We start from the raw sequence: 113096 nt of genomic DNA on the forward strand, positions 1-113096 counted from the left end.
CGGGCGCGTCGAGTAGCGTTGCCGACCATGCGTCTCGTCATTGCCCGCTGCTCCGTGGACTACGCCGGGCGGCTCACCGCCCACCTCCCCTCGGCGCCCCGCCTGATCCTGGTCAAGGCCGACGGCAGCGTCTCGATCCACGCCGACGACCGGGCCTACAAGCCCCTGAACTGGATGTCGCCGCCCTGCACGCTCAAGGAGGGCACCGGCGACGAGGCCGGCGTGTGGACGGTCGTCAACAAGGCGGGCGAGAAGCTCATCATCACGATGGAGGAGATCCTCCACGACTCCTCGCACGAACTGGGCGTGGACCCCGGCCTGATCAAGGACGGCGTGGAAGCGCACCTCCAGGAGCTGCTCGCCGACCGGATCGAGACCCTCGGCGAGGGCTACACCCTCATCCGCCGCGAGTACCCGACGGCCATCGGGCCGGTCGACATCCTGTGCCGCGACGCCGAGGGGCGGACCGTCGCCGTCGAGATCAAGCGGCGCGGCGAGATCGACGGCGTGGAACAGCTCACCCGCTATCTGGAGCTGCTCAACCGCGACCCCCGTCTCGCCCCCGTGCGCGGTGTCTTCGCCGCCCAGGAGATCAAACCGCAGGCCCGGGTCCTCGCCACCGACCGCGGCATCGGCTGCCAGGTGCTGGACTACGACGCGCTGCGCGGCATCGAGGACGACAAGCTGCGGCTGTTCTGAGGGCGGTGGAGCGGACGCCACGACGCGCAGGAGGGCCGGGTCCCGTGACGGGGCCCGGCCCTCCTGCCGTGCTCCGGGCGCCTCAGATGATCAGGTCCGGGGAGGAAGCCGGGTCGCCGGGCGCGCTGGAACTGCTGGTGGTCGTGGAGCTCGTCGGCGCGCTCGCCGAACTGCTGCTCTCCGCCGGGGCGCTGGTGGTGGCGCCGGCCGAGTCCGTGGTGGACGGGCTGGTCTCGGTTTCGGAGGTCGTCGGGTCCGGGCTCCCGGACGGCGGCGGGGTCTGCGACCCGGTGTCGGACGGCTCGGGGCTCGGCCCCGGGTCGGAGTCGCTCGGCTTGGGCGATCCTCCGCCGGACGTCGTCGGACGGGGGGACGTCGGCGGCTTCTGCGACGTCGACGGATCGTCCGGATCGCTCGGTCCCCGCGTCCCGCTCGGATCGTCCGACGGTGTCCCGGAGCGCGTCGGTGTGGGGTCGTCGGAGGTGCCGACGGTGCCGTCCGGCCCGGGGTCGGTCGGCCGGGCGCCCGCCTCGCCGCCGGAGCCCTCGCCGTCGTCCGGCGCGGGGTCGGCGTTCAGGCCGCCGTCGTCGACGCCCTGACTGGCGGACGGGCCGACGCCGACCCGGTCGGAGGGGTCCCCGGCGTCGTTGTCGGACGTGGCGCCGAGGGTCACCACCGTGCCGAGGACGGCGACGAGCATCGCGCCCGCGCCCGCCGCGACGAGGTTGCGCCGGGCGAAGCCCTTGATGCCGCCCCGCGCCTTGCGGACGGCCCCACCGACCGTGTCCCGCCGGGTGACGAGGGTGGGGGCCTGCGGGGACGGCTGGAGCGGCGGGAACGGCTCGAGCCCGCCCGCGGGCGGCGGCGCCGACTCCTCGTGCCGGGCGTGGGGCACCTCCTCCCCCGCGGTCGGGCCGAGGCTCGCGGCGGCAGTGAGCCCCACGGCCCCGAGGCCGGGCGTGTCACCGGAGCGGTCGGCGACCAGTGCGAGGGCGCGGCGGCCGGCGACGGTGCCGCGCTTGTCGGCGGCGGCGCCGCGCAGGCCGATGGAGGTCTCCAGTTCGGCCCGGGCCCGGTCCAGCTCCCCCTGGCACAGCGCCAGGATGCCCAGCTCGTGGTGGAAGTAGGCCTGTTCGGTGACGTCCCCGGCGAGCCGGGCGGCCTCCGCGCCGGAGCGCAGCGACCGTTCCCAGGCGCTCCAGTGCAGCCCGGCGGCGAAGGCCGGCGCCGCCGTGCGGGCCAGCTGCACGGCCGGGCTCTCCTCGCCCTGCGCGGGCGCCGTGGTGGCCGGCGCCAGCACGGCGAGGGCGGTCAGCACCGCGTCGGCCTCGGCGCACACCCGCTCCGGGGTGACCGAGGGGTGCCCGGCCCACCAGGCGTAGTGGCGGGCGGCGTCCAGGGCCCGGCCGGACACGTCGTCGCCGTAGCCGGCGGCCTCCAGCTGGGTGAGCACGCCGGCGGCCAGCCGGTAGCGGGAGCCGACCGGGGAGACCAGGCCGCAGGCGGCCAGCTCGCCGAGGGCGGCGTCCGCGTGGGTGTCGCCGACCAGCGCCGGCAGGTGCGCCTGGTGCGGGACCTCGCCGCCGAGCGCGACGGCGAACTCCAGCGTGGCGCGGGCGGAGGCGCTGAGCCGGGAGGCGAGCAGCGGCGCGGGAGCGGCGGCCTCGCCGAGGGCGGGCAGGGGTACGTCGCCGCCGGTGCCGGTGTCGTAGGGCGTGGCGTCCTCGGGGGCGGCGTCGGCGAAGACGCCGTACTCGTCGACGGCGTCTTCACCGGCCCGCAGCCGGTCGTGCTGGCGCAGCAGGGCACCGGCCTGGACGAAGCGCAGCGGCAGGCCCTCGGACTCGAACCAGAGGTCGCCCGCCCAGTTGGCCTCCTCCTCGGTGAGGCTGCGGCCGGCGGCGCGCTCGAGCAGGTCCACTCCGTCGGAGCGGTCGAGGCCGGCGAGGAAGACCTCCTCGACGGCGGAGCCCGCGGACGGCGCGGGCACGTCGGGGGTGGCGCCGAGCAGGAACGCGCACTCGGGGGTGGCGTCGAGCAGCTCGTCGAGCGCCGCGCCGCCGAGTTCGACATCGTCGATCACCACGACCGCGCCGATCTCACGGATCCGGGCGAGCAGTTCGTCGCGGGCGGGGCGGTGCAGGGGCGCGCGGTGGACGGCGTAGAAGAGGTCGTGCAGGAGGTCGTCGGCGGTGCGGTGGAAGCCGTTGAGGCGTACGACGCCGTCGGGCGCGAGGTCGGCGCAGTCCTCGGCGACGGTGTCCAGCAGCCGGGTGCGGCCGGAGCCGCCGGGGCCGGTGAGGCGCACGGAGCGCCCGCGTGCGAGCAGGCGCACCAGGCGTTCGCGTTCGTCCTGGCGGGCCAGCAGCGGCAGTGCCGGCCGGTCGGCCGGGCCCGGCGGGACGGGCGGTCTGGTGGCGCGCTCGATCTCGGCGCGTTCTGCCGCGGTGAGCTTGCCGGGCGCGGTGGGCCGCTCCCCCGGCGGGCAGACCTCGATCTCGCTGCCGTCGACGGGGTTGACGGTCAGCAGGAAGTCGCCGGAGACGAGTTGCACCGTGCGGGCGAGCGCGGGCGCGTGCTGTCCGAGGTCGGGCGTGAGGGGGTCCCTGGGCGGGCGCGGGCGCGGCGCCGGGCCGTCGTGGCCGTACTCCTCGGGCCCCTGGTTGTTCGGGTCCATAGGTTCAAGCCCCCCAAAAGCGGCGAGTGCTGTCCAACCCCCCGGTTTGCCGCACACCGCGCTGTCGCTCCTGGTCCGGTCCCGCTCGAGGGTTGCAAGGCAGCGGGCAGCCAGACCCTAAACCTTCGCTCAGTATCTCCGACAGTCCGGGGTACCGGGCCGACCGAGAGGTCACGGTCTCGTGAGGATTGCGTGCGTCGGGCGATTCGCCGAGGGGTGCCGCATTTCCGGTACCCCCTGTGTCCCCGCCCATCCCACCCCGGCCCCCGTCGCGCCGGGCGCGGTGGCCCGGGTCGTCACACGCGGGGCAGGGTCTCCACCCCGATGCCGCCCTCGATGGCCAGGATCCGGTGCAGCCGGGTGGCCACCAGCAGGCGCTGCATCTGCGGGGGTACACCGCGCAGCACCAGGCGCCGGCCGCAGCGGCCGGCCCGCCGGTGGGCTCCCATGATCACGCCGAGTCCGGTGGCGTCCCAGGAGTCCAGTTCGGACAGGTCGAGCACGAGGTCGCCGACTCCGTCGTCGACGGCCGCGTGCAGGACGGTACGGGCGTCCGCCGCGGTCCGGACGTCGAGGCGGCCCCCGACGACCAGCTCGGCGTGGTCGCCCCTGATGTGCATATGCGCTCCCGTGCGTGCGTCTCGTGCTCCGCGGTGTGTGTCGTGCCGGTGCTCGGCGTGCGGTGAGGTGATGCAACCTCTGACTGTGTGAAACGGCTCGAGGTTGCCGCCCGTAAGCGAACCGATACCGAATTCACCCCGGCGTGTGATCTGGACGCCGAGGCGGTGGGCGGAGCTCAGTGCTTGTAGAAGCCCTGCCCGCTCTTGCGTCCGATGTCACCGGCGTCCACCATCCGGCGCATCAGCTCCGGCGGCGCGAACTTCTCGTCCTGGGACTCGGTGTAGATGTTCTCGGTGGCGTGCAGCAGGATGTCCACGCCCGTCAGGTCGGCGGTCGCCAGCGGCCCCATGGCGTGGCCGAAGCCCAGCTTGCAGGCCACGTCGATGTCCTCGGCGGTGGCGACGCCCGACTCGTACAGCTTGGCGGCCTCGACCACGAGGGCGGAGATGAGCCGGGTGGTGACGAAGCCGGCGACGTCGCGGTTGACGACGATGCAGGTCTTGCCGACGGACTCGGCGAACTCCCGCGCGGCGGCGAGCGTTTCGTCGCTGGTCTTGTAGCCGCGCACCAGCTCGCACAACTGCATCATCGGCACCGGCGAGAAGAAGTGGGTGCCGACGACGCGCTCCGGGCGCTCCGTGACCGCCGCGATCTTGGTGATCGGGATGGCGGAGGTGTTGGAGGCGAGCACGGCCTCCTCCTTCACCAGCTTGTCGAGGGCGCGGAAGATCTCGTGCTTGACCTCGAGCTTCTCGAAGACGGCCTCGACGACGACGTCCGCGTCGGCGGCGGCGTCCAGGTCGGTGGTCGAGGTGATGCGCCCGAGCGCGGCCTCGGCCTCCTCGGCCGCCAGCCTGCCCTTGGCGACGAACTTGTCGTACGAGGCCTTGATGCCGTCCGTGCCACGCGCCAGCGCCTCGTCGGTGACGTCGCGCAGGACGACGTCCCAGCCCGCCTGCGCGGAGACCTGGGCGATGCCGGACCCCATGAGACCGGCTCCGATGACGGCGAGCTTCCGTGCCACTGTGCGACTCCCCTGATACGCGCTGTCCTTCTTCTCTCGGCCGGACACTAGCGCTCGTGAGGGGCTGTGTGACCGGTTAGTAACGCGCGTCACGTCTCAGATGACGGACATCACACCGGGGAGGGTCATTCCGCGCCACGTACGGCGTAGTTGAGCACCTTCTCGCTCAGCGGCTCCTCCCTCTCGTCCAGCATCGCCGGCATCCGGCGGGCGGTCCCGCTGGTGCCGGCCGCGCTGGTGAGGGGCCTGCGCGCGCCGCTGCCCGGCGTGCTGATCGGGTTGGCGTTCGAGGCCTGGCTGGACGTCGGCCGTGACGGTGGGCACACGTGTGTTCCGTACGCAGGGGGCGTCACTACGCTGGGTGCATGGTCAACCTGACGCGCATCTACACCCGCACCGGCGACAAGGGCACCACCGCTCTCGGCGACATGAGCCGGGTGCCCAAGACCGATCTGCGCATCTCGGCGTACGCCGACGCCAACGAGGCGAACGCGGTGATCGGCACCGCGATCGCGCTGGGCGGGCTGGGCGAGGACGTCGTCAAGGTCCTCGTCCGCGTCCAGAACGACCTGTTCGACGTGGGCGCGGACCTGTCGACGCCGGTCGCGGAGAACCCGGAGTTCCCGCCGCTGCGGGTGGAGCAGTTCTACATCGACCGGCTGGAGGAGGACTGCGACCGCTTCAACGCGGAGCTGGAGAAGCTGCGCTCCTTCATCCTCCCCGGCGGGACGCCCGGCGCGGCCCTGCTGCACCAGGCGTGCACGGTGGTCCGCCGGGCCGAGCGCTCGACGTGGGCGGCGCTGGAGGTCCACGGCGAGACGATGAACCCGCTGACGGCGACCTACCTCAACCGTCTGTCGGACCTGCTGTTCATCCTGGCCCGCACGGCCAACAAGGAGGTCGGCGACGTGCTGTGGGTGCCGGGCGGCGAACGCTAGACGCTCCGCGGGGGCAGCGTCAGGGCGTCGGTCGGCTATCCCTTCGTGGTGGTTGAGCGCGCCGTTCCCCGCGCCCCTTCGGGGCGCGTTTCCTCCGCGGCGTTCGCAGAGGCCCCCGTCGGCCCCTTCCTCGGCCAGATCAGGTACGACAGGGCGACCAGGCCGTGGATGCCGGCGGCCCGCCAGGCGGCGTACTGCCAGCTCTCCAGCGACGAGACGCGGCTCGGGTCGTCGACGTACCAGATCGCGAGCTGGAGGAGCCCGGCCGCGACGGCGGCGCCGAGGAGCGTGCCCAGCCAGACCCTGCCCTCGTGGCGGGCCCGGGCCATGCCGTAGCGCGGCGGGCGCACCAGCGGGCGGCCGTCGAAGCGGTGCGCGGCGTGGCCGTCGAGCCACTTCACCGTGCGGTGGCCGTGACCGACCGTGTAGCCGATGTAGAGGGCGGCCAGACCGTGCTTCCAGCTCGGTTCCGCGCCGTTCTTCAGGTCGATCGCGGTGACCACCAGCAGCACGACCTCCAGCAGCGGCTCGCACAGCAGCAGCGCCAGGCCGGTGCGCGGCATCCTCAGCACGTAGCGGACGGCCAGTCCCGCCGCCAGCAGCACCCAGAAGCCGATCTCGCAGGCGATGATCAGGGTGACGATCACGGTTCGCTCCTCTCGGTCACCCTCTCAGGCTCCCGTGCCGGGCCGCGGGGATCGTCGTCGCCGGTGACGAACCTCGGGTACATCGAAAGATGCAGTCCGGGACCCTCCCCCGGCACCAGGCGTCGGACCCGCCCGCGGTGTTGGATGGGGCCATGGCCGTACGACCGCCCCGCCCGCACCGCTTCGACGTGTACGTCGGGGCGGCCGGGCTGCTCGGCGGGCTGCTGCTGTGGGGCATCGGTCTGGGCATGCGGCCGGCCGGCCAGCCGATGGTGCTGTTCGAGGGCCGCTGGCCGCTGCTCGCGCCCCTCGCCGTGCTGGCCGGCTGCGAGGTGCTGCGCCGGGCCGCCCCGCGTTCGGCGCTGCTCGCCGGCACCGCCGCGCTGGCCGTGGACACGATGACGCAGGGGAACCTGGTCACGGTCCTGATGTACACGGACGTCATGTACGCGGCCGTCCTGTACGGCCCGCCCGCCGCGGCCCGCCGCATCCCGTGGATCACCGGCCTGCTCACCGTCGCCGCGACGGTGGTGCCGTACGCGGTGTGGCGGGTGCCCGAGGCACTGCTGATCGGTGTCGGCGTGGGCGTCGTGTCGTTCGCTCCGGCCTCCACCGGCCTGATCGTCCGCAGTCACCGCGAGGCCGCGGAGGCCGCGCGGCTGCGGGCGGAGCAGACGGCGCTGCTGGCCGAGATGGACCGGGTCCAGGCGGTCACCGCGGAACGTTCGCGGATGGCCCGGGAGCTGCACGACCTGGTCGCCAACCACCTGTCCGCCATCGCCATCCACTCCACGGCCGCGCTCTCCCTGGAGGACCCCGGCACGACCCGGCAGGCGCTGACCGTCATCCGGGAGAACAGCGTGGAGGGGCTGGCCGAGATGCGGCGGCTGATCGGCATCCTGCGGGACGCCGGCGGCGACACCGAACCGGCCCCCGCCCCCACCCTCGACGGCATCGGCACGCTGGTCGACACGGCCCGCGCCAACGGGCTGGACGTCACCCTTCAGGCGGCGCACGGGCCGGGGCTGCCGGCGCCGGTGGAGCTGGCCGCCTACCGGATCGTGCAGGAGTCGCTCACCAACGCCCTCAAGCACGCAGCGCCGGGCCCGGTCACCGTGTCGCTGTCCCGCGCGGACGGCGTCCTGCGCGTGGCGGTGACCAGCCCGTACGGCGGCCGGGACGCCCCGCGCGCGCCCGGTTCGGGTGCCGGGCTGGTCGGCATGCGGGAGCGCGCCGCCCTGCTGCACGGCACGTTCGAGGCCTCTCCCGAGGCGGCGCCCGGACCGGGCGGCGGCAAGGTCTGGGCGGTGCGCGCCGCACTGCCCCTCACCGAAGGAGACTGACGGCATGATCCGCGTCCTGGTCGCCGAGGACCAGTCGGCCGTCCGCGCCGGACTGGTCCTGATCCTGGGCAGCGCCCCCGACATCGAGGTGGTCGGGGAGGCCGCCGACGGTGAGCGGGCGGTGGCGCTGGCCCGGGAGCTGCGCCCGGACCTGGTGCTGATGGACGTTCAGATGCCGCGGCTCGACGGGGTGTCGGCGACGCGGCGGGTGGTCGGCGAGGGGCTGGCCGACGTGCTCGTGCTGACCACCTTCGACCTCGACGAGTACGTGTTCGGCGCGCTGCGGGCCGGGGCCGCCGGGTTCCTGCTGAAGAACACCGAGGCGAAGGACCTGATCGCCGCCGTGCGCACGGTGGCGGGCGGTGAGGGCATCGTCGCCCCGGCCGTCACCCGACGGCTGATCGCCGAGTTCGCCGCGCAGCCGGCCGCGCGGGAGCCGGCCGCCGATCCGGCCGTGCTGAAGGATCTGACCCGGCGCGAACGCGAGGTGCTGTCCTGTCTCGGTGAGGGACTGTCCAACGCGGCGGTCGCCGAGCGGCTGGACATGGCCGAGGCGACGGTGAAGACGCACGTCAGCCGCCTGCTGGGCAAGCTGGGGCTGCGCAGCCGGGTGCAAGCGGCGGTGCTGGCGCAGGAGTTGGGGATCTAGCCGAAACCCGGGAGCAGTGGTCCAGACCTATTGACCCGTGGTCCAGACCTTTCTATTCTCGCGGCACTCGGGCATGGAGGCTCAGTCATGCCCATAACAACCTCCCCATAGGTTTCCCCATAAAGGAGGCGCAGCGTGCGCTTCAGACACAAAGCCGCGGCGGCGGTCGCGACCCTGGCGCTCCCCTTCGCCGGCCTCGTCGGACTCGCCAGTCCCGCCCAGGCCGCCACCAGTGCGACGGCCACCTACACCAAGACCCAGGACTGGGGCTCCGGCTTCGAGGGCAAGTGGACGGTGAAGAACACCGGCACCACCACCATCAACTCCTGGACCGTGGAGTGGGACTTCCCCTCCGGCACCAAGGTCACCTCGGCCTGGGACGCCACGGTCACCAACTCCGGCGACCACTGGACCGCCAAGAACGTCGGCTGGAACGGCACCCTCGCCCCCGGCGCCTCGGTCTCGTTCGGCTTCAACGGCTCCGGCTCCGGCTCCCCCTCCGGCTGCAAGCTCAACGGCGGCTCCTGCGACGGCGGCTCCGTCCCCGGCGACCAGGCACCCTCCGCCCCCGGCACACCGACCGCCTCGGACATCACCGACACCTCGGTGAAGCTGTCCTGGTCGGCGGCGACCGACGACAAGGGCGTCAAGAACTACGACGTCCTGCGCGACGGCGCCAAGGTCGCCACCGTGACCGGCACCTCGTACACCGACACGGGCCTGACCAAGGGCACCGACTACTCCTACACCGTCCAGGCCCGCGACACCGCCGACCAGACCGGCCCGGTCAGCGGCGCCGTCAAGGTCACCACCACCGGCGGCGACGGCGGCGGCAACCCGGGCCCGAGCGACGAGGTCAAGCTGGGCTACTTCACCAACTGGGGCGTCTACGGGCGCAACTACCACGTGAAGAACCTGGTCACCTCCGGCTCCGCCGAGAAGATCACGCACATCAACTACGCCTTCGGCAACGTCCAGGGCGGCAAGTGCACCATCGGCGACGCCTACGCCGACTACGACAAGGCCTACACCGCCGACCAGTCCGTCGACGGCAAGGCCGACACCTGGGACCAGCCGCTGCGCGGCAACTTCAACCAGCTGCGCAAGCTGAAGCAGATGTACCCGCACATCAAGGTGCTGTGGTCGTTCGGCGGCTGGACCTGGTCCGGCGGCTTCCCCGACGCCGTGAAGAACCCGGCCGCCTTCGCCAAGTCCTGCCACGACCTGGTGGAGGACCCGCGCTGGGCCGACGTCTTCGACGGCATCGACCTGGACTGGGAGTACCCGAACGCCTGCGGTCTCAGCTGTGACACGACCAGCGCCCCGAACGCCTTCAGCACCATGATGAAGGCCATGCGCGCCCAGTTCGGCAACGACCTGGTCACCGCGGCCGTCACCGCCGACGCCACCGACGGCGGCAAGATCGACGCCGCCGACTACGGCGCCGCCGCGCAGTACATCGACTGGTACAACGTGATGACGTACGACTTCTTCGGCGCCTGGGCGAAGAACGGCCCGACCGCTCCGCACTCGCCACTGACCTCGTACCCCGGCATCCCGCAGCAGGGCTTCACCTCCGCCGACGCGATCGCGAAGTTCAAGGCCAAGGGCGTCCCGGCCGACAAGCTGCTGCTGGGCATCGGCTTCTACGGCCGCGGCTGGACCGGCGTGACCCAGTCCGCGCCCGGCGGCACCGCGACCGGCCCGGCGGCGGGCACGTACGAGCAGGGCATCGAGGACTACAAGGTCCTCAAGAACAGCTGCCCGTCCACCGGCACCGTCGCCGGCACCGCGTACGCGCACTGCGGCACCAACTGGTGGTCCTACGACACCCCGGCGACCGTGAAGTCCAAGATGGACTGGGCCGAGCAGCAGGGCCTGGGCGGCGCCTTCTTCTGGGAGTTCAGCGGTGACACCGCGAACGGCGAGCTGGTGAGCGCCATCGACAGCGGCCTGAAGTAGTCACCGGACAGTACCGAACCCGAACGACGGCGAAGCTCCCCCGGACCTGGTCCGGGGGAGCTTTCCCGCCCGTCGGGGGCGGGGCGCGGCTACGCCACGTTCACCCGCTGCCCCGGTGGGGCCGCCTCCAGCCACGCGAGGAAACCGGTCAGCGCGTCCTCGCTCATCGCCAGCTCCAGACGCGTGCCCCGGTGCAGACAGGCCAGGACCACGGAGTCGGAGAGCAGCGCCAGCTCCTCCTCGCCCTCGGGGACCCGGCGGCCGGCCACCTCGATCGCGGAGCGCTCCAGGACGCGGCGCGGACGGGGCGAGTACGAAAAGACCCGGTACCACTCGACTCGGTCGCCGTTGTACCGGGCCACGCCGTAAGCCCATCCTTTGCCGTTGCCGTCGCCCTCTTTCGGAGCGTCCCAGCGCAGGGAGCAGTCGAAGGTGCCGCCCGAGCGCTGGATCAGCCGGCGGCGCAGGCCGAAGACGAACAGTCCCACCACCACGAGGGCGACGACGATTCCGCACACAGTCAGAGCGAGGACCATCGGCACCGACCTCCTCGTCTCCTAGGTAACGGAACGGAAAAAAGTCCCACATCCGGCTCAGCCGCGGCCGGGTCCGGATCACTCCGGTCCCAGCCGCGGCTGAGTCACGTCACAGTACGGCTCCCCCAGAGCCTAACGGCCCCGGGAGCTGGCCCCATGGGTCAGCGCGCCGCCGCCGCGCGCAGTCGGACGTCCGCGCGACGCTCCGCGGAGGCGTCGGCCTCCGACTTCGCGCGCTCGAGCGCCCGCTCCGCACGCTGGACGTCGATCTCGTCCGACAGCTCGGCGATCTCGGCCAGCAGCGACAGCTTGTTGTCCGCGAACGAGATGAAACCGCCGTGCACCGCGGCGACGACCGTCCCACCCTCGCTCGTACGGATGGTCACCGGGCCCGACTCCAGCACACCGAGCAGCGGCTGGTGACCGGGCATGACGCCGATGTCGCCGGACGTGGTGCGCGCGACGACCAGGGTGGCCTCGCCGGACCAGACCTCTCGGTCGGCCGCGACCAGCGCGACGTGCAGCTCAGCAGCCAAGGTGGCTCCTCGGGTCACCACCCGGCGGTTCTGCCGGGTGTTGGTTACAAGTCTAATGGGCGTGGCAGAGGGGGCGGGACGTGCCCGCCCCCTCGGACGTGAGCGCGAGGCCCACCACGAGCGCGAGGCTCAGGAGACGCCCAGCTCCTTCGCGTTCTTCTTCAGGTCCTCGAGACCACCGCACATGAAGAACGCCTGCTCGGGGAAGTGGTCGAACTCACCGTCGCAGATCGCGTTGAACGCGGCGATCGACTCGTCCAGCGGCACGTCCGAGCCGTCCACACCGGTGAACTGCTTGGCGACGTGGGTGTTCTGGGACAGGAAGCGCTCCACGCGGCGGGCACGCTGGACGACCAGCTTGTCCTCCTCGCCGAGCTCGTCGATACCGAGGATCGCGATGATGTCCTGGAGGTCCTTGTACTTCTGCAGGATGTTCTTCACGCGCATGGCAGCGTCGTAGTGGTCCTGCGAGATGTACCGCGGGTCCAGGATCCGGGACGTGGAGTCCAGCGGGTCCACGGCCGGGTAGATGCCCTTCTCGGAGATCGGACGGGAGAGCACCGTCGTCGCGTCGAGGTGGGCGAAGGTGGTGGCCGGGGCCGGGTCGGTCAGGTCGTCCGCGGGGACGTAGATCGCCTGCATCGAGGTGATCGAGTGACCGCGGGTCGAGGTGATGCGCTCCTGGAGGAGGCCCATCTCGTCGGCCAGGTTCGGCTGGTAGCCCACCGCGGAGGGCATGCGGCCGAGCAGGGTCGAGACCTCGGAACCGGCCTGGGTGAAGCGGAAGATGTTGTCGATGAAGAACAGCACGTCCTGCTTCTGGACGTCACGGAAGTACTCGGCCATGGTGAGGCCGGCCAGCGCGACGCGCAGACGGGTGCCCGGGGGCTCGTCCATCTGACCGAAGACCAGGGCGGTCTTGTCGATGACGCCCGACTCGGTCATCTCGTCGATGAGGTCGTTGCCCTCACGGGTGCGCTCACCGACACCGGCGAACACCGACACACCGTCGTGGTTGTTGGCGACGCGGTAGATCATCTCCTGGATGAGCACCGTCTTGCCGACGCCGGCGCCGCCGAACAGACCGATCTTGCCGCCCTTGACGTACGGGGTCAGCAGGTCGATGACCTTGACGCCGGTCTCGAACATCTCGGTCTTCGACTCGAGCTCGTCGAAGTTCGGGGCCTTGCGGTGGATGGACCAGCGCTCGCCCGTGTGCTGCTCGTCGACGTTCAGCACCTCACCGAGGGTGTTGAACACCTTGCCCTTGGTGAAGTCGCCGACCGGGACGGTGATGCCGTCGCCGGTGTCGACGACCGGGGCCTGGCGGACCAGGCCGTCGGTGGGCTGCATGGAGATGGTGCGGACCAGGCCGTCGCCCAGGTGCTGGGCGACCTCCAGGGTCAGCGTCTTCTTCTCGCCCGCGTTCGCCGGGTCGGCGACCTCGACGTGCAGGGCGTTGTAGATCTCCGGCATCGCGTCGACGGGGAACTCCACGTCGACGACCGGGCCGATGACCCGCGCGACGCGGCCGGTGGCCACGCCCGCCGCAGCGGTCGGCTCAACAGTGGTGGTCATTACTTGTCACTCCCCGCGGTCGCGTCGGCCAGGGCGCTCGCGCCACCGACGATCTCGCTGATTTCCTGGGTGATTTCGGCCTGGCGGGCCGCGTTGGCAAGACGGGAGAGCGTGTTGATCAGCTCGCCCGCGTTGTCGGTGGCCGACTTCATCGCGCGCCGCGTGGCGGCGTGCTTGGAGGCGGCCGACTGGAGCAGCGCGTTGTAGATCCGGCTCTCGACGTACCGCGGCAGCAGGGCGTCGAGGACGTCCTCCGCCGACGGCTCGAAGTCGTACAGCGGGAGGATCTCGTCCTTGGCGGTCGTCTCCCCCGCGACCTCGTCGAGGCTCAGCGGCAGCAGCCGGTCGCCGACCGCGGTCTGCGTCATCATCGAGACGAACTCCGTGTAGACGATGTGGAGCTCGTCCACGCCGCCGTCCGCGGTGTCCTTCTCGATGGCCTCGATCAGCGGGGCCGCGACCTTCTTGGCGTCCGCGTACGAGGGCTGGTCGGTGAAGCCGCTCCACGACTCCGCGATCTTGCGCTCACGGAAGTTGTAGTGCGCCACACCGCGCCGGCCGACGATGTAGACGACGACCTCCTTGCCCTCGCGCTCGAGCCGCTCGGTGAGCTGCTCCGCCTGCTTGATGGCGTTGGAGTTGAATGCGCCGGCCAGACCGCGGTCGCTCGTCAGCAGCAGCACCGCGGACCGGGTGACCGTCTCGGCCTGGGTGGTGAGCGGGTGCCGGGTGGTGGAACCCGTGCCGACCGCCGTGACCGCCCGGGTGAGCTCGGTCGCGTACGGCGTGGAGGCCGCCACCTTGCGCTGCGCCTTGACGACGCGCGAGGCGGCGATCATCTCCATCGCCTTCGTGATCTTCTTGGTCGCGGTGACGGATCGGATGCGACGCTTGTAGACCCGGAGCTGGGCTCCCATGAGTCAGGTCCTTCCTTACGTCACTTGGCGGCAGCGGCCGGAGCGTCCTCGCCGAGCAGCTTGCCGTCGCCGGTCTCGAACTGCTTCTTGAACTCCGCGATCGCGTCGCCGACGGCCTGGAGGGTGTCGTCGGACATCTTGCCGCCCTCCCGGATGGAGGTCATGAGGCCCTGCTCCTTGCGGTGCAGGTACTCCAGGAGCTCCTTCTCGAAGCGGCGGATGTCGGAGACCGGGACGTCGTCCATCTTGCCGGTGGTACCGGCCCACACGGAGACGACCTGGTCCTCGGTGGCCATCGGCTGGTACTGGTCCTGCTTGAGCAGCTCGACCATGCGCTGACCGCGCTCCAGCTGCGCCTTGGACGCGGCGTCCAGGTCGGAACCGAAGGCGGCGAACGCCTCCAGCTCACGGAACTGGGCGAGGTCCACGCGCAGACGGCCGGAGACCTGCTTCATCGCCTTGTGCTGCGCGGAACCACCGACTCGGGAGACGGAGATACCGACGTTCAGCGCGGGGCGCTGACCGGCGTTGAACAGGTCCGACTCCAGGAAGCACTGGCCGTCGGTGATGGAGATGACGTTGGTCGGGATGAACGCCGAGACGTCGTTGGCCTTGGTCTCGACGATCGGCAGACCGGTCATCGAACCGGCGCCCATCTCGTCGGAGAGCTTGGCGCAGCGCTCCAGCAGGCGGGAGTGCAGGTAGAAGACGTCGCCCGGGTAGGCCTCGCGGCCCGGCGGACGGCGCAGCAGCAGCGAGACGGCGCGGTAGGCGTCGGCCTGCTTCGACAGGTCGTCGAAGATGATCAGGACGTGCTTGCCCTCGTACATCCACTGCTGGCCGATGGCCGAGCCGGTGTACGGCGCCAGGTACTTGAAGCCGGCCGGGTCCGAGGCCGGGGCGGCGACGATGGTCGTGTACTCCAGCGCGCCGTTCTCCTCCAGCGCGCGGCGGACCGACGCGATGGTCGAGCCCTTCTGGCCGATGGCGACGTAGATGCAGCGGACCTGCTTCTTCGGGTCGCCGGTGCGCCAGTTGTCACGCTGGTTGATGATCGTGTCGACGGCCAGGGCGGTCTTGCCGGTCTGGCGGTCACCGATGATCAGCTGACGCTGACCGCGGCCGATCGGGGTCATCGCGTCGACGGCCTTGTAGCCGGTCTCCATCGGCTCGTGCACCGACTTGCGCTGCATGACCGTGGGGGCCTGCAGCTCGAGGGCGCGGCGACCGGAGGTCTCGATCTCGCCGAGGCCGTCGATCGGGTTGCCGAGGGGGTCGACCACGCGGCCGAGGTAGCCCTCGCCCACCGCTACGGAGAGGACCTCGCCGGTACGGCTGACCGGCTGCCCCTCCTCGATGCCGCTGAACTCACCGAGGACGATGGCACCGATCTCGCGCTCCTCGAGGTTGAGGGCGAGGCCGAGGGTGCCGTCCTCGAACTTCAGCAGTTCGTTGGCCATGGCCGAGGGCAGACCCTCGACCTTCGCGATGCCGTCGCCGGCAAGGGTGACCGTACCGACCTCCTCGCGCGAGGCCGCGTCCGGCTTGTACGACTGGACAAAGTTCTCCAGCGCGTCCCGGATCTCCTCCGGCCGGATCGTGAGCTCCGCCATCTGGGTTCCCTGCTCTCCTTGTTGGGCCCGAAGTTTCTTTGGGGGATCTGGGGGCTCCCCCCAGAAACTTTGCATCCTCTGCACGGCCCAACCAGGGCCGTAAGTACGTACTGCTTGTTCGGTTGGCGTGCCCGCCGCGCGGCGCTAGCCCGCCAGGCGGCGGCCGGCGTCCTCGAGGCGGTCGGCGATGGAGCCGTTGATGACCTCGTCACCGACCTGCACCCGGATCCCGCCGAGGACCTCGGGGTCCACGTCCAGGTTGAGGTGCATGGGACGGCCGTAGAGCTTGGCGAGGGCAGCGCCCAGGCGCTGCTTCTGCGCGTCGCTCAGCGGTACCGCCGACGTGACGACGGCGACCATGCGGTCCCGGCGCTCGGCGGCGAGCTTGGACAGGGACTCGAGTCCCGTCTCCAGGCTACGTCCCCGCGGCGCGGTCACAAGGCGCGTCACCAGACGCTCGGTGACCGGCCTGGCCCTGCCGCCGAGCAGGCTGCGCAGCAGCTCGCCCTTGGCGGCGTTGCCGGCCCGCCGGTTGGTCAGCGCGGCCCGCAGCTCGGTGTCGGAGGAGACGATCCGGCCGAACCGGAACAGCTCGTCCTCGACGTCGTCGAGCGTGCCGGACTGCTGGGCGGCGGTGAGGTCGGCGGTGTTCGCCAGCTCCTCCAGCGCGTCCACCAGGTCGCGGGACTGCGACCAGCGGGAGCGCACCATGCCGCCCACCAGGTCGACGGTCGCGCCGCCGACCTGGGTGCCGAGCAGGCGCTGCGCCAGCTCGGCCTTGGCCTCACCGGCCTGCGCCGGGTCGGTGAGGACCCGACGCAGCGACACCTCGCGGTCGAGCAGCGCGGTGACGGCGGCCAGCTCGTCGGCGAGCGAGGCCGCGTCCACGGACGTGGAGTCCGTCAGCGCGTCGAGACGCTCACGTGCGGCTGCCAGGGCCTCGCGGCTCGCTCCGTTCATCGCGCGGCCTCGGCCTTCGCGTCGAGCTCGTCCAGGAACCGGTCGATGACGCGGCTCTGGCGGGCGTGGTCCTCGAGGGACTCGCCGACCAGCTTGCCGGCCAGCTCGGTGGCGAGCTTGCCGACGTCCTGGCGCAGCGCCGACGCGGCGGCCTTGCGGTCGGCCTCGATCTGGGCGTGACCGGCGGCGATGATCTCCTCACGCTGCCGCTGGCCTTCCGCCCGCATCTCGGCGATGAGCGCGGCGCCCTGCTCCTGCGCCTCCTGACGCAGTCGCGCGGCCTCGTGCCGGGCCTCGGCGAGCTGGGCCTTGTACTGCTCGAGGACGCTCTGGGCCTCGGTCTGCGCGGCCTCGGCCTTCTCGATACCGCCCTCGATGGCCTCGCGACGCTCTTCCAGAACCTTGTTGATGTTCGGGAGAAGCTTCTTGGCGAGGAAGCCGAAGACGATGACGAAGGCGATCAGGCCGATGACAAGCTCGGGGATCGGCGGGATGAGGGGGTTCTGCTCCTCTGCCGCGATCGTGAGCAGCTGGCTCATGGGGGTGCCTTTCGTCTAGTCGGCTGGTCTGGGATCAGCGATCAGTAGCCGTAGACGAACGGCATGACCAGACCGATCAGCGCCAGCGCCTCACAGAAGGCGAAGCCGAGGATCTGGTTGGCACGGATCAGGCCGGCCGCCTCGGGCTGACGGGCCAGGGCCTGGGTGCCGTTACCGAAGATGATGCCGACGCCGACGCCGGGGCCGATCGCGGCGAGACCGTAACCGATGGAACCGAGGGAACCTTCGACGGCAGCAAGGGTCTGGGACATGCCAGTTCTTCCTTTTCCTTTACGGACCGGTGGGGGTTGGCCACCGGACGACTTGTTGGGGTCGGGACGGGCGCTGGGCTCAGTGGTGCTCGGCCAGCGCGCCCTGGATGTAGGTGCAGGTCAGCAGGACGAACACGTAGGCCTGCAGCGCCTGGATGAACAGCTCGAAGGCGGTCATCACCAGCACCATCACGAACGAGACGCCGGCGTAGGCGATGCCGATGCCGTTCAGCAGGTACCAGCTGGCGATGGTGAACAGCACCAGCAGGGTGTGACCGGCGAACATGTTCGCGAAGAGTCGCACCGCGTGCGTGAACGGGCGGATCAGCAGGTTCGAGAAGAGCTCGATCAGCATGGCCAGCGGCAGCACCGCACCGAGCGACTTGTCGTAGCCGGTGACGTTCTTCCAGAAGCCGACGAAACCCTGCCGCTTGAAGGTCAGCGCCACCCAGGTGACGTAGACGATCAGGGCCAGGACCAGCGGGTAGGCGATGATCGAGGTGACCGGGAACTGGGCGACCGGGATGATCGACCAGAGGTTCATCATCCAGACGAAGAAGAAGAGCGAGACGACCAGCGGGACGTACTTCTCGCCTTCCTTCTTGCCGATGGTCTCGTAGACGACCCCGCGCCGGATGAAGTCGTAACCGGCCTCGGCGACCATCTGGAGCTTGCCGGGCACGACCTGCGGCTTGCGGAAGGCCGCCCAGAAGAAGCCGACGATGATGATCGAGCCGAGCAGCGCCAGCAGCATCGGCTTGTTGAAGTACAGGTTGCTGTCTCCGTCGCCCCAGAGAGGCTGGAACAGGAACGAGTGCAGGCCCGGGGAAACCTCGGCGAAGCCGCAGCCGTCAAAAATGTGGCAGTCGGTCTCGAAGGCGAGCACCTGCGTCGGGTCAGCACTCACCGCGGGCTCCTTCATCGTGGCGCATGGGTACGGCAACCTCGTTGTGTCGGCGCGGCACGGGGCCGCGGTTCGGCACGGGACTGGTGTTACGGATGTGGGGGCGGCTGTGGGGCATCTCGCCTCGCGATTGAGCAGGCGTCAGCTCGGATGCCCGCGCCCGCGATGCCGCAGTTGGCACCGGACGATAGCAGGATCTCCAACCCGCCTTTATCCCGGCCCTACCCCTCACGACGAGTGCCCCGTCTTCTCGGGCTTGTCGCCCTTCGAGTCGGGCTCGACGTAGAGGATCTTGGCCTTCATGTGGGCGCGCGTCTGCGCGGCGATCCATACGAGCGTCCCGGCGACCAGCGTGATCGCGAAGGACCGGGGGTTGAACAGCGTGGTGTTCTTGAACGCGGCGAGGAAGACGAACAGCAGCAGAATCTGAGCGGCGTAGAGCATCAGGCCCATCGCCTGGAACAGGTGCGGAAGCGATTTGGCGGTGCGCTGCAGTACGTAGAGACCGAGACCCATGAAGAGGATGACCACCAGCGTCGCGACGACGGCTCCGATCGCCCCCTTGCCGCCGGCGACCACCGCGCTGACGACGGCGGCGATCGCGCCGGCGGCAGCCGTGGGTACGGCGGCCTGGGCCAGGGTCCGGACGTCGTTGGACGGCATGGCGGCAACTCCGCATTTCACACAGGGGGCAGGGGTGTCGTCATGGACGAGCGTAGTCCCGGGCTGAGTGGGGTCCTCACGCCGAGGGGACCGTCGCACTGCGGTCCATCGGCTCTATCCGGGGGTTCTCGTGAACCGTATCACAAACTATTTGATGAGGTCTTTACCTGCGGGTGTGCTTACTCTCACACATGAGAGTGACACTGCGCGTTTGAGCTGTTACAGCGCCGAATTGTCTGGTAATGCGGCGCTTCGCTCCCCAGGAGTGTCCCAGGAACTCCCCACGAGTTGGCAATGCTCTCGTCGGATTCTTACCTTGGCAGCCGCGAACGAGGGCCCACGGCCGTGGCGCCGTTGACACCGGAGACGCCCGAGACCCCGGCCGGCACCGGTTCGCGGTCCTCCCGTGCGGCCTCCTCGTCGCCCCCGGCCGGAACGTCCCGCGCCGGGGCCGGCTCCTCGGCGGCCCCCGTCCGGCGGCGCCGGTACCGGGGCGGCACCAGGCGCTCGGCCCAGCGCGGGGCGCGGGGCGTGAAGCGGGGCAGGAGGAGCAGGACCAGGCCCACCGCGCTGAGGAAGACCACGCCCAGCACGATCCACATCGACGCCGAGTTCACGGAGTAGGCCAGCGCGCCGAAGGCGATCAGCGCCGACCAGAAGTACATGATCAGCACCGCGCGGCTGTGCGAGTGCCCGACCTCCAGCAGCCGGTGGTGCAGATGCCCCCGGTCCGCGGCGAACGGCGACTGTCCGCGCCAGGTGCGCCGCACGATGGCCAGGATCAGGTCGGCGGCCGGGATGGCGATGATGGTCAGCGGCATCAGCAGCGGGATGTAGACCGGAACCATCTGGTGCACGGTGTTGCGCTCGGAGCCGGAGAACAGCTTCATCGCGTCCGGGTCGACCTGCCCGGTGACCGAGATCGCGCCCGCCGCCAGCACCAGGCCGATCAGCATCGAGCCGGAGTCGCCCATGAAGATCCGCGCCGGGTGCATGTTGTGCGGCAGGAAGCCCACGCACATGCCCATCAGGATCGCGGCGAACAGGGTGGCCGGGGCGGCGGCCTCGATGCCGTACGAGTACCAGATCCGGTAGGCGTACATGAAGAACGCCGCCGAGGCGATGCACACCATGCCGGCCGCGAGACCGTCAAGCCCGTCCACGAAGTTGACCGCGTTGATGGTGATGACCACCAGCGCCACCGTCAGCAGCGTGCCCTGCCACTGGGTCAGCGCCACGTTGCCGACGCCCGGGATGGGCAGCCACAGGATCGTCAGCCCCTGCACCACCATCACGCCCGCGGCGATCATCTGGGCGCCCAGCTTGATCAGGGCGTCGATCTCGAACTTGTCGTCCAGGACACCGATCAGCCAGATCAGCGCCGCCCCGGAGAGCAGCGCGCGCGGCTCGTTGGACCGCTCGAAGACCTCGCTGAGGTTGGTGAGGTGGTCGGCCACCAGCATGCCCGCGCACAGGCCGAAGAACATCGCGATCCCGCCGAGCCGCGGAGTCGGCTCCCGGTGCACGTCCCGGGCCCGGATCTCCGGCATCGCCCCCGCCACGATCGCGAACTTCCGCACCGGCCCGGTCAGCAGGTACGTCACCGCGGCCGTGATGCAGAGCGTCAGCAGGTATTCACGCACGGGCTTCCCCACAGGTCTCGCTGGCCATCACAGCCCCACACCCTAGCGATGCGCGCATACGTGTGGAGACTTCCGGGTAGCGACGATGGTTGCACGTGTGCCTGTGCACGCGAGTGCGCCTACCCGGGTTCAGCCCGGATACGGCGGGAAGGCCGCGACCAGGTCCCGCACCGCCTCCCTCGCCCCGGCGGCCTCGACGTCACCCCTGACCACCCCGGCGAGCAGCCCGGCGATGGTGCCCATCTCCCCCTCGCGCATGCCCTGCGTGGTGACCGCCGCGGTGCCCAGGCGCAGGCCGCGCGCGTCGGCGTGCGGCAGCGCACAGCAGTCCAGGACCATCCCGGCCGCCGCCAGCCGCCCCCGCGCGGTGCGCCCGTCGACGCCGAGCGGCGCCGGGTCGGCGGTCAGCAGATGGGTGTCCGTGCCGCCGGTGGTGACGACCATGCCCTCGGCGGCCAGGCCGGCGGCCAGTTCCCGGGCGTTGGCCACCACCCGATGGGTGTACGCGGCGTACGCCTCGGTCGCCGCCTCCCCGAAGGCGACGGCCTTGGCCGCGATGGTGTGCATCTGCGCGCCGCCCTGCGTGAAGGGGAACACCGCCCGGTCCACCCGCTCGGCCAGCTCGCTCCCGCACAGGATCATGCCGCCGCGCGGGCCCCGCAGCACCTTGTGCGTGGTGGCGCAGACGATGTCCGCGTACGGCACCGGGCTGGGTGCCGCTCCCCCGGCGACCAGCCCGATGGGGTGGGCGGCGTCCGCGATGAGATAGGCGCCGACCTCGTCGGCGACCTCGCGGAAGAAGGCGTGGTCGATGTGGCGCGGGTAGGCGATCGAGCCGCACACGATCGCCTTGGGCCGGTGGGTGCGGGCCAGGGTGCGGACCTGCTCGTGGTCGATGAACCCGGTCTCGGCGTCCACCCCGTAGCCGATGAAGTCGAACCAGCGGCCGGAGAAGTTGGCGGGCGAGCCGTGGGTGAGGTGGCCGCCGTAGGGCAGGCCCAGCGCCAGCACGGTGTCCCCGGGGCGCAGCAGCGCGGCGTACGCGGCCAGTACCGCCGACGATCCGGAGTGCGCCTGCACGTTGGCGTGCTCGGCGCCGAAGAGTGCCTTGGCGCGCTCCACGGCGAGACGCTCGGCGACGTCGACCAGCTCGCAGCCGCCGTGGTGCCGGGCGCCCGGGTAGCCCTCGGCGTACTTGTTGGCCAGCGGTGAGCCGAGCGCGGCCAGCACGGCCGGCGAGGTGAAGTTCTCGGCGGCGATCAGCTGGAGGGTGGTCGACTGCCGCTGGTGTTCGGCGAGCAGGATCTCGGCCAGCTCCGGGTCCTGTCGCCGCAGGACATCGGCATCGGCCTCGACGGCGTGGGTGACCGACATGGTGGGCTCCGGGCGTGCGGCTGCTTCTCGGCGTGGTGACGCACGTCCCAATGTAGGCCCGGAAGGGCAAAACCGCCCCAGTTGTCCCACCGCCGCGACGCCGGTCGCCGCCCCACGGCGTCCCGGCCCGGCCCCACCCGGCGCCTACGCCCGCGCCGCGACCCCCGTCAACGCCGTCACCACCGGGTCCAGCGCCTGATGTATCTCGTCCCCGATCGACCGGAAGAACGTCAGCGGCGCCCCGTACGGGTCGTACACCTCGTCCGCCTCCGCCGTGGGCGCCAGCAGCCAGCCGCGCAGCGCCGCCGCCGCCCGCACCAGCGCCCGCGCACGCGTGACCACGCCGTCCTCCAGCGGCGGCAGCGTCGCCGGGTCGATGGCGTTCACCAGCCGGGTGAACTCCTTCAGCGTGAACGTCCGCAGCCCGGCCGAGTGCCCCATCGAGACGACCTGCGCCCGGTGGTCCCGCGTAGCGGTCAGCACCAGGTCCGCCCGGATCACGTGCTCGTCCAGCAGCTCGCGCCCCACGAATCCGGAGGCGTCCGCACCGAACTCCGCGAGCACCGTCTCCGCGTTGGCCTCCATGGGCGCACCCTCGTGCCCCCAGGTGCCCGCGCTCTCCACGATCAGGGGACCGCCCAGCACCCCGAGCCGCTCGTGCACGAAATGCCGGGTCAGCCGCTCGGTGATGGGCGAGCGGCACACGTTGCCGGTGCTGACGTGGAGGATGCGGAAGCTGTCGCGCGGGAAGCCGAACGTGGTGGTCTCCTCCGCCGCACGTTCCCCGCTGCCTATGCCGCGCCCCGCCTCAGGGGCCGTCAATTCGCCACCTCGAGGTCGGGTACGACCTTCCGCAGCTCCTCCGCCGAGAGCGCACCCGCACGCAGCAGCAGGGGCACCTCCCGGGTGACGTCCACGATGGACGACGGGACGATGCCGGGGGTGGGGCCGCCGTCGAGGTAGACGGAGACGGAGTCGCCGAGCATGGCCTGGGCGGCGTCGCAGTCCTCCGGCGCCGGGTGCCCGGTGAGGTTGGCCGACGACACGGCCATGGGGCCGACGTCGGTGAGCAGCTCGATGGCGACCGGGTGCAGCGGCATCCGCACGGCGACGGTGCCCCGGGTCTCCCCGAGGTCCCACTGGAGCGACGGCTGGTGCTTGGCGACGAGCGTGAGCGCGCCCGGCCAGAAGGCGTCGACCAGTTCCCAGGCCTGCTCGGAGAAGTCGGTGACCAGGCCGTGCAGCGTGTTCGGGGAGCCGATCAGGACGGGGCTGGGCATGTTGCGGCCCCGGCCCTTGGCCTCGAGCAGGTCGCCGACGGCCTCCGCGGAGAACGCGTCGGCGCCGATGCCGTACACGGTGTCCGTGGGCAGCACCACGAGCTCGCCACGGCGCACTGCGGACGCGGCCTCGCGCAGACCGGTCACGCGGTCGGTCGCGTCGTTGGTGTCGTATCGCCGTGCCATATCTAGCGGGCCTCCTCGTACACGTGCTGCGGGGTCGTGGGTGGGTGCGGGTTCGTCACGGCAGCGCCTTGCGGGCGGTCGCGAACCGCGGGCGGTTGTTGAGGTCGGGGTGGTCGGCCGCGTCGGCCCAGCCCCGCTCCTCGGCGAAGATCCACGGCACCTGGCCGCCCTGGGTGTCGGCGTGCTCGACGACGACCAGCCCGCCGGGGCGCAGCAGCCGGTGCGCGGTGCGTTCCAGGCCGCGGATCAGCTCGAGGCCGTCCTCGCCGGAGAACAGGGCCATCTGCGGGTCGTGGTCCCGGGCCTCGGGGGCGACGTACTCCCACTCGGTGAGCGGGATGTACGGCGGGTTGGAGATGACCAGGTCGACCTGTCCGTCGAGGTCCGGGAAGGCGGTCAGGGCGTCGCCCTGGCGCAGTTCGACCCTGGACCCCTCCATGTTCTTGCGGGTCCACCTCAGGGCGTCCTCGGACAGCTCCACGGCGTACACCCGCGAGCGCGGCACCTCCTGGGCGAGGGCGAGCGCGATGGCGCCGGAGCCGGTGCACAGGTCGACGATGCAGGGCTCGACGACATCCATGGCGCGCACGGCGTCTATGGCCCAGCCGACCACCGACTCGGTCTCCGGGCGCGGCACGAAGACGCCGGGGCCGACCTGGAGCTCCAGGTAGCGGAAGTAGGCGCGTCCGGTGATGTGCTGGAGGGGTTCCCGGGCCTCGCGGCGGGCCACGACCTCCCAGTAGCGGGCGTCGAAGTCGGAGTCCTTCACGGAGTGCAGCTCGCCGCGCTTGACGCCGTGCACGAACGCGGCGAGCTCCTCCGCGTCGGTGCGCGGCGAGGGCACGCCGGCGTCGGCCAGCCGCTGGGTGGCCTGGGCCACCTCCGCGAGCAGCACGCTGCGGGGGCTTGGGGGTCGCCCCCCAAAATTCTGCTGCACGCTGGTCCTCCGGAAAGTGGTCGTACGAGAGTTACGCGGCGGCGAGCTTGGCGGCCGAGTCCGCGTCGACACAGGCCTGGATCACCGCGTCGAGGTCGCCGTCCAGGACCTGGTCCAGGTTGTAGGCCTTGAAGCCGATGCGGTGGTCCGAGATGCGGTTCTCCGGGAAGTTGTAGGTGCGGATCTTCTCGGAGCGGTCGACGGTGCGGACCTGGCTGCGGCGGGCGTCGGCGGCCTCCTTCTCCGCCTCCTCCTGTGCCATGGCGAGCAGCCTGGAGCGCAGGATACGCAGTGCCTGCTCCTTGTTCTGCAACTGGCTCTTCTCGTTCTGGCAGGAGGCCACGACACCGGTCGGGATGTGGGTGATGCGCACGGCGGAGTCGGTGGTGTTCACGGACTGGCCGCCCGGGCCGGAGGACCGGTAGACGTCGATGCGCAGGTCGCCCGGGTTGATCTCGACGTCGATCTCCTCGGCCTCGGGCGTGACCAGCACGCCGGCCGCGGAGGTGTGGATCCGGCCCTGGGACTCGGTGGCGGGGACGCGCTGCACGCGGTGCACACCGCCCTCGTACTTCAACCGCGCCCAGACGCCCTGGCCGGGTTCGGTGGCGCCCTGGCCGCCCTTGGTCTTCACGGCGACCTGGACGTCCTTGTAGCCGCCCAGCTCGGACTCGGTGGCGTCGATGATCTCGGTCTTCCAGCCGACCCGCTCGGCGTACCGCAGGTACATGCGCAGCAGGTCGCCGGCGAACAGCGCCGACTCGTCGCCGCCGGCGCCCGCCTTGATCTCGAGGATGACGTCCTTGTCGTCGCTGGGGTCGCGCGGGACGAGCAGCAGCCGCAGCTTCTCGGTCAGCTCCTCGCGGCGCTGCTCGAGGTCCTTGACCTCGGCGGCGAAGTCGGGGTCGTCGGCGGCCAGTTCGCGGGCGGTCCCGATGTCGTCGCCCGTCTGCTTCCAGGAGCGGTACGTGGCGACGATCGGGGTCAGCTCGGCGTAGCGCTTGTTCAGCCTGCGCGCGTTGGCCTGGTCGGCGTGGACCGACGGGTCGGCGAGCTGCTTCTCCAGGTCGGCGTGCTCGGCGACGAGTTCCTCGACGGCCTCGAACATCTTGGGCTCCTGTGTACTGCGGTGAAAGGGGAAGGCGAACGACCAAAAACGCCGGTCCCGGCGCGCCCCGCGGCGGGGGCGCGGCCGTGGACCGGCGATTCGGTGCTCGCTACTTCTTGGAGCCGGCGGCCTTGCCGAAGCGGGCCTCGAAGCGGGCCACACGGCCACCGGTGTCGAGGATCTTCTGCTTGCCCGTGTAGAACGGGTGGCACTCGGAGCAGACCTCGGCCCGGATGGTGCCGGACTCGATGGTGCTGCGGGTGGTGAACGACGCGCCGCAGGTGCAGCTGACCTGCGTCTCGACGTACGCGGGGTGGATGTCGCGCTTCAAGGTGTCTCCTAGGTTTCGGGAGGGCGCCGGGTCGCAGCCGCGGGGTGCGGGAGCGTGAACCGGAGCCGACATACCAGTCTGCCAGGACTGGCGTCCTCTCCCAAAACCGGGGGTTGCCGTCGGATATTCCGTGCGGGTCGCGGCGGGGTCGCCCGGGCCGTTCCCCGCGGCCCTCACGGGGCGGTCACCACGTCCTCGGCCTCGCCGCGCGCCGTCCCCTCGGTGGCGCTCGCGGGGATCGGCCTGTCGTTCTTCAGGGCCGTCCAGACCTGCTGGGCCTTGTCCTCGGCCAGCAGGACCCGGTTGGGGTCCGCCGGGTCGTAGACGACCGGCAGGGTGACCATGTGCATGCTGGCGGGGCTGATGCCCTTCAGGCCGCTCGCGAAGGACATCAGGGAGTTCACCGAGCCCAGGTCGGAGTCCGTGGTCACGGCCTTGGTGGCGGTGTCGGCGACGTCGTAGAGCTTCTTGGGGTTGCCGAGCAGGCCGATGTCCTCGACCTGCTCGGCCAGGGCCTTCACGAAGGCCTGCTGGAGCTGGATGCGGCCCAGGTCGGAGCCGTCGCCGACGCCGTGCCGGGTGCGGACCAGGCCGAGCGCCTGCTCGCCGGTGAGCCGGTGGGTGCCGGCCGCCAGGTCGAGGTGGCTGTCGGGGTCCTCGATGGGCTTCGTGGTGGTGACCTCGACGCCGCCCAGTTCGTCGATGAGCCGCTGGAAGCCCGTGAAGTCGACCTCCAGGTAGTGGTCCATGCGCAGTCCGCTGAGCGACTCGACGGTCTTGACCGCGCACGGGGCGCCACCGGTGGAGTACGCGGAGTTGAACATCACGTTCCGGGCGGCGGGATGCTCCTCGCCCCGGGTGTCGGTGCACTCGGGGCGGTCGATGAGGGTGTCGCGGGGGACGGAGACGACGCTGGCCTTCTTGTGGCCCTTGTGGACGTGCACGATCATCGCCGTGTCGGAGCGGGCGCTGCCGTCGTCGGTGCCGCCGCCCAGCTTCTCGTTGCCGCCGGAGCGGGTGTCGGAGCCGAGGACCAGGATGTTCTCCGAGCCGTCGTCGGACTTGGCCGGGCGGTCGGTGCCGAGCATCTGGTCGATGTCGACGCTCTTGAGGTTGCCGTTGAGCTTGACGTACACGAAGCCGGCTCCGGTGCCGCCGAGGACCACGATGCCCGCCGCCGTCCAGGCCGCCACCAGCAGCCCCTTGCTGCGTCCCGTGCGCGGCTTGCGGCGGCGTCCCTTGCCCCGGCGGCGCGGTCCGGGGGCGGGTGACGCCCCGGGTATACCGGGCTCCGGCGTGCTCTCGGCAGACATGTGCTCCTCGGTTCTCGTTCCGGTCGGTTACCCCCTGGGCTCGGGGTCGGGCTCGGTCGGTCCGGCCGGTTTCGGCCGGTACCTCACCATCGTCCCTCCCTGGCTCAGACGGCGGAAGTCGGGAAAGGGTTGCACAGCACCTTGTGCCCGGTCTGTGGAACTTTGTGTACGGACGGTCATCGGAAGTCCGGGAACGACCACGGTCACCTGCGGTTTCGCCGGGCGGGCGGCCGGCCGCCGCGGCACGGCCGCAGGCGCGCGGATGTGGCGAAGATCGCGAAACAGGGCCGCCCCGTCACCGGTGTGACGGGGCGGCCCTGTGCCGTACGCGAGGACGTCAGTCGCCGTTGCCCGGCGTCGGCGTCGTCTTCTGGATCTGCATGAGGAACTCGACGTTCGACTTGGTCTGCTTCATCTTGTCGAGGAGCAGCTCGATCGCCTGCTGCTGGTCGAGGGCGTGCAGCACCCGGCGCAGCTTCCAGACGATGCCCAGCTCCTCGTTGCCGAGCAGGATCTCCTCCTTGCGGGTGCCGGACGCGTCGACGTCCACCGCCGGGAAGATGCGCTTGTCGGCGAGCTTCCGGTCGAGCTTGAGCTCCATGTTGCCGGTGCCCTTGAACTCCTCGAAGATCACCTCGTCCATGCGGGACCCGGTGTCCACCAGGGCGGTGGCGAGGATGGTCAGCGAGCCGCCGTCCTCGATGTTGCGGGCCGCACCGAAGAAGCGCTTCGGCGGGTACAGGGCGGTGGAGTCGACCCCACCGGAGAGGATGCGGCCGGAGGCCGGGGCGGCGAGGTTGTACGCACGGCCCAGACGCGTGATCGAGTCGAGCAGCACGACGACGTCGTGACCCAGCTCCACGAGGCGCTTGGCGCGCTCGATGGCCAGCTCGGCGACCGTGGTGTGGTCCTCGGCCGGGCGGTCGAAGGTCGAGGAGATGACCTCGCCCTTGACCGACCGCTGCATGTCGGTGACCTCTTCCGGACGCTCGTCGACGAGGACGACCATCAGGTGGCACTCGGGGTTGTTGTGGGTGATCGCGTTGGCGACCGCCTGCATGATCATGGTCTTGCCGGTCTTCGGCGGGGCCACGATCAGACCGCGCTGTCCCTTACCGATCGGCGACACCAGGTCGATGATGCGGGTGGTGAGGACGCCGGGGTCCGTCTCCAGGCGGAGGCGGTCCTGCGGGTACAGCGGGGTCAGCTTGTTGAACTCCGGGCGGCCGCGGCCGTGTTCGGGCGCCATGCCGTTGACGGAGTCCAGGCGCACCAGCGCGTTGAACTTCTCGCGGCGCTCACCCTCCTTCGGCTGGCGGACCGCGCCGGTGATGTGGTCGCCCTTGCGCAGGCCGTTCTTGCGGACCTGGGCGAGGGAGACGTACACGTCGTTCGGGCCCGGCAGGTAGCCGGAGGTGCGGATGAACGCGTAGTTGTCGAGGATGTCGAGGATGCCCGCGACGGGGATCAGGACGTCGTCCTCGGCGATCTGCGGCTCCTGCACGTCGTCGCGGCCACGACGGCCACGGCGGTCGCGGTAGCGCCCGCGGCGGCCCCGGCGGCCGCCGCCGTCGTCGTCGTAACCGTCGTCCTGACGGCCGCCGCCGCCCTGCTGGCGCTGCTGGCCGCCCTGGTTCTGCTGCTGGTCGTCGCCCTTGTTGCGGCGGTCGCGGTCCCGGTCCCGGCCGCGGCGGTCGCGCCGGCGGCCCTCGCCGCCGTCACCGGAGTCGGAGCGGGCGTCGCCCTGGTTCTGCTGGCCCTGGTTCTGCTGGGCCTGGTTCTGCTGCTGGCCCTGCTGCTGCGCGGGCGTCTCGGCCTTCGGCTCGCTCTTGGCCTCGGCGGCGACCGTCTCGGGCGCGCCGGCCTCGGCGGTCGCACGGCGACGGCGGCGCTCCGCGGGGCCGTCGTTGCTGGCAGGCTGGCCGGGGATCTCGATCTGCTGCTGGGCACCCGCCTCCTCGGCGGGGGCCTCGGCGGTCTTGTCGGCCTTCTTCTCGGCCTTCGCGGCCTTGTCGCCCTTGGGGGCCTTCTCCGCCTTGTCGGCGGGGGCCTCGTCGCCCGTGCGGGCGCGGGAGGTGGCGCGGCGCTTCGGCTTGGTCTCGGCGGCGCCGTCCGCGGCCGGGGCGGGGGCGCCCCCGGCGGCCTGCGCCTCCTTGATGACCTCGATCAGCTGGCTCTTGCGCATCCGCGCGGTGCCCCTGATGCCGAGGCCGGATGCGACCTGCTGCAGCTCGGCCAGCACCATGCCCTCGAGGCCGGTACCGCGGCGCCGCCGGGAGCCGGCACCAGTGGCAGGCGCGGAGGCGTCCGTGGCGGGCGCTGCAGCGGTCTCCTCGACACGTGCGCCCATCAGATCGGTGGTGTCGCTCACGAAGGGTCCTTCCCTGGAGCGGACGTCGGCCTGTCTGGCTCGGCGACCGGTTGTGCTGTCCGGCTTCGGTCCTTGCTGTGTGAACCGTGCCGGGGCGGTGGTCCGCCTGATCGGCGGAAGAGATATCTGGTGATGGTGCTTCCCCTGGCCGTGGCACCCAGTGTCTGTGTCACGCGGGGTGGTCGCACCGGTTCCGGAGCTCCCCCAGAGGGGGTACCCCCACGGGCGAACCGCTCGGTGCCGGTGTAGGCCGTACCGCTTGCGTACGGCGTTCACCGCACAAGGCGGTTTTGGGGGGCTCCCGGAAGAATGTCTGTCCCGGACGGGGACACGAGGCACCTCGCCATGGTGGGGTCGGGTGCAGACTTGAGGTTAACACTACCGGATCCAACAAACATTCCCCCTCTCGAAATCCGGCAACCGTGTCAGGTCGCCAGCGGCAGCACGCTCGCGCCCTGCAGATCCAGGCTCAGCCGGTTCGCCGCCCAGTCCTCGCCGGCCAGCGCCTCGACCTTGTCGGCGGTGCCCGCGTCGGCGAGCGCCATGACCGTGGGCCCCGCGCCGGAGATCACCGCCGGGATGCCGTCGGCGCGCAGCCGCTCCACCAGCGCCGCGCTCTCCGGCATGGCGGGCGCGCGGTACTCCTGGTGGAGCCGGTCCTCGGTGGCCGGCAGCAGCAGCTCGGGGCGCCGGGTGAGGGCCTCGACGAGCAGGGCGGCACGGCCCGCGTTGACGGCGGCGTCGACGTGCGGCACGGTGCGCGGCAGCAGGCCGCGGGCCGTCTCCGTCAGTACCGGTTTTCCGGGGACGAAAACCACCGGAACGATGGAATCGGCGGGCTCCATCCTGATCGCGCGGGCGGCGCCGCCCTCCATCCAGGACAGGGTGAAGCCGCCCAGCAGGCAGGCCGCGACGTTGTCGGGGTGGCCCTCGATCTCGGTGGCGAGGTCGAGCAGCGCGGCGTCGTCGAGGCGGGCCTCGCCGCCTATGGTCACCGCGCGGGCGGCGACGATGCCGGCGCAGATGGCGGCGGAGGACGAGCCGAGGCCGCGGCCGTGCGGGATGCGGTTGGCGCAGACGATCTCCAGGCCGCGCGGCTGGCCGCCGAGGGCGTCGAAGGCGGTGCGCAGGGAGCGTACGAGCAGATGCTTCTCGTCACGGGGCAGCGTCTCGCTGCCCTCCCCCGCGATGTCGATGTGCAGCCCGGAGTCGGCCACCCGGACGACCACGTCGTCGTAGAGACCCAGCGCGAGGCCGAGGGCGTCGAAGCCCGGGCCGAGGTTGGCGCTGGTGGCGGGGACGCGCACCCGGACGGCGGCGGCGCGGAACGCTGGACCGGCCATCGCTCGTTGACTCTCCTTGAGCTGCGTGATGGTCGAATGAATTCGAGACGTACGAAAACGACGGGGCCGCCGCTGCCTGCCGAACGGGCGACCGCTCCCGTGCCGCTGTCCGGTCACGGGGACGGCGCGGCACCGCGGCATATGCGCGGGCGGGTTCGGTACAGCCTATCGAAGGAAGGTTCTGTGGCGACATAGGGCGCACAGCAGGCGCACGATGCGTGTCGCAAGCCCCCTGTGCACCCCCGTAAGGAACCTTCCCCAGGTAAGCGTCCCCTTACGCCTTCTTACGCGGGCGGGGACGCACGGGGCGGGCGCCCCGGCCGGGGTCCCGCGGCGCCGGGCGGGCCGACGGCGCCGGGCGAGGCCCGACCGCACCGGGTGAGGCCCGACCGCGCCGGGTGAGGCCCGACGGCGCCGGGTGGTGCTGCGCCGGGCCCGGGGCCAATCGCCCACCGGCCGGAAAGCACCGCCCGCCGGACCCGGAGAGCACCGTCCGCCGGGCCCGGCACGGGACCCGGACTAGGCCAGGCCGAGCCGCTCGGCGGCTGCCGCCGCGTCGACCGGGACGGTGACCGGCTGCGGGGCGCCGGCGACGGCCCAGTCGGGGTCCTTCAGACCGTTGCCGGTGACGGTGCACACGATCTTCTGACCGGGGTCGACCTTGCCCAGCTCCGCCGCCTTCAGCAGACCGGCGACGGAGGCGGCGGAGGCGGGCTCCACGAAGACGCCCTCCTGCGAGGCCAACAGCCGGTAGGCGCGCAGGATCTCACGGTCCGTCACCTCGTCGATGAGGCCGCCGGACTCGTCCCGCGCCGCCAGGGCATAGGACCAGGAGGCCGGGTTGCCGATGCGGATGGCGGTGGCGATGGTGGACGGGTCCTTGACGACCTCGCCGCGCACGATCGGAGCGCTGCCGGAGGCCTGGAACCCCCACATGCGGGGCCGCCTGGTCGCGACACCGTCGGCGGCGTACTCCTGGTACCCCTTCCAGTACGCGGTGATGTTGCCCGCGTTGCCCACCGGCAGGACGTGGATGTCGGGCGCGTCGCCGAGCATGTCCACGATCTCGAAGGCGGCGGTCTTCTGCCCCTCGATGCGCACCGGATTGACGGAATTGACCAGCGCCACCGGGTAGTTGTCGCTCAGCCCGCGCGCGAGCGTCAGGCAGTCGTCGAAGTTGCCGTCGACCTGGAGGATCTTCGCGCCGTGCACGAGGGCCTGGCCCATCTTGCCGAGCGCGATCTTGCCCTGCGGCACCAGCACGGCGGAGACCATCCCGGCGCGCACGGCGTACGCCGCGGCGGAGGCGGAGGTGTTGCCGGTGGAGGCGCAGATGACGGCCTGCGCGCCCTCCTCCTTGGCCCGCGTGATGGCCATCGTCATGCCGCGGTCCTTGAAGGACCCGGTCGGGTTCGCGCCCTCGACCTTCAGGTGGACCTCGCAGCCCGTGCGCTCGGAGAGCACCTGCGCGGGCACGAGCGGCGTGCCGCCCTCGCGGAGCGTCACGACCTGCGTGCTGTCGGAGACCGGGAGCCTGTCCCGGTACTCCTCGATGATTCCGCGCCACTGGTGGGTCATTGCTGGTTACTCTCCTTCAACCCGCATGATGCTGGCGACACCCCGCACGGTGTCGAGCTTGCGCAGCGCCTCGACGGTGCCGCCGAGGGCGGCGTCGGACGCTCGGTGGGTGACGACGACGAGGGAGGCCTCGCCGTCCTTGCCCGACTGCCGGACGGTGTCGATGGAGACGCCGTGCTCGGCGAAGACGGTCGCGACCTGGGCGAGCACGCCCGGTTTGTCGGCGACGTCGAGGCTGATGTGGTACCGCGTGACGACGTCGCCCATCGGCGAGACGGGCAGCGCGGCGTACGCGGACTCACCGGGACCGCGGGCACCGCTGAGCCGGTTGCGGCACACCGCGACGAGGTCGCCGAGGACCGCGGAGGCGGTCGGCGAACCGCCGGCGCCGGGGCCGTAGAACATCAGCTGCCCGGCCGCGTCCGCCTCCACGAACACGGCGTTGTAGGCGCCGCGGACGCTGGCCAGGGGGTGGCTGAGCGGGATCATCGCGGGGTGCACCCGCGCGGTGACCGACGCCCCGTCCGCCGCCCGCTCGCAGATGGCGAGCAGCTTGATGGTGCAGCCCATCTCCTTGGCGGAGGCGAAGTCGGCTGCGGTCACCTCGGTCATGCCCTCGCGGTGGACGTCGTCGAGGCGCACGCGCGTGTGGAAGGCGATCCCGGCGAGGATGGCGGCCTTGGCGGCGGCGTCGAAGCCCTCGACGTCGGCGGTGGGGTCGGCCTCGGCGTATCCCAGGGCGGTGGCCTCGTCGAGGGCCTCCTGGTAGCCGGCGCCGGTCGAGTCCATCTTGTCGAGGATGAAGTTGGTGGTGCCGTTGACGATGCCGAGCACCCGGTCGACCTTGTCGCCGGCGAGGGACTCGCGCAGCGGGCGGATCAGCGGGATGGCGCCGGCGACGGCGGCCTCGTAGTAGAGGTCCTTGTCGTGCTCCTCGGCGGCGGCGTACAGGACGGCGCCGTCCTGGGCGAGCAGTGCCTTGTTGGCGGAGACGACGGACGCGCCGTGCGCGAAGGCGGTGGTGATCAGCGTCCGGGCGGGCTCGATGCCGCCGATGACCTCGACGACGACGTCCAGGTCGCCGCGTTTGACCAGGGCGGTGGCGTCGGTGGTGACGAGGGCCGGGTCGATGCCCTCGCGCACCTTGTCGGGCCTGCGCACGGCGACCCCCGCCAGTTCCACGGGGGCGCCGATGCGGGCGGCGAGGTCGTCGGCGTGCGTCGTCATGATGCGCGCCACCTCTGAGCCGACCACTCCACAGCCCAGCAGCGCCACCTTCAGCGGACGCGTACGCATCATCCGACCTCGTTTCCTCTTACCGTCTACGGTTGGACCAGTCTCACTCACCGGACGGGATTTTCTGCGTTTGGTCCGGATTATGAGACGTTCATTTCATTTTGGCGCGGGTTCCGTACAGGAGATCTTCCGGCATCCGCCGTGCCGCCGTGCCCGCCGGCTCAGCCGACGTCGAGCCGCAGCAGATCCTCCTCGGTCTCCCGCCGGACCACGACCCGCGCCTCGCCGTCGCGCACGGCGACGACGGGCGGGCGCAGCACGTGGTTGTAGTTGCTGGCCATGGACCGGCAGTACGCCCCGGTGGCGGGTACGGCGATGAGGTCACCGGGCGCCAGGTCGGCGGGCAGGAACGCGTCCTTGACCACGATGTCCCCGCTCTCGCAGTGCTTGCCGACCACACGGGTGAGCATCGGCTCGGCGTCGGAGCTGCGGGAGACCAGGGCGACGCTGTACTCGGCGTCGTACAGCGCGGTGCGGATGTTGTCCGACATGCCGCCGTCGACGGAGACGTAGGTGCGCAGCCCGTCGAGGGGCTTGACGGTGCCCACCTCGTACAGCGTGAAGGCGGTCGGCCCGACGATGGCCCGTCCCGGCTCGACGGAGATGCGCGGCGTCCGCAGCCGGGCGGCCTCGCACTCCCGGGTGACGATCTCGGTCAGCGCCTTGGCGATCTCGTGCGGCTCGCGCGGGTCGTCGTCACTGGTGTACGCGATGCCGAGCCCGCCCCCGAGGTCGATCTCGGGCAGCTCGACGCCGTGCTCGTCCCGGATGTCCTTGAGCAGCCCGACCACGCGGTGCGCGGCGACCTCGAACCCGGACATGTCGAAGATCTGCGACCCGATGTGCGAGTGGATCCCGATCAGCTCCAGCCCGTCGAGCTGCAACGCCCGCCGCACGGCCTCCGCCGCATGCCCGCCGGCCAGCGGGATCCCGAACTTCTGGTCCTCGTGCGCGGTGGCGATGAACTCGTGCGTGTGAGCTTCGACACCCACGGTGACACGGATCTGCACCCGCTGCCGCCTGCCCAGCTCCCGGGCGATGTGGGCGACGCGCACGATCTCCTGGAAGGAGTCGAGCACGATCCGCCCGACGCCGGCGCGGACGGCGCGTTCGATCTCCTCGACGGACTTGTTGTTGCCGTGGAAGGCGATGCGGTCGGCGGGCATCCCGGCGGACAGGGCGGTGGCCAGCTCACCCCCCGAGCACACGTCGAGGTTCAGCCCCTCCTCGTGCAGCCACCGCACCACGGCCCTGGAGAGGAACGCCTTGCCGGCGTAGAAGACGTCGGCATCGCTGCCGAAGGCGGTGCGCCAGGCCCGCGCCCGGGCCCGGAAGTCGGTCTCGTCCAGGACGTAGGCCGGGGTGCCGTACTCCTCGGCGAGCGTGGTGACGGGGATACCGCCGACGGTGACGACACCGTCGGCGTCCCGGGTGACCGTCTGGGCCCACACCTTGGGGTCGAGGGCGTTGAGGTCGGCGGGCGGGGCGGAGTAGTGGCCCTCGGGGAGGACGTCGGCGTGGCGGGGCCCGGCGGGGTGTGCGGAACGGCTCATTTCTCCGGAGGCTCTCTTCAGAGGTGGTCGGGTGCGTCGATGCCGAGCAGGGACAGGCCGCCGGCCAGCACCGACCCGGCGGCGTCGGCGAGCGCGAGCCGGGCACGGTGGGCGGCCGAGGGTTTCTCCGCACCGCGGGGCAGCACGGTCGGCAGGAAGGGCAGCACGGCATCGGCGACGGTGACGAGGTGCCGGGCGAGCCGGTCGGGGGCGTGCAGGCCTGCGGCGGCTGCGAGGACGCGGGGGTGGTCGCCGAGGAGCGCGAGCAGCGCCTCGGCGCCCGCGGCACCGGCGACGGGGCCGGGCTCGGGCCCGAACCCGAGGTCGGCGGCGTTGCGCCGCAGGGCCCGGGTCCGGGCGTGGGCGTAGCGGACGCGGAAGAGGGGGTTGCCCTCCCGCTGGACGAGATGCTCCCCACCGACCCGCGGGCGGTCATGCCCCGCGGCCTGCAACAACGCCCACCGCCCGGCGTCCCGACCGAGGCGGAGGAGGTCGTCGGTGGCGGTGGTGGGGACGGGAGCGGGGCGGATCGCGACGGGGGCGGGAGGGGGCGGCGCAGCGGGGACGTCGAGGGCGTCTTCGGCGTCGAGGGCGGGGTCGGCATGGCCGGCGTCGACACGGATGCCGAGGACGGTGACCCACTGCTCCGGGGGTGGAGCGGCGCAGCTGGTGCGCACGGGGGTGCCCTGGGAACGCAGGAGACGGGCGACGGCGTCCATGACGACGAGGGCGCGGATCTCACGGGGGGCGTGCAGCCGCGCGGCGGCGGGGACGTCGCGTCCGACGCCGGCGCCGGTGTTGTCGCTGACGTCGGGATTGTCGCTGACATCGGCGAACCCGTACCGGCTGCCGCGCCGCAGCACCTCACCGACGAGGGCGGCGGGGGCGCTGTCGTCGAGGTGGATGTTGAGGAACCCCGGCCCGGTGACGACGACGTCGGCGATCCCGCCGGTGCCGACGAGGTGGGGGCGCAGGATGTCGGCAACGTCGCGGGGCGCCCGGCCGGCGGGGCGGGCGAGCTGAAGGGCGACGTTGGTGGCGTAGTCGCCGCAGCCACCGGGGCCGGGGACGCCGACCACGACGCGCTCCGGCACGCTCACGCTGAGCTGCCCCGCGTCGACGGCACGCCGCACGGCGTGCAGCACGGTGCGCGAGAGCTCGACGGGGGTCACGGGACAAGCGTATGGGAGGAGGGGGGTGGGTAGGCGAACGAGTTGACCGACGGTCCGCGATGTGGACGCCGAGGGCGCCGGCACGGAGCGAAGCGCGGGTGGCGTACGGGCGGCGCGTCACCCGGAACACCGCTCAGCCGGCCGGCCCAGCCGGCCCGCTCATCCGGCCCGCTCGGGCTGGGCCGTGGGCTCGGCCTCGCCGTCACCCCCACGCATGTCGAGCCGACCGTAGGCGTGCACGACCCCGCCCTCCTCCGGCCGCGCCGCCCGCTCGACGAGCCGCCGTACGACGGCGACGAGTTCGGCGGGCTCGAAGGGCTTGGGCAGAAAGGCGTCGACCCCGGCATCGACGCCCGCGTCGACCTCGTACGGCGTACAGGCGCTGACGATGGCGAGGGGCAGATGACGCGTCCGCGCGTCGGCACGCAGCCGGGCGGCGGTCCTGAGCCCGTCGAGCCGGGGCATGACCACGTCGAGGGTGACGACATCAGGCCGGACGCGGTGCACGACGTCCAGACACTCGGCACCATCGGCCGCGGTCACGACCTCGAAGCCCTCCAGCTCGAGGTTGACCCTGATCAACTGCCGGATGACCTTGTTGTCGTCCACAACAAGCACCCGGCCCGAGACGCCTGGCACAACTCGAGAGTAGGTCCGGACCGGCCACCGCGTCCGGGTTTTCCCCACTTCCGCCCCCTGCGGGGGACGCCCGCACCGCCCCCGTGACGCCGCCGCACCTGGCGACCCGCGGAAACCCGTTCATGACCACCCCGACGGAGCTGGTAGTGTTCTACCCGTCGCCGCGAGCGACACGCCCCCGTAGCTCAGGGGATAGAGCAACGGCCTCCGGAGCCGTGTGCGCAGGTTCGAATCCTGCCGGGGGCACACTGTGTAAGTGTGTCAAAGACCCCGCCGTCAGCGAGTTCGCTGACGGCGGGGTCTTGTCGTGTACCCGGGCGCCTCGCGTAGGACATGCGCGACCGCGAGCGAGCCCGTGATCGACGGGCCCCTGAACGCCGATGGCCCCCGGATCCAGCGATCGGGGGCCATCGGGTGGGCGCAGGATGTCAGAGCGCGGTCGTGTGGGCGCCCGCACCTGCCGTGAAGCCCTCGGGGGAGGCCACGGCCGTCAGGTCTGCGCACACGGTGGCGAGCGTCGACTCGAGGAAGAAGGCGCCGGAGCCGCCGGCCGTGAGGCCGCCGGAGACGTTGTCCAGGTCGGCGTCGGTGATCTCGGCCGTCTCGACCGGGGAGGTGTGGTTCATCATGCGCGGTTCCCTTCGGGGTGGGTCCTTCGGAGTGGCGACGCGCGGCGGCTCCCGGGGGTCCGGGAGGCGGCGTGGGGGGTCCGTGCCACGCGGAGGATCAAAGCAGTCCGGGAACGGCGCGGCCAGTCGTCCGGAGGGTGCGCGGGGCGCATCGTGAAGAGCGGCTTCACTCGTGTGACCGGGGAGTGACTCGGCACGTGCGCTTCTCCACGCGGTCTGCCTGTTCTCTGCACGGCAGGTGTCTGCCCTCGGCTTTGGCGGACGGGGTTCGTACTTCGCGGCGGCCCGGACGCGGCGCGGTCGTGACTACCGCTCAGTTCCGCCATGACCTGCCGGTGAACGCTGTGCAGGTTTGTGGGATCTTCGGGTTTCGGCGGGGCGTGTGCGCGAAACGGGCCATTTTGCACCGTGCAAACGAGTGTGTCGCCGCCGCTGTCCCGGCCCCGCGCGGTAGTCGTCGAGGCGTCCATCCGACCGCCGACCCACCCGTCGTGGAGGCAGTCCATGCAGCACCCGCACCAGCCGGAGAAGCCTCAGCAGCCGGAGAAGGCGGAGCAGACGGAGCAGCAGAGGGGATCGGCGCGGCAGGCCCGGGCCTCCGGTCCGGGGGCCGGGCGGTTCCGGCGGCGTAAGACCTGGTTCGGGGCGGCGGCGATTCTCGCGCTCGCCGCCGTGAACGCCCCGGCGGTGAGCGGGTTCGCCCAGGACGCCTACCACCGGTGGGAGATCAGCCGGCCGGAGTACAAGGCCCGGTACGGACACTGGTCGCTGGCCTCGCTTCCGGAGAGGTACCAGCTCAACGCCATCCACGCGGTGCTCCTGCACACCGGCAAGGTGCTGCTCGTCGCCGGGTCGGGGAACGACGTGGAGCTGTTCGAGGGGGGTGTCTTCCGGAGCACGCTGTGGGACCCGGCCAAGGACACCTTCAAGAAGATCGACACCCCGGCCGACCTGTTCTGCGGCGGGCACGCCCAGCTGCCCGACGGCAAAGTGCTGTTCGCGGGCGGGACCGCCCGGTACGAGGTGCTGAAGGGGGACGTGAAGCGGGCCGGCGGCGCGATGCTGGTCAAGAACGAGGACCCGGACCAGGCCCGGACCTTCCCCAAGGGGACCGTCTTCCGGTCGCCGTCGGGGGTCGAGTACCGGTCGCAGTTCGAGGTGCGGGTCCCGGCCGCGAGGAAGACCCCCACCGGGAACGGCGGTGAGGTCGAGGTGACCGCCAGTGAGGCCCGGGTCTTCGTGGAGGCCGTGGACGAGGGGCCGTTGGGCATCACCAACACCACCGAGCAGTACACGATCGAGGGGCTCGAGGGCGAGGACGCCGACAACTTCTACGGCATCGCCAACAAGCTCGGGCTCGACAAGAAGGACTTCCAGGGCATCAAGTACGCCTACGAGTTCGACCCGGTGACGGAGAAGTACACCAAGGTCGACTCGATGAAGGAGGCGCGCTGGTACCCGACGCTGACCACGCTCGCCGACGGGCGGGTGCTGGCCGTCTCCGGGCTGGACGACATCGGGCAGGTCGTGCCCGGGAAGAACGAGATCTACGATCCGAAGACGAAGAGGTGGTCCGCGGCGCCGACGCGGTACTTCCCCACGTATCCCTCCTTCTTCCTGATGGACGAGGGGAAGATCTTCTACTCCGGGTCCAACGCCGGTTACGGCCCCGCCGACGAGGGCCGCGAGCCCGGTCTGTGGGATCTGGAGAGCAACCGTTTCACCCCCGTCGGCGGGCTGAAGGACCCCGACATCCTGGAGACCTCGTCCTCCGTGCTGCTGCCGCCCGCGCAGGAGAACAAGGTGATGGTGCTCGGCGGCGGAGGCGTCGGCGAGTCCCGTGCGGCCACCTCGCGGACCGCCGTCGTCGACCTCGACGAGGACGAGCCCCGGTTCGAGCCGGGGCCGCGGCTGCCGGAGAACACCCGGTACCTGAACAGCGTGATCCTCCCCGACGACACGGTGTTCACCACCGGGGGCAGCCGCGACTACCGCGGCAAGGGCGCCAGCGACATCCTCAAGTCGCAGATCTACCACCCCGACTCGAACACCTTCAGCAGGGCCGCCGACCCCACCGTCGGGCGCAACTACCACACCGAGGCCCTGCTGCTGCCGGACGGCCGGGTCGCCGTCTTCGGCTCCGACCCGCTCTTCTCCGACCGGGCCAACTCCAAGCCGGGCCACTTCGAGCAGCGCGTCGAGGTCTTCTCCCCGCCCTACCTCCACCAGGGCGACCGTCCCTCCCTGACCCGCTCCGGGCGGCCCGGGGTGGCCTACGGGGGTGAGGTCACGCTCCGTTCGGACGACGCCGCCCGCATCGGTCACGTACGCCTGATGCGGCCCGGGTCGGCCACCCACGTCACCGACTTCGACCAGCGGTCCGTCGCCGTGGACGTCACCCGGCGCGACGGCGACTCGCTGACCGTGCGCGTCCCGGACGACCGGGCTCTCGTGCCGCCGGGCTGGTACATGGTCGTCGCCAGCGACCGCGAGGGCGTGCCGTCCGAGGCGGTGTGGGTGCACGTGCGGTAGTCGCCCGGGGGAGGCAGGCGGCCGGGAACGGGAGGCGATCGGCACCAATCCGGGTCGGCGGTGATTGATCCGCCGTCCGCGTCCGTACCTCCTTGGGTAGAACCGCTCGCGTCGCCCATGGAGGCACCATGCGCATGTCCCGCAACAGGATCGGGGTCCTCGTCCTGTTCGGCGTGATGAGCCTGACCCTCACCGCCCTGGCCTTCCCGGCCATGGTCGGGCTGGAGGACAAACCCGGTGACCAGACACGGGTCGTCGCCGCCACCCAGTGGGGGCCGCTGACGGAGGCGGACCGCGATTTCGTGGTCAAGGTCCGCGCGGCCGGACTGTGGGAGTACCCGCTGGGCGAACTGGTCATGGCGCGCGGTACGACGAAGGAGATGAAGGAGGCCGGAGAGCATCTGGTCGTCGGGCACGCCGGGCTCGACGCGGCCTGCCGCGACATCGCGCCGAAGCTCGGGATCACGCTGCCGAACAAGGCCAGCCCGCAGCAGCAGGAGTTCGTGGACACGGTGAAGTCCGAAAGCGGGCGGGACTTCGACGTCACCGCGGTCACCATCATGCGGGTGACGCACGGCCAGATCTTCCCGGCCATCGCCAACATCCGGGCCAGCACCAAGAACACCCTCGTGCGCCAGCTGGCCGACCTGGCCAACGACACCGTCCTGGACCACATCACGGTCCTGGAGAAGACCGGACTGGTCGACTACGACAAGATCTCCTTCATGCAGACGGCCCCGGCCAAGAACCGGCGGGACTTCGTCACCCCGCCGCCGCCCCAGCCGGGCGAGCCGATGGTCGTCCTCACTCCGCGTCCGGACCTGGACGTGAACACGGGTGGTCCCACGCCGCCGCTGCCGTCGGCCACGTCGTCCCCGCCGCCGTCGGCGTCGTCGTCCTCGGGCCCGTCGTCCGCGGGTTCGTCCGCCGGGGGATCGTCCACCGAGGGGGCGTCCGGGGGGTCGTCGGCTGCGGGGGCCTCGTCCGTGGATTCCTCGTCCTCGGGCCTGTCCGCGGGAGCGCCCACGGTGTCGCCCTCGGCGTCGGTCGGGTGAACCGGGCGGCCGGCGGGCGGGGCCTCACGCCTTTGGCGGTGCCGTGGCGGCCGGCCAGCCCAGCGGGTGCGCGCCGGGGTCGTCCGGTACCGGGGCGAGGGGCTCGCCGCCGGCCTCGCTGAAGGCGGTGAGCGCCTCGACCAGCGCGGCCCGCTGGGCCGGGGCGAGCCGGGAGACGACCGCCGCGATGTCGGCGCGGCGGCGGGCGGTGACGTTCTCGACGGTGCTGCGGCCCTCCTCGGTGAGGCGCAGCAGCGTCTCCCGGCGGTTGTCCGGGTTGGTCTGCCGGTCGGCGAGCCCGGCCGCGATCAGGCGGTCGACCATGCGCATCGCCGTCGACGGCGCCACCTGGAGCTGCTCGGCGAGCGTGACCAGCTTGGTGGCGCCCCGGGTGGAGAGCACCACGAGCATCCGGAACTGGGGCAGGGTGACCCGCTCCTCGACGGCGGCGAGCGAGCGGGCGGAGATCGCCACGAGCAGCCGCGAGGCGGTCAGCACCGCACGGGTGACCGCTTCCACATCGTCCGTCGCCCCGTCGGGGATCTCGCTCTCCGGCATGTGTCCTTTCTACCGCGCTTCCGCGTGCGCTCCGGTTGAGCGCCCTCCTGATCGCTTCCGGTTTCCGCGCACCACTCGCCCGTCCGAGGCCACAGCGGCACAAAGGGCCCATCCGCCCCTCCCGTGGATCTTTCGACTGTGCAAGGGTTGACTGCCAAGGCACCCGATCCTGGAAGGCGACCATGGCGCGCTCCGACACCGCTCCCCGCCGCCCCCGGCTCCCCCGCGGCCGGCGGCGGCTCGCCGCACGGCTGCCGATCCTCCTCTTCCGCGCGGGGCTCGGGCCGCTCTTCGGCAAACGGCTCCTTCTGCTGCACCACACCGGCCGTGTCTCCGGCCAGGACCGCCAGGCGGTCCTGGAGGTCGTGGCGTACGACCCGGTCACGCCGAGCTGGACCATCGCCTCGGGCTTCGGGCCCGGGGCGGACTGGTACCGGAACCTGCGCCGGAAGCCCAAGACCGTCATCCAGTTCGGCAACCGCCACCACGCCGTCACCGCCTGCTTCCTGTCACCCGACGAGGGCGCCGCGATCATGGCCGACTACGCTCGGCGGCACCCGGGGACCGCCCGCCGGCTGTGCGCGTTCATGGGGTTCGACATCGGGGGCGACGGTGGTCACGGCGGCGACGCGGCGTATCGCGAGGCGGGGCGCCACATCCCCTTCGTACGCCTCGACGCGGCCGCGACGGACCTCCGGCGGACGTGATCCCGGGGCGGCCCCGAGCCACTGGTGATCTCAATTTGCACTGTGCAATGATCGAGCGGGGGCCGGCCCGCGACCGAGTACCGTTCGGCGCCCAGGAGTGACACCGCTACGGTGATGCGGCAAAGGGCGGCACGCCGGCCGCAGGCGGGCTCCCCTCCCGCGAAAGGAAGAGGGATCGTGAGCGCTTCCGGACCCGGCGGCAGCACGCCGGAAGAGCCGGACGGCACGCCGTCCGTTCCCGACGAGGTCTGGCTGAGGTTCCTCACGGACAGCGAGGAGGCCATACGGGCCACCGCGCCCCGGGAACCCGCCGCGCGGGACCGGATGCCGGGCCACTGCGCCGATCCCGCCGCACCCCGGCCGGCGGAGCAGAAGGGGGAGCAGGAGCAGGGGCTGGAGCTGGAGCGTCCGGAGAGCCCGGACCATCCGGAGCGTCCGGAGCGTCCGGAGCGTCCGGAGCGTCCCGGGTCTCGCGAGCCCTTCCGGCGTCCGCACGGGCGGGCGGCGCACGACGCGCGCGGCGGCACCGTCCCCGTCGGTGAGGTGTGGCATCCCGAGGACCCCTGGACGGGCCCCTCCTGGCGTGAGCTGGACGGCCGTGCGCGCGTCCGGCGCGTCGGACGGATGATCGCCACGGCGGCGGCGGTCGCCCTCGCGCTGACCGCGTGGTCCCAGCTCAGCACCGGCTCCGGCACCCCGGCCGTCGTCCCCGAGGGCACCACCGTGGAGCGGGTGGAGGAGGCGCCCGTCGGCGTGCCCACCGCCGCCTCGCCCTCACCGGGGGCGTCGCGGGCGACCGTGAACCCCGCGAGCGGCAGTCCCGGTCCGGGTGCGTCGCCGCAGGCCTCGCCGTATCTCACGTCCGGCGCCACGCCCTGGGCGATCGGCTGAGCGCACGCTCGCCGTCCCGTCAGGCGCTGCGCCTGCGTGAGGCGGTCTTCTTGGCCGGGGTCTTGGCCGAGGTATCGGCCGGGGTCTTGGCCGGCGTATCGGCCGAGGTCTTGGCCGGCGTCTTCGTCGTCTTCTTCGCGGAACCCGCCGGCTTCTTGGCCGCCGCCTTCTTCGCGGACTCCCCCGACTTCGCCGTCGACTTCTTCGTCCCGGACGTGGTCTTCTTCGCCGCCGTCTTCTTCGCCGTGGACGTCGATTTCTTGCCGGACGGCTGCTTGGGGGTCGCTCGGGAGGCCTTGCGCTGCGGCAGGGACCGGACCTCGGCCTCGGCAGGTTCCTCGCCGCGCGATTCCCGCGCCGCGCGGACGCTGTTCTCCAGCGCCGCCATCAGGTCGAGCACCTTGCCGGAAGGGGCGGGCTCGGGCGTCTGAGGCGGGGCCTCGCCGGCCGCCTTGGCGGCGATGACCTCCTCCAGCGCCTCGCGGTACTCGTCGTGCAGGTCGTCGAGGTCGATCTCGCCGAGGGTGTCCATCAGGGCATCGGCGAGGTCCAGTTCCTGGTCGCGGACGGTGACGTCGGTGTCGGGGGCGACTCCCTCGGGGGCGCGGACCTCGTCCGGCCACAGCAGGCCGTGCATCGCGATCGCGTCGCCCACCACCCTCAGCATGCCCAGCCGCTCCCGTCCGCGCAGCGCGAACTTGGCGATGGCGACCCGGTTGCTGCGCTTGAGGGCCTCGCGCAGCAGCGTGTACGGCTTGGCGGCGGGCGCCCCGCTCGCGGCGAGGTAGTACGCGGAGCCCATCTGGAGCGGGTCGATGCGGTCGTCCGGGACGAACGCGACGATCTCGATCGTCCGGGCGGTCGGGATCGGCAGGTGGGCCAGGTCCTCGTCGGTGATCGGGACGATCGTGCCGTCGGCGTCCTCGTAGCCCTTGCCGATCTCCGCCTGGGTGACCTCGCGGTCCTCCAGCTCGCAGACCTTGCGGTAGCGAATCCGGCCGCCGTCCTCCGTGTGGATCTGGCGGAAGGAGATCGAGTGGCTCTCGGTGGCGTTCACCAGCTTGATCGGGATGCTGACCAGGCCGAACGAGATGGCGCCGTTCCAGATGGATCGCACGTGCAGCACCTTTCCGGTCGGTCGGGCGTTCCACCGCGCACACCCTGTTTGCCCGGTTGGGCGGGATACGCGGCTTTCGTGAGATTCTCATCGTATGGCGCCTATCACGGAGGTGGAGGGGCGGCGGGTGGCCCTCAGCAACCTGGACAAGGTGCTGTATCCCGCGACCGGATTCACCAAGGCCGAGCTCCTGCACTACTACGCGACGATCGCCGAGGTCCTGCTGCCGCACCTGCGGGACCGCCCGGTGTCCTTCCTGCGCTATCCGGACGGCCCGGACGGCCAGCTCTTCTTCACCAAGAACGTGCCGCCGGGTACACCCGACTGGGTCACCACGGCCGAGGTGCCGAGGTCGGAGGGGCCGGCCCGGATGGTGCTGGTGCAGGACCTGCCGAGCCTGATGTGGGCGGCGAACCTGGTGACCGAGTTCCACACCCACCAGTGGGTCGCCCAGGAACCCGGCGAGGCCGACCGGCTGGTGTTCGACCTCGACCCGGGGCCGCCCGCCACCGTCGTCCACTGCTGCGAGGTGGCCCTGTGGCTGCGGGAGCGGCTCGCGGCGGACGGGATCGAGGTGTACGCCAAGACCTCCGGCGCCAAGGGCCTGCATCTGCTGGCGGCGGTGCGCGGGGCGTCGTCCGAGCGGGTGTCCGAGTACGCCAAGGAGCTGGCGGTGGAGGCGGAGCGGGCGATGCCGCGGCTGGTGGTGCACCGGATGACGCGGAGCCTGAGGCCGGGGAAGGTGTTCGTCGACTGGAGCCAGAACGCGGCCCGCAAGACGACGGCCACGCCCTACACGCTGCGGGCCCGGGCGGAGCCCGCCGTGTCGGCGCCGGTGACCTGGGAGGAGGTGGCCGAGTGCGGGTCGCCCGGACGGCTGGTCTTCCGCGCCGGGGATCTCGGACCGCGGGTCCAGGACTACGGGGACCTGCTGGCGCCGCTGTTCGACACGGGGGCGGCGGGGCGGCTCCCGTGACGGGCCGGACGGCCGGGCTCCGCCGTCAGAGGCGGGTCCAGGTGTTCCTGTCGCGGGCCATCGCGTGCAGGGCCTCCACGTCGGCCGGTTTCAGGACGCCCCCGAGGCGCGCCAGGTCGCCCAGCTCCCCGTCGGTGAGGACACGCACCCGGCGGGGCGGCGCGGCGACGGTGACGTCCGCGGCGGCGACCAGGGCCAGCACGGGGTGGATCTCGGCGGTGAGGGCGTGGGAGGCCCGGTCGGCGTCGGCGCGGAGCCGGCGCAGCAACGGCTGCGGTTCGCGGCGCCCCAGGGCGACCACGGGGTCGGCGACGCGGACCCGGGCCCTGCGGGCGTGCAGCGCGTGGACGACGAAGAGGCCGCCGGGCCCGATCACCAGGTGGTGGATGCGGTCGCCGCCCGGGAGCGGGATCGAGTGCAGGGCGTGCCATCCCGCGCCGTCGAGCCGGTCGAGCAGGGCCCCGACGGTCTGCTCGGCGGTGAGCGCCCGGCGGCGGGCGTCGGGGCGGAGGCGGCGCGCGTCGGGGCGGAGGCGGCGCGCCGGGCCGGAGTCGCGGTCCAGGGCGATCAGATGGGCCTCGCCGGGCCGGTTGGGGGCGAGGTCGTCGTCCGGGTGGAGGGACAGCCGGGCCAGCTCGGCGGGGGTGGGGACCGGGGGCGGGCCGACGGTCACGGGGCCGGTGAGGAACGGGCCCAGGGCGTCCAGGACGTCGTCCCGGCGGTCGTCGCTGAGCAGGTTCACCCGGGCGGCCTCCCGGTCGTACCAGGCGATGTTCCGGCCGTCGGTGTGGCAGACGTAGAGCCGCTCCCGGCCGTGCCGCCAGGTCGGTATGACGCGCAGTCCGCTCATGCACCATCACCCCAGTCCATGGGAACAGGCGGGGTGCTCCCGGGGCAAGAACCCGGCTACCTTTGACAGGAGTTGGGACGGGCACGACGGGAGGACGCCGTTGCGTACCCGCGGGAGGCAGTCCGATGTGCCGGCTCCGGACAGTCCGTGGAGCGAGATCGCGCCCGGGCTGTGGATGGGCGGGCACGAGTTCCGCCGGCACTCGGGGCAGGTGGAGCGCGTGGTGGTCGAGCAGGAGTTCGATCTCGTGCAGACCTTGTTGCGGCTGCCCGGCCACGGCCCGGCACCGGGGGTGGAGCACCACGTCTGGCCGATCCCCGACGGGCCGCTGGACGGCACCCAGCTCGCGGGGGTGATCCGGCTCGCGGAGGCCGCGTCCCAGGCGCTGGACGAGGGCCGCCGGGTCCTGGTGCGCTGTTACCACGGGTACAACCGTTCCGGCCTAGTCGTCGCCCACACACTGGTCCGCCGGGGCGGCACGGCCGAGGAGGCGATCCGGCTGATCCGGGCGCGCCGCTCGCCGTGGGCGCTGCACAACGAGCTGTTCGTGGAGTACCTGCGGGCGGGGCTGCCGACCGTCCGGCTGCTGGAGGAACTGGCGGAGTAGGCGAGCCCTCCGGCGCCTTCGCCAGAGCCGTCACCACAGCCTTCACCAGAGCGGTCACCACAGCCGTCACCACAGCCGTCACCACCGCGCTCACCCGCGTCTTCACCGCAGTCGTCACCACCGCGCCCACCGACGCCTTCACACCCGTGTTCACAAAAAGGACTTCCGTACGAATAAGGTGTACGAGGCCGTCGACCACCCCCGAACCCCAGGAGAACCGTGCCACCCAGCCCTCGCAGGCGCGCCGTCCGGCGCTCGGCCGCCGTCGCCCTGCTGCTGGCGGCCGCGGCCGGCTGCGGCGACACCGGCGGGCTGCGCGGCGCGGGCGCCACCCCGACCGCGATCAGTCCGGCCCGGCTGTGGCCCGACCTGCCGGCGGCCTCCAGCCCGGCCTGGGACTTCGACGAGGCCGAGACCGAGCCGGTCAAGGGCGTGGCGGTGCCGGGTGACGACATCCGCGAGGTCGATCCGGTGGCGGTCCTGCGGGCCGAGATCGCGGCGCACCCGGAGGACTACTCCGAGGCCGAGGCACCCTACCGGGAGACGGCGGCACGGATGGACGAGTGCGGGCCGGGCGGCGACCGGGGCCGGTGTCCGCTCCTCGAGCCGTACCACCGGGACCTGACCGGGGACGGGCGCGCCGACCTGACGCTGGGTTTCCGGCTGCCGCCGACCAACCAGACGGCCGTCCGCGTCTACACCGTCATCGACCACCGGCTCGTGCAGGTGATGTCCCACAACGACGCCGTCAGCGGCGTCGAGCTGACCGGACGGTCGGTGATCATCCGTTCGCCGTCCGAGGTCGCGGGCTACGAGTACCGGCTCCAGTGGACCTGGGACGCCGACGAGCGGGCGATGCTGCTGACGCACGACGAGATGCTGCGCACCGACGACCGCGAGCGCGCCGGGCTGCCCTCGGCGTCGCCCTCGGTCTCCTCCCCGCCCTCCGGGTCGCCGTCGCCTTCGCCGTCCCGCCCGGCCTCGGGTCCGGCCTCGTCCTCGGCCTCCGCGAGCGGCCGATGAGGCTCGGCATGCCCCGGTGGTCCGGGACGCTGGCGGTGAAGGCCGCCGTCTTCATCACGGTGATGTGCTGCGCCCTCGCCGCGCTGCTCGGCGTCCTGGTGCACGTCTCGGTGACCCACCAGACGGTCGGCCAGGCCCGGGACCGCGCCCTGTCGCGGCTGACGGAGGCGGCGGAGAAGTACGAGGCCGGGGACACGCTCGCACCGTGGGCGGGGGTCGACCCGCCGGGGCTGCCGCCGGCCCTGCGGGAACGGGCGCTGGACGGGCAGCGCGCGACGATGGTCGCCGACCACGACGGCCGGCCCACGATGTGGGCGGCCGGCCCCGCCGACGGCGGCCGGGCGCTCGCCGTCGAGGTCGACTACGCGCAGAGCAAGCGCACCATCGACGGCCTGGACCGGGCGATCGTGTGGTCGTCGGCGCTGGCCATCGGCGTGACGCTGCTGGTGGGCGCGTTCGCCGTGACGCGGGTGACCTCGCGGCTGCACGCCACCGCGCGGGTGGCGCGGCGGATCAGCGCCGGTGACCTGGACGCGCGCGTGGACGACCCGCGGACGCGGGACGCGGTGCGTCCGCAGGACGAGGTGGCCGCGGTCGCCGCCGCGCTGGACTCCATGGCGGCCTCGCTCCAGGGCAAGCTGCTGGCCGAGCAGCGGTTCACCGCGGACGTCGCGCACGAGCTGCGCACTCCGCTGACCGGGCTGCACGCGGCGGCCGAGCTGCTGCCGCCGGGGCGGCCGACCGAGCTGGTCCGGGACCGGGTGGCCGCGCTGCGCACGCTCACCGAGGACCTGCTGGAGATCTCCCGGCTGGACGCCGGGCGGGAGCGGCTCGAGACGGACAGCGAGGAGCTGGGGGCGCTGGCCCGGCGGGTGGTGCGGGCCTCCGGCACCGACACGCGCGTGGACGTCGTGCGGGACGCGCGCGTGGAGACGGACCGGCGGCGGCTGGAGCGGGTGCTGGGGAATCTGGTCGTCAACGCGCACCGGCACGGGCGGGGGCCGGTGGTGCTGACCGTGGACGGGCCGGTGGTGACCGTGCGGGACCACGGGGACGGGTATCCGGAGTACCTCCTCGCCCACGGGCCGCAGCGGTTCCGGACGGAGAGCGGGTCCAAGGGGCACGGGCTGGGGCTGACGATCGCGTTGGGGCAGGCGGAGGTGTTGGGGGCGCGGCTGGAGTTCGACCAGGCGGTGGGGGGCGGTGCGGTCGCCACGCTGACGCTGCCGCTGAGGCCTTGAGGCCCCGCCCCCCCCCCGTCCGGACGTCCGCCTTTTCTCGCCCCCGCCGCCCCTACCCGTCCCATCCCGGGGGCTCCGCCCCCGGACCCCCGCTCCTCAAACGCCGGAGGGGCTGAATGTCAGCCCGTCCGGCGTTTGAGGACGAGGCCGTTCAGGCCGAAGCGAGGGTCTGGGGGCGGCAGCCCCCAGAAGGACGGGACGGGTAGGGGCGGCGGGGGCGGAGGAAGTCGTTGGGGGGCCGCACCGATGGCGCAGTGTGGCGGGCGCGGGCACGACGGCGCTCCTAATGTGGCGATCAGTCACTTCTGACCTCTTCGCCCCCACGGAGGTACCCCCATGTCCCTGCGCTCCCCCCTCACCCGCCGTCTCGCCATAACGGTCGCCGCCGGCGCACTCGCCGGCGCGGTCGCCGTCACGCCGGCCGCCGCGAGCGACGACTGGGGCGACGACCCGGGCGTCAGCAGCTTCGGCGGCGGCAACGGCTCCTTCGGGGGCGACGGACTCGGCGGCGACGGCCGCGGCGGCAACGGGTTCGGCGGTGACGGCCGGCACGACCACGGCCGGTACAAGGGCGTGGTGACCGCAGGCACCCTCGCCCTGCGCAGCGCGCCGAACCGCGGCTCCCAGGTCATCCGGTACGCCCACCGGGGCGACGTCGTGCACATCTACTGCAAGACCCCGGGGCAGAAGGTGAAGGGCAACCCGCTCTGGTACCTCCTCACGGACGGCACCTGGGCGTGGGGCGCCGCGCGCTACATCGACAACATCGGCCCCGCGCCGCGCTGGTGCTGATGCCGAAGGCTGACACAACGCCCCAATTGGGTAAGTTCCGGACATGACGAAGGCCGGAACCGGATTCACCGTGGCCGCAGCGGACGCGCCCGCTCCGGTCGCCCGCCTCCCCCGGCGCCGCGGCATCGAACTGGCCCTCATCGTCCTGGCCGTCCTGCTGTCGGTGTTCGGCTACTGCAACGTGGGCCTCGCCCAGCACGGCACGGTCCCGCCCGGCGCCGCCGGTTACGGCGCCGGGCTCGGGGTGCTGGCCCTGCTCGCCCATCTGGCGGTGCGGCTGCGCGCCCCGTACGCCGATCCCCTGCTGCTGCCGATCGGCGTGCTGCTCAACGGGCTGGGGCTGGTGCTGATCTACCGGCTGGACCTGGAGACGCCCGGCGACCGTGCCGCACCCACCCAGCTGATCTGGTCGACGCTGGGCATCGCGCTGTTCATCGTGATCGTCCTCGTCCTGCGCGACCACCGCTTCCTCCAGCGCTACACCTACGTCTGCGTGGTGATCGCGCTGGCCCTGCTGACGCTGCCGATCCTCTTCCCGGCCGTCAACGGCGCCCGCATCTGGATCCGGGTCGCCGGGTTCTCCATCCAGCCCGGCGAGTTCGCGAAGGTGCTGCTGGCGGTGTTCTTCGCCGCGTACCTGGCCGCCAACCGCAGCGCGCTGGCGTTCGCCGGCCGCCGGGTGTGGGGGCTGCAACTGCCCACCGGCCGCGTCCTCGGCCCGATCGTGGCCGTGTGGCTGGTCAGCGTCGGCGTACTGGTGCTGGAGCGGGACCTGGGCACCTCGCTGCTGTTCTTCGGCCTGTTCGTGGTCATGCTGTACGTCGCGACCGGCCGCACCGGCTGGATCGCCGTCGGCCTGGTGCTGGCCGCCCTCGGCGCGGTCGCCGTGGGCTGGCTGGAGCCGCACGTCCACTCCCGGGTGGAGGACTGGCTGCACCCGTTCGCGTCGATCGAGGCGGGCGACGGTCCGAACCAGCTGGCGCAGTCGCTGTTCGCGTTCGCGGCGGGCGGTCTGACCGGCACCGGGCTGGGCCTCGGCCACTCGGTCCTCATCGGCTTCGCCACCAAGTCGGACTTCATCCTGGCCACGGCCGGGGAGGAGCTGGGCTTCGCCGGGCTGACCGCCGTGTTCCTGCTGTACGCCCTGCTGGTGGAGCGCGGCTACCGGGCGGGCCTCGCCCTGCGCGACCCCTTCGGTCGGCTGCTCGCGGTCGGGCTGGCCTCGATCGTCGCGCTCCAGGTGTTCGTGATCGCCGGCGGGGTGAGCGGCCTGATCCCGCTGACCGGCATGGCCATGCCGTTCCTGGCCCAGGGCGGTTCCTCGGTCGTCACCAACTGGGCGATCGTCGCGCTGCTGATCCGGGTCAGCGACTCGGCGCGCAGACAGGCGGCCCTGTCGTGACCCGGAACATCCGGCACGCCGGGATCTTCTGCCTGCTGCTGCTCGTCGCGCTGATCGTGAACGCCGCCCGCGTCCAGCTGGTCCGCGCCCCCGAGTACGACGCCAATCCCGCCAACCGCCGCCCCGACATCGCCCGTTACCAGCAGCCACGCGGCGACATCCTGGTCGGCGGCGAGCCGGTCACCGGCTCCCGGGACACCGGCGAGCATCTGCGCTTCGAACGGACGTACCAGGACGGGCCGATGTACGCCCCGATCACCGGCTTCGCCTCCCAGGAGTACGGCACGACGCTGCTGGAGAGCGTCGAGGACGGGGTGCTCTCCGGCTCCGATCCGATGCTCGCGCCGCTGCCGCTGTGGAACGACGTCACCCGCGCCCGCAACCCGGGCGGCGACGTCGTGACCACCATCGACCCGGCGGCGCAGCGGGCGGCGTACGAGGGACTGGGCCGGCACAAGGGCGCGGTGGCCGCCGTCGAGCCGTCGACCGGGCGGATCCTGGCGCTGGTGTCCACCCCGTCGTACGACCCCGGTGAGCTGTCCGGGAACGGCACGGCCGCCAGCCGGATCTGGCAGCAGCTCAACGAGGACCCGGACAAGCCGATGCTCAACCGGGCGGTGCGGCGGACCTATCCGCCGGGCTCGACGTTCAAGGTGGTCACCGCGGCGGCGGCGCTGGACGCCGGCGTCGTCCGGGACGTGGACGCCCGGACCGACTCGCCCGACCCGTACGCCCTGCCCGGGACCCGTACCCGGCTGACCAACGCCTCCCGGGGGTGCGAGGACGCCTCGCTGCGGGAGGCCTTCGAGTGGTCCTGCAACACGGTGTTCGCCAAGCTCGGCGTGGACGTGGGGGTGGCGGACATGGCGGCCACGGCGCGGGCGTTCGGCTTCAACGACGACGGCCTGCGCATCCCCTTCGCGGTGTCCCGCTCCACCTTCGACACCTCCGTGGACCGGGCGCAGCTCGCGCTGTCCTCGATCGGGCAGTACAACACGCGGGCGACGCCGTTGCAGATGGCGATGGTGGCGGCGGCCGTGGCGAGCGGGGGCCAGCTGCGCACGCCGTACCTGGTGGAGCGGACGATGCGGGCGGGCGGCAGCACGGTGGCGACGGCCGGGTCGCGTCCGGTGCGCCAGGCGATGCTGCCGTCGACGGCGGCCCGGCTGAAGGAGCTGATGAGGGACGTGGTCTCCAACGGCACCGGGGCGAAGGCGGCGATCCCCGGCGCCGTCGTCGGCGGCAAGACCGGCACCGCCCAGCACGGGGTCGGCAACTCCGGGATGCCGTACGCCTGGTTCGTCTCCTGGGCGCAGGGCGAGGGTGAGACGGTGCCCGAGGTGGCGGTCGCGGTGGTGGTGGAGGACGCGGCGGCCGACCGGGCGGACATCACCGGCGGGGGGCTGGCGGCGCCGGTCGCGCGCGGGGTGATGGAGGCGGTGCTCGGCCGGTGAGGCGTTCAGCCCTGCGGGCCGCTCCCAGGGTGTGCGACGGGTGGTCGGCGGTTGAGTGCCGTGAGATCGATGTCGATCGGGAACGGGACGGTCAACTTCAGCCGGTCGTGATGAATGCCGGTGATGCTGTAGGTGTCCGTGGACGGGTCGAGCTCGTAGGTGTACACCACGGGCAGCCCCTCGACCTGCTCCACGCGCCAGTAGTGCGGAATTCCCGCCGCAGCGTACTTGCGAGGCTTGACATCCCGGTCACGCTCCTCGGAGTCCTCCGACACCACTTCGACGGCAAGAACAACGTTCTCTGAGTGGTGCCAGGTCTGCCCTGGCCCAGTGGCGGCGTCGGCCCTGAACACCAGAACGTCAGGCTCTGGTCGGTTGCGCCGGTCGAGCCTGACGCTGAACTCCCGGTCGACGTCGTACGCGTCGGGTACCTGGCTGAGCAGGGCATACTCCAGCAGCCGAACTGTGCGCAGGTGAAAGCGGGTCTGCGGACTCACGAAGACAAGACTCCCGTCGATCAGCTCCGTGTGCGGAGGCAGGTTCGGGAGCCGGTCCAGGTCGTCGGCGGTCCAGCCGCCCTCCGGCGGACGGGGCCACTCGTAGTCGTCGTCCAGCCCGTACTCGCGTGCGGCGCTCATGATCGCTCCCATGTGCCGGAGTCTGCCTGGCACGGTCAGCGTACCCGGGCGAATATGCCGGTTCGTCCGACGATCGAGTGATCAGTCCGCATCACGTTGACCCGCCTCGATCGCCTCGCGCACCTCCGCCACCCGCTCCCGCTCCTCCGCCGCGAAGCGCTCGGCGTCGAGCTTCTCCGCGATCTCCTCGTCCTGCGCCATCAGCAGGTCCAGGCTGGAGTCGCCGAGGTCGAAGACGCCCATGTCGACATAGGCCCGCTGGAGGCGCTCGCCCCACAGCCCGATGTCCTTGACGCAGGGGACGATGCGACTGAACAGCAGCTTGCGGAAGAGGGCGAGCGACTTGGACTCGTGGGTGATCCGCTCCGCCTCGGCCCGCGGGACGCCGAAGTTCTCCAGGACCTCGACGCCGCGCAGCCGGTCGCGCATCAGGTAGCAGCCCTCGATGACGAACTCCTCGCGTTCGCGCAGTTCGGCGTCGGTGAGCTGCTTGTAGTAGTCCCTCAGCGCCATCCGGCCGAAGGCGACGTGCCGGGCCTCGTCCTGCATGACGTAGGCCAGGATCTGCTTGGGCAGCGGCTTGTCCGTGGTGTCCCTGATCATGCCGAAGGCGGCCAGCGCCAGGCCCTCGATCAGCACCTGCATGCCGAGGTAGGGCATGTCCCAGCGGCTGTCCCTCAGGGTGTCGTCCAAGAGCGCCTGGAGGTTGTCGTTCACCGGGTACAGCAGGCCGATCTTCTCGTGCAGGAAGCGGCCGTAGATCTCGGCGTGCCGGGCCTCGTCCATGACCTGGGTCGCCGAGTAGAACTTGGCGTCCAGGTCGGGGGCGGACTCCACGATCCGGGCGGCGCACACCATCGCGCCCTGCTCGCCGTGCAGGAACTGGCTGAACTGCCAGGAGGCGAAGTGCCGGCGCAGCTCCCCCTTGTCCTTGCCGGTGAGCTTGTCCCAGTACCTGGTGCCGTACAGGGACATGGCCTGCTCCGGCGTGCCGAGCGGATCGTACGGGTCCACCTCGAGGTCCCAGTCGATCCGCGTCCGCCCGTCCCACTGCTTGTCCTTGCCCTTCTGGTAGAGGGCGAGGAGGCGGTCGCGGCCACCGTCGTACTCCCAGCTGAAGCGGGCCGCGCCGGCGGCGGGCACCTGCCAGTGGGCGTCTCCCGGATCGGAGGCGTAGAGGTCGAAGCTCGGCATGCACCGCAGGCTCACACGGGGTAGACGCCGGGTCAACAAGTCCCGCGCGGGGGATTGACGGGCTTGCTGACACGCAGTCTCATAAGACGGGACGAGTGACTCGCGGGTAACACGACGCGGTCGACGCCACGCATGCCCGGACGCAATCCCGTACGACGAGGTGGGACAGCCATGACGACCCTGACGGAAGCCGACGCGCTCGACGGCCTGCGCGACGCGCTCGGCCTGCTCAAGGACCGGGAGCAGGTGGCCGAGCGGCTGCTCGACTCTTCCGCCAAGCACTCCTTCGACCCGGACAAGGAACTGGACTGGGACGCGCCGTTCGAGGACGGCAAGTGGTTCTGGCCGCCGGAGCTGGTGTCGCTGTACGACACCCCGATGTGGAAGCGGATGAGCGAGGAGCAGCGCGTCCTGCTCTCCCGGCACGAGGCCGCGGCGCTGGCCTCGCTCGGCATCTGGTTCGAGCTGATCCTGATGCAGCTGCTGGTGCGGCACATCTACGACAAGGCGGCGACGAGCGCGCATGTGCGGTACGCGCTCACCGAGATCGAGGACGAGTGCCGGCACTCCAAGATGTTCGCCCGGGTGATCACCCGGGGCGGCACCCCCTGGTACCCGGTCAGCCCGGTCCACCAGCACCTGGGCCGGCTGTTCAAGACCATATCCACCACGCCCGGCTCCTTCACGGCCACGCTGCTGGGCGAGGAGGTGCTGGACTGGATGCAGCGGCTGACCTTCCCGGACGAGCGCGTCCAGCCGCTGATCCGGGGCGTCACGCGCATCCACGTGGTCGAGGAGGCGCGCCACGTGCGGTACGCGCGTGAGGAGCTGCGGCGCCAGATGGTGACGGCGCCGAAGTGGTCGCAGGAGTTCACCCGGATCACCTCCGGCGAGTTCGCCCGCGTCTTCTCGGTCGCCTTCATCAATCCCGAGGTCTACACGAACGTGGGACTGGACAGGCGGGAGGCCATGGCACAGGTCAAGGCCAGCGGCCACCGCCGGGAGGTCATGCAGACCGGCGCGAAGCGGCTCACGGACTTCCTGGACGACATCGGCGTGCTGCGCGGCGTCGGCCGCAAGCTGTGGCGGTCCTCGGGCCTGCTGGCATAGCCGCCCACCGCGCGGCTGCGGGCGGTCGTGCCTCCCCCGGCACTTTTCGGACACCGCCCGCCCAACCGCCCTGCCCGCCCCCGGCAGCGGAGCGGTTACGCTGCGTTTCATGACCCCGCAGGCCCCCACCCCCGCCTACCGACGGCTCAGCGTCGAGGAGCGCCGCAGTCAGCTCCTCGACGCGGCGCTCGCCCTCTTCGCACACCGGCCACCGGAGGAGGTCTCCCTGGACGACGTGGCGGAGCAGGCGGGGGTCTCGCGGCCCCTGGTGTACCGGTACTTCCCCGGCGGCAAGCAGCAGCTGTACGAGGCCGCGCTGCGCTCGGCCGCCGACGAGCTCCAGCTGTGCTTCGACGAGCCCCGCAAGGGCCCCCTGCTGGCCCGGCTGACCCGTGCCCTGGACCGCTACCTCGCCTTCGTCGACGAGCACGACACCGGCTTCAGCGCCCTGCTGCGCGGCGGCAGCGTCGCCGAGACCTCCCGGACCACGGCCATCGTGGACGGTGTGCGCCGGGCCGCCGCCGAGCACATCATGAGCCACCTGGAGGTCTCCGAGCCGGGCCCCCGCCTGCGGATGACCGTGCGGATGTGGATCACGGCGGTGGAGGCGGCCTCCCTGATCTGGCTGGACGAGGACAAGCAGCCGCCGGCCGAGGAGCTGCGGGACTGGCTGGTGGAGCAGTTCGTGGCCGTGCTGGCGGTCACCGCCCGCCGCGATCCGCAGACGGACGCGCTGGTGGAGGCCCTCGCCGCCGATCTCTGAGGTGGCCGACACTGGTGCCGTGAAGAGCGAAGACACCCCCTTCGAGGGCGGGCCGATGGACGGCCGGGTGCTGCCGGTGCTCGTCGGCATGACCGGCCACCCGCCCAAGACGTACCGCATCCCCGTCCCCGACCCGGACGGCGGGCCCCCCACCGTGCTCGTCTACCGGCGGGTCCCGCGCGACCCGCACCGCAGGGCCGGGTTCGCCCGGTGGAAGTACGAGTACGCCCCCGGCCAGGCCCCCCGCACCCGGCTGCGCTGGCCCTGGTCGAAACCGGAGGCCGGGCCAGACGCCACGCCGGGCGGCAAGCCGGACGACGCCGACGGGTGACCGGGTTGCGCCGAACCGCGCACACCCGGCGCGCGCGGCGACGGAGCACGTCTGATGCTCGCCGTGCGGAGCGGACCCGCCGCCCCGCACCGGAGGTGATGACGTGTCAGGAAGGCTTCTGCGTCTGGTCTGTACGGCGGCGGTGGCGACCGGGATCGTCCTCGCGCCCCAGCCCGCCGGGGCCGACCCCGCGACCGACCCCGCGACCGGTCCGGCGACCGGCGGCCCGGCCGGCGAGCGGTCCGTCGCCCAGCTGCTGACGGACCTTCAGCGGCTGTACCGGGAGGCCGAGAAGGCCACCGAGGCCTACAACGCCACCGAGGAGAAGCTGGAGAAGCAGCGGGCCGAGACCGAGCGGCTCGACGCGGAGCTGGCCCGCGTCCGCCTCTCCCTGCACGAAGGCCGCCGCGCGGCGGGCCGGCTGGCCCGGCAGCAGTACCAGAGCCGCAGCGACCTCTCCCCCTATCTGCGGCTGCTGCTGGCCCGCGACCCGCAGCACGCCCTGGACCAGGGCCATGTGATCGGCCGGCTGGCGCGCGAACGGGCCGAGACGGTCGGCCGGCTGGCCGGCAGCGAGAAGAAGGCCGAGGAACTGGCCCGCAAGGCGCGCAAGGCGCTGGACGGGCAACTCGCCCTGAGCGAGCGCCGCAAGAAGGAACGGGACGACGTCCGCGAGCGGCTGAACGACGTCGAGGAGCTGCTCGCCTCGCTCAGCACCGAGGAGCTGGCCGCCGTCGCCGCCCTGGAGAAGGAGGGCGTCGCCGAGGCCCAGGAGCGGTTCCTGGCCTCCGGCGCGCTCGGCGAGGACGACGCCAAGCCCTCCGCCGGGGGCGACCGCGCGGTGCGCTACGCCGTGGAGCAGATCGGCAAGCCCTACGAGTGGGGCGCCGAGGGCCCCGAGGCGTACGACTGCTCGGGGCTGACCTCCCAGGCCTGGGGGCACGCCGGGACGCCGATCCCGCGTACCAGCCAGGAGCAGTGGGCTCGGCTGGAGCGGGTGCCGCTGGACCGGCTGCGCCCCGGTGACCTGGTGGTCTACTTCCCCGAGGCCACGCACGTGGCGCTGTACCTCGGCGACGGCAGGGTCGTGCAGGCACCGCGCCCCGGCGCCGAGGTGAAGGTGTCGCCGATCGCGGCCAACCCGGTCCTCGGAGCCGTCCGGCCCGACCCCGGCGGGGAGCCCGTCGCGCACTACGCGCCGCCGAGGCTCCCCGAGGGGGCGACGGACGGGTCCGACGAGGGGTACGCCTCGGCCTACGCGCCGGACGCGCCCGAGACCTCCATCAGGTAGGCCTCGGTCCTGGCCGGGTCGTAGAAGAAGTTCTCGAAGTCGGCCGGGTCGTTGAAGCCGTTGGCGAAGCGGTCGGCGACCGGCTGGAGCTGGCCGGCGGCGCCGATCAGGTTCAGCACGTGCTCCGGCGGCGGGGCCAGCATGGTGTTCGTCCACTTGGTGACGTGCTGGGCCGTGTCCCAGTAGCGGTCGAAGGTGCGCCGCATCCACTCCTCGTCGAACGGCTTGTCGCCGTGCTCCAGGATGGAGGCGAGGTAGGAGGCGGCGCACTTGGAGGCGGAGTTGGAGCCCTGGCCGGTGATCGGGTCGTTGGCCACGACCACGTCGGCGACGCCGAGCACCAGGCCGCCGCCCGGGAGGCGGCCGACGGGGTTGCGGACGGTGGGGGCGTAGCGGCCGGCGAGGGTGCCGCCGGCGTCGGTCAGCTCGACCTTGGTGGCCCGCGCGTACTCCCAGGGGAGGAACTTCTCCATCAGTTCCAGGGTGAGGGAGAGGTGCTCCGCGGGGTCCTTGACGTCCTTGAAGACGTCCAGCGGGCCGCCGGGTATGCCCTCCCAGAAGAGGATGTCGGCGCGGCCGGAGGTGGTGAGGGTCGGCATGATGAACATCTCGCCGACGCCGGGGACCAGGTTGCAGCGGACCGCCTCGGTGTCCGGGTGCTCCGGACGCGGGCCGAGGCCGTGCACGTAGGCGACGGCGAGGGCGCGCTGCGGCTCGGTGTACGGGGAGCGCTCGGGGTCGCGGGCGAACATCTGCACCAGCTCGCCCTTGCCGGCCGAGACCAGGACCAGGTCGTAGGTGCGGGAGAAGTAGTCGAGGTCGCCGACCGCGGCGCCGTGGATGACCAGCTGGCCGCCGCGCTGGGCGAAGGTCTCCATCCAGCCGGCCATCTTCACCCGCTGGTCCACCGACTGCGCGAACCCGTCGAGCCGGCCCAGCCAGTCGATCGCCCGCTGCGTGGGGCCCGGGTCGTGCGAGCCGGGTGCGGCGACCGAGACGCCGAGCCCCTGGATCTTCGGGGCCTGGGACTCCCAGAAGTTCAGCTTCAGGTCGCGCTCGTGCTGGAGTGCGGTGTGGAACATGCACTGCGTCGACATGACCCGGCCCGTGCGGATCTCGTCCGCGGTCCGGTTCGACATCAGGGTGACCTCGTACCCGTGCGACTGGAGGCCGAGGGCGAGCTGGAGGCCGGACTGGCCGGCTCCGACGACGAGTATCTTCCGCATGCGGGTGCTGACTCCTAGGTCGGGTCTACTCGGGTGTTTCGTCGAGCGCGTGGCCGACGAGAGCCAGGAGGGTCTCGATCACGGAGATCCGGCGGCGCGCATCCATGATCATTACAGGTATGTGCTTCGGGATCGTCAACGCCTCCCGCACATCCTCCGGCTCGAACAGCCGGCTGCCGTCGAAGTGGTTCACCGCCACGACGTACGGCAGTCCGCAGCTCTCGAAGTAGTCCAGCGCCGGGAAGCAGTCCTTCAGCCGGCGGGTGTCGGCCATGACGACGGCGCCGATCGCGCCGCGCACCAGGTCGTCCCACATGAACCAGAACCGCTGCTGGCCCGGCGTGCCGAACAGGTAGAGCACCAGGTCGTCGTCGAGCGTGATGCGGCCGAAGTCCATGGCCACGGTGGTGGTGAGCTTGCCCGGGGTGGCGGTGAGGTCGTCGGTCTCCTCGCTCGCCTCGGTCATCAGCGCCTCGGTCTGCAGAGGCGTGATCTCCGAGACGGAGGTGACCAGCGTGGTCTTGCCGACACCGAAGCCGCCCGCCACCACGATCTTCGTCGCGATCGGGGCCCGGGTGCGGTCCGTCTGCCAGGGCTGTGACGGCTCGTCGGTGTCGACGAGCGGGGATCCGCCGCGGGAGGCGGCGTAGGAGGCGGCGTCAGAGACGACGGAGTCCACTCAGCACCCTTTCCAGCAGAGCGCGGTCCGGACGGCCCGTGCCATGGCCGGTTCCGGTTCCGTATACACGGATCTTTCCCTGGTCCGCGAGGTCGCTGAGGAGGACGCGGACCACGCCGAGCGGCATCTTCAGCAGCGCGGCGATCTCGGCCACCGTACGCATCCGGCGGCACAGTTCGACGATGGCCCGCATCTCCGGCATCACCCGGGTCAGCGGCGCACTCGTCAGTTCCTTGCGCTCGTCGGCGGCCTCGATCGCGGCGGTCGCCGCCACGAACGTCTCCACCAGGAGCACATGGCCGAACCGCGTCCGGCCGCCGGTGAGCGAGTACGGGCGCACCCGTGCGGGTTTGCGGTCCGCTCCGCGCACCGGAAGGGTCTTCCTGGGACTACTGCTCATCAGGCACTCCCCGACGACTGGGACTCCAGGGACTTGCGGAGCTCACTGCGGAGTTCCGGGGTCAGCACATGGCCGGCCCGGCCCACGAACAGCGCCATGTGGTACGCCACGACGCTCATGTCGCAGTCCGCGGAGCCGTGCACGCCGAGCAGCGAGCCGTCGCTGATCGACATGACGAACAGGCTGCCCTCGTCCATCGCGACCATCGTGTGCTTCACGGCGCCGGAGTCCATGAGCTTGGCGGCGCCGATCGTCAGGCTGCCGATGCCGGAGACGATGGTGGCGAGGTCGGCGGAGGAGCCGCGCGGGCCGGTGCGCCGCTCTCCCTGTGCCGCCTGGCGTGCGGCGTCGTTGCTCTCCTGGTCGGAGGAGAGCAGGAGCAGACCGTCGGAGGAGACCACCGCGACCGAGAGGATGCCGGGCACCTCCTCGACGAGGTTGTTCAGCAGCCAGTGGAGATTGCGGGCTTCACTGCTCAGTCCGAAGGTACTGGGCGCGGTCAACTGCTTGCCTCCTCGACAGTGCCCCCCGTGGCTTCTTCGGTTGTGCCTGCTGTGGTGCCGGTGTCCGGGCCGGCGGTGCCCGAGTCCCCCGCGGCGTCCGGCCTGCGGTGCCCGGCGGTGCGTTCGGCGATCTCCGCCTCGACGTCCCGGTAACCGGCCCGGGCCCCCCGGTGGAAGCCGCCCAGCCGACGGCGCAGCGCCTCGGCGTCGACGGAACCCGTGCGGGCGCGGGGCGCCTCCGCGGGCGCGCTGATCTTGGGCGTCCGCTTGGGCAGGCCCTTGTCGGTGACCGGTTCCTCGCCCTCGTCGGGGACGCGGGCGTGCGCGGGTTCGGCCTCGGCGGCGTCCGGTGCGGGCGCGGCGTGGGTGCCGGTGCCGGTCGTGGTCCCGTGTTCGGTGCCGGGCGTGGTCCCGCGTTCGGTGCCGGGCGTGGTCCCGTGTTCGGTGCCGGGGGCCGGCGCGGGGTCGGTCTCGCGCTCCGGCGCCGGGGCCTGGGCCGGGATGAGCAGTTCCATCGTCGTCTCGGCCGGGCTCTCCGGGGGGACGGCCGGCTCGTGCGGCACGTCCTCCCGCTCCGCCCCGGGCGCCGGCTCGCGGCCGGTCCCGGACGGCGCCCGGTCACCCGGCTCCTCGACGGCGGGCGCCGGCTGCGGGGCCTCGGACCTCGCCGGCGTCTCCGGCGTGTCCGGGGTCTGCGCCGCCTCCGACCGCTCCGACCGCCGTACCGCCCGCTCCGCCAGCGACACCAGCGGGTCGTCGCCCTCCGAGCGCCCGTGCAGGACGTTGGAGTTGGCCTCGGCGTCGGCGCCCGGCAGGGAGAAGGTGCCGGTGCCGTCGGACACCGGCGCCGACGGGGCGACGGCGGCGGGCGGCGCCGCGGCGAGCAGCGTCTTGGGCAGGACGACGACGGCGGCGACCCCGCCCTGCTTCTGCTCGCGCAGCTGCACGCGCGCGCCGTGCCGGTGGGCGAGGCGGGCCACGACGTACAGGCCGAGCCCGAGTCCGTCCTCGCCCTCCTGGTCGTAGGGCGCCTCCGGGTCGACGTCGGCGAGCCGGGCGTTGAGCCGCTCCAGCCGCTCGTCGGCCATCCCTATGCCCTCGTCCTGGACGGAGAGCATGACCTCGCCGTTCTCCAGCAGCCAGCCGGAGACCTCGACGGGCAGGTCGGGCGGGGAGAAGGAGGTGGCGTTCTCCATCAGCTCGGCCAGCAGGTGGGAGAGGTCGTCGGCGGCGAAGCCCGCGATGTGCGCGTGCGGCGGCAGGGCGGCGATGCGGACCCGCTCGTAGCGCTCGATCTCGCTGACCGCGGCCCGGACGACGTCGACCAGCGGCACCGGCCCGGCGCTGTGCTGCACATGCTCCGTGCCGGCCAGGACCAGGAGGTTCTCGCTGTGCCGGCGCATGACCGTGGCGAAGTGGTCGAGCTTGAACAGGGTGGACAGGCGCTCGGGGTCCTGTTCGCGCTCCTCCAGGCCCTCGATGACGGCGAGCTGACGCTCCACCAGGCCGAGGGTGCGCAGGGCGAGGTTGACGAAGGTGCCGTTGATGCTCTTGCGGAGCACCTTCAGCTGGGCCGCGGACTCGGCGAGTTCACCGCGCAGCTCCTCGCGGGCGTCGGCCATCTTCTGCCGCTGGGCGACCAGGTGCTTGCGGTCGGCCTCCAGCGTGGTGACCCGCTCGGCGAGGGCGACGGCCTGGGCGTGCAGGGCGTTGACGGAGCGCACGGCCTCGGCGAACTCGTCGTTGCGCCCGGTGAAGGAGACGGGTTCCTCCGCCGCCGGGTTCTCGGCCTGCGCCAGCCGGGCGGAGCCGCGGCGCAGCACCGACAGCGGGCGGGTGAGGGTGCGGGCCATGGCGGTGGCGATGCCGACGGCGAGCAGCATCAGCGCGCCGAGGACGGCGATGCGGATCTCCAGCGCGGTGACGTCGTCGTCGCGGAGCTGCTCCAGCGCCTCGGTGCGCCGCTCGTAGAGGGCGGACTCCGCGCCGCGCATGGCCTCGATACGGGCGGAGAGCGCGGCCTGGAGCCTCTTGGTGCTGGTCTCGAGGTCGTCGTCGGAGAGGGTGGGCTGGTCGGTGAGGGCGGCCAGGTACTTCTCGGCGGAGTCGACCTCGGGCCCGGTGACCGTCGCGGCGTAGGAGTCGCGGGCCCGCTCGGGGGCGCTGTCGCGGAAGTCGGCGAGGGCGGCGTCCGAGCGGACGCGGGCCTGCTGCGCGGCGGCGGCGAGGGCGTCGCGCTGCGCGGCGTCGGCGTCGGAGGAGGTGCTGGTCTCGGTCGGCAGGCCGGTGACCGGGTCGATGACGGTCTGGGTGCTGCGCGGCACCGCCAGCGCCGCGAGGAGCAGGCCCCGGGAGGCGGCGGCCTGCTGGACGGCGGTGTCCAGGTCGGCGAGGGCGTGCGCGCCGGAGCCCGCGCGGGGCGGCATCTCCTCGGCCAGCTTCTCGGCGAGCGCGTGCAGTTCCGCGATGGACTTGGAGTACGCCTGGTGGGCTTCGAGCGCGGTGCTCTTGCCGGTGAGCGCGGCGCGGCGCAGCGCGGCGATCGCGTCGAGGTCCTCGCGCAGCGCGGCGGGCGTGTCACCGTCCGCGCGCAACTCCTCCACCTGCCGGTCCACGCGGGCGCTGCGCTGCTCCGAGGGCGCCTTGGACTCGGGGCGCCCCGCGGCGATGTACGGGGTGACCTCGTCGCGCTCGTCGGCCAGGGAGTGCGCGAGGGTGAGCGCGCTCTGGGTCTGCTCGGCCAGCGTCACCAGTTCCTGGGAGTCGTGGAGTTGCCCCGAGGCGGCGACCACCGACGGGGTGCCGGCCCCGGCGATGGCGGCGGCCACGACCGCGACGGCGACGATGAGGCGGTTGCGCACATGGGTCGGGCGCCCCCTGCCGACGGGAGCGCCGGTGGCCTCGGAGGTGCCGGGGGTGCCCCCTGCGGGGACCTTCTGCTTGCCTGTGCGACGAGGCCGCGTCTTCTGCACCGGTGCTCGCATTCCTGAACTCGTGTACCCGTGGGCCTGGGTGGCGCTCCGTCAGCCGACCGGCCGGTGCGTACACCCTCCCCCAAGCTCTCGGCAGGAGCGGGGGCGGCCCCTCACCGGTCCCCGACCCTCCCAGTGCCGGTGGGCGGCGCACACACATCGCCTGACCCGCCACTCGAAGGAGTGAACATCGGACGGGAGTTGGGGGGCAAGTTCCGGTGGCCTGTGCGACGGGCCGCGGCGGCGCGCCGGTTGGACGTGGGCGGCGGGCGGTGGCAGTATTTGCCGCCGCCCGCGCCCGGAGTGCAGCATTCCAGCCCAAACCCGGCGCCTGACCTGCACGGCTGCGGGGCTCCCGGGATGTTCACCGGCCTTTTGCGGGCGGTGTGAAGGGGTCGTGCAGACTGGCCTGATGCGTACGGAACTCATCTCGCGGCCGGGCGACGCCGAATGGCCCAACGAGGACTTCGCGAGCGTCGGGCTTCCGGCCTCCGGACAGGGCGGCTCGCTCGTCGTGCTGGACGGGGTGACGCCGCCGAGGGGCGGGACGGGCTGTCTGCATTCCGTTCCCTGGTTCACGGCGCGCCTCGGCGGTGCGCTGACCGAACTGACCGTTTCACTCCCGGATGTTCCCCTCGCCGACGCCCTGTCCCGTGCCATCGCGCGTACCGCCGAGGCACACGCCGCAAGCTGTGAGCTTTCTCACCCTCGGACGCCTCAGGCGACGGTCGTCCTGGCGCGCTGGTCCCCGCGGTCGGTGGAGTACCTGGTGCTGTCCGACTCCGCACTGCTGCTGGAGTCCCCCGACGGCACGGTCACGGCCGTCCTCGACGACCGGCTGGCCCGGCTGCCCCGCTCGGCCCTGGCCTCGGACGAACTGATCGACGCCGGCCTGCGCAACAAGGAGGGCGGCTTCTTCACTGCCGCCGCCGACCCGGCGGTCGCGTCCCGGGCGGTGACCGGTGCGCTGCCGCGCGAGGAGGTGCGCTCGCTGCTCGCCCTGACGGACGGGGCGGCGCGCTGGGTGGAGCGGTTCCGTGAAGGGGACTGGGCGGACTGCCTCGGGCTGGTGCGCAAGGACGGGGCGCGGGCGCTGGTGGACCGGGTGCGGGAGCTGGAACGGGCGGACGCGGACGCGGGCCGGCCCCTGCTGGGGCGGAGCAAGACGCACGACGACGCGACGGCGGTCTACGCCGAGCTGTGAACCGGCCGGGCGGAGCCCGCGTCGCCCGGCCGCCTCTTCCCTGCCGCGGGTCCGCTTCCCCAGACTGCGGTTCACTGCATGCCGCGGGGCCGCTTCCCCAGGCCGCGGGTCCACTTCTCCGATGCCGCGGTTCACTCCACGCCGCGGTGCACTCCCCCATGCCGCGGTTCACTCCACGCCGCGGTGCACTCCCCCACGCCGCGGTTCACCTCTCCATGCCGCGGTTCAGCTCGTGCAGCAGCCGGGCCAGCTCCGCGACCGCCTTCGGGTCCCAGTCGGCGAGCCGGCGGGCGTAGCGGGCTCGGCGGGCCTCGCGCACCCGGCTGACCCGGTCGTGTCCCTCCTGGGTGAGGGTGATCAGCCAGGCGCGTCCGTCGGCGGGGTCGGGCTCGCGGGTGACGAGCCCGAGGTCCTCCAGGGCGCGCAGCTGGCGGGACATCGTCGCCTTCCCCACGCCGACGAAGGCGGCGAGTTCGGTGGCCCGCTGGCCGCCGCACTCCCCCAGCCGGACCAGCAGGCCGTACGCCGACGACTCCAGGTCCGGGTGGACCTCCCGGGCCATCTCGCCCTGGTTGGCCCGGGCCCGGCGCAGCAGTACCGTCAGCTCGCGCTCCAGGGCCAGGAACTCGGGCTGGTCCACACCGCGTGCGGGCCGCTGGGGTTCGGCCTCCCGTCCGCCGCCGTTTCCGTCCTCGTGCACGTCAGCCCCTGCCTCGGTCGTCCGGTTCTGCTGAAGGTCACCGCGGCCCGCCGTCGTCGCCGCAGCCCGGCAAGTATTTCGCAGGTGGGGGCCGACGGCGGCTCCCGGCCCCGGCACGCCCTACGGGCCGCGGCCAGGACGCGGGCCGGCGCACGGGCGGGCCCCGGGCCTCCCTCACGGGACCCGGGGCCCGCCCTCGTCCGGCGGCCTCCGTCACGCGGCCACCGGAACCTCCGGCTCGGCCCCCTGCGTGGCCGGGGCCAGGGCCAGCTCCAGCACCTGGCGGACGTCGGTCACGGTGTGGACGTCGAGCTTGTCCAGCACCTCGGCCGGGACGTCGTCCAGGTCGGGCTCGTTGCGCTTGGGGATGACGACCGTGGTGATGCCCGCCCGGTGCGCCGCGAGCAGCTTCTGCTTCACCCCGCCGATCGGCAGCACCCGGCCGGTCAGCGAGACCTCGCCGGTCATCGCCACGTCCGTGCGGACCAGCCGGCCCGACAGCAGCGAGGCGAGGGCCGTGGTCATGGTGATGCCGGCGCTCGGGCCGTCCTTGGGCACCGCGCCCGCCGGGAAGTGGATGTGCACGCCCCGGTCCTTCAGGTCGCCCACCGGCAGTTCCAGTTCGGCGCCGTGGCTGCGCAGGAAGCTCAGCGCGATCTGCGCCGACTCCTTCATCACGTCGCCGAGCTGGCCGGTCAGCGTCAGGCCCGCCGCGCCCGTCTCCGGGTCGGCGAGGGACGCCTCGACGTACAGCACGTCGCCGCCCGCTCCGGTGACCGCCAGGCCGGTGGCCACGCCCGGCACCGACGTGCGGCGCTCGGCCGGGTCCTGGGCGGACTCGGGCACGTGGTGCGGCCGGCCGATCAGGCCGCGCAGGTGGTCCGCGGTGACGGTGAACGGCAGCTCCTGTTCGCCCAGTTCGTGCCGGGCCGCGACCTTGCGCAGCAGCCGGGCGACGGACCGCTCCAGGTTGCGCACGCCGGCCTCGCGCGTGTACTCGCCGGCCAGCTTGCGCAGCGCGCCCTCGTCGACGGTGACCTCGTCCTTGTCCAGCCCGGCCCGCTCCAGCTGGCGCGGCACCAGGTGGTCCCGGGCGATGACGATCTTCTCGTCCTCGGTGTAGCCGTCGAGCCGGACCAGCTCCATGCGGTCGAGCAGAGCCTGCGGGATGGACTCCAGGACGTTGGCGGTGGCCAGGAAGACGACGTCGGACAGGTCCAGCTCCACCTCCAGGTAGTGGTCCCGGAAGGTGTGGTTCTGGGCCGGGTCGAGGACCTCCAGGAGGGCGGCCGCCGGGTCGCCGCGGAAGTCCGAGCCGACCTTGTCGATCTCGTCCAGCAGGACGACCGGGTTCATCGACCCGGCCTCCTTGACCGCGCGCACGATCCGGCCGGGCAGCGCGCCGACGTACGTGCGCCGGTGGCCGCGGATCTCGGCCTCGTCCCGGACGCCGCCGAGGGCGACGCGGACGAACTTGCGGCCCATCGCGTGGGCGACGGACTCGCCCAGGGAGGTCTTGCCGACGCCGGGCGGGCCCACCAGGGCGAGCACCGCGCCGCCGCGCCGGCCGCCGACGACGCCGAGGCCCCGGTCGGCGCGCCGCTTGCGGACCGCGAGGTACTCGGTGATCCGCTCCTTGACGTCGTCCAGACCCGCGTGCTCGGCGTCCAGGACGGCCTTGGCGCCCTGGATGTCGTAGGCGTCCTCGGTGCGTTCGTTCCACGGCAGTTCGAGGACGGTGTCGAGCCAGGTGCGGATCCAGGAGCCCTCCGGCGACTGGTCGGAGGCGCGCTCCAGCTTGTCGACCTCCTTCAGGGCGGCTTCGCGGACCTTCTCGGGGAGATCGGCCGCCTCGACGCGTGCCCGGTAGTCGTCGGACTCCTCCCCCTCCTTCTCGCCGTTCAGCTCGCGCAGCTCCTTGCGGACGGCTTCGAGCTGACGGCGCAGCAGGAACTCGCGCTGCTGCTTGTCCACGCCCTCCTGGACGTCCTTGGCGATGGTCTCGGCGACGTCCTGCTCGGCGAGGTGGTCGCGCAGGTGCCTGGTGGCGAGCCGCAGGCGGGCGACCGGGTCGGCGGTCTCCAGCAGCTCGATCTTCTGGTCGGTGGTCAGGAACGGCGAGTAGCCGGAGTTGTCGGCGAGCGCGGAGACGTCGTCGATGGCCTGGACGCGGTCCACGACCTGCCAGGCGCCGCGCTTGCGCAGCCAGGCGGTGGCGAGCGCCTTGTACTCCTTCACCAGTTCGGCGATCTGGCCGGGCAGCGGGTCGGGCACGCTCTCGTCGATCCGGGTGCCCTCGACCCACAGCGCGGCGCCGGGCCCGGTGGTGCCGGCGCCGATCCGCACCCGGCCGCGGCCACGGATGAGGGCGCCCGGGTCGCCGCCGGCCAGCCGGCCGACCTGCTCGACCGTGCCCAGCACACCGGTCTTCGCGTACGTGCCGTCGATGCGGGGCACGAGCAGCACCCGCGGCTTGCCGGGCTCGGACCGGGCGGCGGCTTCGGCGGCCTCCACCGCGGCGCGGACCTCGGAGTCGCTCAGGTCCAAGGGGACCACCATCCCCGGCAGCACCACCTCGTCGTCGAGCGGCAGCACGGGCAGGGTGAGCGGTGTGAACTCCGTGGACTCAGCAGCCATGATCTCCCCTTCGGCAGTCAAGTTGAGTTATGCCGACTCAATGCTTGGCGGCCGGCGATTGTTCCCTCCGGGGTGTTCGCTCTCGGCGATCACCGCTGCCGCGGCGCCCGACCGGCCCCGTAGAGTGACGGCAGTAATAGGCGAGTGCGCTGGTCAGTCATTACGGGGGTGGGCGATGGACGGCATCGTGAGGGACTGGGTGGACGGCTGGGTCGTCTCCCGCATGGCGGCACCGCCCGTGATCGAGCCATGGGGCTGCACGATCGACGTCGGCCTCGAGCACCACGTCACCCGGCATGTGTTCGCGGCGACGGGCGACGCGGTGGACCTGGCGGACGTGCGCAAGGTCGCGGACACGGTGACCGGCGCGGGCGTCTGGCTGAAGGTCTTCCGGGACCCGGACGAGGTCGCCGCCGCCCTCGGCCCGGACTGGTGGATCGACCCCGAGCCCGGCTACCTCATGACCGCCCCGCTGACGGCGGCCCTCGACGGGCCCGCCCTCCCCGAGGGCTACCGGGCGCGCGTGTGGAGCCGGGGCGGCGTCGTACGGGTGGCCGTCGCCGCGCCCGACGGCTCCTGGGCCGCCCGCGGGCAGATCGCCCCGACCGGTGCGACCGCGGTCGCCGACCAGATCGAGACCGCCGCCGCGCACCGCCGCCGCGGCCTCGGCGCCTTCGTCATGCGCACGTTGCACCGGGCCGCGGTGGAACAGGGCGCCGAGACGGGGGTGCTGGCGGGGACGGCGGACGGGCGGGCGCTGTACGAGACGCTGGGCTGGCGGGTGCGCGCCCCGCTCACCAGCGCGAAGCGCACCCCGCACAGTGCGCCGTGAAGCCGCGCCGGGAAGCCGCTCCGTGAAGTCCCGCCGTGGAGTCCCGCCGTGAAGTCGCCCCGTGTAGTCCTCCCTGCCTCACCTGGAGTTCGCCGTTCGGGCACCGGACGGCCGCCGAAGTGCCAGGATGACGGGATGTCCCTCACGTACGACATTCCCGAAGTCCTGGACCGTCGTGAAGGCCCCTACGGCGAGGTCGTGCTGCGCCGGCACGGCCGGCTGCTCCAGATCATCGCCAACGGCTGCTTCCTGATGGACACCTCCGACGGCCGCTCGGAACGCCGGCTCGTCGACGCGGCGCTCACCGCCCTGGACGCCACCGGCCGCCGCCGGCCGGCGCCGCGCGTACTGATCGGCGGCCTGGGCGTCGGCTTCTCGCTGGCGCATGCGGCCGCGAATTCCCGCTGGGGCCGCATCACGGTCGTCGAGCGCGAACCGGCCGTCGTCGACTGGCATCGCACCGGCCCGCTGTCCGGCCTCACCCGCGAGGCCCTGGCCGACCCCCGCACGGACATCGTCGAGGCGGACCTGACGGAGTACGTCAATGAGACGTCCGCCACGTACGACGCCCTGTGCCTCGACATCGACAACGGCCCCGGCTGGACCGTCACCGAAGACAACGGCGCCCTGTACGCACCGGCCGGACTGGCCGCCTGCGCACGGGTGTTGAGCCCCGGCGGAGTGCTCGCCGTGTGGTCGGCACAGCCGTCTCCGGAATTCGAAGAAACCTTGCGTAATGCCGGGTTCCGGCAGGTGCGTACCGAAGAGATCCCCGTTGCCCGGGGCGTTCCGGACGTCGTGCATCTCGGCGTCGGACCTGGATAGCAATGGCCCCGCGGGTCCCCGTACGCTGCTGACCTGACGCGGTCATTCAAGCGTCAAGCGCGCAGTCATGCGCGGACGAGGGATCACCCCACGGATTCCGGCACAGCACACCTTCAGGGGCGGGCGATGGAGCAGACACAGACCTCCCACAGCGGCACGGCGGCGACCCCGGGCGCACAGCGCCGGGTGCTCGTGGTCGAGGACGACCAGACGATCGTCGACGCCATCGCGACCCGCCTGCGCGCCGAGGGATTCCTGGTGCAAACGGCGGGCGACGGCCCGGCCGCCGTCGACACGGCCGAGGCCTGGCAGCCCGACCTGCTGATCCTCGACATCATGCTGCCCGGCTTCGACGGGCTGGAGGTCTGCCGCCGCGTCCAGGCCGCCCGCCCGGTGCCGGTGCTGATGCTCACCGCCCGCGACGACGAGACGGACATGCTGGTCGGGCTGGGCGTCGGCGCCGACGACTACATGACCAAGCCGTTCTCCATGCGGGAGCTGGCCGCACGCGTGCACGTGCTGCTGCGCCGGGTGGAGCGCGCCGCCCTCGCCGCCAGCACCCCGCGCAGCGGCATCCTGCGCCTGGGCGAGCTGGAGATCGACCACGCCCAGCGCCGGGTGCGGGTGCGCAGCGAGGACGTCCACCTCACGCCCACCGAGTTCGACCTGCTGGTGTGCCTGGCGAACACCCCCCGCGCGGTGCTCTCCCGCGAGCAGCTGCTGGCCGAGGTGTGGGACTGGGCGGACGCCTCCGGGACCCGGACCGTCGACAGCCACATCAAGGCGCTGCGCCGGAAGATCGGCGCCGAGCGGATCCGTACGGTGCACGGCGTGGGGTACGCGCTGGAGACGCCGACGCCATGAGCCAGGGGCGGCAGGCCGCACGGAGGAGCCCCCGGGACCCGTGGGGCGGTGTACGCCCGTTCTCGATCAAGACCAAGCTGGGCGCCCTGGTCGTCACCTCGGTGCTGATCACCACCGGTCTGTCGGTGATCGCGGTGCACACCAAGACCGAGCTGCGCTTCATCACGGTCTTCTCCATGATCGCCACGCTGCTGATCACCCAGTTCGTGGCGCACTCGCTGACCGCGCCGCTGGACGAGATGAACGCGGTGGCCCGGTCCATCTCGCACGGCGACTACACGCGCCGGGTGCGCGAGAACCGCCGGGACGAACTGGGCGACCTGGCCGTCACCATCAACCGCATGGCCGACGACCTGGAGGCTCAGGACCGGCAGCGCAAGGAGCTGGTGGCCAACGTCTCGCACGAGCTGCGCACCCCCATCGCGGGCCTGCGCGCGGTGCTGGAGAACATCGTCGACGGCGTCACCGAGGCCGACCCCGAGACCATGCGCACGGCGCTGCGGCAGACCGAGCGGCTCGGCCGGCTGGTGGAGACGCTGCTGGACCTCTCCCGCCTCGACAACGGCGTCGTACCGCTGCGCCAGCGGCGCTTCGAGGTGTGGCCGTACCTGTCCGGGGTGCTGAAGGAGGCCAACATGGTCGCCTCCGCCCGCGCGGGCATCGCCTCCGGCTCCGGCAGCCACACCCGCACCGACGTCCATCTCCACCTCGACGTCACCCCGCCGGAGCTGACCGCGCACGCCGACCCCGAGCGCATCCACCAGGTCGTCGCCAACCTCATCGACAATGCGGTCAAGCACAGCCCGCCGCACGGCCGGGTGACGGTCAGGGCGCGGCGCGGGGCGCTGCCGGAGTCGCTGGAGCTGGAGGTCCTGGACGAGGGCCCCGGCATTCCGCGCTCCGAGTGGCACCGGGTCTTCGAGCGGTTCAACCGCGGGTCGGTCAGCCGGCCGCACGGTCCCGGCAGCGACGGCGGCACGGGGCTGGGCCTGGCGATCGCGCGGTGGGCGGTGGACCTGCACGGCGGCCGGATCGGCGTGGCCGAATCCGAGCGAGGTTGCCGGATTCTTGTCACCCTTCCGGGTCAGCAATCTGTGCCAAGTTGACGTAAAGTTCGAAGCGGAGCCTCAAGATCCATCGGCGTCCGCGCTGACGGACACGTGTGATCAGGCACAGGCCCGCGCGGGCCCCGCGCCGGGTGCGGGTACCCCCATCCCTCGTGGCCGGAACCTCGCTTGTTTCCCGCCATTTCCGAGCCCGAAACGCGCCCTGAGATGTGACTTACGCGACGATGAACGGGCCCGGCCTGACCTTCTCGGTCCGGGAGGCGTAGCCTTTATTCCCGCTGTCCATCACCTTGTGAAGCGGAAGAGGGCGGTTGCCGCCGTGTCGCCACAGTCCCCCAGTAACTCGAGCATCTCGACCGACACCGACCAAGCGGGCAAGAACCCCGCGGCCGCGTTCGGTCCCAATGAGTGGCTCGTCGACGAGATCTATCAGCAGTACCTCCAGGACCCCAATTCGGTGGACCGAGCCTGGTGGGACTTCTTCGCCGACTACAAGCCGGGGGCGGCCGCCGCCCAGGCTGCGTCGGGGAAGGCGGCCACGGGGGCCGCGGAGACCACCGGCGCCGCGCGGCCGGCCCAGGCGCAGGCCCCGGCCGCCCCGGCGCAGCAGGCCGCCCCGGCCCCCGCCGCTCAGCCGGCCGCCGAGCCGAAGCCCGCCGCGCAGGCCGCCAAGCCCGCCCAGGCGGCTCCCGCGGCCCCGGCCGCGCCGCAGGCGAAGCCCGCCGCCAAGGCCCAGGCCAAGGCCGCGCCCGCCAAGGACGCCGGCAAGGGCGCCGCGGAGTCCACCGAGGGCCCGGAGCTGGTCACGCTGCGCGGTCCCGCCGCGGCCGTCGCCAAGAACATGGACGCCTCGCTGGAGATGCCGACGGCCACGTCCGTCCGCGCCGTTCCGGTGAAGCTGCTGTTCGACAACCGCATCGTCATCAACAACCACCTCAAGCGCGCCCGCGGCGGGAAGATCTCCTTCACGCACATCATCGGGTACGCGATGGTGCAGGCGATCAAGGCGATGCCGTCGATGAACTGGTCGTACCAGATCAAGGACGGCAAGCCGACCCTGGTCAAGCCCGACCACGTCAACCTCGGCCTCGCCATCGACCTGGTCAAGCCGAACGGCGACCGCCAGCTGGTCGTCGCGGCGATCAAGAAGGCCGAGACGCTGAACTTCTTCGAGTTCTGGCAGGCCTACGAGGACATCGTCCGTCGCGCCCGCGACAACAAGCTGACGATGGACGACTTCACCGGCGTCACGGTCTCCCTGACCAACCCCGGCGGCCTCGGCACCGTCCACTCGGTTCCGCGCCTGATGCCGGGCCAGTCGGTGATCATGGGCGTCGGCTCCATGGACTACCCGGCCGAGTTCCAGGGCACCAGCCAGGACACGCTCAACAAGCTGGGCGTCTCCAAGGTCATGACGCTCACGTCGACGTATGACCACCGGGTGATCCAGGGCGCCGCGTCCGGCGAGTTCCTGCGCCAGGTCGCCAACCTCCTGCTCGGCGAGAACCGCTTCTACGACGAGATCTTCGAGGCCCTGCGCATCCCCTACGAGCCGGTCCGCTGGCTCAAGGACATCGACGCCTCGCACGACGACGACGTCACGAAGGCCGCCCGCGTCTTCGAGCTGATCCACTCCTACCGGGTCCGCGGCCACGTCATGGCCGACACCGACCCGCTGGAGTACCAGCAGCGCAAGCACCCCGACCTGGACATCACCGAGCACGGGCTCACCCTGTGGGACCTGGAGCGCGAGTTCGCCGTCGGCGGCTTCGCCGGCAAGTCGATGATGAAGCTGCGCGACATCCTCGGCGTCCTGCGCGACTCGTACTGCCGCACCACCGGCATCGAGTTCATGCACATCCAGGACCCCAAGCAGCGCAAGTGGATCCAGGACCGGGTGGAGCGCCCGCACTCCAAGCCGGAGCGCGAGGAGCAGCTGCGCATCCTGCGCCGGCTCAACGCCGCGGAGGCCTTCGAGACCTTCCTCCAGACGAAGTACGTCGGCCAGAAGCGCTTCTCCCTGGAGGGCGGCGAGTCCGTCATCCCGCTGCTCGACGCGGTGCTGGACTCGGCCGCCGAGTCCCGCCTGGACGAGGTCGTCATCGGCATGGCCCACCGCGGCCGGCTGAACGTCCTCGCCAACATCGTCGGCAAGTCGTACGCGCAGATCTTCCGCGAGTTCGAGGGCAACCTCGACCCGAAGTCGATGCACGGCTCCGGTGACGTGAAGTACCACCTGGGCGCCGAGGGCACCTTCACCGGCCTGGACGGCGAGCAGATCAACGTCTCCCTGGTCGCCAACCCCTCCCACCTGGAGGCGGTCGACCCGGTCCTGGAGGGCGTCGCCCGCGCCAAGCAGGACATCATCAACAAGGGCGGCACGGACTTCACCGTCCTGCCGGTGGCGATCCACGGCGACGCGGCCTTCGCGGGCCAGGGCGTCGTGGCCGAGACCCTGAACATGTCGCAGCTGCGCGGCTACCGCACCGGCGGCACGGTCCACATCGTCATCAACAACCAGGTCGGCTTCACGGCCGCCCCGGAGTCCTCCCGCTCGTCGATGTACGCCACGGACGTGGCGCGCATGATCGAGGCCCCGATCTTCCACGTCAACGGCGACGACCCGGAGGCCTGCGTCCGTGTGGCGCGACTGGCCTTCGAGTTCCGCCAGGCCTTCAACAAGGACGTGGTGATCGACCTCATCTGCTACCGCCGCCGCGGTCACAACGAGTCGGACAACCCGGCCTTCACCCAGCCGCTGATGTACGACCTGATCGACAAGAAGCGCTCGGTGCGCAAGCTCTACACCGAGTCCCTCATCGGTCGCGGCGACATCACCCTGGAGGAGGCCGAGCAGGCGCTCCAGGACTACCAGGGCCAGCTGGAGAAGGTCTTCACCGAGGTCCGCGAGGCCACCTCGCAGCCGTCGGCCACGGAGCCCTCCGACCCGCAGGCGGAGTTCCCGGTCGCCGTGAACACCGCGGTGTCCAGCGAGGTCGTCAAGCGGATCGCCGAGTCCCAGGTCAACATCCCCGACCACATCACGATCCACCCGCGCCTGCTGCCGCAGCTCCAGCGCCGGGCGGCCATGGTCGAGGACGGCACGATCGACTGGGGCATGGGCGAGACCCTCGCCGTCGGCTCGCTGCTGCTGGAGGGCGTCCCGGTCCGCCTGGCCGGCCAGGACTCCCAGCGCGGCACCTTCGGCCAGCGGCACGCGGTGGTCATCGACCGGGAGACCGGCGAGGAGTTCACGCCGCTGCTGTACCTGTCCGAGGACCAGGCCCGGTACAACGTCTACAACTCCCTGCTCTCCGAGTACGCGGCGATGGGCTTCGAATACGGCTACTCGCTGGCCCGCCCGAACGCGCTGGTGATGTGGGAGGCGCAGTTCGGCGACTTCGTCAACGGCGCGCAGACGGTCGTGGACGAGTTCATCTCGTCGGCGGAGCAGAAGTGGGCCCAGACCTCCGGTGTGGTCCTGCTCCTGCCGCACGGCTACGAGGGCCAGGGTCCGGACCACTCCTCGGCCCGCCCGGAGCGGTTCCTCCAGCTCTGCGCCCAGAACAACATGACGGTCGCGATGCCGACGCTCCCGTCGAACTACTTCCACCTCCTGCGGTGGCAGGTGCACAACCCGCACCACAAGCCGCTGGTCGTCTTCACGCCGAAGTCGATGCTGCGCCTGAAGGCGGCGGCCTCGAAGGCGGAGGAGTTCACCACCGGCCAGTTCCGCCCGGTCATCGGCGACGACTCCGTCGACCCGGCCGCGGTCAAGAAGGTCGTCTTCTGCGCCGGCAAGGTCTACTACGACCTGGAGGCCGAGCGGCAGAAGCGCGGCGTGACGGACACGGCGATCATCCGCATCGAGCGCCTGTACCCGCTGCCGGGTACCGAGCTCCAGGCGGAGATCGCGAAGTACCCGAACGCCGAGAAGTACCTGTGGGCGCAGGAGGAGCCGGCGAACCAGGGTGCCTGGCCGTTCATCGCGCTCAACCTGATCGACCACCTGGACCTGGCCGTCGGTGCCGACGTCCCGCACGGCGAGCGCCTGCGCCGCATCTCGCGCCCGCACAGCTCGTCACCGGCCGTCGGTTCCGCCAAGCGGCACCAGGCGGAGCAGGAGCAGCTGGTGCGCGAGGTGTTCGAGGCGTAACCGGACCGGCGGCCTCCGCCGCCGCGCACCACGCCTGACCGGGCCGCATCCCCTTGCCGGGGGTGCGGCCCGGTCCTTTGCGCCCACTTATCCTTGAGCCCATGTACTTCACCGACCGTGGCATCGAGGAACTGGAGAAGCGGCGCGGCGAGGAGGAGATCACCTTCGAGTGGCTCGCCGAGCAACTGCGGACGTTCGTCGACCTCAACCCGGACTTCGAGGTCCCGGTGGAACGCCTGGCGACGTGGCTGGCCCGCCTGGACGACGAGGACGACGAGTAACCCCGCCGGCGGACAGCCGCGCAGCCGGCCGCCGCAGCCGCGAACAGTCGAGCCGTCGGCCGTAGCTGCGGGCAGTCGTGCCGCTGGGGCGGCACGGGTGGGCGCAGCGGCGCCCCGCAGCGGGCAGCGCCCCCAGACCACGGCGCCCGACGCAAGGGCACCCCTCGGCAGACAGCCGTAACTGCGCACGCACAGCCTCTCGGCACAGTCACAAGCCAGGAGAAACCGACCGCCACCACGCGTCACTGATCACCAATACGGGTGTCTTGACTTTCCGAGGGCGCGATATATCGTGAATAGGGCAGGACGCGATATGGCGCGTTGGTCTCAGGAGGTCTGCCCGATGTCCCAGTGGTCCGTCACCGAGGCCAGCAAGCTCACCTTCGACACCCCCGTGAGCACCCTCCAGGTACGCATCGTCAACGGAACGGTGAACGTGGTGGGCACGGAAGACAGTTCCGCCCGCCTGGAGGTCTCCGAGATCGAGGGCCCGCCCCTCATCGTCACCCAGCAGGGCAGCACACTCACGGTGGCCTACGAGGACCTGCCCTGGAAGGGCTTCCTCAAGTGGCTGGACCGCAAGGGCTGGCGTCGCAGCGCCGTGGTCTCCCTGGCCGTCCCGGCGGGCACCCGGGTCGAGGTGGGCGTCGTCGGCGCCGCGGCCTTCGTCTCCGGCATCGAGGGGCGCACGGAGGTGAGGGGCGTCTCGGGCGACACCACACTGGTGGGCCTCGCGGGCCCGGTGCGCGCGGACACGGTGTCCGGGAGCCTGGAAGCCCAGGCCCTCACCGGGGATCTGCGCTTCAACTCGGTCTCCGGGGACCTGACGGTCGTGGAGGCGGGCTCCTCCGTCCGCGCCGACTCGGTGAGCGGTTCGATGATCGTGGATCTCGATCCGGCGGGGCACCCCACCGACATCGGCCTGGCCAGCGTCTCGGGGGAGATCGCCATCAGGCTGCCGCACCCGCCCGACGCCCGAGTGGAGGCCAACACGGCGAGCGGCGCGGTCTCCAGCGCCTTCGAGGACCTCCGGGTCACCGGCCAGTGGGGCGCCAAGCGGATCACCGGCCGGCTCGGCGCGGGCAACGGCAGACTCAAGGCGACCACGGTCTCCGGTTCGATCGCGCTCCTGCGCCGCCCGCCCACGGAGGAGGAGCCCTGGGACGTGGGGCCGCCGGCCGACGAGCCGCCGGCCGACGCTCCGGCGGACCCCGGTGACGCGGGCCGGCCGCGGGACGGCGCACAGGACGACTCGGGGGACAATTCCGTTGCCGGCCGGGACGCGGGCGCCGCGGGTGCCCCGGCCGACGGCCCGACCGACAAGAAGGTGCTCTGACATGCCCCCCGTCTTCGCCCACGGACGCCTCCGCCTCTACCTCCTGAAGCTGCTCGACGAGGCCCCGCGCCACGGCTACGAGGTGATCCGCCTCCTCGAAGAGCGCTTCCAGGGCCTGTACGCCCCCTCGGCGGGCACGGTCTACCCCCGGCTGGCGAAGCTGGAGGCCGAGGGGCTGGTCACCCACGCCACGGAGGGCGGCCGCAAGGTCTACTCCATCACCGACGCCGGCCGTGCCGAACTGGCCGAGCGCAGCGGTGAGCTGGCCGATCTGGAGCTGGAGATCCGGGAGTCGGTCGCCGAGCTGGCCGCCGAGATCCGGGCCGATGTGCGGGGCGCCGCGGGCGACCTCCGCCGGGAGATGCGGGCGGCGGCCTCCGAGGCCCGCCGGGACCCGGCGGCCGGGGGCCGCGCCGAGGGCGGTGTCTTCGGGGACTTCGGCGACTTCGCGGACGTCGGCGACAAGGAGGCCTGGCGCGTCGCCAAGGACGAGATGCGGCGCGTCAAGCAGGAGTGGAAGGAGCAGGCGCGGCGGGCCAAGGACGAGAGCCGCCGGGCCCGCGAGGAGGCGCAGCGGGCGCGGCGACAGGCCAAGGAGGCGCAGGAGCGGGCCCGCGCCCAGGCCCAGGAGGAGGTGCAGCGCATCGCCCGGCGGGTCCAGGAGCAGGTGCAGGACCACTTCGCCCGCGGCGACTGGCCGACCGGGCTGCGCGAGGGGCTGGCGGAACTGGCCAAGGAGTTCGGCGAGTTCGGCAAGGACTTCGGCCGGGGCCGCGCCGAAGGGACGGCGGACACCGCGACCGCCCACGCGGAATACTCCGAGACCCCCGAGGACTTCCCGGCCGACTACATGCCGCCCTGGGCGCGGGAGGGCGCCGCCGAGTCCACCGGTGACCCGGCCCGCGACCTGGACCGGCTGCTGGACCGCTTCCGCGACGAGATCCGCGACGCGGCCCGCGACCACGGCGTCACGCCCGACCAGCTCCGCGACGCCCGCCGCCATCTGTCCACGGCGGCGGCCCACATCGGAGCCCTGCTGCGCGGCCCCAAACTCTGAGCCTGGGGCGCCGCCGACGCGTCCGTGCGGCCGAGGAGGGGGCCGGACCGGGGCCACGCCGGCCCGCCTCCTCCCCCGCTCCTGCTCTGCCGCCCTCCCCCGCCCCTGATCTGCTGTCCTCCCCCGCCCCTGATCTGCCGCCCTCGCCCGGCCCCGCCCCTTCCTCCGCCCGCCTGCCTCAGCCTCCCTCGGGCCCCCTCCCTCAGCCGGCCTTCGCCTCGCCCTCCCCGCCCAGCACCCGGGTCAGGGACTCGTGGGTGACGCCGTGGTCCGCGAGGACCTCGGCGGGTACGCCGGGGCGGACGGTCAGGGCGAGGAGGATGTGCTCGTCCCCGATGTGCCGATCGCGGCGGCCGAGCGCGACCCGCAGGGCCTGCTCGAGCACGTCCTTGGCGTCGCGCCCGAAGACGGTCCGCCCCGACCACCACCCCCGGTCCTTCCGGCCCCCGGACATCGCCCCGACGCCGTGCGCCTCCTCGACGCGGGCGACGACCTCCGCGACGTCGATCCCCAGTCCGGCGAGGGCGTCGGCCTCCGCCTGCGAGAGCCCGGCCCGCCGCCGCGCCTCGTCCAGCGCCCGCCGCACCGACTCCCTCCGCGCACCGGCGAGCCCCAGCGCGGCCAGGGCGAACGAGGCGCGGCTGCCCTCGCGGTCCAGCAGCGCCAGCAGCAGATGCCCGGCCTCCACCGTCCGCGCGCCCGCCCCTTCGGCCAGCTCGACGGACCCCTTCACCACCGCACGGGCGTCCTTCGTGAACCGCTCGAACATCAATGCCTCCCGTACTTCTTGTGCACGGCCTGCCTGCTCACCCCGAGTTCCGTGGCGATCTCCTGCCACGACCAGCCCTGGTTGCGCGCGCTGCGCACCTGCACCGCCTCGAGCTGCTCCAGCAGCCTCCGCAGCGCGGCGACCGCCCGCAGCCCGACCCTCGGATCACGGTCACCGGCACGCGCGGCGAGATCCGTTGCTTCGCTCATGATGTCAACGTACGTTGACACCCCTGTGCTGTCAACCAACGTTGACAGCACAGGGGCCGGTGACCGACGGCGTAAGGCCCCGGGAACGACGAACGGCGGACCGGGGCAGCACACCCCGGCCCGCCGTCACCCGAAGCGGGCGAGAACCCGACGAGACCTCAGCAGTTCCTCAGGAGTCCGTCACGAGCCCTTCAGGAGTTCGTGAGCACGATCTTGCCGAACTGGTCGCCCGCCGCCATCCGCTCGAAGCCCTCCCGGGCCCGGTCCATCGGCAGCACCTCGTCGATCACCGGACGCACACCGGTGGCCGCGCAGAACGACAGCAGGTCCTCCAGCTCGTCCTTGGTGCCCATCGTGGACCCGACGACCTTCAGCTCCAGGAAGAAGATCCGGGTCAGTTCGGCGTGCGAGGGCCGGTCGCCACTGGTCGCACCGGAGATGACCAGGGTGCCGCCGGGGCGCAGCGACTTCACGGAGTGCGACCAGGTCGCCGCCCCCACGGTCTCGATCACCGCGTCGACCCGCTGCGGCAGCCGCGCACCCGGCTCCACCGCCTCCACGGCGCCCAGCTCCAGGGCCCGCTTCCGCTTGGCCTCGTCCCGGCTGGTGGCGAAGACCCGCAGTCCGGCGGCCTTGCCGAGCACGATGGCGGCCGTGGCCACGCCGCCGCCGGCCCCCTGCACCAGCACGGAGTCGCCCGGGCGCACACCGGCGTTGGTGAACAGCATCCGGTACGCCGTCAGCCAGGCGGTCGGCAGACAGGCGGCCTCCACGAAGGACAGCTCCTTGGGCTTGGGCAGGATGTTCCAGGTCGGCACGGCGACCCGCTCGGCGAACGTGCCCTGGTAGCGCTCGGTGAGGATCGAACGCGGCTCCCTGGGGCCGACCCCGTGCCCGCTCTGGCCGATCACAGAGTGCAGCACGACCTCGTTGCCGTCCTCGTCGACGCCCGCGGCGTCACAGCCGAGGATCATCGGCAGCCGGTCCTCCGGGAGACCGACCCCGCGCAGGGACCACAGATCGTGATGGTTGAGGGAGGCGGCCCTGACGTCGACGACGCTCCAGCCGGGGCGGGCCTCGGGAGCGGGGCGCTCTCCCGACTCCAGTCCGGAGAGCGGCTGGTCGCGGTCGATTCGGGCGGCGTAGACAGCGAACATGACCTTGACGATAGGGTCCGCGCCGCCCGACCGAAACCACACGGCCCTGTGACACACGCCCTCTTGCCAGTCGCCCCGGACCTTGCCAGACCCCGGCCGGGCGCACGCCGACGCCTCAGGACACGCCACCCGCCGCCCTTGCCCGGCGCCCCGCGCCTGCCGCCCTTCGCCCGACACCCCGCGCTCGCCGCCCCGCGCCCCCGCGCACGCCGCCCTTGGCCCGAAGCCCCGCGCCCTTTGCCCGGCGCCCCGCACCCGACCCCCGCGCACGTGAACGGCCCCGCCCACCCGGGACGGGGCCGTTCACGCGTTCGGGCCGCGCGTCAGCTCATCGGCGCGCGACGCCCTCCGCCCGCGCTGCCGCCGCGACCGCCGCCGTGACGGCCGGCGCGACGCGCTCGTCGAACGGGGACGGGATGACGTAGTCCGCCGCGAGGTCGTCGCCGACCACGGAGGCCAGCGCCTCGGCCGCCGCGAGCTTCATGCCCTCGGTGATCCGGGAGGCCCGGACCTGGAGCGCCCCGGCGAAGATCCCGGGGAACGCCAGCACGTTGTTGATCTGGTTCGGGAAGTCCGACCGCCCCGTGGCGACCACGGCCGCGTACTTGTGCGCGACCTCGGGGTGCACCTCGGGGTTGGGGTTGGCCATGGCGAACACGAAGGCGCCGTCGGCCATCGAGGCCACCGCCTCCTCCGGCACCGTGCCGCCGGAGACGCCGATGAAGACGTCGGCGCCGGCCAGGGCCGCCTCCAGCGAGCCGGACAGCCCACCCTTGTTGGTGAACTCCGCCAGCTCCCGCTTCACCGGGGTCAGGTCGTCCCGGTCGGCGGACACGACGCCCTTGCGGTCGGCCACCGCGACGTCCCCGATCCCGGCCTCGACGAGCATCTTGGCGATGGCGACGCCGGCCGCGCCCGCGCCGGAGATCACCGCCCGCAGCTCGCCCAGCGCCCGCCCGCTCAGCCGCGCCGCGTTCCGCAGCGCCGCCAGCGTCACGACCGCCGTGCCGTGCTGGTCGTCGTGGAAGACCGGGATGTCGAGGCGCTCCTGGAGCTTGCGCTCGACCTCGAAGCACCGGGGTGCCGAGATGTCCTCCAGGTTCACGCCGCCGAAGGACGGCGCGAGCCGGACCACGGTGTCCACGATCTCGTCGACGTCCGTGCAGGCCAGGGCGATCGGGACCGCGTCCACGCCGCCGAACTGCTTGAAAAGGATCGCCTTGCCTTCCATCACCGGAAGGGAGGCCTCGGGCCCGATGTCCCCGAGTCCGAGCACGGCCGTACCGTCCGTCACGACGGCCACCACGGAGGACTTCCACGTGTAGTCGTGGACGAGCTCCGGCTGCTCGGCGATCGCGCTGCACACCTGCGCGACGCCGGGCGTGTACGCCAGGGACAGGTCGTCCTTGTCGCGGACCGGCACGGTGGCCTGCACGGCCATTTTGCCGCCGCGGTGCAGTGCGAACGCGGGCTCGATGGAATCGAGGGGCTCGGCCCCGGCTTCCTGCGTCGTGCCGACGTCGCTGCCGCTGCGAGGATTGACGATCTCCGCTGCCACTTTGTTGTACCCCTTAGGTATTCACGGTTTGAGGGTTTGTCCACTCCTGGTGAGGGGTGGGCGGGACCGCGCCAGACCCAGGTCACTGATGCGTACGGGCCTGGACGCGACGGGCGCGCCGCACACGCGCCCTGAGCCCCGGATGAGGGGTGTGAAGAACCTTCTTACCGGACGGACACCCCCGGCGACGAGTCCATTCAGCCCAAGCTCACATTCCGGACCATGAACGCCGCATGCCGGTGACATGACTCATAGCCCAAGCTCTGGACAATCTCGCAGCCCCCTCTTGACAGCCGCTGGAGGCGTACAAGGAGGAGAGGGCCAAACACGCCCACCTCGCCCGTATCCGGCGACGCACCGAAGATCTTCCGGCCGGAAGGACTGATTCCCGTAAAGGTTCGGTCGTGATGTACCAACCTGGTCCGGTTCGGGGGGTGACCCGTTATCCGATTTTGACATGGCAAGCCCCCTGAACGGCTCAGTCCGAATGGCAAGATGCCGTAATCACACGAGGTCGCGACACTCGATGGTGTGTGCTTCCGCCGACCGTCGTGTGCTCCGGTCGACGACTGCCGCGCGCTCCCGTCGGCCCAGGCATCCGCCGAGTCCGTCGGCGGGCGCCCCCCCGTCCCATCGGCTCCACCCTTCCGCCGGAGGAACCCACCATGACCGCAAGCTCCACCCGTCGTACGACCGCCGCGCACTCCCGGCTAGCAGCGGTCGGTGCGATCGCGGTCGCAGGCGCTCTGCTGATCACCGGATGCGGTGACCAGACCGAGAACAGCGGCTCGGGCAGCGACACCCAGAAGACCGAGGCCCCGCTGGCCGACAAGCTCCCCCAGTCCATCCGCGACAAGGGCGTCATCAAGGTCGGTTCCGACATCGCGTACGCGCCGGTCGAGTTCAAGGACGAGTCCGGGAAGGTCGTCGGCATCGACCCGGACCTCGCGGCCGCCATGGGCAAGCAGCTCGGCGTGACGTTCGAGTTCAAGAACGGCACCTTCGACACCCTGATCACCGGTCTGCGCTCCAAGCGCTACGACATCGCCATGTCGGCGATGACGGACACCAAGGACCGCCAGGAGGGCATCGACTCCGAGACCGGCAAGAAGGTCGGCCAGGGCGTCGACTTCGTGGACTACTTCACCGCCGGTGTCTCGATCTACACCAAGAAGGGCGACGACCAGGGCATCAAGACCTGGTCCGACCTGTGCGGCAAGAAGGTCGTCGTGCAGCGCGGCACGGTCTCCGAGGACCTGGCCAAGGCCGAGGCCAAGAAGTGCCCGAAGGACAAGAAGCTCTCCATCGAGGCCTTCGACAACGACCAGCAGGCCCAGACCCGCCTGCGCGGCGGCGGCGCCGACGCCGGCTCCTCCGACTTCCCGGTCGCGGCGTACGCGGTGAAGACCTCCGGCGGCGGCAACGACTTCCAGCTGGTCGGCGAGCAGGTCGAGGCCGCGCCGTACGGCATCGCGGTGGCCAAGGACAACACCCAGCTGCGGGACGCCCTCAAGGCCGCGCTGGACGCGATCATCGCCAACGGCGAGTACAAGAAGGTCCTGGACAAGTGGGGCGTGGCGGAAGGTGCCGTCACGGAAGCCACCATCAACGGCGGCAAGTGACCCTCGCGGGCACTGAAAGGCAAGTTCCGTGACTGTTGACATCGACAAGACGGAGGGCGGCCCGGCCGGCACGCCGCCCTCCGGTCCGGAGGCCATCAAGGCCATCCCGGTCAGGCACTACGGGCGGTACGTCTCCGCCACCCTCGCGATCGCGCTGCTGGCCGCCGTGGTCTACGCGTTCTCCCAGGGCAAGATCAACTGGGGCGCGATCCCGGACTACTTCCTCGACGACCGGGTCCTGTCCGGTGTGGGCAAGACGCTGCTCATCACCGTCCTGGCCATGGCGATCGGCATCGTCGGCGGCATCATGCTCGCCGTCATGCGGCTGTCGAAGAACCCGGTGACCTCGTCCATCGCGTGGTTCTACATCTGGTTCTTCCGCGGCACACCGGTCCTGGTGCAGCTGGTCGTCTGGTTCAACCTGGGCCTGGTCTTCGAGTACATCAACCTCGGCCCGGTCTACCGCGACGAGTGGTCGGACTTCATGACGCCGTTCCTGACGGCGCTGCTCGGCCTGGGCCTGAACGAGGCCGCGTACATGGCGGAGATCTGCCGCGCCGGTCTGCTCGCGGTCGACGAGGGCCAGACCGAGGCCGCGCACGCGCTGGGCATGAGCCACGCCAAGACGCTGCGCCGGATCGTCGTCCCGCAGGCGATGCGCGTGATCGTGCCGCCGACGGGCAACGAGGTCATCAACATGCTGAAGACGACCTCGCTGGTGTCGATCGTGCAGTACTCCGAACTGTTCCGCGTCGCCCAGGACATCGGCCAGACGTCGGGTGCCCCGGCCGAGATGCTGTTCCTCGCCGCGGCCTGGTACCTGCTGCTGACGTCGGTCTTCAGCGTGGGCCAGTACTACCTGGAGCGCTACTACGCCCGCGGATCCAGCCGGACCCTGCCGGCGACCCCGCTGCAGAAGGTCAGGGCCAACCTGCTGTCCCTGTCGAACCGCTCCAGCACGTCAGGAGGCGCGGCATGACCGCCATGGTGAAGGCCGAGGGCGTCCACAAGTCGTTCGGCCACGTGGAGGTGCTCAAGGGCATCGACCTGGAGGTCGAGCAGGGCGAGGTGTTCTGCCTCATCGGCCCGTCCGGCTCCGGCAAGTCGACCTTCCTGCGGTGCATCAACCACCTGGAGAAGATCAACGCCGGGCGGCTGTACGTCGACGGCGAGCTGGTCGGCTACCGGCAGAAGGGCGACAAGCTCTACGAGCTGAAGGACAGCGAGGTCGCCCGCAAGCGCCGGGACATCGGCATGGTCTTCCAGCGCTTCAACCTGTTCCCGCACATGACGGCCGTCGAGAACGTCATGGAGGCGCCGGTCCAGGTCAAGGGCACGGGCAGGGCGGAGGCCAAGGAGCGCGCCATGCAGCTCCTGGAGCGGGTGGGCCTGGGCGACAAGGCCGGCAACTACCCCTCGCAGCTCTCCGGCGGCCAGCAGCAGCGCGTCGCCATCGCCCGGGCGCTGGCCATGGACCCGAAGCTGATGCTGTTCGACGAGCCGACCTCGGCGCTCGACCCCGAGCTGGTCGGTGACGTCCTGGACGTCATGCGCGACCTCGCCGAGTCCGGGATGACGATGGTCGTCGTCACCCACGAGATGGGCTTCGCCCGCGAGGTCGGCGACAACCTGGTCTTCATGGACGGCGGCGTGGTGGTCGAGTCGGGCAACCCGCGCGACGTCCTGACCGATCCGCAGCACGAGCGGACGAAGGCGTTCCTGTCCAAGGTGCTCTGAGCAGCCCTGCGGCGCCGGACGCACACGGCGAAGGGGCGGTACGGCGGATCCGTACCGCCCCTTCGCGCATGCCCGCTACTTCAGTGCCAGCAGCAGCGTGTCCGACGGCGAGCACCACACCGGGCGCACCTCGCCGAACCCCTGCTCGCGCAGCACGCGCGCGTGCCACTGCGCGGAGGGCATGTCGCCGTCGGCGTGCTCGCCGTAGATCTCGAAGCGCCGGGCCGTGGGCTCGGCGAGCACCGGGTCCTTGGCGGCGAGCTGCCACCATTCGGACCAGTCCAGGGCGCCGTCCCGCCGGGCGGCCTCCATGCGCGCGTGCCGCTGGGCGCGCTCGGCGGCGTTGATCCGGGGTGTGGTGTCGTCGATCATGTGGTCGGCGTTCATGAAGACACCGCCGTCGCGGACGACCTGGGCGACCTGGCCGTAGAGGACCGTGAGGGGCTCGGCGTGGAGCCAGTGCAGGGCCGTGGCGGTGAGCACGGCGTCGTAGGAGTCGTAGGGCAGCTTCGCCGTCCAGTCGGGGGTCTTCAGGTCGGCGGAGACCAGAGTGACCCGCTCGTCGCCGGCGAAGGTGCCCTCGGCGATGGCGAGGAGCGCCGGGTCGAGGTCGACGCCGGTGCTGGTGGCCTGAGGGAACCGCGCCAGCAGCCGGGCCGTGATGCTGCCCGTGCCGCAGGCCAGGTCCAGTACCCGCGGGGCCCGGCCGGCCAGGGCCTCGACCATGTCGAGCATGATCCGGAAACGTTCCTCGCGGTCCGGCATGTACCACTCCTGCTGACGGTCCCAGCTCGTCTGCCAGGCCTGCCAGTCGGCACCGGTGCCGGTGATGTCCGCGTCCGTCATCGAGCCCCTCCCTCGCGTTCCCGTAATACCCTTGAGGCACGATCAGCCATTACTGACCGCAGGCACGACCATAGAGCCCCCTCGTAAGGACTACAAGTGGAACTGGCCTATTACTCGGATTACGCCGTGCGTCTCGTCAACACCGAGGAGCCGGCCCGGGGCAAGGACACCCTGACGTCGGTCGACGCCGTCCGCGAACTCTTCGGCGCCAACCAGTCGGCGGCCCGGCGTGCCACCGACGCGGACGTGACCCGGTTCCGCTCGGTCCGCGCCCGGCTGCGCGCGGTCTTCGAGGCGGCGGACGCCGGCGACGAGACCCTCGCCGTGGACCTGCTGAACTCGCTGCTGCTGGAGTTCCCCGTCAGCCCCCAGATCTCCGGCCACGACTTCCGGGACGACGACGGCCGCCCGCTGTGGCACATGCACCTGGCCGACCACCCGTCCAACACCACCGCCGGCTACGCGGCCATCGCGGCGATGGGGCTGGCGTTCCACCTGACGGAGTACGGCGTGGACCGCCTCGGCCTGTGCGAGGCCGCGCCCTGCCGCAACGCCTACCTGGACACCTCCACCAACCGCTCCCGGCGCTACTGCTCCGACCGCTGCGCCACCCGCGCCAACGTGGCGGCCTACCGCGCCCGCAAGCGCCTGGAGGCCGACCGCACGGCCGGCACCGGACGGACCGCCGACAGTGCCCAGCGCACCAGCGCGAACGGCGAACGCTGAGCGGCCGGCCGCGGCCGGTAGCGCACCCGGGCCCGGCCCAGGACGAACTCCTCGGGCACCACCCCGTAGTCGGTGCTGTCGCCCCCGGCGTACCGGTTGTCCCCCAGCACCCACCAGCCCGTCCCCCGGCGCTCCACGGCCCGCTTGACGACGAGCAGGTCCTGCTGGAAGGGGTGCCGCAGCACGACCACGTCCCCGGGTTTGATCCGGGCTCCCCAGTGCACCAGGAGGAGGTCCCCGTGGTGCAGCGTCGGTACCATCGACGGCCCGGTCACCTCGGCCGGCCCGAAGGGCAGCGTCCCTCTGGCGCGCTCCGTCTCCTGCGACAGCTCCGGCATCACCCGATACCTCCCCGGTCTTTCCTCCACCAGTCTCAGTCTCACCCCGGACTTTTGTCCTAAGCCCATGGGGGCACCCGCGAAAACGGGTCTGTCAGGGAGTAATGTCCCCCCTGAGAAGACGATCACGAGGAAGGATTGCTGCATGCTTTCCCGCCTGTTTGCCCCCAAGGTCAAGGTCAGCGCGCACTGCGACCTGCCCTGCGGTGTGTACGACCCTGCCCAGGCCCGCATCGAGGCGGAGTCGGTCAAGGCCATCCAGGAGAAGATGGCCGGGAACGACGACCCGCACTTCCAGGCGCGCGCCACCACCATCAAGGAGCAGCGCGCCGAGCTGGCCAAGCACCACGTGTCGGTGCTGTGGAGCGACTACTTCAAGCCGCCGCACTTCGAGAAGTACCCGGAGCTGCACCAGCTGGTCAACGACACCCTGAAGGCCCTGTCGGCCGCCAAGGGCTCCACCGACCCGGCCACCGGTCAGAAGGCGCTGGACTACATCGCCCAGATCGACAAGATCTTCTGGGAGACCAAGAAGGCCTGATCCGGCCTCGTATCTCCTGACCGGCGACGTCCCTGGTCGCCCGGTTCTCCCGACCGCACCCGGTCCGCGGGCCGCCGAGCACGGCGACACGGCGGACCGGGTGCGGTCTGCCGTTTCCGGCCGCAGCCGGCCGCGCACCGCCCGGGCCCGGCCCCGGCCCCGACTGTCCATCCTGGCCTCCGCGCACCGGGGGCATGTTCACGCCACATCTGGCGGCACCCCGCGAGAAAACGCTCCCTGACCAGGGGTCACCTCTTCACCACGCCTGGCCGGTCAGGGCGATCCGGCCATCTTTGCATGCTGCAAGTTAATAACCCCGCGCGCTGATCAAGGATCATCCCCGGCACTTCGTTCACGGCCGCCTCACAAGGGATGCACAGTGCGCACACAGGCCCGAAGATCACTCATCGCAGTCCTGACCCTGGCCCTGACAGCCATCGCGGGGGTCGTACCGGCGTCGGCCCTGCCCCAACGCCCGGGCGCCTCCCCGCCCTCGGCCGGGCCGCCCCGGTCCGCCCCGGCCGAGCCCAGGACGGCGGCGGACCTCCCGAAGCCGCCCAAGGCCATGACGCTCGCCGAGCGCCGCCGCCAGGTGAAGAGGGAACGGGACGAACGGTCGCCGATGCGCGCCTACATGGAGGCGCCCGGCAAGAAGCCGAAGGGGACGGCGCACGGCCGGCCGGACCCGGGCTCCGTGGCGCGCGGGCCCGCCGCCCGGGAGAGCACGACGGTCCGGCCGCTCAGGGCAGCGGCCGAGAACCCGACGTGGGTGTCCTCCCGGGCCACCGCGTACCCGGGTCTGCTGTCCATCGGCGGGCAGGTGAAGCTGCCCCGGCGCGGATCGTCGTACACCGGGATGTGGCTGTACGTCCTGGACGAGGCGGGCCACCCCGTGGTCCAGCAGGAGATCAAGAAGGCCACGGACGATCCCCGCGGCGACACCCCGGCCACCGGGGCCTGGTGCTACGACTGGTGGGAGAGCAACTCCTACCCCGTCGACCAGTGCTTCTGGTGGGCGAGCAGCGCCAAGGGCGGCATCCTCGAGGACGGCGAGAAGTACTACGCCTGGGTGTTCCTGACCAGCGCGGACGGGACGTCGAGTCCGGGCGGGACCACGTCACCGCTGGTGGAGGCGTTCTACACACCGGTGATTCCCGGGGCGCAGGCCGGCATCTGCACCTGCTACGCGCAGGCCCACCGCGCCGACCCGGTCAACACCGCGACCGGCATGTTCTTCGAGCAGTTCACCGACGCCTCCCTGGTGGGCCCGGGCGTGCCCCTGGCCCTGGAACGCACCTACCGCTCGGACTCGAGCACCGTCGGCCTGCTGGGACGCGGCTGGGCGACGCCGTTCGACGCGAAGCTGACCCTGGCCACGGGGAAGGCTACGTACCGGGCGGACGACGGGGCCTCGTTCGTCTTCACGCGCGAGAGCGACGGCACCTACCGGGCTCCCGCGGGCTCCGGGGCCAGGCTGGCCGAGACCGCCGGCGGCTACACGCTCACCACGCCGGACCACACCCGGCGCACCTTCGACAGCGGCGGCCGGCTCACGTCCGTGCTCGACAAGGCGGGCAAGGGACTCACCCTGATCTACGTGTCCGGCAGGCTCGCCTCGGTCGAGGACGCGGCCGGCCGCACCACCGCCTTCACGGTGGGCACCGACGGGCTGCTGGCCAAGGCGGCGCTGCCCGACGGCACTTCGGTGTCCTACGGGTACGCCGGCGGCCTGCTGACCTCCGTGACCGACCCCGCCGGCCGGACGTCGTCGTACGCCTACGACGCGGACGAGCGGCTGACCTCCTACACCGATCCGGCGGGCGGCAAGGTCACCAACGTCTACGACACCGCGGGCCGCATCACCTCGCAGACCGACCAGAACGGGAAGACCACCACCTTCACGTGGGACGGCGCCGCCGAGTCGCACACCACGGCGCCCGACGGCGGCGTGTGGACCGACGTGTACGCCGGCAACGTGCTGATGGAGACCATCGACCCGTACGGCGAGAGCATCACCTACGACTACGACCGGTACCTGCGCCCCGTCGCCATCACCGACCAGCGCGGCCACACCACGCAGATGACGTACGACGGCGCCGGGCGGATGCTCACCCGCAAGGCTCCGTCCGCGCTCGGCTACACGGAGAGCTGGACCTACGACGGCGCGGGCAACATCACCGGCCACACCGACGGCCGCGGCAACACGACCACGTACACGTACAACGCCTCGAACCAGCTGACCACCGCCACGGACCCGCTGGGCGGCAAGACCGTCTACACCTACACCGCGCTGGGTGCGGTCGCGACCGTGACGACCCCGCGCGGCAAGACCACGACGTACGGCTACGACGCGGCCGGCAACCGGACCTCGGTCACCACTCCGCTGGGCGAGAAGACGACGTTCACGTACGACGAGGCCGGGCGGATCCTGTCCAAGACAGACCCGCGCGGCACCGTCTCCGGCGCCGACCCGGCCGCCAACACCACGACCTACGCCTACGACGGACGCGGGCTGCTCACCTCGGCCACCGACCCGCTGGGCCGCACCACGACCTACGCGTACAACGGCGCCGAGCAGCTGACGTCCGCCAAGGACCCGGTCGGCGACACCACCACGTACGCCTACGACGACGCCGGGCACCTGACCCGGACCACCGACGCCGCCGGCGAGTCGGTCACCTACGCCTACGACGCCGCCGGGCGCCTCACCTCCGAGACCGACGCCGCCGGCAACACCACGACCTACACCTACGACAAGGCGGGACGCCTGCTCAGCAGGGTCTCGCCGCGCGGGAACGCCCCGGGCGCCGACCCGGCCGCCCACACCACCAGCTACGCCTACGACGCGGCGGGCAACCGGACCGAGGTCACCGGCCCGATCGGGGCGTCCACGACCACGACCTACGACGCGATCAACCGGCCGCTGGTCGTCACCGACCCGCTGGGCCACACCACCGGCTACACCTACGACGCCAACGACAACGTCACCGAGGTCACCGACGCCGCCGGGAAGACCGTCACCTCCGTCTACGACGAGAACGACCGGCTCACCAGCAGCACGAACCAGCTGGGCAAGACCACGACGTACGCCTACGACGCCGACGGCAACCTGCTCAGCCGCACGTCCCCGCTGGGCCACAAGGAGAGCTGGAGCTACGACGGCGACGGCCGCCGGATCACCTCCGTCGACCCACGCGGCCACGCCACCGGCGCCGACCCGGAGCAGTACACCACCCGGTACGGCTACGACCCGGCGGGCAACCTCACCACCGTCACCGACCCGCTCGGCGGCGTGACCACCACCGCCTACGACGCGGTGGACAACGTCGTCGGGCAGACGGACGCCGACGAGCGGGCCACCGTCTACGGCTACGACGAGCTGGACCGGCTGACCCGGGTGACCGCTCCGGGCGGTGCGGTCACCGCGTACCGCCACGACAAGTCCGGCAACGTCGTCGAGCGCACCGACGCCAACGGCCACGTCACCACGTACGGCTACGACGCGGCCCGCCGCCTCACCTCGGTCACCGACCCGCTGGGCCGGGAGACGACCTACGCCTACGACGCCGCCGGCAACCTCACCGAGAGGACCACGCCCCGCGGGTCCACCGGCTACACCTACGACCCGCGCGGTCTGCTCACCCGGATCGACTACGCCGACGCCACGCCCGACGTCACGTTCGGCTACGACGACGCCGGCCGCATGACCGCCCGCGCCAACGCGAAGATCTCCGAGGACTTCGTCTACGACGCGGTCGGCAACCTCACCAAGACCCGCGGATTCGCCTACACCTACGACGCCGCCGGACAGATGCTCACCCGCACCTACTCCGACGGCACCACCATCGGCTACACCTACGACGACGACGGCCGCACCGCCACCATGACGGCCGACGGCAGGACCACCGCGTACACCTGGGACCCGGCAGGCAATCTCACCGAGTCGGCGCTGCCCGACACCGAGACCGAGTACCGGACCCACGACCGCGCGGGCCGCCTCACGGCCGTCGCCTCGGTCAAGGGGGAGACCACGGTCACCAGGACCGCGCTCACCCTCTCCGCGGCGGGGCTGCCCACCCGTGTCGACGTCACCCGGGCCGGAGTCGGCACCGGCGGCTACGACCTCACCTACGACGCGGCCGGCCGCCTGGCCTCCGGCTGCTTCCCCCAGCCCTGGGTCACCGGCTGCGCCTCCGACCGCACCACCGCCTACACCTACGACAAGGTCGGCAACCGCCTGACCTCCGCCCTGGGCCCGACCACGACCAGCTACACCTACGACGCCGCCGACCAGCTCACCTCCACCACCACCGGCGACACGACCACCGCCTACGCGTACGACGCCGAAGGCAACCAGACCAAGAAGGGCGCCGACACCTACACCTACGACCTGGCGGGACGGATCTCCGCCGCCACGGTCGGCGGCAGCGACTACACCTACGACCACGACGCCGCCGGCAACCAGGTCGTCGCCGCCAAGGACGGCACGATCACCAGCCGTACCCAGTGGGACCCCAACGCCCCGCTGCCGGTCCTGGCCACCGAATACGACAGTGCCTGGACCGTCAAGCAGTCCTACCGCTACGACCCCCTCGGACAGCCCACCGCCACCAGGACCGGCTCCGGGGCGCTCTTCTACTACCACCACGACACCCAGGGCTCCCCGGTCGACGTCACGGGCAGCACCGGAACCGTCCACCAGCGCTGGGCCTACGACCCCTTCGGCACCCGCGTCCTCAACACCGTCACCGGCGGCGCCCCCGCCGCCACCCCGTCGTACACCGGCGCCCGCCACGAGCCCACCACGGGCAACCTGGACCTCCACGCCCGCCAGTACGACACCACGACCGGCCGCTTCACCCGGCCCGACCCCGCGGCCCGCGACCGGTCGACCCCGTACGTCTCGCCGTACGCCTACGCCGACAACGTGCCCACCTTCTACACCGACCCGAGCGGGCTGACGCCGGTGCCGGGCGACGACGGCAACGGCAGGGTCGACAGCCTCGGGGAAGGCCTGAAGATCTTCGGGAACGGCTTCCTCGAAGGGCTCAAGGCGCCCTTCGAGTTCCTCGGTGACGCCAAGGACGCCGTCACCGGGCAGAACGGCGGCGCCGGTGCCTTCGTCGACAAGTACCTCCCCGTCCGCCCCGCCTACCGGCTCTACCGGTCCGAGTACATGCTCCGCCAGCAGGGCTGCGACGCCCTGGCCGACCTGTACGCGGAAGCGGCCGAGGAGCTGACCCAGCAGCTGGCGGTCACGGGACTCGGCGGCCTGACCGGCTGGCGCCGCGCGGCGATCGAACCGGGCGGCGGACGGTACTACGGCGAGGCCAGCTCGACGCGGTTCGGGCTCCCGTACTACACGCCGGAGACGCCGTCGTCGATGTCCCGCATCAACCCGGAGGGCGGCCGGAAGAACTGCGGTCTGTGCGCGACCGCCGGCGACGACCTGATGGCCGGCCGGAACCCCAACGCCGTGTCCGGAGCGGACCGCCCGATGACGCGCGCCGAGGTGTCGGCGCTCACCGGCGTGCCGTTCCGGAAGGTGGGCGGCCTGAACGTCATCGTCAGTGACATGCTGCGCTGGGGCCCCGGTGCCCGGGCGATCGTGGGGGGCCTGGCCGAAGAAGGGCATCGGCCACTACTTCAACGTCGTCAACATCGATGGAAAGGTGGTCTTCCTCGACTTCCAGTCGGGCAAGGCGAACCCGGCGCACAAGAAGTACCGCGACTACTACGTGATGAGGACCAACTGACATGCTCGACGCGGAAGAGGCCGCGCGCAGGGCCGCGGAGTTCCTCGCGGAGGAGGCGAAGGGCTGGGGGCCCTCGTCCCACGTGCGGATCATCCCCGAGTACTGCTTCACGGACGGCGGACGCTTCATCGCCCCCTACGACCACGTCGAGTACCTCGACCACGGGCGTGAGGACATGCAGCTCGCCGGGAACCTCCCCGTGGCCGTCGACCTGGACACCGGGGCGTGCTCCTTCATCACCTGGGAGGACGCCGACGACCTGATGGAGCGCGACCTGCTGTGACCCGGGTCCCGAGCCTGCGCTGACCCGGTTCCAGGAGGGGCCCGGCCGTCCTTCGGCCGGGCCCCTTCGCCGTGCTCGGACGTCACCGGCCGGGGCCGGGCAGCCGTGCGGCCCGGGAGGCCAGGTAGCGGCGTTCCGGCAGGCTCTGGGTCGCGGCGGCGGCCGACTCGTAGGCGGCGCGGGCCGCTTCGTGGTCGCCCAGCCGTTCCAGGAGGTGGCCCCGGACCGCGTCCACCCGGTGCGCCGCCTCGCCCAGTTCGCTCCCCAGCCCCTCCAGTTGCGCGAGCCCGGCCTCCGGGCCGTGCACCATGGCGACGGCCACCGCCCGGTTCAGCCGCTCGACCGGCCCCGGGACCAGCTCCACCAGCACGTCGTACAGGCCGAGGATCTCCCGCCAGTCCGTCGCCCCGGCGTCCGGCGCCTCGTCGTGCACGGCGGCGATCGCCGCGCGCACCTGGTAGGGGCCGGGGCGTCCCCGGGCCAGTGCGCGGGTGACGAGGGCGACGCCCTCCTCGATCGCCGCCCGGTCCCAGCGGTCGCGGTCCTGCTCGTCCAGGGGGATCAGATCGCCGTGCGGACCGCTGCGCGCCGCCCGGCGGGCGTCGGTCAGCAGCATCAGCGCCAGCAGGCCGGCCACCTCGCCGTCGTCGGGGAGCAGCCGGTGCACCTGCCGGGCCAGCCGGATCGCCTCACCGGCCAGCTCCCGGCGCTGGAGGCTCGCTCCGGACGTGGCCGTGTAGCCCTCGTTGAAGATCAGGTAGAGCACGTGCAGGACGGCCGGCAACCGCTCGGCCCAGTCGTCCGGGCGGCCGAAGCGCACGCCCCGCACCTTCCGCTTGGCCCGGCTGATCCGCTGCGCCATGGTCGCCTCGGGCACCAGGTGGGCGCGGGCGATCTCGGCCGTGGTCAGACCGCCGACCGCACGCAGGGTGAGCGCGATGCGCGCGGGCGGGGGGAGGTCCGGGTGACAGCACAGGAAGAGCAGGGAGAGGGTGTCGTCCTCGCGGGGCGCCCGGTCCTCCAGATCGGCCGGCGGCGCGGTCAGCGCTCCCTGCGCACCCCAGGGGCCCGGCACATGGCCCCAGCGGGGGGTGAGCGCCGCCGCCCGCTCCTCCCGCGTCCGCCGCGCCTCCTCGGCGCGCAGGGCGTCCGCCAGCCGCCGCGAGGCCACCCGGATCAGCCAGCCGCGCGGGTTGTCCGGGACGCCCCGCGTGGGCCACTGCCCGGCCGCGGCGAGCAGGGCCTCCTGTACGGCGTCCTCGGCGGCGTCGAAGTGGCCGTACCGCCGGACCAGCGCCCCGAGGACCTGCGGCGCGCAACGGCGCAGCAGGTCCTCGATCTCGGACGGGTCCGGCACGGGCTGGTCAGCCGCCGATGTCGCCGGAGCCGTCGCCGATGGGCCGGATCACCACCGGGTAGTCGGGCGCGCCCGCGGGCTGCGGGCACCGCGTGACGTGCTCGGCGATCTCCGTGACCCGTTCCAGGCTCGCGCACTCCAGGACCCAGTAGCCGGCCAGCAGCTCCTTGGTCTCGCCGTAGGGGCCGTCGGTGACCACCGTCGAGCCGTCCTCGCCGCGCTGCACGAACCGGGTCCGCGCGGGCTCGGCCAGCCCCTGGGCGTCGATCAGCTCGCCGCTCTCGGCGAGGTCGTCGTTGAGGGCTCCCATGAAGGCGAACATCGCCTGGACGTCCTCCTTGCTCCAGGCCGGCGACTGCGGGGAGCCCTTGCCCTGCATCGCCTCGTAGTCCGCCTGGCTGCCCTGCACCATGACCAGGTACTTCATCGGTCCGCTCCTTCGGCCGGTACCGCCCCTCGCGGGCGGTTCTCACAGGGGACGTCGGAGCCGGACCGGCTTCTTCGACACCGTCCGCCCGATCGGGTCAGGAATTTTCCGTGCCGGTCGTCCGCGGGGGCGGCGCGGCCCGGGCCCGGCGGCCCGGCGCGGCCCTTTCCTCCCCGCCCGCGCGGGACGCGGCGCACTCAGGGGTGCGGCACGGGCCGGGGCCCCATGCCGGGACCCAGGCGCCCAGCGTCTTGTGGCGCCGGACGACCGTGTCGACCGGCTGTCCGCAGACGGGGCAGACGTGGTTCTCGCCGTCCATGGACTCAGCGTAGGGCGGGTGCCGGGCCGGCGCTCCCCGTTGGGTCGCGGCGTCCCGGCTGGATCGCGGCGTCCCGGCTGGATCGCGGCGTCCCGGCTGGATCGCGGGGTCCCGGTTGTGTCGCGGGGTCCCGGTCGACCGCGGCGTCCTGGTGGCGTCGCCGTCAGCGACCCGGGCGGCGCGGCTCCCGCCACATCGGCCACATCAGGGGGCCGTCCGGCAGCCGCAGGGCCTCGCCGGTGAGCGCGAAGCCGAGTCGTTCGTACAGCCGGCGGCTGCGGGCGCTGCTCGCCTCCAGGTAAGCGGGCAGTCCCTCGCGGTCGCAGCGGTCCAGGGCCGACTCGATGAGCGCGGTGCCCAGTCCCTCGCCCTGCCGGTCCGGTGCCACGCCGATCATCCACAGGTAGGCGTGAGCCCGGCCGGAGGGGTGGATGCCGGCCGTCAGCCGGCCGATCAGCTCCACGCGCTCGTTGTCCGGGTCGACGGCCCGGCGCACCTCGGCGGGGCCGCCGTCCTCGGCGTCCCCGTGATCGTCGGCCGGCACGGACAGCCACAGCGCGCACGCCGAGCCGTCCTCGGTGAGGTCTATGCGGCCCTCGGCGAGCACGGCGTCGGTGAAGGCCGCCATCAGCCGGTGGTGGGTCGTGCGCCGGTACTCCTCGCCGGGGAAGACCCAGCCGCTCACCGGATCGTCCTGGAAAGCCTCGTCCAGCAGCCGGACGACCAGCTCGCGGTCGCCCTCCTCCGCGGTCCGCACCACCATGCCCATGCCCTGCCTCCGTCTCAACACGCCCCGTCCGTACGGCCGTTGCAGCCTATCCGGCCGAGCCGGGGGAGGACGGGGCGGTTGCCGGGGCGGAGCCGCGGAGGACGCCCGGGGGGCGGGTCCCGCACACCGTGGGGAAGTGCGGGACCCGCCGGTACCGGAGCCGTCGGCGGTGCGGCCGTACGGTGTCAGGTCCGTACGGTCCTGGCATGGCTCCGGAGCCTTCCGGAGGCCGTCGGGACCGGTGACGGCCGACGACGGCGGTGCGGCGACGCCCTGGCGGGGCGGCGCCCTGGTGCGGCGGCGCCCTGGTGCGGCGGCGCTCTCCTGACGAACGACGACGGTGCGGCCGAGGTGACGGCCGACGCCCCGACAACGGCCGCGGGACCGGTGACGGCCGCGGGACCGGTGACGGCCGCGGGACCGGTGACGGCCGGCCGCCGCGGGACTGCCGGGCGGCAGGAGCGCGGCTCCCGACAGCCGCCGGCCGTCGTCAGGTGCTGCGCCGGGTCACGAACTCGGCCAGCGCGAGCAGGCCGCCCGCCGACTCGGGATCGGGCACGGCACGGGCCAGTTCCTGCATCGCCCGGGCCATCCGGTCGGCGGCCTGGGCCTGCGCCCAGTCCCGGCCGCCCGCCCGCTCCACGGCCAGCGCGGTGCGCTCCAGGTCCTCCTTGTCCTCGTCGTACGGACGTGCGTACAGCTCGGCGAGTTCGGCCGCGGCCGGGGTGCCGGAATTGAGCGCGGCGACCACCGGCAGCGACTTCTTGCGGGCGGCCAGATCGGCCCCGGCCGGCTTGCCGGTCCTGCCCGGGTCGCCCCATATGCCGATGATGTCGTCGATGAGCTGGAAGGCGAGCCCGGCCTCCCGGCCGAACGCGTCCAGGGCCTCGACGTCCTCGTCCGAGGCGCCCGCGTACAGCGCGCCGAGGGCGCAGGCGCAGCCCAGGAGCGCACCGGTCTTGGCCTCGGCCATGGCGAGCGTCTCGTCGAGGGTGATCTCGGCCGGCCGCCGCCGCTCCATGGCCGTGTCCGCCTGCTGGCCGGCGCACAGCTCGATCACGCAGTCGGCGAGCCGGGCGGACGCGGCGGCGGACGCCCGGTGCGGGTCCGCGGCGAGCAGCCGCAGGGCCAGCGCCTGGAGGGCGTCGCCCGCCAGGATGGCGTCGGGATCACCGAACACGGTCCACGCGGTGGGCCGGTGGCGACGGGTGGTGTCGCGGTCCATCACGTCGTCGTGCAGCAGGGTGAAGTTGTGGACCAGCTCCACCGCCGCCGCCGCCCGGACGGCGTCCGCACGGGCCGTGGGCCCGCCGAGCGCCGCGGCCGACGCCAGGACGAGCGCGGGACGGATCGCCTTGCCCGCGTTGCCCGCCGCCGGGGTGCCGTCCACGTGCTGCCAGCCGAAGTGGTAGAGCGCGATCCGGCTCAGCGGGCCGGGCAGCGACGTGATCGCGGCCCGCAGCTCGGGGTCGACGGCGGTCCGCGCCTGCCGCAGCAGCACGGCCGCCTCCGGCCCGTCCGACGCGCCCGTCGCCCCCGGCGCACTGTCCCTCTGTGTCCCGATGGGCCCGTGCCTTTCCAGCGTCGCGGTGGTGCGCGGTGGCTCGGTGGTGCCTTGCCGAGTCTCCGTCATGGACTCACCTCACCCATGGGCCCGCCTCCGTACCCCCGGGTGTACCCGCCCGGAGGCACGGGGACACGGCGTGCGCGGGGCAGGGTCACCGCCAGCGGCCGATCTCGACGTTCTCCAGGACGCCGAGCGCGTCCGGGACGAGCACGGCCGCCGAGTAGTAGGCCGTCACCAGGTACTTGATGATGGCCTGTTCGTTGATGCCCATGAAGCGCACCGACAGACTCGGCTCGATCTCGTCCGGGACACCGGTGGCCCGCAGGCCGATGACGCCCTGGTCGGCCTCGCCGGTACGCATCGCGATGATCGAGGACGTACGGGCCTCGGTGACCGGGATCTTGTTGCACGGGAAGATCGGCACGCCGCGCCAGGTCGGGATGCGGTTGCCGGCGATGTCGATCGTCTCCGGGACGAGCCCCCGCTTGTTCAGCTCGCGGCCGAACGCGGCGATCGCGCGCGGGTGGGCGAGGAACAGCTTGGTGCCGCGCCGCCTGCTGAGCAGCTCGTCCATGTCGTCCGGACCGGGCACGCCGTCGTGCGGCTGGATGCGCTGGTCGTACTCGCAGTTGTGCAGCATGCCGAACTCGCGGTTGTTGATGAGCTCGTGCTCCTGACGCTCTTTCAGCGCCTCCACCGTCAGCCGGATCTGCTGCTCGGTCTGGTTCATCGGCTGGTTGTACAGGTCGGCCACGCGCGTGTGGATGCGCAGCACGGTCTGGGCGACGCTCAGTTCGTACTCACGGGGCTTGGCCTCGTAGTCGACGAAGGTGTGCGGGATGTCCGGCTCGCCGGTGTGGCCGGCGGCGAGGTCGATCTCCTTCTCGCCGTGCTTGTTGGTGCGCTGCTGGGGGAGCGCGCGCCGCTCCTGGAGGTGCTGTTGCAGGGTGTCCGAGCGCTCGGCGACCTGGTCGAGCTCCTCGCGGGGGAGCACGAGCACGGTGCAGGCGGTGACCGCGCGCGCCGTGTACTCCCAGATCGCGTCCCCGTCGAGCAGCGCCTGCTCGCCGAAGTAGGAGCCGTCGGCGAGGATGCCCAGGGACTCGTCGTCGCCGTAGGGACCGGTGCCCACCTTCTCCACGCGGCCGTGCGCCAGCAGGTAGACCGCGTCGGTGCGGCTGCCGAACGAGGCGATGACCTCGCCGGCCGCGAACTCCCGCTGCTCACACCGCCGGGCGAGCTCCGAGAGCACCTCCTCGTCCTCGTACGACCGCAGGGCCGGCAGCTCGCCCAGCTCCGCGGGAACGACCTCCACGCGGTCACCGGTCTTGACGAACGTCAGCCGTCCGTCGCCCACGGCGAAGGTCAGGCGGCGGTTCACCCGGTAGGTGCCGCCTTGGATGTCCACCCAGGGCAGCATGCGCAGCAGCCAGCGGGAGCTGATCTCCTGCATCTGAGGTACGGACTTGGTCGTGGTGGCCAGGTTCCGCGCGGCCGCCGTGCCGAGGCTCTGCTGCGGCCTGGTCTGCTCGGTGCGGACCTCTTCGCCTACCGACATAAGGAATTGCCCTCCCGGTCATGCCGGACGCATCTGCACCCGGCATCGATGTGCACGGACCAGCCTTCCTCACGGAGCGTGCCGGTGCTATTACCCGAAAGAGCGGGAATGGATCACCGGCCGCCGGGGCACGATGGGTGCTCCCTCGACTGCCGGGCGCCGTAGGGGAATTCAGCCGGTGTCCGAATCGGCTCGCACACGGACCGAACGAGTAGTAGGCCGCGCTCCGCTTCGGTATAGGCACCGTACGAGCGCGCCGTGCGAGGCGGCGGCCGTGTCGCACGAAGGAGCGGTGCCATGGCGACACCCATGTCCGCGAGCGGTTTCCTCAGGGCGCTGAAGGGCGAGGGCCTCACCGTCGTCGAGGTCGGCGCCTGGCGGACCCACAACCGCAACCACAAGGGACCGTGGGGCCCGGTCCACGGGGTGATGATCCACCACACCGTGACCAAGGGCAGTGCCCGGACCGTCGAGATCTGCCGCAGAGGCTACGACGGGCTGCCCGGGCCCCTGTGCCACGGCGTGATCACCAAGGACGGCCGGGTCCACCTCGTCGGGTACGGCCGGGCCAACCACGCCGGGCCGGGCGACGACGACGTGCTGCGCGCGGTGATCGCCGAGCGGTCGCTGCCCCGGGACAACGAGGCGAACACCGACGGCAACCGGTACTTCTACGGTTTCGAGTGCGAGAACCTCGGCGACGGCGAGGACCCCTGGCCGGCCGCCCAGCTGGAGGCGGTCGAGAGGGCCGCCGCCGCGGTGTGCCGGTACCACGGCTGGAACGAGCGGTCGGTCGTCGGCCACCTGGAGTGGCAGCCGGGGAAGGTGGACCCCCGGGGGTTCACGATGTCCTCGATGCGGGCCAGGATCCGGGACCGCCTGAGCTGAGCAGATGTTCGACAATGGGTGCCGTGACCACCCTGGACGCCCTTCGGCCCCGACTGCCCTCGCCCGTGCAGGAGGTACGGGACGACCGGTTCGACCGCCGGGGCGTCCGCCTGCTCCTCAAGCGCGACGACCTGGTCCACCCCGAGCTGGTGGGCAACAAGTGGCGCAAACTCGTGCCCAACCTGGAGGCGGCGGACGGCCGGCCGGTGCTCACCTTCGGCGGCGCCTACTCCAACCACCTGCGCGCCACCGCCGCCGCGGGCCGGCTCCTCGGCGTGCCCACGGTCGGCGTGGTGCGTGGTCACGAGCTGGCGGAGGGGCCGCTGAACCCGTCGCTGGCCCGCTGCGCCGCCGACGGGATGCGGCTGCACTTCGTCGACAGACCGACGTACCGGCGCAAGGCCGAGCCGGAGACGCTCGCCGCGATCCTGCGCGCGTGCGACGCCCGGGACGCCTACGTCGTGCCCGAGGGCGGCAGCAACGCCGCGGCGGTGCGGGGCTGCCGGGCGCTCGGTGAGGAACTGGGCGACCGGGCCGACGTCGTCGCCGTCGCCTGCGGCACCGGGGGAACGCTCGCCGGGCTGGCGGCCGGGCTCGCCCCCGGCCGGCGGGCGCTCGGCGTCGCCGTGCTCAAGGGCGGCTTCCTCGCCGGTGAGGTGCGGCGGCTCCAGGAGGAGGCCTTCGGTTCACCGCGCGGTGAGTGGCAGGTGACCGACCGCTTCCACGGCGGCGGCTACGGGCGCCTCTCCGACGGGCTGGACGCGTTCGCGGCGGACTTCGCACACCGCCACGGCGTGCCGGTGGAGCGCCTCTACGTCGCCAAGCTGCTCCACGGCCTGCTCGTGCTGACGGGCGAGGGCGCCTTCCCGCGCGGAACGACGCTGGCCGCGGTGATCACCGGCCGGCCGTTCCCGGACGGCTGAGCTCAGCCGGCTTCCCGGTACGCCGCCGCCTCCTCCAGGTCCAGGCGGCGCAGCAGGGCGCGGAGCATCTCGTCGTCGATGTGGCGGGCGTCCCGGAGCCGGACGAACACCTCGCGCTCGGCGCCGATCATCTCGCGGGACAGCCGCCGGTAGGTGTCGTCGACGGACTCGCCGGTGACCGGGTTGGCCTGCCCGAGCCGTTCCCACACGGCGTTGCGGCGGCGCTCCAGGACGGTGCGCAGCCGGTCGGCGAGCGGGCCGGGGAGGGCGTTGCGCTCGTCGGCGAGGAGTTCGTCGAGGCGTTCCTCGGCGGCCCGGGACGCCTGGGCCTGGGCGTTGGCCTCCGCCAGGGTCTGGGTCCGCGCGTCCCGCGCGGGGAACTTCAGCAGGCGGATCAGCGGGGGCAGGGTCACACCTTGGACGACGAGGGTGCCGATGACGGTCGTGAAGGTCAGGAACAGGATGAGGTTGCGCTCCGGGAAGGGCTCGCCGCCGTGCACGGTCAGCGGGATCGAGAAGGCGATGGCCAGCGAGACCACGCCGCGCATGCCGGCCCAGCCGACGACGAAGGGCCCCTTCCAGGTGGGATTTTCCTCGCGCGCGCGGATGCGTGCCGACAGCATCCGGGGCAGGAAGGTCGCCGGGTACACCCACAGGAACCGGGCCGCGACGACGACCAGGAAGAGGGCGACCGCGTACCCGGCGGCGGCGCCGGGCTCGTCCTCCCCCAGGCCCCTGAGGACCACCGGCAGCTGGAGCCCGATCAGCGCGAACACGGACGACTCCAGCACGAACGCGACCATCTTCCACACGGCGTCCTCCTGGAGCCGGGTGGCGAAGTCGACCTCCCACGCGCGGTGGGCGAGATGGAGGGCGACGACGACCACGGCCAGCACCCCGGAGGCGTGCACCTGCTCGGCGACCGCGTAGGCGGCGAACGGGATCAGCAGGGAGAGCGTGTTCTGGAGCAGCGGCTCCTTCAGGCGGGCGCGCAGCCAGTGCAGCGGCACCATCAGCACCAGCCCGACGGCGATGCCGCCCACCGCCGCGATCAGGAACTCGGCGATCCCGCCGGCCCAGGTGGCGCCCTCGCCGACCGCCGCCGCGAGCGCCACCCGGTAGGCGGTGATCGCGGTGGCGTCGTTCACCAGGGACTCGCCCTGGAGGATCGTGGTGATCCGGGAGGGCAGTCCGACCCGGCGGGCCACCGCGGTGGCGGCGACGGCGTCCGGCGGCGCCACCACCGCGCCGAACACCAGGGCCGCGGTCAGCGGCAGCCCCGGCACGATCAGGTACGCGGCCCAGCCGACGACGACCGTCGCGAAGAGCACGTAGCCCACGGAGAGCAGGGCGACCGGCCGCAGCTGCGCCCGCAGGTCGAGATAGGAGCTGTCGGTGGCCGCCGTGTGCAGCAGCGGGGGCAGCAGCAGCGGGAGCACGATGTGCGGGTCGAGGGTGTAGTCCGGGACGCCGGGGACGTAGCTGACCGCCAGCCCCGCCGCGACCAGCAGCAGCGGTGGCGGCACCGGGGTGCGCCGGCCCGCCGCGGCGATCGCGGCGCTGCCCGCCACCAGCAACAGCAGCGGCATCACGTCCATCGTCCTCGCCCGCCTCTTTTTCCGCGCGGCCGTCCGCCGCCCGTCGTAGCCTGGCAATCATGAAACAGTGCACGCACGCCGACGCGCTGCCGCACCCGGAACCCGCCCCGCTGACCGGCACCTGTCCCGAGTGCCTGGCCGAGGGAACGGAGCCGGTGCAGCTGCGGCTGTGTCTCACCTGCGGTCACGTCGGCTGCTGCGACTCCTCGCCGAGCCGCCACGCGTCCCGGCACCACAGGGAGACCGGCCACCCGGTGATGCGGACCTTCGAGCCCGGTGAGGACTGGCGCTGGTGTTTCGTGGACCACGTACTGGTGTGAGCCGGCGGAGAGGGGGCCGGGGGACGGTTCGACCGTCTGACGTCTGGGTACGTCAACCCGGCGCGCCCTCTTCCGATTTGGGCCCGCCCACCCTCTAGCCACTGTGCGTGTTCGTGTGTTTACTATGAGTGACAGCAAGGGGTTGGGGTCTCGAGGACAGGAAAGTTCGGGGCGCGATAACGTCACGGCTGAACCACGTAGCGCGTCACCGCGTTATCCGAGGGGCGACCCTCGACCCTGAAACGCTTGTACCACCTTGGAGGTGAGGGTGTCCCAGATCGCAGGCGAGCCCGCGACCCAGGACTTCGTGGAAGTCCGGCTGCCGGCTGCGGGTGCCTACCTGTCGGTGCTGCGTACGGCGACGGCCGGCCTCGCGGCCCGTTTGGACTTCACCCTCGACGAGATCGAGGACCTGCGCATCGCGGTGGACGAGGCCTGCGCGATCCTGCTCCAGCAGGCCGTGCCGGGCTCGGTCCTCAGCTGCGTGTTCCGGCTCGTCGACGACTCGCTCGAGGTGACCGTCTCGGCACCGACCACGGACGGCCACGCCCCTTCGCGGGACACCTTCGCCTGGACCGTCCTGTCCGCCCTCGCGGGCAAGGTCTCCTCCGCCGTGGACGAGGACAAGACCGTGTCGATCAGCCTCTACAAACAACGCGGCGCGGGACCCGGGCCGCAGTGAGGAACGGGGACGGGCCGGTGCGTGACGAAGAGTGCGGCACACGGGAGCTGCCGGCCGAGGGCACACGTTCGCCGAGCGGCGCCCGACGCGTGGCGGACGGCATCGACGCCATCCCGGAGCAGGCCCGCCCGCACCCCGAGGACGCCGCCGAGACCGGCGTCCCGGGCGGCGGACCGCGGGGCGGGGACGGGGGCGGTGCCGTGCAGAGCACGCCTGCGGACGGGCGGACGGGGGGCACCCCCGTCCGGCCCGACCGAGCGGAGGCGAGGGCTCCGGAAAGGGCTACGGGCGGGACGATGAGCGAGCACGAGCGATTCTCCGAGGACGGCGCGCCGCGTGCGCGAAGCGTGCCCGGCACGCATCACGACCCGCAGGACCGCAGCGGGGCGCGTGCCCTGTTCACCGAGTTGCGCGGGCTCCAGAAGGACAGCCCGGAGTACGCGGAGCTGCGCAACCAGCTGGTGCGCATGCACCTGCCGCTCGTGGAGCACCTCGCCCGCCGCTTCCGCAACCGCGGCGAGCCCCTGGACGACCTCACCCAGGTCGCCACCATCGGACTGATCAAGTCGGTGGACCGCTTCGACCCGGACCGCGGGGTGGAGTTCTCCACCTACGCGACCCCGACGGTCGTCGGTGAGATCAAGCGGCACTTCCGCGACAAGGGCTGGGCGGTGCGCGTCCCGCGCCGGCTCCAGGAGCTGCGCCTCGCCCTGACGACCGCCACGGCGGAGCTGTCCCAGCTGCACGGCCGCTCCCCCACCGTCCACGAGCTGGCCGAGAAGCTGTCGATCTCCGAGGAAGAGGTCCTGGAGGGCCTGGAGTCCGCCAACGCGTACTCCACGCTGTCCCTGGACGTCCCCGACACCGACGACGAGTCCCCGGCGGTCGCCGACACCCTCGGCGCCGAGGACGAGGCGCTCGAGGGCGTGGAGTACCGCGAGTCGCTCAAGCCGCTGCTGGAGGATCTGCCGCCCCGGGAGAAGCGCATCCTGCTGCTGCGCTTCTTCGGCAACATGACCCAGTCGCAGATCGCGCAGGAGGTCGGCATCTCCCAGATGCACGTCTCCCGGCTGCTGGCCCGCACCCTGGCACAGCTGCGGGAGAAGCTGCTGGTCGAGGAGTAGCCGACGCCTGGAAGCGGACGACGCCGCAAGGCGGACGAGGCGGGTGCTACTTCTGCGCGCTGCCGGGGCCCCGGATGCCGAGGGCCCGGGTGGTTTCCGGGTTCACCAGCAGCGTGAGCGCCGTGACGGCCACGACGCCGAGCACGATCCCGGCCGGGATGGCGATGCTGTCGGCCTGGAGCAGGTTGTAGGCCACGGGCAGCGCCAGGATCTGCGTGATCACGGCGGGTCCCCGGCTCCAGCTCCGCCGGGCCAGCAGCCCGCGGGCGGCGAGCAGCGGGAGCAGGGCCAGGACGATGAGGGTGACGCCGCCGGTGGCGGCCTGGGTCCGGTCGTCCGGATTCCCCGTGAGCCCCGCCACGAGCATCCAGGCACCGCCGACGACGAGCGCCAGGCCCTCCAGCGCGGCGAGGGCTGCCACCGCGGTCAGCCGACCGGGGCGGGGGTCCGCCGCTTCGGCGGTGTCGGCGGCTTCGGGGCTGGGGTTCTGCTCACTGCTCACCCCTGAAGGGTAGCCCGCACGCCCAGGGAGCCCGGGGGAGCCTCACGCGCCCCTCCCCCGCCCGATCCACACCTCGGTCTGGGCCAGGTACCGCCCAGTAGGTACCCTGCAACGCATGCGTGCACTTCTCGTGGTCAATCCGGCGGCAACCACCACGAGTGCGCGCACGCGCGACGTACTGATCCACGCGCTCGCCAGCGAGATGAAGCTGGAGGCGGTCACCACCGAGTACCGCGGTCACGCGCGCGACCTGGGCCGGCAGGCGGCGCTGAGCGACGACACGGACCTGGTGGTCGCCCTCGGCGGTGACGGCACGGTCAACGAGGTCGTCAACGGCCTGCTGCACGCCGGCCCCGCCCCGGAGCACCTGCCCGGCCTCGCGGTGGTCCCCGGAGGCTCCACCAACGTCTTCGCCCGCGCCCTCGGTCTGCCCAACGACGCGGTGGAGGCCACCGGCGCCCTGCTGGACGCGCTGCGCGAGGGCCGCGAACGCACTGTCGGCCTCGGCCTGACCTCGGGCACCCCGGGTTCGGCGGACGAGGCGGTGCCGGCCCGCTGGTTCACCTTCAACGCCGGGCTCGGCTTCGACGCCGGTGTCGTCGGCCGGGTCGAGCAGCACCGCGAGCGCGGCAGGAAGTCGACGCACGCGCTGTACGTGCGGCAGGTGATGCGCCAGCTGCTGGGCGAGCCGCACCGCAGGAGCGGCACGATCACCCTGGAGCGGGCCGGCGAGGAACCGGTCGGCGATCTGGTGCTGTCCATAGTCGCGAACACCTCGCCCTGGACGTTCCTGGGCAACCGCCCGATCTACGCCTCGCCCGGGGCCTCGTTCGACACGGGGCTCGACGTCTTCGGTCTCAGCCGTCTGTCCACCGCCGCGGTTGCCCGGTATGGCACCCAGTTGCTCACTTCGTCCCCCGAGCGCGGACCCCGGGGCAGGCACGCGGTCTCGCTGCACGACCTGACCGAGTTCACCTTGCATTCGAAGGTGCCGCTGCCGCTTCAGATGGACGGTGACCACCTGGGGCTGCGTACGAGCGTGACGTTCACAGGCGTACGCCGTGCACTGCGTGTGATTGTGTGAGCAGAACCGGCGAAAGTCCTTTCACTCGAACGTTTAGGCCAGGGTCCACCCCATGGAAGTACGGCTGTGACCTACTCGACACCGATGAATCAAAAAAAATCTTCCGGAAGGGGTTGTATCCGCCGCTGAGGTTTGCGAGTCTCTACGTGGCGATCGGGACGGCCCGCAACACCGGCCCCCACAGATCACCGGAACCCCTCTTCACATCACAGGACCACGCCAGGGAACCTGGCGGTAGGCCCTTCCCTTGTTGAGGGATTCGTGAAAGCGTTCACATTCACAAGCACCCTGCACGTAACACCAAGGAGAGGTAGCAGCCATGGACTGGCGTCACCGCGCCGTTTGCCGCGAGGAAGACCCCGAGCTCTTCTTCCCCATCGGCAACACCGGTCCTGCGCTGCTGCAGATCGAGGAAGCCAAGGCCGTCTGCCGTCGCTGCCCGGTTATCGAGCAGTGCCTGCAGTGGGCGCTCGAGTCCGGCCAGGACTCCGGCGTCTGGGGTGGTCTCAGCGAGGACGAGCGCCGCGCCATGAAGCGCCGCGCCGCTCGCAACCGGGCCCGTCAGGCCTCCGCCTGACCCACCCGCCCCGCAACAGCCTGAGCTTGGCGGCGCGTATGCCTCACGGCATGACTTCGCAGACAGCGCGTACGCACACCCCGCCCCCGAGCCGCAGCGCGCAGTACCCCCAACGCGCAGCTTGAAGCAGCGAGCACTGGCCCCGGATCAACGGTGATCCGGGGCTTATTGCTGTGCTGCCGCCTGCTGTCCCGCCGCCTGCTGTCCTGCCGCAAGGCCCGCGGCCCGCCCCTCCCGGGGCCGCATCCCCGGGCCGGCCGCCTACTTCCGCGCCGGCACCGGGATGTCGAGGATCACCCGGGTGCCGCGCTCCGGGGCCGGGACCATGTCGAAGGTGCCGCCCAACTCCCCCTCCACCAGGGTGCGGACGATCTGGAGCCCGAGGTTGCCTGCGCGCTGCGGGTCGAACCCCTCGGGCAGGCCCACCCCGTCGTCCTGGACGGTGACCAGCAGGCGGGCCTCCTTCGTCGTACCGCCGCGGAGCGCGGAGACCTCGACCGTGCCGGTGTCGCCCTGCCGGAAGCCGTGCTCCAGCGCGTTCTGAAGCACCTCGGTCAGCACCATCGACAGCGGGGTGGCGACCTCGGCGTCCAGGATGCCGAAGCGGCCGGTGCGCCGGCCGGTGACCTTGCCCGGGGAGATCTCGGCGACCATCGCCAGCACCCGGTCGGCGATGTCGTCGAACTCCACCCGCTCGTCCAGGTTCTGGGAGAGCGTCTCGTGCACGATCGCGATCGAGCCCACCCGGCGCACGGCCTCCTCCAGCGCCTCCCGCCCGCGGTCGGACTCGATGCGGCGGGCCTGGAGGCGCAGCAGGGCGGCCACCGTCTGGAGGTTGTTCTTCACCCGGTGGTGGATCTCCCGGATGGTGGCGTCCTTGGTGATCAATTCGCGTTCGCGGCGGCGCAGTTCCGTGACGTCCCGCAGCAGCACCAGGGAACCGATGCGGGTGCCCTTGGGTTTGAGCGGGATGGCGCGGAACTGGATCACGCCGTCGTTGGCCTCGATCTCGAACTCGCGCGGCGCCCAGCCGCTGGCCAGCTTGGCCAGCGCCTCGTCCACCGGGCCGCGGGTCGGCGCGAGTTCGGCGGTGGTCGTCCCCAGGTGATGGCCGACGAGGTCGGCGGCGAGGCCCATGCGGTGGTAGGCGGACAGCGCGTTCGGGGAGGCGTACTGCACGATGCCGTCCGCGTCGACCCGGATCAGTCCGTCGCCGACGCGCGGTGAGGCGTCCATGTCGAGTTGCTGGTTCTCGAACGGGAAGGCGCCGGCGGCGATCATCTGTGCGAGGTCGGAGGCGCTCTGGAGGTACGTCAGCTCCAGGCGGCTCGGGGTGCGCACGGTGAGCAGGTTGGTGTTGCGGGCGATGACGCCGAGGACGCGGCCCTGGCGCCGGACCGGGATGGACTCGACGCGGACCGGGACCTCCTCGCGCCACTCCGGGTCGCCCTCGCGCACGATCCGGCCCTCGTCCAGCGCCGCGTCCAGCATCGGGCGCCGGCCGCGCGGGACGAGGTGGCCGACCATGTCGTCCTGGTACGAGGTGGGGCCGGTGTTGGGGCGCATCTGGGCGACCGAGACGTACCGGGTGCCGTCGCGGGTGGGGACCCACAGGACGAGGTCGGCGAAGGAGAGGTCGGAGAGCAGCTGCCACTCCGAGACCAGCAGGTGGAGCCACTCGAGGTCGGAGTCGTCGAGGGCGGTGTGCTGGCGGACCAGTTCGTTCATGGAGGGCACGTGGCCGAGCGTACCTGGCGGTTCGGACAGCGCCGCGAAGCGGCCGTCTCCGCCGCCGGGCCGTGTGCGGCGCCCTCCCGGTGGCCGTGTGCGGCACCACACCGGTGGCCGTGTGGGCGCCGTGCCCGTGGCCGTGTGCGCCGCCGTATCGCCCCGGAAACACCCGCGGGCCGCGGCGCCTGAGAGGGACCCTCAACCCTCCCGGCACCGCAGCCCGGAGCAATATCGGCCGTGGGGTGTGCGGTCCCGGTCGGCCGAAGGTCGAGGAGCCGGGGCAGTCAGGGCAGAGAGCTCCGGTTCCTCGGTCCCGCCTTCCTGTGCGGGGAAGGCGGAAGCCTGACATTCACCTTGCGATGCCCATTGTGGACTAGACCACTACCCGTGTCCATGCCGCGGACCGTGTTCGTCACGGCCGTCTTCCACGGCATCTTCCACGTCGCCTTCACGTCGTCTCCCACCGGCGTGAGGGCGCGCGGGCATCCTGCAGAAGCCTAACCCCGTCGGCTCATGAGCGGGGCCACACGGCCGGGGCAATTTCGGCGAGCGCGCCACCGCTGCGGCCCGCCGCCCGGGCCCGGCGGGCCGCAGCGGTGGCGGACCGGGCCGACCGCCGCAAGCCTGGGACGGGAGACCCCCTTCTGTTAGATTGGTCTAAACCACACAGCCCTTCCGGGTGTCCTCGTGTCCCCGTGTCCCCTTCTTCAGAACGGCAGGCCAGCGTGGAAGTTGTCATCGTTGCGGACGCCAAGGCGGGCGGCGAGCTGATCGCCGAGGCCATGGCCCAGCTGCTCAGGCGGAAGCCCGACGCCCTCCTCGGGGTGGCCACCGGCTCGACGCCGCTGCCCGTGTACGAGGCGCTGACGGCCAAGGTGCGCTCCGGTGCCGTGGACACCTCGGCGGCGCGGATCGCCCAGCTCGACGAGTACGTCGGCCTGCCGGCCGAGCACCCGGAGTCCTACCGCTCGGTGCTCCGCCGCGAGGTGCTCGAACCCCTCGGCATCAGCATGGACGCGTTCATGGGGCCGGACGGCACGGCCGCGGACGTGCAGGCGGCCTGCGAGGCGTACGACCGGGCGCTGGCCGAGGCGGGCGGGGTCGACCTCCAGCTGCTCGGGATCGGGACCGACGGGCACATCGGGTTCAACGAGCCCTGCTCCTCGCTGGCCTCCCGGACCCGGATCAAGACGCTCACCGAGCAGACCCGGGTGGACAACGCGCGCTTCTTCGACGGTGACATCGCGCAGGTGCCGCACCACGTGATCACCCAGGGCATCGGCACCATCCTGGAGGCCCGGCACCTGGTGCTGCTGGCCACCGGCGAGGGCAAGGCCGACGCGGTCGCGGCGACGGTGGAGGGGCCGGTCGCGGCCGTCTGCCCGGCCTCGGCACTCCAGCTCCACCCGCACGCCACGGTCGTGGTGGACGAGGCCGCGGCGTCCAAGCTGAAGCTCGCCGACTACTTCCGGCACACCTACGCGAACAAGCCGGAGTGGCAGGGGATCTGACCCGCACGCTCCATGCCGCAGGCGCCGGCCCCTCCCGAGGAGGGCCGGCGCCTGCGGCGTACCGGAGGGGCTAGGCGCCCGCGATGACCTCCGCCGCCGCGCGGCCGCAGACCCGGGCCGCGCCGTGGGTGGCCAGGTGCAGGGCGCCGCGGGGCCCGGCCTGCGGGACGCCCATCTCGACCACGACGGTGTCCGGGCGGGCCCGGAGCACGGTGTCGAGGGCCGCGGCCATCCAGGGGTGCCGGTGTTCGTCGCGGACGACGGCGACGACACGGCGCCCTCCGGCCGCCCGGAGCACCTCGTGTCCGGCGTCGGCGCCGGAGAAGCTGCCGGTCTCCGTGCCGGGCAGCAGCCGGGCCAGCTCGGCGGCGACGCCCCACGGCGTCTCGTCGCCGACCGCGATGTTCGCGACCGGGGTGAGGGCGGCGACGTAGGGCGGCTCGGTGAGCGGGGTGAAGCCGTCGGCGCCGGTGAGCCGCAGGGCGCGGCGGGCGGCGCGCAGGCCCACCTCGCCGTCGGCGGTGTCCCCGGCGAGGGCGGCGTCCGCCCGGTGGGCCGAGGTCCAGCGGGCCAGCGCACGGACGCGCTCGGCGGCGTCGGCCAGGCGTTCCTCCGGCAGCTCTCCGGCGCGCACGGCCTCGACCAGGGCGTCGCGCAGCCGCCGTACCGTGTCCTCGTCGGACAGGCCGCCGCCCACGCAGATCGCGTCGGCGCCGGCGGCGATGGCCAGCGCGGTGCCGCGTTCGATGCCGTAGGTGCCGGCGATGGCCCGCATCTCGATGCCGTCGGTGACGATCAGACCGTCGTAGCCCAGCTCGCCGCGGAGCAGGTCGGTCAGGATGCGCCGGGACAGCGTCGCCGGGCGGTCCGGGTCCAGGGCCGGGACCAGGATGTGGGCGCTCATCACCGCGCGGCTGCCGGCGGCGATGGCCGCGCGGAAGGGGACCAGGTCGCGTGCGGCCAGCACGTCGGCGTCCACGTCGATGCGCGGCACGGCGTGGTGGGAGTCGACGGCCGTGTCGCCGTGCCCGGGGAAGTGCTTGGTGCAGGCGGCCACACCGGACGCCTGGAGGCCGGTGACGTAGGCGGCGGTGTGCCGGGCGACCAGGTCGGTGCCGGAGCCGAAGGAGCGCACGCCGATGACCGGGTTGTCGGGGTTGGCGTTGACGTCGGCGGACGGCGCCCAGTTGAAGTTGACCCCGCAGTCCGCGAGCCGGCGGCCCAGTTCCGCGGCCACCTCCCGGGTGAGCCCGACGTCGTCCACCGCGCCGAGGGCGAGGTTGCCGGGGAAGGAGGAGCCGGTGCGCACCTCGAGGCGGGTGACGTCGCCGCCCTCCTCGTCGATGGCCACGAGCACGTCCTCGCGTTCCGCGCGCAGCTGCGCGGTGAGCGCGGCCACCTGCTCGGGCGTCTCGACGTTGCGCCCGAACAGGGCGACGGAGGCCAGCCCCTCGTCGAGGCGGCGCAGCAGCCAGTCGGGCGCCGCTGTGCCGGTGAAGCCGGGCTGGAGGACCG

General features: G+C 72.2%; 100 protein-coding genes, 1 tRNA gene and 1 pseudogene (1 of these 102 only partly in view). 44 read left to right on the forward strand and 58 right to left on the reverse strand.

The window, feature by feature from the left end; translation table 11 throughout:
- Positions 1-27: 27 nt before the first annotated feature.
- On the forward strand, positions 28-699 hold the full coding sequence (nucS, locus tag ACZ45Q_RS00250) for an endonuclease NucS (RefSeq protein WP_468253535.1): 672 nt from the start codon (positions 28-30) through the stop codon (positions 697-699).
- 82 nt (positions 700-781) lie between these two features.
- Here nucS and ACZ45Q_RS00255 read toward each other — a convergent pair whose 3' ends face one another.
- The 4 genes from ACZ45Q_RS00255 to ACZ45Q_RS00270 form a co-directional block, all read right to left on the reverse strand.
- The gene (locus tag ACZ45Q_RS00255) at positions 782-3376 is read right to left on the reverse strand and encodes an ATP-binding protein (protein ID WP_468253536.1); all 2595 of its coding nucleotides are present in this window, start codon (positions 3374-3376) and stop codon (positions 782-784) included.
- Between the two features lie 296 nt (positions 3377-3672).
- Positions 3673-3996 (reverse strand): STAS domain-containing protein, encoded by a 324-nt coding sequence (locus ACZ45Q_RS00260; protein ID WP_416524921.1) that lies wholly within the window; start codon positions 3994-3996, stop codon positions 3673-3675.
- Positions 3997-4172: 176 nt separating this feature from the next.
- Positions 4173-5021 (reverse strand): 3-hydroxyacyl-CoA dehydrogenase family protein, encoded by an 849-nt coding sequence (locus ACZ45Q_RS00265; RefSeq protein WP_468253537.1) that lies wholly within the window; start codon positions 5019-5021, stop codon positions 4173-4175.
- 125 nt (positions 5022-5146) lie between these two features.
- Positions 5147-5347 (reverse strand): hypothetical protein, encoded by a 201-nt coding sequence (locus ACZ45Q_RS00270; protein ID WP_468253538.1) that lies wholly within the window; start codon positions 5345-5347, stop codon positions 5147-5149.
- A 39-nt stretch (positions 5348-5386) separates the two neighbouring features.
- Between ACZ45Q_RS00270 and ACZ45Q_RS00275 the strand changes: the two genes are divergently transcribed.
- A complete protein-coding gene (locus ACZ45Q_RS00275; RefSeq protein ID WP_468253539.1) occupies positions 5387-5959 on the forward strand; it encodes a cob(I)yrinic acid a,c-diamide adenosyltransferase in 573 nt (190 codons plus the stop codon).
- 35 nt (positions 5960-5994) lie between these two features.
- On the opposite strand, the gene ACZ45Q_RS00280 is transcribed toward ACZ45Q_RS00275, so the two are convergent.
- Positions 5995-6606: a hypothetical protein gene (locus ACZ45Q_RS00280; RefSeq protein WP_468253540.1), complete on the reverse strand. Its 612-nt coding sequence runs from the start codon at positions 6604-6606 to the stop codon at positions 5995-5997.
- 152 nt (positions 6607-6758) lie between these two features.
- On the opposite strand from ACZ45Q_RS00280, the gene ACZ45Q_RS00285 reads away from it, so the two are divergent.
- From ACZ45Q_RS00285 to ACZ45Q_RS00295, 3 genes are all read left to right on the forward strand, one after another.
- The gene (locus tag ACZ45Q_RS00285) at positions 6759-7949 is read left to right on the forward strand and encodes a sensor histidine kinase (RefSeq protein ID WP_468253541.1); all 1191 of its coding nucleotides are present in this window, start codon (positions 6759-6761) and stop codon (positions 7947-7949) included.
- Positions 7950-7953: 4 nt separating this feature from the next.
- Entirely contained in the window at positions 7954-8598 is a 645-nt protein-coding gene (locus tag ACZ45Q_RS00290; protein ID WP_468253542.1) for a response regulator, read from the forward strand.
- A gap of 135 nt (positions 8599-8733) precedes the next feature.
- Entirely contained in the window at positions 8734-10560 is a 1827-nt protein-coding gene (locus ACZ45Q_RS00295) for a glycosyl hydrolase family 18 protein (protein ID WP_468253543.1), read from the forward strand.
- A gap of 89 nt (positions 10561-10649) precedes the next feature.
- Here ACZ45Q_RS00295 and ACZ45Q_RS00300 read toward each other — a convergent pair whose 3' ends face one another.
- From ACZ45Q_RS00300 to ACZ45Q_RS00420, 25 genes are all read right to left on the reverse strand, one after another.
- Positions 10650-11096, reverse strand: a complete 447-nt coding sequence (locus ACZ45Q_RS00300) for a DUF2550 domain-containing protein (protein WP_416524932.1) — start codon at positions 11094-11096, stop codon at positions 10650-10652.
- Positions 11097-11257: 161 nt separating this feature from the next.
- Positions 11258-11632, reverse strand: coding sequence for a F0F1 ATP synthase subunit epsilon (locus tag ACZ45Q_RS00305; protein ID WP_189291854.1), 375 nt, complete (start codon positions 11630-11632; stop codon positions 11258-11260).
- Positions 11633-11761: 129 nt separating this feature from the next.
- On the reverse strand, positions 11762-13210 hold the full coding sequence (atpD, locus tag ACZ45Q_RS00310; protein WP_468253544.1) for a F0F1 ATP synthase subunit beta: 1449 nt from the start codon (positions 13208-13210) through the stop codon (positions 11762-11764).
- Positions 13210-14127: a F0F1 ATP synthase subunit gamma gene (locus ACZ45Q_RS00315; protein WP_468253545.1), complete on the reverse strand. Its 918-nt coding sequence runs from the start codon at positions 14125-14127 to the stop codon at positions 13210-13212. The genes atpD and ACZ45Q_RS00315 overlap by 1 nt, the downstream gene beginning before the upstream one ends.
- A gap of 20 nt (positions 14128-14147) precedes the next feature.
- Positions 14148-15740: a F0F1 ATP synthase subunit alpha gene (gene atpA / locus ACZ45Q_RS00320; RefSeq protein WP_468253546.1), complete on the reverse strand. Its 1593-nt coding sequence runs from the start codon at positions 15738-15740 to the stop codon at positions 14148-14150.
- A 144-nt stretch (positions 15741-15884) separates the two neighbouring features.
- Positions 15885-16700 carry a F0F1 ATP synthase subunit delta gene (locus ACZ45Q_RS00325; protein WP_468253547.1) on the reverse strand — a complete coding sequence of 272 codons (816 nt, stop codon included), beginning with the start codon at positions 16698-16700 and terminating at the stop codon, positions 15885-15887.
- Positions 16697-17239: a F0F1 ATP synthase subunit B gene (locus ACZ45Q_RS00330; protein ID WP_468253548.1), complete on the reverse strand. Its 543-nt coding sequence runs from the start codon at positions 17237-17239 to the stop codon at positions 16697-16699. The genes ACZ45Q_RS00325 and ACZ45Q_RS00330 overlap by 4 nt, the downstream gene beginning before the upstream one ends.
- 41 nt (positions 17240-17280) lie before the next feature.
- Entirely contained in the window at positions 17281-17511 is a 231-nt protein-coding gene (atpE, locus tag ACZ45Q_RS00335) for an ATP synthase F0 subunit C (RefSeq protein ID WP_009321656.1), read from the reverse strand.
- A gap of 79 nt (positions 17512-17590) precedes the next feature.
- On the reverse strand, positions 17591-18433 hold the full coding sequence (gene atpB / locus ACZ45Q_RS00340) for a F0F1 ATP synthase subunit A (RefSeq protein ID WP_416524938.1): 843 nt from the start codon (positions 18431-18433) through the stop codon (positions 17591-17593).
- A 210-nt stretch (positions 18434-18643) separates the two neighbouring features.
- On the reverse strand, positions 18644-19078 hold the full coding sequence (locus ACZ45Q_RS00345; RefSeq protein ID WP_468253549.1) for a hypothetical protein: 435 nt from the start codon (positions 19076-19078) through the stop codon (positions 18644-18646).
- 311 nt (positions 19079-19389) lie between these two features.
- Positions 19390-20721, reverse strand: a complete 1332-nt coding sequence (locus tag ACZ45Q_RS00350) for an MraY family glycosyltransferase (RefSeq protein WP_468253550.1) — start codon at positions 20719-20721, stop codon at positions 19390-19392.
- A 129-nt stretch (positions 20722-20850) separates the two neighbouring features.
- Complete coding sequence (locus ACZ45Q_RS00355; RefSeq protein ID WP_468253551.1) at positions 20851-22095, reverse strand: serine hydroxymethyltransferase; 1245 nt, start codon at positions 22093-22095, stop codon at positions 20851-20853.
- A gap of 144 nt (positions 22096-22239) precedes the next feature.
- Positions 22240-22917 carry an arsenate reductase/protein-tyrosine-phosphatase family protein gene (locus ACZ45Q_RS00360; protein ID WP_468253552.1) on the reverse strand — a complete coding sequence of 226 codons (678 nt, stop codon included), beginning with the start codon at positions 22915-22917 and terminating at the stop codon, positions 22240-22242.
- The gene (locus tag ACZ45Q_RS00365; RefSeq protein ID WP_468253553.1) at positions 22914-23561 is read right to left on the reverse strand and encodes an L-threonylcarbamoyladenylate synthase; all 648 of its coding nucleotides are present in this window, start codon (positions 23559-23561) and stop codon (positions 22914-22916) included. Before ACZ45Q_RS00365 ends, ACZ45Q_RS00360 begins: the two co-directional genes overlap by 4 nt.
- A gap of 55 nt (positions 23562-23616) precedes the next feature.
- Positions 23617-24456 carry a peptide chain release factor N(5)-glutamine methyltransferase gene (gene prmC / locus ACZ45Q_RS00370; protein ID WP_468253554.1) on the reverse strand — a complete coding sequence of 280 codons (840 nt, stop codon included), beginning with the start codon at positions 24454-24456 and terminating at the stop codon, positions 23617-23619.
- A gap of 73 nt (positions 24457-24529) precedes the next feature.
- On the reverse strand, positions 24530-25606 hold the full coding sequence (prfA, locus tag ACZ45Q_RS00375) for a peptide chain release factor 1 (protein WP_468253555.1): 1077 nt from the start codon (positions 25604-25606) through the stop codon (positions 24530-24532).
- Between the two features lie 109 nt (positions 25607-25715).
- Entirely contained in the window at positions 25716-25937 is a 222-nt protein-coding gene (gene rpmE, locus ACZ45Q_RS00380; RefSeq protein ID WP_030740744.1) for a 50S ribosomal protein L31, read from the reverse strand.
- 173 nt (positions 25938-26110) lie between these two features.
- Complete coding sequence (locus ACZ45Q_RS00385; RefSeq protein WP_468253556.1) at positions 26111-27250, reverse strand: LCP family protein; 1140 nt, start codon at positions 27248-27250, stop codon at positions 26111-26113.
- A gap of 337 nt (positions 27251-27587) precedes the next feature.
- On the reverse strand, positions 27588-29621 hold the full coding sequence (rho, locus tag ACZ45Q_RS00390; protein WP_468253557.1) for a transcription termination factor Rho: 2034 nt from the start codon (positions 29619-29621) through the stop codon (positions 27588-27590).
- Between the two features lie 425 nt (positions 29622-30046).
- Entirely contained in the window at positions 30047-30964 is a 918-nt protein-coding gene (thrB, locus tag ACZ45Q_RS00395; RefSeq protein WP_468253558.1) for a homoserine kinase, read from the reverse strand.
- Between the two features lie 519 nt (positions 30965-31483).
- On the reverse strand, positions 31484-32542 hold the full coding sequence (gene thrC / locus ACZ45Q_RS00400; RefSeq protein ID WP_468253559.1) for a threonine synthase: 1059 nt from the start codon (positions 32540-32542) through the stop codon (positions 31484-31486).
- Between the two features lie 6 nt (positions 32543-32548).
- Entirely contained in the window at positions 32549-33838 is a 1290-nt protein-coding gene (locus tag ACZ45Q_RS00405; RefSeq protein WP_468254256.1) for a homoserine dehydrogenase, read from the reverse strand.
- 161 nt (positions 33839-33999) lie between these two features.
- Positions 34000-35391: a diaminopimelate decarboxylase gene (gene lysA, locus ACZ45Q_RS00410; RefSeq protein WP_468253560.1), complete on the reverse strand. Its 1392-nt coding sequence runs from the start codon at positions 35389-35391 to the stop codon at positions 34000-34002.
- A 17-nt stretch (positions 35392-35408) separates the two neighbouring features.
- Positions 35409-36563 carry an ArgS-related anticodon-binding protein NrtL gene (nrtL, locus tag ACZ45Q_RS00415; RefSeq protein WP_468253561.1) on the reverse strand — a complete coding sequence of 385 codons (1155 nt, stop codon included), beginning with the start codon at positions 36561-36563 and terminating at the stop codon, positions 35409-35411.
- 159 nt (positions 36564-36722) lie between these two features.
- Positions 36723-37250, reverse strand: a complete 528-nt coding sequence (locus ACZ45Q_RS00420; protein ID WP_468253562.1) for a response regulator — start codon at positions 37248-37250, stop codon at positions 36723-36725.
- A gap of 126 nt (positions 37251-37376) precedes the next feature.
- On the opposite strand from ACZ45Q_RS00420, the gene ACZ45Q_RS00425 reads away from it, so the two are divergent.
- Positions 37377-37448: transfer RNA gene (locus ACZ45Q_RS00425), tRNA-Arg, on the forward strand.
- Between the two features lie 182 nt (positions 37449-37630).
- Here the strand turns inward: ACZ45Q_RS00425 and ACZ45Q_RS00430 are convergent.
- The gene (locus ACZ45Q_RS00430) at positions 37631-37831 is read right to left on the reverse strand and encodes a hypothetical protein (RefSeq protein ID WP_468253563.1); all 201 of its coding nucleotides are present in this window, start codon (positions 37829-37831) and stop codon (positions 37631-37633) included.
- Positions 37832-38335: 504 nt separating this feature from the next.
- Here ACZ45Q_RS00430 and glxA point away from each other — a divergent pair.
- Positions 38336-40363 carry a radical copper oxidase GlxA gene (gene glxA, locus ACZ45Q_RS00435; protein ID WP_468253564.1) on the forward strand — a complete coding sequence of 676 codons (2028 nt, stop codon included), beginning with the start codon at positions 38336-38338 and terminating at the stop codon, positions 40361-40363.
- Positions 40364-40491: 128 nt separating this feature from the next.
- Positions 40492-41232 (forward strand): annotated as a pseudogene (locus ACZ45Q_RS00440) (DUF4142 domain-containing protein); the annotation flags it as partial.
- A 210-nt stretch (positions 41233-41442) separates the two neighbouring features.
- On the opposite strand, the gene ACZ45Q_RS00445 reads toward ACZ45Q_RS00440, so the two are convergent.
- Complete coding sequence (locus ACZ45Q_RS00445) at positions 41443-41976, reverse strand: MarR family winged helix-turn-helix transcriptional regulator (protein ID WP_468253565.1); 534 nt, start codon at positions 41974-41976, stop codon at positions 41443-41445.
- 182 nt (positions 41977-42158) lie between these two features.
- Between ACZ45Q_RS00445 and ACZ45Q_RS00450 the strand changes: the two genes are divergently transcribed.
- On the forward strand, positions 42159-42683 hold the full coding sequence (locus tag ACZ45Q_RS00450; protein ID WP_468253566.1) for a nitroreductase family deazaflavin-dependent oxidoreductase: 525 nt from the start codon (positions 42159-42161) through the stop codon (positions 42681-42683).
- A 177-nt stretch (positions 42684-42860) separates the two neighbouring features.
- On the forward strand, positions 42861-43574 hold the full coding sequence (locus tag ACZ45Q_RS00455) for a hypothetical protein (protein ID WP_468253567.1): 714 nt from the start codon (positions 42861-42863) through the stop codon (positions 43572-43574).
- A gap of 19 nt (positions 43575-43593) precedes the next feature.
- Here ACZ45Q_RS00455 and ku read toward each other — a convergent pair whose 3' ends face one another.
- Positions 43594-44691, reverse strand: a complete 1098-nt coding sequence (ku, locus tag ACZ45Q_RS00460) for a non-homologous end joining protein Ku (protein WP_468253568.1) — start codon at positions 44689-44691, stop codon at positions 43594-43596.
- A gap of 94 nt (positions 44692-44785) precedes the next feature.
- Between ku and ligD the strand changes: the two genes are divergently transcribed.
- A complete protein-coding gene (gene ligD, locus ACZ45Q_RS00465) occupies positions 44786-45667 on the forward strand; it encodes a non-homologous end-joining DNA ligase (protein ID WP_468253569.1) in 882 nt (293 codons plus the stop codon).
- A gap of 25 nt (positions 45668-45692) precedes the next feature.
- On the opposite strand, the gene ACZ45Q_RS00470 is transcribed toward ligD, so the two are convergent.
- Positions 45693-46517: a nuclease-related domain-containing protein gene (locus ACZ45Q_RS00470; RefSeq protein ID WP_468253570.1), complete on the reverse strand. Its 825-nt coding sequence runs from the start codon at positions 46515-46517 to the stop codon at positions 45693-45695.
- A 100-nt stretch (positions 46518-46617) separates the two neighbouring features.
- Here ACZ45Q_RS00470 and ACZ45Q_RS00475 point away from each other — a divergent pair, with 100 nt between their 5' ends.
- The 6 genes from ACZ45Q_RS00475 (at position 46618) to ACZ45Q_RS00500 (ending at position 53036) form a co-directional block, all read left to right on the forward strand.
- The gene (locus ACZ45Q_RS00475; protein WP_468253571.1) at positions 46618-47124 is read left to right on the forward strand and encodes a protein-tyrosine phosphatase family protein; all 507 of its coding nucleotides are present in this window, start codon (positions 46618-46620) and stop codon (positions 47122-47124) included.
- 219 nt (positions 47125-47343) lie between these two features.
- Positions 47344-48147 carry a hypothetical protein gene (locus tag ACZ45Q_RS00480; protein WP_468253572.1) on the forward strand — a complete coding sequence of 268 codons (804 nt, stop codon included), beginning with the start codon at positions 47344-47346 and terminating at the stop codon, positions 48145-48147.
- Positions 48144-49388 carry an ATP-binding protein gene (locus ACZ45Q_RS00485; protein ID WP_468253573.1) on the forward strand — a complete coding sequence of 415 codons (1245 nt, stop codon included), beginning with the start codon at positions 48144-48146 and terminating at the stop codon, positions 49386-49388. The genes ACZ45Q_RS00480 and ACZ45Q_RS00485 overlap by 4 nt, the downstream gene beginning before the upstream one ends.
- 336 nt (positions 49389-49724) lie before the next feature.
- The gene (locus ACZ45Q_RS00490) at positions 49725-50180 is read left to right on the forward strand and encodes an SH3 domain-containing protein (RefSeq protein ID WP_468253574.1); all 456 of its coding nucleotides are present in this window, start codon (positions 49725-49727) and stop codon (positions 50178-50180) included.
- Between the two features lie 43 nt (positions 50181-50223).
- Positions 50224-51582, forward strand: a complete 1359-nt coding sequence (locus ACZ45Q_RS00495) for an FtsW/RodA/SpoVE family cell cycle protein (RefSeq protein ID WP_468253575.1) — start codon at positions 50224-50226, stop codon at positions 51580-51582.
- Positions 51579-53036: a penicillin-binding transpeptidase domain-containing protein gene (locus ACZ45Q_RS00500; RefSeq protein ID WP_468253576.1), complete on the forward strand. Its 1458-nt coding sequence runs from the start codon at positions 51579-51581 to the stop codon at positions 53034-53036. The genes ACZ45Q_RS00495 and ACZ45Q_RS00500 overlap by 4 nt, the downstream gene beginning before the upstream one ends.
- 5 nt (positions 53037-53041) lie before the next feature.
- Here ACZ45Q_RS00500 and ACZ45Q_RS00505 read toward each other — a convergent pair whose 3' ends face one another.
- Together ACZ45Q_RS00505 and ACZ45Q_RS00510 are read right to left on the reverse strand one after the other, a co-directional pair.
- A complete protein-coding gene (locus ACZ45Q_RS00505; protein ID WP_468254259.1) occupies positions 53042-53674 on the reverse strand; it encodes a Uma2 family endonuclease in 633 nt (210 codons plus the stop codon).
- Between the two features lie 81 nt (positions 53675-53755).
- Positions 53756-54868: a ferritin-like domain-containing protein gene (locus ACZ45Q_RS00510; RefSeq protein ID WP_468253577.1), complete on the reverse strand. Its 1113-nt coding sequence runs from the start codon at positions 54866-54868 to the stop codon at positions 53756-53758.
- 171 nt (positions 54869-55039) lie between these two features.
- Between ACZ45Q_RS00510 and ACZ45Q_RS00515 the strand changes: the two genes are divergently transcribed.
- The 4 genes from ACZ45Q_RS00515 (at position 55040) to ACZ45Q_RS00530 (ending at position 58363) form a co-directional block, all read left to right on the forward strand.
- Positions 55040-55978 carry an AurF N-oxygenase family protein gene (locus ACZ45Q_RS00515; protein ID WP_468253578.1) on the forward strand — a complete coding sequence of 313 codons (939 nt, stop codon included), beginning with the start codon at positions 55040-55042 and terminating at the stop codon, positions 55976-55978.
- A 109-nt stretch (positions 55979-56087) separates the two neighbouring features.
- Positions 56088-56741: a TetR/AcrR family transcriptional regulator gene (locus ACZ45Q_RS00520; RefSeq protein ID WP_468253579.1), complete on the forward strand. Its 654-nt coding sequence runs from the start codon at positions 56088-56090 to the stop codon at positions 56739-56741.
- 19 nt (positions 56742-56760) lie between these two features.
- Positions 56761-57072, forward strand: a complete 312-nt coding sequence (locus ACZ45Q_RS00525) for a hypothetical protein (protein ID WP_468253580.1) — start codon at positions 56761-56763, stop codon at positions 57070-57072.
- 103 nt (positions 57073-57175) lie between these two features.
- Complete coding sequence (locus tag ACZ45Q_RS00530; protein WP_468253581.1) at positions 57176-58363, forward strand: C40 family peptidase; 1188 nt, start codon at positions 57176-57178, stop codon at positions 58361-58363.
- Here ACZ45Q_RS00530 and ACZ45Q_RS00535 read toward each other — a convergent pair.
- The 5 genes from ACZ45Q_RS00535 to ACZ45Q_RS00555 are packed head-to-tail and all read right to left on the reverse strand — an operon-like array spanning position 58327 to position 64155.
- Entirely contained in the window at positions 58327-59589 is a 1263-nt protein-coding gene (locus tag ACZ45Q_RS00535) for a styrene monooxygenase/indole monooxygenase family protein (protein WP_468253582.1), read from the reverse strand. The two genes, ACZ45Q_RS00530 and ACZ45Q_RS00535, sit on opposite strands and share 37 nt — an antisense overlap.
- 25 nt (positions 59590-59614) lie before the next feature.
- Positions 59615-60268 carry a GTP-binding protein gene (locus ACZ45Q_RS00540; RefSeq protein WP_468253583.1) on the reverse strand — a complete coding sequence of 218 codons (654 nt, stop codon included), beginning with the start codon at positions 60266-60268 and terminating at the stop codon, positions 59615-59617.
- Entirely contained in the window at positions 60249-60668 is a 420-nt protein-coding gene (locus tag ACZ45Q_RS00545; protein WP_468253584.1) for a DUF742 domain-containing protein, read from the reverse strand. Before ACZ45Q_RS00545 ends, ACZ45Q_RS00540 begins: the two co-directional genes overlap by 20 nt.
- Positions 60668-61171 carry a roadblock/LC7 domain-containing protein gene (locus ACZ45Q_RS00550; protein ID WP_468253585.1) on the reverse strand — a complete coding sequence of 168 codons (504 nt, stop codon included), beginning with the start codon at positions 61169-61171 and terminating at the stop codon, positions 60668-60670. The genes ACZ45Q_RS00545 and ACZ45Q_RS00550 overlap by 1 nt, the downstream gene beginning before the upstream one ends.
- Entirely contained in the window at positions 61168-64155 is a 2988-nt protein-coding gene (locus ACZ45Q_RS00555) for a sensor histidine kinase (RefSeq protein WP_468253586.1), read from the reverse strand. The genes ACZ45Q_RS00550 and ACZ45Q_RS00555 overlap by 4 nt, the downstream gene beginning before the upstream one ends.
- Positions 64156-64555: 400 nt before the next feature.
- Here ACZ45Q_RS00555 and ACZ45Q_RS00560 point away from each other — a divergent pair, with 400 nt between their 5' ends.
- Positions 64556-65347, forward strand: coding sequence for a protein phosphatase 2C domain-containing protein (locus ACZ45Q_RS00560; RefSeq protein WP_468253587.1), 792 nt, complete (start codon positions 64556-64558; stop codon positions 65345-65347).
- Between the two features lie 205 nt (positions 65348-65552).
- Here ACZ45Q_RS00560 and ACZ45Q_RS00565 read toward each other — a convergent pair whose 3' ends face one another.
- Together ACZ45Q_RS00565 and lon are read right to left on the reverse strand one after the other, a co-directional pair.
- A complete protein-coding gene (locus ACZ45Q_RS00565) occupies positions 65553-66047 on the reverse strand; it encodes a MarR family winged helix-turn-helix transcriptional regulator (RefSeq protein WP_468253588.1) in 495 nt (164 codons plus the stop codon).
- Positions 66048-66260: 213 nt separating this feature from the next.
- Positions 66261-68684 (reverse strand): endopeptidase La, encoded by a 2424-nt coding sequence (lon, locus tag ACZ45Q_RS00570; RefSeq protein ID WP_468253589.1) that lies wholly within the window; start codon positions 68682-68684, stop codon positions 66261-66263.
- A gap of 175 nt (positions 68685-68859) precedes the next feature.
- Between lon and ACZ45Q_RS00575 the strand changes: the two genes are divergently transcribed.
- The 8 genes from ACZ45Q_RS00575 (at position 68860) to ACZ45Q_RS00610 (ending at position 79102) form a co-directional block, all read left to right on the forward strand.
- Positions 68860-69516, forward strand: a complete 657-nt coding sequence (locus tag ACZ45Q_RS00575) for a GNAT family N-acetyltransferase (RefSeq protein ID WP_468253590.1) — start codon at positions 68860-68862, stop codon at positions 69514-69516.
- 135 nt (positions 69517-69651) lie between these two features.
- Entirely contained in the window at positions 69652-70341 is a 690-nt protein-coding gene (locus tag ACZ45Q_RS00580; protein WP_468253591.1) for a spermidine synthase family protein, read from the forward strand.
- Between the two features lie 126 nt (positions 70342-70467).
- Positions 70468-71205, forward strand: a complete 738-nt coding sequence (locus tag ACZ45Q_RS00585; RefSeq protein ID WP_468253592.1) for a response regulator transcription factor — start codon at positions 70468-70470, stop codon at positions 71203-71205.
- On the forward strand, positions 71202-72311 hold the full coding sequence (locus tag ACZ45Q_RS00590; protein ID WP_468253593.1) for a sensor histidine kinase: 1110 nt from the start codon (positions 71202-71204) through the stop codon (positions 72309-72311). Before ACZ45Q_RS00585 ends, ACZ45Q_RS00590 begins: the two co-directional genes overlap by 4 nt.
- Before the next feature lie 280 nt (positions 72312-72591).
- Positions 72592-76428 (forward strand): multifunctional oxoglutarate decarboxylase/oxoglutarate dehydrogenase thiamine pyrophosphate-binding subunit/dihydrolipoyllysine-residue succinyltransferase subunit, encoded by a 3837-nt coding sequence (locus tag ACZ45Q_RS00595; RefSeq protein WP_468253594.1) that lies wholly within the window; start codon positions 72592-72594, stop codon positions 76426-76428.
- A gap of 101 nt (positions 76429-76529) precedes the next feature.
- The gene (locus tag ACZ45Q_RS00600) at positions 76530-76709 is read left to right on the forward strand and encodes a DUF6104 family protein (protein WP_028420339.1); all 180 of its coding nucleotides are present in this window, start codon (positions 76530-76532) and stop codon (positions 76707-76709) included.
- Positions 76710-77052: 343 nt separating this feature from the next.
- Complete coding sequence (locus tag ACZ45Q_RS00605) at positions 77053-78045, forward strand: DUF4097 family beta strand repeat-containing protein (RefSeq protein WP_468253595.1); 993 nt, start codon at positions 77053-77055, stop codon at positions 78043-78045.
- A gap of 1 nt (position 78046) precedes the next feature.
- A complete protein-coding gene (locus ACZ45Q_RS00610; protein ID WP_468253596.1) occupies positions 78047-79102 on the forward strand; it encodes a PadR family transcriptional regulator in 1056 nt (351 codons plus the stop codon).
- 202 nt (positions 79103-79304) lie between these two features.
- On the opposite strand, the gene ACZ45Q_RS00615 is transcribed toward ACZ45Q_RS00610, so the two are convergent.
- The 4 genes from ACZ45Q_RS00615 to ACZ45Q_RS00630 all read right to left on the reverse strand — a co-directional run bounded on the left by ACZ45Q_RS00615 (position 79305) and on the right by ACZ45Q_RS00630 (position 82795).
- Positions 79305-79871 carry a Clp protease N-terminal domain-containing protein gene (locus ACZ45Q_RS00615; RefSeq protein ID WP_468253597.1) on the reverse strand — a complete coding sequence of 189 codons (567 nt, stop codon included), beginning with the start codon at positions 79869-79871 and terminating at the stop codon, positions 79305-79307.
- Positions 79871-80080, reverse strand: a complete 210-nt coding sequence (locus ACZ45Q_RS00620) for a helix-turn-helix domain-containing protein (RefSeq protein ID WP_055417899.1) — start codon at positions 80078-80080, stop codon at positions 79871-79873. Before ACZ45Q_RS00620 ends, ACZ45Q_RS00615 begins: the two co-directional genes overlap by 1 nt.
- 191 nt (positions 80081-80271) lie before the next feature.
- Positions 80272-81237, reverse strand: coding sequence for a zinc-binding dehydrogenase (locus tag ACZ45Q_RS00625; RefSeq protein WP_468253598.1), 966 nt, complete (start codon positions 81235-81237; stop codon positions 80272-80274).
- 328 nt (positions 81238-81565) lie between these two features.
- On the reverse strand, positions 81566-82795 hold the full coding sequence (locus tag ACZ45Q_RS00630; protein ID WP_468253599.1) for an NAD(P)-dependent malic enzyme: 1230 nt from the start codon (positions 82793-82795) through the stop codon (positions 81566-81568).
- Between the two features lie 503 nt (positions 82796-83298).
- Here ACZ45Q_RS00630 and ACZ45Q_RS00635 point away from each other — a divergent pair.
- The 3 genes from ACZ45Q_RS00635 to ACZ45Q_RS00645 are packed head-to-tail and all read left to right on the forward strand — an operon-like array spanning position 83299 to position 86154.
- Entirely contained in the window at positions 83299-84417 is a 1119-nt protein-coding gene (locus tag ACZ45Q_RS00635; RefSeq protein ID WP_468254262.1) for an ABC transporter substrate-binding protein, read from the forward strand.
- A gap of 28 nt (positions 84418-84445) precedes the next feature.
- On the forward strand, positions 84446-85396 hold the full coding sequence (locus ACZ45Q_RS00640; RefSeq protein WP_468253600.1) for an amino acid ABC transporter permease: 951 nt from the start codon (positions 84446-84448) through the stop codon (positions 85394-85396).
- Positions 85393-86154 carry an amino acid ABC transporter ATP-binding protein gene (locus tag ACZ45Q_RS00645; RefSeq protein WP_468253601.1) on the forward strand — a complete coding sequence of 254 codons (762 nt, stop codon included), beginning with the start codon at positions 85393-85395 and terminating at the stop codon, positions 86152-86154. Before ACZ45Q_RS00640 ends, ACZ45Q_RS00645 begins: the two co-directional genes overlap by 4 nt.
- Before the next feature lie 75 nt (positions 86155-86229).
- Here ACZ45Q_RS00645 and ACZ45Q_RS00650 read toward each other — a convergent pair whose 3' ends face one another.
- Positions 86230-87000: a class I SAM-dependent methyltransferase gene (locus ACZ45Q_RS00650; protein WP_468253602.1), complete on the reverse strand. Its 771-nt coding sequence runs from the start codon at positions 86998-87000 to the stop codon at positions 86230-86232.
- Between the two features lie 96 nt (positions 87001-87096).
- Here ACZ45Q_RS00650 and ACZ45Q_RS00655 point away from each other — a divergent pair, with 96 nt between their 5' ends.
- On the forward strand, positions 87097-87726 hold the full coding sequence (locus ACZ45Q_RS00655; RefSeq protein ID WP_468253603.1) for a CGNR zinc finger domain-containing protein: 630 nt from the start codon (positions 87097-87099) through the stop codon (positions 87724-87726).
- Here ACZ45Q_RS00655 and sodX read toward each other — a convergent pair.
- Positions 87630-88064 (reverse strand): nickel-type superoxide dismutase maturation protease, encoded by a 435-nt coding sequence (sodX, locus tag ACZ45Q_RS00660; RefSeq protein ID WP_468253604.1) that lies wholly within the window; start codon positions 88062-88064, stop codon positions 87630-87632. The two genes, ACZ45Q_RS00655 and sodX, sit on opposite strands and share 97 nt — an antisense overlap.
- A 145-nt stretch (positions 88065-88209) precedes the next feature.
- Here sodX and sodN point away from each other — a divergent pair, with 145 nt between their 5' ends.
- On the forward strand, positions 88210-88605 hold the full coding sequence (gene sodN / locus ACZ45Q_RS00665) for a superoxide dismutase, Ni (RefSeq protein WP_010040396.1): 396 nt from the start codon (positions 88210-88212) through the stop codon (positions 88603-88605).
- A gap of 565 nt (positions 88606-89170) precedes the next feature.
- Positions 89171-94624 (forward strand): DUF6531 domain-containing protein, encoded by a 5454-nt coding sequence (locus ACZ45Q_RS00670; RefSeq protein WP_468254263.1) that lies wholly within the window; start codon positions 89171-89173, stop codon positions 94622-94624.
- A 102-nt stretch (positions 94625-94726) separates the two neighbouring features.
- Here ACZ45Q_RS00670 and ACZ45Q_RS00675 read toward each other — a convergent pair whose 3' ends face one another.
- The 5 genes from ACZ45Q_RS00675 to ACZ45Q_RS00695 form a co-directional block, all read right to left on the reverse strand.
- Positions 94727-96001 carry an RNA polymerase sigma factor gene (locus ACZ45Q_RS00675; protein WP_468253605.1) on the reverse strand — a complete coding sequence of 425 codons (1275 nt, stop codon included), beginning with the start codon at positions 95999-96001 and terminating at the stop codon, positions 94727-94729.
- A 7-nt stretch (positions 96002-96008) separates the two neighbouring features.
- Positions 96009-96428 (reverse strand): YciI family protein, encoded by a 420-nt coding sequence (locus ACZ45Q_RS00680; RefSeq protein ID WP_468253606.1) that lies wholly within the window; start codon positions 96426-96428, stop codon positions 96009-96011.
- A 482-nt stretch (positions 96429-96910) separates the two neighbouring features.
- Positions 96911-97516: a GNAT family N-acetyltransferase gene (locus ACZ45Q_RS00685; protein WP_468253607.1), complete on the reverse strand. Its 606-nt coding sequence runs from the start codon at positions 97514-97516 to the stop codon at positions 96911-96913.
- Between the two features lie 490 nt (positions 97517-98006).
- A complete protein-coding gene (locus ACZ45Q_RS00690) occupies positions 98007-99149 on the reverse strand; it encodes a family 2 encapsulin nanocompartment cargo protein polyprenyl transferase (protein WP_468253608.1) in 1143 nt (380 codons plus the stop codon).
- Between the two features lie 85 nt (positions 99150-99234).
- The gene (locus ACZ45Q_RS00695; RefSeq protein WP_468253609.1) at positions 99235-100641 is read right to left on the reverse strand and encodes a family 2B encapsulin nanocompartment shell protein; all 1407 of its coding nucleotides are present in this window, start codon (positions 100639-100641) and stop codon (positions 99235-99237) included.
- Between the two features lie 297 nt (positions 100642-100938).
- Here ACZ45Q_RS00695 and ACZ45Q_RS00700 point away from each other — a divergent pair, with 297 nt between their 5' ends.
- Entirely contained in the window at positions 100939-101529 is a 591-nt protein-coding gene (locus tag ACZ45Q_RS00700) for an N-acetylmuramoyl-L-alanine amidase (protein WP_468253610.1), read from the forward strand.
- Between the two features lie 14 nt (positions 101530-101543).
- Entirely contained in the window at positions 101544-102452 is a 909-nt protein-coding gene (locus ACZ45Q_RS00705) for a 1-aminocyclopropane-1-carboxylate deaminase/D-cysteine desulfhydrase (RefSeq protein WP_468253611.1), read from the forward strand.
- 2 nt (positions 102453-102454) lie between these two features.
- On the opposite strand, the gene ACZ45Q_RS00710 is transcribed toward ACZ45Q_RS00705, so the two are convergent.
- Positions 102455-104050, reverse strand: a complete 1596-nt coding sequence (locus ACZ45Q_RS00710) for a Na+/H+ antiporter (protein ID WP_468253612.1) — start codon at positions 104048-104050, stop codon at positions 102455-102457.
- Positions 104051-104109: 59 nt separating this feature from the next.
- On the opposite strand from ACZ45Q_RS00710, the gene ACZ45Q_RS00715 reads away from it, so the two are divergent.
- The 3 genes from ACZ45Q_RS00715 to ACZ45Q_RS00725 all read left to right on the forward strand — a co-directional run bounded on the left by ACZ45Q_RS00715 (position 104110) and on the right by ACZ45Q_RS00725 (position 106176).
- Positions 104110-104370 (forward strand): UBP-type zinc finger domain-containing protein, encoded by a 261-nt coding sequence (locus tag ACZ45Q_RS00715; protein ID WP_468253613.1) that lies wholly within the window; start codon positions 104110-104112, stop codon positions 104368-104370.
- A 268-nt stretch (positions 104371-104638) separates the two neighbouring features.
- A complete protein-coding gene (locus ACZ45Q_RS00720) occupies positions 104639-105052 on the forward strand; it encodes an ATP-binding protein (RefSeq protein WP_416525014.1) in 414 nt (137 codons plus the stop codon).
- A 17-nt stretch (positions 105053-105069) separates the two neighbouring features.
- Positions 105070-106176 (forward strand): RNA polymerase sigma factor SigF, encoded by a 1107-nt coding sequence (locus tag ACZ45Q_RS00725; protein ID WP_468253614.1) that lies wholly within the window; start codon positions 105070-105072, stop codon positions 106174-106176.
- 46 nt (positions 106177-106222) lie between these two features.
- Here ACZ45Q_RS00725 and ACZ45Q_RS00730 read toward each other — a convergent pair whose 3' ends face one another.
- Positions 106223-106678 carry a hypothetical protein gene (locus ACZ45Q_RS00730; protein WP_468253615.1) on the reverse strand — a complete coding sequence of 152 codons (456 nt, stop codon included), beginning with the start codon at positions 106676-106678 and terminating at the stop codon, positions 106223-106225.
- Between the two features lie 115 nt (positions 106679-106793).
- On the opposite strand from ACZ45Q_RS00730, the gene ACZ45Q_RS00735 reads away from it, so the two are divergent.
- A complete protein-coding gene (locus ACZ45Q_RS00735; protein ID WP_468253616.1) occupies positions 106794-107762 on the forward strand; it encodes a diacylglycerol/lipid kinase family protein in 969 nt (322 codons plus the stop codon).
- A gap of 319 nt (positions 107763-108081) precedes the next feature.
- Positions 108082-108339: a WhiB family transcriptional regulator gene (locus ACZ45Q_RS00740; protein ID WP_029383210.1), complete on the forward strand. Its 258-nt coding sequence runs from the start codon at positions 108082-108084 to the stop codon at positions 108337-108339.
- Between the two features lie 261 nt (positions 108340-108600).
- Here the strand turns inward: ACZ45Q_RS00740 and ACZ45Q_RS00745 are convergent, their stop codons facing one another.
- Positions 108601-110067, reverse strand: a complete 1467-nt coding sequence (locus tag ACZ45Q_RS00745; RefSeq protein WP_468254265.1) for a sensor histidine kinase — start codon at positions 110065-110067, stop codon at positions 108601-108603.
- A 728-nt stretch (positions 110068-110795) separates the two neighbouring features.
- Between ACZ45Q_RS00745 and nagB the strand changes: the two genes are divergently transcribed.
- A complete protein-coding gene (gene nagB, locus ACZ45Q_RS00750; RefSeq protein ID WP_468253617.1) occupies positions 110796-111581 on the forward strand; it encodes a glucosamine-6-phosphate deaminase in 786 nt (261 codons plus the stop codon).
- Positions 111582-111651: 70 nt separating this feature from the next.
- Here nagB and ACZ45Q_RS00755 read toward each other — a convergent pair whose 3' ends face one another.
- Positions 111652-113096: the 3' portion of a glycoside hydrolase family 3 protein gene (locus ACZ45Q_RS00755; RefSeq protein ID WP_468253618.1), read on the reverse strand. It continues 49 nt past the right edge of the window; only the last 1445 of its 1494 coding nucleotides appear in the window; its start codon lies beyond the right edge, outside the window; its stop codon occupies positions 111652-111654.

The organism is Streptomyces sp. NPDC031049, assembly GCF_055571015.1.

What these genes read in the sequence shown, in the direction of transcription:
- sodX (WP_468253604.1), bottom strand. Translation starts at nt 88,064, where the DNA reads ATGCCGGAGCTGTCGCAGGAGACGGAGCGCGCCAGAGGGACGCTGCCC.
- thrC (WP_468253559.1), bottom strand. Translation starts at nt 32,542, where the DNA reads ATGACCCACCAGTGGCGCGGAATCATCGAGGAGTACCGGGACAGGCTC.
- ACZ45Q_RS00575 (WP_468253590.1), top strand. Translation starts at nt 68,860, where the DNA reads ATGGACGGCATCGTGAGGGACTGGGTGGACGGCTGGGTCGTCTCCCGC.
- atpE (WP_009321656.1), bottom strand. Translation starts at nt 17,511, where the DNA reads ATGTCCCAGACCCTTGCTGCCGTCGAAGGTTCCCTCGGTTCCATCGGT.
- ACZ45Q_RS00615 (WP_468253597.1), bottom strand. Translation starts at nt 79,871, where the DNA reads ATGTTCGAGCGGTTCACGAAGGACGCCCGTGCGGTGGTGAAGGGGTCC.
- ACZ45Q_RS00450 (WP_468253566.1), top strand. Translation starts at nt 42,159, where the DNA reads ATGGCGCGCTCCGACACCGCTCCCCGCCGCCCCCGGCTCCCCCGCGGC.
- ACZ45Q_RS00700 (WP_468253610.1), top strand. Translation starts at nt 100,939, where the DNA reads ATGGCGACACCCATGTCCGCGAGCGGTTTCCTCAGGGCGCTGAAGGGC.
- ACZ45Q_RS00365 (WP_468253553.1), bottom strand. Translation starts at nt 23,561, where the DNA reads ATGGCACGGCGATACGACACCAACGACGCGACCGACCGCGTGACCGGT.
- ACZ45Q_RS00620 (WP_055417899.1), bottom strand. Translation starts at nt 80,080, where the DNA reads ATGAGCGAAGCAACGGATCTCGCCGCGCGTGCCGGTGACCGTGATCCG.
- thrB (WP_468253558.1), bottom strand. Translation starts at nt 30,964, where the DNA reads ATGGCCGGTCCAGCGTTCCGCGCCGCCGCCGTCCGGGTGCGCGTCCCC.
- ACZ45Q_RS00445 (WP_468253565.1), bottom strand. Translation starts at nt 41,976, where the DNA reads ATGCCGGAGAGCGAGATCCCCGACGGGGCGACGGACGATGTGGAAGCG.
- prfA (WP_468253555.1), bottom strand. Translation starts at nt 25,606, where the DNA reads ATGTTCGAGGCCGTCGAGGAACTCGTCGCCGAGCACGCCGACCTGGAG.
- sodN (WP_010040396.1), top strand. Translation starts at nt 88,210, where the DNA reads ATGCTTTCCCGCCTGTTTGCCCCCAAGGTCAAGGTCAGCGCGCACTGC.
- ligD (WP_468253569.1), top strand. Translation starts at nt 44,786, where the DNA reads ATGGCGCCTATCACGGAGGTGGAGGGGCGGCGGGTGGCCCTCAGCAAC.
- ACZ45Q_RS00325 (WP_468253547.1), bottom strand. Translation starts at nt 16,700, where the DNA reads ATGAACGGAGCGAGCCGCGAGGCCCTGGCAGCCGCACGTGAGCGTCTC.
- ACZ45Q_RS00585 (WP_468253592.1), top strand. Translation starts at nt 70,468, where the DNA reads ATGGAGCAGACACAGACCTCCCACAGCGGCACGGCGGCGACCCCGGGC.
- ACZ45Q_RS00355 (WP_468253551.1), bottom strand. Translation starts at nt 22,095, where the DNA reads ATGTCGGTCACCCACGCCGTCGAGGCCGATGCCGATGTCCTGCGGCGA.
- ACZ45Q_RS00495 (WP_468253575.1), top strand. Translation starts at nt 50,224, where the DNA reads ATGACGAAGGCCGGAACCGGATTCACCGTGGCCGCAGCGGACGCGCCC.
- ACZ45Q_RS00735 (WP_468253616.1), top strand. Translation starts at nt 106,794, where the DNA reads ATGCGTGCACTTCTCGTGGTCAATCCGGCGGCAACCACCACGAGTGCG.
- atpA (WP_468253546.1), bottom strand. Translation starts at nt 15,740, where the DNA reads ATGGCGGAGCTCACGATCCGGCCGGAGGAGATCCGGGACGCGCTGGAG.
- ACZ45Q_RS00535 (WP_468253582.1), bottom strand. Translation starts at nt 59,589, where the DNA reads ATGCGGAAGATACTCGTCGTCGGAGCCGGCCAGTCCGGCCTCCAGCTC.
- ACZ45Q_RS00670 (WP_468254263.1), top strand. Translation starts at nt 89,171, where the DNA reads ATGACGCTCGCCGAGCGCCGCCGCCAGGTGAAGAGGGAACGGGACGAA.
- ACZ45Q_RS00580 (WP_468253591.1), top strand. Translation starts at nt 69,652, where the DNA reads ATGTCCCTCACGTACGACATTCCCGAAGTCCTGGACCGTCGTGAAGGC.
- ACZ45Q_RS00505 (WP_468254259.1), bottom strand. Translation starts at nt 53,674, where the DNA reads ATGAGCGCCGCACGCGAGTACGGGCTGGACGACGACTACGAGTGGCCC.
- ACZ45Q_RS00285 (WP_468253541.1), top strand. Translation starts at nt 6,759, where the DNA reads ATGGCCGTACGACCGCCCCGCCCGCACCGCTTCGACGTGTACGTCGGG.
- ACZ45Q_RS00680 (WP_468253606.1), bottom strand. Translation starts at nt 96,428, where the DNA reads ATGAAGTACCTGGTCATGGTGCAGGGCAGCCAGGCGGACTACGAGGCG.
- ACZ45Q_RS00275 (WP_468253539.1), top strand. Translation starts at nt 5,387, where the DNA reads ATGGTCAACCTGACGCGCATCTACACCCGCACCGGCGACAAGGGCACC.
- ACZ45Q_RS00330 (WP_468253548.1), bottom strand. Translation starts at nt 17,239, where the DNA reads ATGAGCCAGCTGCTCACGATCGCGGCAGAGGAGCAGAACCCCCTCATC.
- ACZ45Q_RS00745 (WP_468254265.1), bottom strand. Translation starts at nt 110,067, where the DNA reads ATGAACGAACTGGTCCGCCAGCACACCGCCCTCGACGACTCCGACCTC.
- ACZ45Q_RS00705 (WP_468253611.1), top strand. Translation starts at nt 101,544, where the DNA reads ATGGGTGCCGTGACCACCCTGGACGCCCTTCGGCCCCGACTGCCCTCG.
- ACZ45Q_RS00695 (WP_468253609.1), bottom strand. Translation starts at nt 100,641, where the DNA reads ATGTCGGTAGGCGAAGAGGTCCGCACCGAGCAGACCAGGCCGCAGCAG.
- ACZ45Q_RS00645 (WP_468253601.1), top strand. Translation starts at nt 85,393, where the DNA reads ATGACCGCCATGGTGAAGGCCGAGGGCGTCCACAAGTCGTTCGGCCAC.
- ACZ45Q_RS00605 (WP_468253595.1), top strand. Translation starts at nt 77,053, where the DNA reads ATGTCCCAGTGGTCCGTCACCGAGGCCAGCAAGCTCACCTTCGACACC.
- ACZ45Q_RS00625 (WP_468253598.1), bottom strand. Translation starts at nt 81,237, where the DNA reads ATGTTCGCTGTCTACGCCGCCCGAATCGACCGCGACCAGCCGCTCTCC.
- atpB (WP_416524938.1), bottom strand. Translation starts at nt 18,433, where the DNA reads ATGAAGGAGCCCGCGGTGAGTGCTGACCCGACGCAGGTGCTCGCCTTC.
- ACZ45Q_RS00555 (WP_468253586.1), bottom strand. Translation starts at nt 64,155, where the DNA reads ATGCGAGCACCGGTGCAGAAGACGCGGCCTCGTCGCACAGGCAAGCAG.
- ACZ45Q_RS00385 (WP_468253556.1), bottom strand. Translation starts at nt 27,250, where the DNA reads ATGTCTGCCGAGAGCACGCCGGAGCCCGGTATACCCGGGGCGTCACCC.
- ACZ45Q_RS00315 (WP_468253545.1), bottom strand. Translation starts at nt 14,127, where the DNA reads ATGGGAGCCCAGCTCCGGGTCTACAAGCGTCGCATCCGATCCGTCACC.
- ACZ45Q_RS00715 (WP_468253613.1), top strand. Translation starts at nt 104,110, where the DNA reads ATGAAACAGTGCACGCACGCCGACGCGCTGCCGCACCCGGAACCCGCC.
- ACZ45Q_RS00520 (WP_468253579.1), top strand. Translation starts at nt 56,088, where the DNA reads ATGACCCCGCAGGCCCCCACCCCCGCCTACCGACGGCTCAGCGTCGAG.
- glxA (WP_468253564.1), top strand. Translation starts at nt 38,336, where the DNA reads ATGCAGCACCCGCACCAGCCGGAGAAGCCTCAGCAGCCGGAGAAGGCG.
- ACZ45Q_RS00260 (WP_416524921.1), bottom strand. Translation starts at nt 3,996, where the DNA reads ATGCACATCAGGGGCGACCACGCCGAGCTGGTCGTCGGGGGCCGCCTC.
- ACZ45Q_RS00560 (WP_468253587.1), top strand. Translation starts at nt 64,556, where the DNA reads ATGCGTACGGAACTCATCTCGCGGCCGGGCGACGCCGAATGGCCCAAC.
- ACZ45Q_RS00650 (WP_468253602.1), bottom strand. Translation starts at nt 87,000, where the DNA reads ATGACGGACGCGGACATCACCGGCACCGGTGCCGACTGGCAGGCCTGG.
- ACZ45Q_RS00685 (WP_468253607.1), bottom strand. Translation starts at nt 97,516, where the DNA reads ATGGGCATGGTGGTGCGGACCGCGGAGGAGGGCGACCGCGAGCTGGTC.
- ACZ45Q_RS00470 (WP_468253570.1), bottom strand. Translation starts at nt 46,517, where the DNA reads ATGAGCGGACTGCGCGTCATACCGACCTGGCGGCACGGCCGGGAGCGG.
- ACZ45Q_RS00545 (WP_468253584.1), bottom strand. Translation starts at nt 60,668, where the DNA reads ATGAGCAGTAGTCCCAGGAAGACCCTTCCGGTGCGCGGAGCGGACCGC.
- lysA (WP_468253560.1), bottom strand. Translation starts at nt 35,391, where the DNA reads ATGAGCCGTTCCGCACACCCCGCCGGGCCCCGCCACGCCGACGTCCTC.
- nucS (WP_468253535.1), top strand. Translation starts at nt 28, where the DNA reads ATGCGTCTCGTCATTGCCCGCTGCTCCGTGGACTACGCCGGGCGGCTC.
- ACZ45Q_RS00405 (WP_468254256.1), bottom strand. Translation starts at nt 33,838, where the DNA reads ATGCGTACGCGTCCGCTGAAGGTGGCGCTGCTGGGCTGTGGAGTGGTC.
- ACZ45Q_RS00515 (WP_468253578.1), top strand. Translation starts at nt 55,040, where the DNA reads ATGACGACCCTGACGGAAGCCGACGCGCTCGACGGCCTGCGCGACGCG.
- ACZ45Q_RS00610 (WP_468253596.1), top strand. Translation starts at nt 78,047, where the DNA reads ATGCCCCCCGTCTTCGCCCACGGACGCCTCCGCCTCTACCTCCTGAAG.
- lon (WP_468253589.1), bottom strand. Translation starts at nt 68,684, where the DNA reads ATGGCTGCTGAGTCCACGGAGTTCACACCGCTCACCCTGCCCGTGCTG.
- ACZ45Q_RS00600 (WP_028420339.1), top strand. Translation starts at nt 76,530, where the DNA reads ATGTACTTCACCGACCGTGGCATCGAGGAACTGGAGAAGCGGCGCGGC.
- ACZ45Q_RS00510 (WP_468253577.1), bottom strand. Translation starts at nt 54,868, where the DNA reads ATGCCGAGCTTCGACCTCTACGCCTCCGATCCGGGAGACGCCCACTGG.
- ACZ45Q_RS00485 (WP_468253573.1), top strand. Translation starts at nt 48,144, where the DNA reads ATGAGGCTCGGCATGCCCCGGTGGTCCGGGACGCTGGCGGTGAAGGCC.
- atpD (WP_468253544.1), bottom strand. Translation starts at nt 13,210, where the DNA reads ATGACCACCACTGTTGAGCCGACCGCTGCGGCGGGCGTGGCCACCGGC.
- ACZ45Q_RS00430 (WP_468253563.1), bottom strand. Translation starts at nt 37,831, where the DNA reads ATGATGAACCACACCTCCCCGGTCGAGACGGCCGAGATCACCGACGCC.
- ACZ45Q_RS00690 (WP_468253608.1), bottom strand. Translation starts at nt 99,149, where the DNA reads ATGACGGAGACTCGGCAAGGCACCACCGAGCCACCGCGCACCACCGCG.
- ACZ45Q_RS00710 (WP_468253612.1), bottom strand. Translation starts at nt 104,050, where the DNA reads ATGGACGTGATGCCGCTGCTGTTGCTGGTGGCGGGCAGCGCCGCGATC.
- ACZ45Q_RS00490 (WP_468253574.1), top strand. Translation starts at nt 49,725, where the DNA reads ATGTCCCTGCGCTCCCCCCTCACCCGCCGTCTCGCCATAACGGTCGCC.
- ACZ45Q_RS00290 (WP_468253542.1), top strand. Translation starts at nt 7,954, where the DNA reads ATGATCCGCGTCCTGGTCGCCGAGGACCAGTCGGCCGTCCGCGCCGGA.
- ACZ45Q_RS00300 (WP_416524932.1), bottom strand. Translation starts at nt 11,096, where the DNA reads ATGGTCCTCGCTCTGACTGTGTGCGGAATCGTCGTCGCCCTCGTGGTG.
- ACZ45Q_RS00740 (WP_029383210.1), top strand. Translation starts at nt 108,082, where the DNA reads ATGGACTGGCGTCACCGCGCCGTTTGCCGCGAGGAAGACCCCGAGCTC.
- ACZ45Q_RS00590 (WP_468253593.1), top strand. Translation starts at nt 71,202, where the DNA reads ATGAGCCAGGGGCGGCAGGCCGCACGGAGGAGCCCCCGGGACCCGTGG.
- ACZ45Q_RS00345 (WP_468253549.1), bottom strand. Translation starts at nt 19,078, where the DNA reads ATGCCGTCCAACGACGTCCGGACCCTGGCCCAGGCCGCCGTACCCACG.
- ACZ45Q_RS00255 (WP_468253536.1), bottom strand. Translation starts at nt 3,376, where the DNA reads ATGGACCCGAACAACCAGGGGCCCGAGGAGTACGGCCACGACGGCCCG.